The sequence below is a fragment of the Arthrobacter paludis genome, from assembly GCF_056782315.1.
The window spans coordinates 33,248-143,800 of sequence record NZ_JBXAEW010000005.1; the positions used below are offsets into that span (position 1 = coordinate 33,248).

Consider the following 110,553-nt stretch of genomic DNA (forward strand, 5'->3'; position numbering starts at 1 on the left):
GATCGCTGTTCCGGAAAGCGCGAGTGGGGCGGGTCTTTGTCCCCCCCCCCCCCCCCCCCCTCCCCACCGCCGTGGAGGTCAGCCCCGGTGCCGGGGGCCCCGGCCGCCGTCCTCGCCGTCGGCCCAGCGCCTGCCGTCGGGACCCTGGTCGTCCCCGGACCCCTGGCCCTCCCGGTCCTTGTCGCCGATCCCGAGCCCGTCGGCGATCTTGTCGCCCAGGCTCCGGTGTTCGGCGTCGTGGCCCGCGTCCTGGCCTCCCGTGGTCCCGTCGTTGCGGTCCGAGCCCCAGTCGGTCCCCCGCGATTCGGTGCCGCGGGACTGTCCCTGCTCCCAGGAGTCGGGATCGCGGCTGGAGTCCCAGTCGTCCCCGTCGTTCGCGCCCCGGGTGGCGTCCCACGCGGCGCCCCCGCGGCTGGAGTCCCAGGAGTCGGCGCCGCTCCCGCGGCGCGAATCCCAGGCATCGGAGCCCCGGTGGGAGTCCCAGGTCCCGCCGTCGCTGGGGGCGCCACCCGCGGTGGGGCCGCCTGCCGCCCCTGCCCCGGCCGCGGCACCGGCGCCCGATGCGGCGGCGCCGCCGGTCGGACCCGGCGTCTGTCGGGGCCCGGCCCCGGGGTCCCCCGAACCCCGCGGGCCGTCCTGGTCCCCGGCCCGCTCGTCCCTGCCGAAGCGGTCCTGGTCGGGGGCCGCGTCGGCCCCCTCCGCGGAGGCACCGCGCGTTCCGGCGCCGGCCGCAGCCGTGCCGCCCGTTGCTGCCCCGGCGCCCGCTGCACCACCTGCGCCCGCTGCACCACCTGTGCCCGCTGCGGCCGAACCCGGGCGGTCCGTGTCGCCGCGGCCGTCCCGGTCGCGGCGCGCCCCGCGGTCGTCGTCCTTCGGGTTCGGCCGGTCCGGATCGAGGCGGTCCGCCTCGCGGCGCTGCTGGTCGACTTCGCTCCGCGCTCCCTCGGCCTCGTGGCGGAGACCCTGCGCCTCCTGACGGCGCCGGTCGGCGTCGATCTCGGCCTGCTCCGCGTCCAGCTCGGCCTTCCGGGCCGCGACGTCGCGGTCCCGGGCCTCCACGTCGGCGGCGGCGGCGCGCTGCCGGATCTGCTCGGCCTCGGCGCGGTGGCGCTCATCGCGTTCACGCTTCTTCTTCTTGCCCGCCACGGCGGCGATGATGGCGATCACCGCCAAGATGACGACCACCGCGACAACGATCCAAATGATTTGGCTGGTATCCATGGTGGCGAACCTCGCTCCCTGTCGGTTGGACGGTTCTGGGCCAGGCCCATGCGGCTTTGTCTAGCACGGACGGGTGCCGCTGCATAGGGCAGCGGTCCCGCCGACCCCGGCCTGACAGGGAACGACGGGGTCCGCCGCCCTGCGGCCGCCAACGCCCCAGGGCGGACCGGGCAAAGCCGCAGGGCGGGCCGGAACGGTGCTCCGTTCCGGCCCGCCCTGCGGTACGGGTCGGGGCCCTGCGGCCCCGGTCGTGGCTAGTTGGCCGCGGCCTGGCGCTCGGCCGCCTCCACGACGTTGGCGAGCAGCATCGCGCGGGTCATGGGCCCGACGCCGCCCGGGTTGGGCGAGATCCACGACGCGACCTCGCGGGCGGCCGGTTCGACGTCGCCGGTGACCTTGGCCTTGCCGGAGCCGTCGTCGACGCGGGAGACCCCGACGTCGAGCACGATGGCGCCCGGCTTGAGGTCCGCGGCCTTGATCATGTGCGGCTGGCCCGCCGCGGCGATGACGACGTCGGCCCGGCCGAGCAGCTCGGGCAGGTTCTCCGTCCCGGTGTGCGCCAGCGTGACCGTCGCGTTGATGGAGCGGCGGGTCAGCAGCAGGCCGATGGGACGGCCGATCGTCACGCCGCGGCCGACCACGAGCACGTGCTTGCCCTTGAGGTCGATGTCGTGGCGCGTCAGCAACTCCACGCAGCCCTTCGGGGTGCAGGGCAGCGGCGAGGACATCTCCCGGTTCACGTTGGCCACGAGCCGGCCGAGGTTCATCGGGTGCAGCCCGTCCGCGTCCTTGGCCGGGTCCATGGCCTCCAGGACCACGTCCTGGTCGATGTGTTTCGGCAGCGGCAGCTGGACGATGTACCCGGTGCAGGCCGGGTCCTCGTTCAGCTCCCGGACCTTGGCCAGCAGGTCCTCCTGGCTCGTCTCCTCCGGGAGGTCGACGCGGATGGACTCGATCCCCACCTCGGCGCAGTCCTTGTGCTTGCCGCCGACGTACCACTTCGACCCCGGGTCCTCGCCCACGAGGATCGTGCCGAGGCCGGCGCCGACGCCGCGCTCCTTGAGGGCCGCGACCCGTTCGGCGAGTTCCGCCTTGATGGCGGCCGCGGTCGCCTTGCCGTCGAGAATGCGTGCTTCAGTCATTCGCTACCACTTCTCCAGTCCGTCGTAGAGCGGGAAGTCCACGGCCAGCTTCTCGACGCGCGCGCGCAGGGCCGCGGTGTCCGCGGCCTGGCCCTCCTTGAGGGCGGTCGCGATGATGTCGGAGACCTCGGTGAACTCCGCGGCGCCGAAGCCGCGGGTGGCGAGCGCGGGCGTGCCGATGCGCAGGCCGGATGTGACCATCGGCGGGCGGGGGTCGAACGGCACCGAGTTGCGGTTCACGGTGATGCCGATCGAGTGCAGCAGGTCCTCGGCCTGCTGGCCGTCGAGCTCGGAGTCGCGCAGGTCCACCAGGACCAGGTGGACGTCGGTGCCGCCGGTGAGCACGGAGACCCCGCGGCCGGCGACGTCCTCGGCGGTGAGGCGCTCGGCGAGGATCCGGGCGCCCTCGAGGGTGCGCTCCTGGCGCTCGCGGAACTGCTCCGAGGCGGCGATCTTGAAGGCCACGGCCTTGCCGGCGATGGCGTGCATCAGCGGTCCGCCCTGCTGGCCGGGGAAGACGTTGGAGTTGATCTTCTTCGCCATGTCGGCGTCGTTGGTCAGGATGATGCCCGAGCGCGGGCCCGCGAGCGTCTTGTGGACCGTGGAGGTGACGACGTCGGCGTACTCGACCGGGTTCGGGTGCAGTCCTGCGGCGACGAGCCCCGCGAAGTGCGCCATGTCGACCCAGAGCAGGGCGCCGACCTCGTCGGCGATGGAGCGGAACGCGGCGAAGTCCAACTGGCGGGGGTAGGCGGACCAGCCGGCGACGATGACCTGCGGCTTCTCGGCCTTGGCCTGCTCGCGCAGCTTGTCCATGTCGACGCGGAAGGTGTCCGGCTCGACCTCGTAGGCGGCAACCTCGTAGAGCTTCCCGGAGAAGTTCAGGCGCATGCCGTGGGTCAGGTGGCCGCCGTGGGCCAGCGAGAGGCCCAGCATCTTGTCGCCCGGCTTGATCATGGCCGCCAGGGCGGCGGCGTTCGCCGAGGCCCCCGAGTGCGGCTGGACGTTGGCGAACTTGGCGCCGAACAGGGACTTCACGCGCTCGATGGCGAGGTTCTCGGCGACGTCCACGTGCTCGCAGCCGCCGTAGTAGCGGCGGCCGGGGTAGCCCTCGGCGTACTTGTTGGTCAGGACCGAGCCCTGGGCCTCGAGGACCGCGCGCGGGGCGAAGTTCTCGGAGGCGATCATTTCCAGCGTGTCCCGCTGTCGGCCGAGTTCGGCGTCGAGGACCGCTGCGATCTCGGGGTCCAGGTCGGCGAGGGGTTGGTTGGTCACGGGGACGTCACTGCTCAAGGGGCTCTCCTGCGGCGATAGGGACTGCATCATTTCCGAGTCAACTGGGCGGCGCGGCCGCACCACGTGACCGGTGGGCCCAGGCGCGCGGTCCATGGTCGTCGCGGAGTGCCGCTTCCCGGTGGTCATCCACCCAACGCCAGTCGCGACGCGCCCCATCCTACTCGATGCCCCACGGGCGGCGCGGGTAGTGTGACGACGTGGATTCCAGCCAGCGTTTCATCGTGACCCTCTCCTGCACGGACCGTCCCGGGATCGTCCACGCCGTCTCGGGGGCGCTGCTCGAGGCGGGGTGCAACATCCTCGAGTCGCAGCAGTTCGAGAGCCCGGACAGCGGGACGTTCTTCATGCGCGTGCAGGTCGCGACGGCCGCGACGACGGAGCGGCTGCACGCCGTCCTGGACCCGATCGCGGAGCGGTGGGGCATGGAGCTGGCCGTCCACGCGGCGGACCGTCCCCTGCGGGCGCTGCTGATGTGCTCCCGGGACGGGCACGCGCTGAACGACCTGCTCTACGCGCAGCGCGCGGGATCCCTGCCGATCGAGGTCCCGGCGGTCGTGTCCAACCACCCGGACCTCGAGCCGCTGGCGGCGTTCTACGGGGTGCCGTTCGTGCACCTCCCCGTCACGGCGGCGACGAAGCCGGAGGCGGAGGAGCGGCTCCTCGGGCTCGTGGCCGAGCACGACGTGGAGCTCGTCGTGCTCGCCCGCTACATGCAGATCCTCTCCGACGGGCTCTGCCGCGCGCTCAGCGGCCGGGCCATCAACATCCACCATTCGTTCCTGCCCTCGTTCAAGGGCGCGCGCCCGTACCACCAGGCGCACACGCGCGGCGTGAAGCTCATCGGGGCGACGGCGCACTACGTGACGGCGGACCTGGACGAGGGGCCGATCATCGACCAGGAGGTCATCCGGGTCACCCACGCCCACACGACCGAGCAGTTCGTGGCGATGGGCCGGGACGTCGAGGGCCGCACGCTCACGCGCGCCGTGCAGTGGCACGCCGAGCGCCGGGTGCTGCTGGACGGCCAGCGCACCGTCGTCTTCAACTGACGCCCCCGCCCGGCGGGCCCGGGTGGCACGACGGCGGCGCCCCGCCCGGGGCGCCGGGCCGCGGTCAGGCCGTGCGCTCGAGCAGGACGATGGCCTCGTAGTGGCGGGTCTGCGGGAACATGTCCATGACGCGGGCCCGGACCGGCCGCAGCGAGGGCATGGACCGCAGGTCCCGCGCCAGGGAGACGGCGTTGCAGCTGGAGTAGACGAAGTGCCGCACGCCGGAGTCCTCCAGCCATCCGGCCAGGTCCGGGCCGAGCCCCCGCCGGGGCGGGTTGACGACGGCGAGGTCCGGCACCGTGTTGGAGGCCAGCGCGAACGTGGTGGCGTCCCCGGCTTCGAAACGGGTCCCGGCGATGCCCGCGGCGGCGGCGGTCTGGCGGGCGGCGGCGACGGCCTCGGCGGAGAGCTCGATGCCCAGCACCTCGCGCCCCGGCCCCGCGCAGTGCAGCGCGAAGCCCCCGACCCCGCAGTAGAGGTCCCACACGGTCCGCGGCCGTGCCGCGTCGACCCAGTCGGCGGCCTGCCGGTACAGCGCCGCCGCGACCTCGGAGTTGGTCTGGAAGAAGCCCTGGGGCCGAAGCCGGAAGCCGAGCCCGTTCAGCTCCATGGTCAGCTCGCGCTGCTCCGTCAGCGGGATCTCGGTGTCGCCCTCGAGGACGGCCTTGTGCTCGGGCTGCAGGTTGGCCGAGGCCACCTCGAGGCGGGGCAGGCGCTCGAGCAGTCCCGGCAGGTGCCGGCGCAGCGCGGGCAACTGGTCCCGGCTGCGCAGCACGAAGCGGACCATGAGGGCGCCGTCGGGGGCCTCGGTGACGAGCAGGTACTTGAGTTCACCGCGGCGGGCCGCGACGTCGTAGGGCTCGAGCCGGGCGACGCGGATGAAGTGGCCGAGCACGCGCAGCGCCTCGAGGATCCCCGGCGGGCACAACCCGCAGCGGCGCAGGTCCACGCCGTGGCCGTCCGCATCCAGGATGCCGATGGTCGGCCGGCGCCACGACCCGGAGACCACCATCTTGGCCTTGTTGCGGAAGCCGGACTCGGCGCCCGCGAAGGGCCGGAGCCACTCGATGCCCGGGTGGTCGGCCAGCAGCTGGCGGCAGTGGGCGTCCTTGGCGGCCACCTGCTCGGCGTGGGGTTCGCCCATGAGGGTGCACGAACGGCACCGGCCGGCATCGAAGTAGGCGCACTGCATCCGTCCAATTCTACGGCCGCCCCGGAACCCGCGCCGCCACCGGCCGGGCGCCTCCGGCCCCCGGGGACCGCGCCGGTTAAGGTGGTCGCATGGCCCACATCATCACCATCGACGGCAAGACGCCGCAGCTCGCAGACACCGCATTCGCCGCTCCGACCGCCACGCTCTCCGGGGACGTCGTGCTCGGGGACCGCGCCAGCGCCTTCTACGGCGTGTCCGTGCGCGGCGACTCGGACGCCATCCGCGTGGGGGCGCGGACCAACCTGCAGGACAACGCGGTCCTCCACGCGGACACGGGCGTCCCCTGCACCATCGGGGAGGGCGTGTCGGTCGGGCACTCCGCCGTCGTCCACGGCAGCACCGTGGGCGACGGCTGCCTGATCGGGATGTCCGCGACCGTGATGAACGGCTCCGTGATCGGGGCGGAGTCGCTGGTCGCGGCCGGCGCGCTCGTGCTCGAGGGCATGGAGGTCCCGCCGCGCTCCCTCGTGGCCGGCGTCCCCGCGAAGGTGCGCCGCGAGCTGACGGACGAGGAGGTCGCCGGCCTGCGCCGGAATGCGGAGACGTACCTGGTCCTCGCCGAGAAGCACCGCCAGGCCACCGCCTAGCGGCGGCCCTGCGCCGCCCGCAGCCGCAGGCACACCCCACGCACAACAACGGCCCCCGCTCCGAGGAGCGGGGGCCGTTTCCCGTTGTCGGGGGGTCCGACCCGTTCCACCGGACCCCCTGACGTGCGATCAACCCACAAGACAATCATAGCCCACTGTTTACGCGGCTCGTCAACCCGTTGCCTCCATTCGTGTTTTCAGGGGCCGGGCCCGGCGCGTTGCCCGCCCGATCGGCCCCGTGGAATGCTGGCGCCATGACCGGTCTCATCGCCACCCCGCCCTGCGCCCTCCCCGGCGCGCCCTCCCCCATCCGGGCCACGGGGCGCACCCTCAACTGGGGCATTGTGGGGACCGGTCGCATCGCGCGGCTCGTCGCCGGGGACCTCGCCCTGCTGGAGGACGCGCGGATCCTGGCCGTCAGCTCGCGGGACGCCGGCCGGGCCGCGGGTTTCGCGCGGGACTTCGGTGTCGCCCGCAGCTACCACGACGGCGCGCAAGGGCGCGGATTCCGGGAGCTGTTCGCGGACCCCGACGTCGACGTCGTCTACATCGCGACCCCGCACGGGCAGCACTACGAGATCGCGCGCGAGGCGCTCGAGGCGGGCAAGAACGTCCTGTGCGAGAAGGCCCTGACCATCAACGCCGCCGAGGCCGTCGAACTCGCGGCCCTCGCCGAGTCCCGGGACCTGTTCCTCATGGAGGCCGTCTGGACCCGGTTCCTCCCTGCCGTCCACCGCGTCCTGGGGCTGGTGGCCGACGGCGCCGTCGGCGACGTCGCGTGGCTGCGCGCCGACCTCGGCTTCCCGGCCCCCGCCGACCCCTCCTCCCGGCTCTGGTCCCCGGAGGCCGGCGGCGGCGCCCTGCTGGACCTGGCCGTCTACCCGCTGACGTGGGCGCTGGGGATCCTCGGGTTCCCCCAGCAGGCGCAGGCGGCCGGCGACCTCAACGACGCCGGCGTCGACCCCCAGGAATCGATCACGCTGACCTACGCCGGCGGGCGGCAGGCCCAGCTGATGTGCAGCCTGCTCGGCTCGGGTCCCCGGGAGGCCATCATCAGCGGCAGCGACGGCTGGGTCCGGGTCCACAACCCGATGCACAACCCCGCGGCGTTCGAGCTGCACCCGGCCGCCGGCGGCCCGCGGACCGAGGAGTTCATCCCGGTGGGGCGGAACTACACGTACGAGCTGCGGGAGACGACCCGCTGCATCCAGGCGGGCGTGACGGAGAGCCCGACCATGCCCCTGGAGGACACCGTCGCCACGATGCGGCTGTTCGACGGGCTGCGCAACCAGCTGGGCCTCGTCTACGCCAACGACCGCCGCAGATAGCCCGGCCCCGGCAGCGTGTACACCCCCGGCGGACCGGCGCTAGGGTTCGGGCCATGGGAGACGAAGTCAGCAGCCGTTCGTTCACGCGCGAACAGCGCACGCGCTACCGCCAGCGCCTCCAGGCCAACCTCGAGGCCTTCGGCACGTACCTCGACACCGCCCGCTTCGAGGACACCGGGAGCATCGGGATCGAGCTCGAGCTGAACCTCGCGGACCAGCGGGACTTCTCCCCCGCGCTGCGCAACGCCGCGGTCCTGGAGCAGATCGCCGACGACGCGTTCCAGACCGAGCTCGGGGCGTTCAACATCGAGCTGAACCACCCCGCCCTGGACATCGCCGGCCGCGGGCTGGAGGAGCTCGAGGAGAGCCTGCGCTCGCAATTGAACCGCGCCGACCGGCGGGCGGAGAACGCCGGGGCGGGGATCATGATGGTCGGCATCCTGCCGACGCTGCGCCAGGAGCTCGTCAAGGACCCGGGCTGGATCAGCGCCGGGAAGCGCTACGCCGCACTCAACGAGTCGGTCCTGCTGGCCCGCGGCGAGGACGTGCTCATCGACATCGCCGGGCGCGAACGGCTCACGTTCTACGCCGAGAACCTGGCGCCGGAGGCGGCCTGCACGTCGGTGCAGCTGCACCTGCAGGTCTCCCCGGAGGACTTCGCGCCGGCCTGGAACGCCGCGCAGGCGATCGCCGGACCGCAGGTGGCCCTGGCCGCGAACTCGCCCGTGTTCATGGAGAAGGTCCTCTGGCACGAGTCGCGGATCCAGGTCTTCAAGCAGGCGCTCGACACGCGGCCCCCGGAGATGCGCAACCAGGGCGTGCGGCCGCGCGTGTGGTTCGGGGAGAACTGGATCACCTCGATCTTCGACCTGTTCGAGGAGAACGTCGACTACTTCCCCGCGCTGCTTCCGGAGCTGGCGGGCGACCCGGCCGAGACGACCGTCGGCGGCGCCCCGCGGCTGCACGAGCTGCGCCTGCACAACGGCACGGTCTACCGCTGGAACCGCCCCATCTACGACCCCGGCGAGCGGATGCCCAATCTCAGGCTGGAGAACCGCCTGCTTCCGGCGGGCCCGACGGTCGTGGACACCGTCGCCAACGCGGCGTTCTTCTACGGGATGCTGCGGCGGCTCCGCGGAGCGGCCCGCCCGCTGTGGTCGCGCATGTCCTTCGCGACGGCGCGCGAGAACTTCCGTTCCTGCGCGCGCTACGGCCTCGCAGCCCGGGTGCACTGGCCCGGGCTCGGGGAGGTGCCGGTGGCCCGGCTCGTCGTCGACCGGCTGCTGCCGATGGCTGCCGAGGGGCTGGCGGACCTGGGGGTCGACGGCGGCGTCGCGGAACGCTACCTCGACGTCCTGCGGGAGCGGGCCGCCACGGGGCAGAACGGCGCCGCCTGGCAGATCGCCGCGCTGGACCGCCTCCAGGGGGCCGGCCACGACCGCCGGGCCGCGCTGCACGAGATGGCCCGGCACTACTCCGAGCGCATGCACTCGGCGGGCCCGGTGAACGGCTGGTCGCTGCCCTAGCGGCGGCGCCAGTAGGCCGCCAGCACGGCCCCGGACACGTTGTGCCACACGGAGAACACGGCGCCGGGCAGCGCCGCCTCGGGCGCGAAGTACTGCTTGGCCAGGCCGGCCGCGAGCCCGGAGTTCTGCATGCCGACCTCGATGGCGACGGTGCGCCGCGACGGCACCGGCAGCCGGAAGGCCCGCGCCACGGCGAATCCCAGCAGGTACCCGCCGGCGTTGTGGAGGACGACGGCCAGCAGGATCAGCGCGCCCGCCCCGACGATGGCGTCCGCGCTGCCGGCGACGACGACCACGACGACCAGGGTGATGGCCGCGACCGACACCCACGGCAGGGCCGGCAGGACCCGGCGGACCAGGCCCGGCGCCGTCCTGCGCAGCAGCAGGCCGGCGACGACGGGCACCAGGACGATCTGGACGATGCTCCACGCCATCGCGCCGGCGTCGACCGGCAGGTACTGCCCGGCCAGCGCCAGGCAGAGCACCGGGGTCAGCAGCGGCGCGAGCAGCGTGGACACGCTGGTCATGGCCACCGAGAGCGCCACGTCGCCCCGGGCCAGGTAGGCGACCACGTTCGAGGCGGTCCCGCCCGGGGCGCAGCCGACCAGGATGACGCCGGCGGCGAGGGCCGGGGGCAGCTGCAGCAGCGTCGCCACCCCGAGCCCGAGCAGCGGCATGGCCGCGTACTGCGCCGCCACCCCCGCCGCCACGGGCAGCGGGCGCCTGGCCACCAGGGCGAAGTCGGGCGGGGTCAGGGTCAGTCCCATGCCGAACATGATGACCATGAGGCCGGGGTTGATCAGCGGCGACCACCCCTCGAAGACCCCGGGCGCGGCCAGGGCGGCCGCCCCTCCCGCCACGATCAGCAGCGGGAAGAGCGTGACGGCGATCCCGGCCCCCCGGTCCGCGGGACCCGGGGCGGCCGGCGCGACGGCGTCGGCCGGGCGCGGTGATGCGGGGCGGTGTTCGTGGTCGGGCATGCGCACCATCGTGCCACCCGGCCGGCGCCCGGCGCGCCACCCCGGCGCGGCGTCCGCCGTCGTCCACCGGGTCCCAGTCGTCCGTCCCGCCCCGGTCCCGGAACGCGCCACGGCCCCGGAACGCGCCACGGCCCGCCCCGCGAGGCGGGACGGGCCGTGGCCGGGGACGGGCCGGCTACTTGGCCAGGCCGTCGACGATCGCGTTGAACGTCGCCGAGGGGCGCATGACCTCGGTCGCCTTGGCGGAGTCGGGGCGGTAGTAGCCGCCCAGCTCCACGGGCTGGCCCTGCACGGCCAGCAGCTCGGCGACGATCTTCTCCTCGCCGGAGGTCAGGGCCTCGGCGACCGGCTTGAGGGCGGCGGCCAGCTCGGCGTCCTGCTCCTGGTTGGCCAGTTCCTGGGCCCAGAACTTGGCCAGGTGGAAGTGGCTGCCGCGGTTGTCGATCTCGCCGACCTTCCGCGACGGGGACTTGTTCTCCAGCAGGAACGTGGCCGTGGCCGCGTCCAGCGCGTCCGCGAGGACCTGGGCGCGGGCGTTGCCGTCCTTCTGCGCCAGGTGCTCGAGCGACACGGCCAGCGCCAGGAACTCGCCCAGCGAGTCCCAGCGCAGGTGGTTCTCGGCCACCAGCTGCTGGACGTGCTTCGGGGCGGAGCCGCCGGCGCCCGTCTCGAACAGGCCGCCGCCGTTGATCAGCGGGACGATCGAGAGCATCTTCGCGGAGGTGCCCAGCTCGAGGATCGGGAACAGGTCCGTCAGGTAGTCGCGCAGGACGTTGCCGGTCACGGAGATCGTGTCCTCGCCGCGGCGGATCCGGTCGATCGAGTACTTCGTCGCGTCGACGGGGCTCATGATCTCGATGGTCAGGCCCTCGGTGTCGTGCTCGCCGAGGTACTCGTTGACCTTCTTGATCAGCTGCGCGTCGTGGGCGCGGGCCTCGTCGAGCCAGAAGACGGCCGGGGAGCCGGTCTCGCGGGCGCGGTTCACGGCCAGCTTGACCCAGTCGCGCACCGGCACGTCCTTGGTCTGGCAGGCGCGCCAGATGTCGCCGGCGGACACGGCGTGCTCGATGAGCACGCCGCCCTTGGAGTCCAGGACCTGGACGGTGCCGGACTCGGCGAGCTCGTAGGTCTTGTCGTGGCTGCCGTACTCCTCGGCCTTCTGCGCCATGAGGCCGACGTTGGGGACGGTGCCCATCGTGGTCGGGTCGAAGGCGCCGTTGGCCCGGCAGTCGTCGATGACGACCTGGTAGATGCCGGAGTAGGACGAGTCGGGCAGCACGGCCAGCGTGTCGTGCTCCTGGCCGTCCGGGCCCCACATGTGGCCAGAGGTGCGGATCATGGCCGGCATGGACGCGTCGACGATGACGTCGGAGGGGACGTGCAGGTTCGTGATGCCCTTGTCCGAGTCGACCATCGCCAGCTCCGGGCCCTCGGCCAGGGCCTTGTCGATGAGCTTCTGGACGCCGTCGCGCACGTCCGTCGGCAGCTCGTCGAGGCCGCCGAGGATCGAGGCCAGCCCGTTGTTCGGGGACAGGCCCGCGGCGGCGAGGTTGTCGCCGTAGGTGTCGAACAGCTCGGAGAAGTAGGCGCGGACGACGCGGCCGAAGATGATCGGGTCGGAGACCTTCATCATGGTGGCCTTCAGGTGGGTCGAGAAGAGGACGCCCTCCTCCTTGGCGCGCGCCACCTGGGCGGCCAGGAACTCGTCCAGCGCGGCCACGCGCAGGACGGTGCCGTCGACGACCTCGCCGGCCAGGACCGGGAGCGACTTCTTGAGGACCTGGACGGAGCCGTCCTCGCGCACCAGCTGGATGGTCAGCTCGTCGTCGGCGGCCAGGGTGACGGACTTCTCGTTGGAGCGGAAGTCGTCGGCGCCCATCGTGGCGACGTTGGTCTTGGAGTCCTTGCTCCACTCGCCCATGCGGTGCGGGTTCTTGCGGGCGTACGCCTTGACCGCCTTCGGCGCGCGGCGGTCCGAGTTGCCCTCGCGCAGGACCGGGTTCACGGCGGAGCCCTTGACCTTGTCGTAGCGGGCCTTGATGTCCGTCTCCTCGTCGGAGGACGGGCTGTCCGGGTAGTCCGGCAGCGCGTAGCCGGCGGCCTGGAGCTCGGCGACGGCGGCCTTGAGCTGCGGCATCGACGCGGAGATGTTCGGCAGCTTGATGATGTTGGCCTCGGGCGTCTTGGCCAGCTCGCCCAGCTCGGCGAGGGCGTCGCCCGTGCGCTGCTCCTCGGTCAGGTAGTCGCCGAAGACGGCGAGGATGCGGCCGGCGAGCGAGATGTCCCGCGTCTCGACCTCCACACCCGCCGTCGAGGCGAAGGCCTCCACGATCGGCAGGAACGAATGCGTCGCCAGCATGGGCGCTTCGTCGGTGTGGGTATAGATGATCTTGGACATGGGTGAGGCATCTCCCTGGTGTTGCGGGTGTCCACTCTGCGGTGGGGTTGGACTCAACGGGTCAAACTTACCCGAGGTGTGCGCCCGGACGCCGGTCGGCGACGGAACGCGACGGCGGCCCGGCCGGTCTGCCGGCCGGGCCGCGGCGGCTCTAGTGGAAGAAGTGGCGGGATCCGGTGAAGTACATCGTGATCCCGGCGGCGCGGGCCGCCTCGACGACCTCCTCGTCGCGGACGGACCCGCCCGGCTGGACCACGGCCTTCACGCCGGCCTCGACGAGGATCCCCAGCCCGTCGGCGAACGGGAAGAACGCGTCGGAGGCGGCGACGGCGCCGCGGGCGCGCTCGGGCGCGCCGGCGGAGGAGACGTTCTCCGCCCCTCCCGCGGCGTCGGCCCCGCCGTCGACCGCCACGCCCAGCGTGTTGGCGCGCTCGACCGCCAGGCGGCAGGAGTCGAGGCGGTTGACCTGGCCCATGCCGATCCCGACGGCGGCGCCGCCGGAGGCAAGCAGGATCGCGTTCGACTTGGCCGCGCGCACGGCCCGCCACGCGAACGCCAGGTCCGCGAGCGTCGCCTCGTCGGCGGCCTCGCCGGCGGCGAGCGTCCAGGTCGCGGGGGCGTCGCCGTCCGCGTCGATCCGGTCGGAGGCCTGGAGCAGCATGCCGCCGGAGACCTGCTTGTACTCGATCGAGTCGCGGGTGAACCCCGCGGGCAGGGCGAGCAGGCGGATGTTCTTCTTCGCGGAGAGCACCTCGACCGCCTCCGGCTCGAAGGACGGCGCGACGACGACCTCGGTGAAGATGCCCTTGACCGTCTCGGCCATGGCCTTCGTCACGGGCCGGTTCGCCGCGATGACGCCGCCGAAGGCGGAGACCGGGTCCGTGGCGTGGGCCTTGGCGTGCGCGTCGGCGATCGGGTCGGCCGCTCCGGGGGTGGCGACGGCGACGCCGCACGGGTTGGCGTGCTTGACGACCGCGACGGCGGGCTCGTCGAAGTCGAACGCGGCGCGCACGGCGGCGTCGGCGTCGACGTAGTTGTTGAAGCTCATGGCCTTGCCGTGCAGCTGCTCGGCCTGGGCGATGCCCGGCGCGGCCCCGGCCTCGGCGTACAGGGCGGCGGGCTGGTGCGGGTTCTCGCCGTAGCGCAGGGACTCGCTGCGCTCCAGCGCCAGGCCCGCGTACGGCGGGAACGCGGGCACGTCGGCGGCGCCGGCGTCGTCCCCGAACTGCGCGGCGGTCCACTTCGCGACGGCGGTGTCGTAGGCGGCGGTGTGGGCGAACGCCAGCGAGGCCAGGCGGCGGCGCGACTTCAGGTCGAACCCGCCGGTCTGGGCCGCGTCGACGACGTCCCCGTAGCGGTCCGGGTCCACGACGACGGCGACCGACGGGTGGTTCTTGGCCGCGGCGCGGACCATCGACGGCCCGCCGATGTCGATCTGCTCGACGACGGCGTCCTGGCCGGCGCCGGAGCGGACCGTGTCCACGAACGGGTAGAGGTTCACGACGACGAGGTCGAACGGCTCGACCTCGAGCTCGGCGAGCTGGCGGACGTGGTCCGGCAGGCGGCGGTCCGCGAGGATGCCGGCGTGCACGCGCGGGTGCAGGGTCTTGACGCGGCCGTCGAGGCACTCGGGGAAGCCCGTCAGGTCGGAGACCTCCGTGACGGGAACACCGGCCGCGGCGATGCGCGACGCCGTCGACCCCGTGGAGACGATCGAGACGCCGGCCCCGTGCAGTCCGCGGGCGAGCTCCTCCAGCCCGGTCTTGTCGTAGACGGAGATCAGGGCCCGGCGGATCGGCACGCGGTCGAGGACGGTTTCGGTCACGGTTGCTCCCATGCAGGTCGGTGGTGGGGATCGCGGCCATTCTACGCGGCACGCGCAGTGGGGCCCGGCCCGTCCCCCAAGGGAACGGACCGGGCCCCGTGTTCGCGGTGCCCGCTCCCTGTCCTACTCGCTGGAGGAGGCCTCCGACATGCCGGACGAGGCTTCCGGCGCCGGATCGGTCACCATCTCGCCGTCGGGGCGCACGACGTACCAGACGTCGTTGACGCCCTGGCCCAGGACGTCGCCCTCGGCCTTGTCCTGGAAGAAGTAGTACAGCGGCATCCCGTTGAGGGTCAGGTGCTTCTGCCCGTCCGGCGAGTCGATGGTGCCGACCTCGCCGGTGACGTCCTCCGACACCATCGGCTCGTCGCCGGCAGCGACCGCGATCGGCCACGCCTCGAGGCACTCGCCCGTGCACGCGCTGGTGTCCGTGCCCTCCTCGTCCTGCGTGAAGTAGTACAGGGTCATCCCCGCGCCGTCGGTCACGATGGTGCCGAGCTCGGTCTCCCGCGTGGCCAGGTCGACGTCCTCCTCGGCGGCGGTGCCGGATTCGGTCGCGGACTCGGTGGCGGTCGCCGTCGTCTCCACAGCGGCGGACGACGTCGCGGCTTCGCCGTCCCCGGCGTCCCCGCCGTCTCCCCCCGAGCATCCGGCGAGGAACAAGGCCACTGCGGCCACCGCAGCGGCGCGGCGGATGGTGCTGGTGCTGGTGCGCATGGGTCGTGCCTTCCACTGTCGCGGGCCGGTCGCGGCACCGGCGGTGGCACGGCGCCCCCGGCCCTTGCCCCATGAGACGCACCCCACACGCATTTGGTTCACCGCGGGTCGAATCCGGCGCGCACCGCTTTCCCCTTGAACCTTTTTCCACGCCCGTGCGTCTACCGTTCGCAGGAGCGGACCTCTCGACCGGCCGGGCACCCCCGGCCCGCCGGCGCGGGTCCCGGACACACGGAGGGAGGTTCGGTCGTGCCCCTGGACGAGGAGACGGTGGAGGCGATCTACCACGACCACGCCGAGGCGCTGCGGCGCTTCGTGTGGCGGACCACGCGGGACCCCGCGGCCGTCGAGGACATCGTCCAGGAGACGGTGATGCGCGCGTGGCGGGCCGCGCCGGAGGTGACGGGCAGCCTGCGGGCGTACCTGTACCGCACGGCGCGGAGCGTCGCCATCGACAAGGCCCGCCGCGAGGGGGTCCGGCCGCACGCGGCCGGCGGCGACGCCCTGCTGACCGTCGAGGACCGGACGCGGCAGATCGACAACCTGCTGAGCCGGGTCCTGGTCGAGGAGGCCCTGTCCAGGCTCAGCTCGGACCACCGGGACGTCGTGCTCGCCCTGCACTACCACGGGTACACCGTGGCACAGACGGCCGAGCGGCTGGGGGTGCCGGCGGGCACCGTCAAGTCGCGGGCCCACTACGCGCTGCGCGCCCTGCGCGCGGTGTTCGAGGAGATGGGAGTGGAACAGTGAACACGGGCCACGATCGCGGCGGGACCCACCCGCTGCTGGGGGCGTACGTGCTGGGGGGACTCGATGCCCGTGAAGAGGAAGAATTCCAAGGCCACGTCGCCCGGTGCGGCGAGTGCGCGCGCGAGCTGGAGGAACTGCGGGGCCTGCCTGTCCTGCTGGACCGGGTCCCGCCCGCGGACGCGGAGGCACTGAGCAGCACGTCGCTGGCCGGGACGGAGCGCCTGCTCGCCCGGGTGAGGAGGGCCCGGATGGACCGGCGGCGGTGGGGGTTCGCGCTGGCCGCGGGCCTGCTGGTCCTCGGTGCCGCCGGGGGCGTCGGCGTCGGCGCGTCCGTGGTGCCCGAGGCGCCGCCGCCGTCGTCCGACGCCGCCCGGACCGTCGCCCTCGAGTCCTCGCGCGGCGTCGCGGCCGAGGTGGACCTGATGCGCAGGGCCTGGGGCACGCAGGTGGAACTGCGGGCCTCCGACCTGCCGCGGGACGGCGTGCTGTCCCTCTGGGTCGTCGACTACGCGGGCAAGGCCGAGCGCGCCGGCGCGTGGTCCGCGACCCCGACGGGGAAGTCCTCGGTGATCGGCGCCGTGCCGTGGCAGGTCCAGGGCATCGGCGCGGTCCAGGTGCGGGACGGCTCGGGCGCGGTGCTCGCCTCCGCCGCCTGGACCGGGAACGCGTAGGGCGCCGGTGGGGCGGCGAGGCGGCCGCCGTGGGCCGCGCGGCCGGATGGCTCGGGGTCGGATGGTTTGGGTCGGATGGCTCGGGTCGGATGGCGCGGCGTCGCCCTAGCCGATGGCCCAGGTCGCGGCCCCGACGACGGCGGTGACGGTTGCCAGCAGCACGGCCAGTCGCGGCAGGACCCACCGTGCGGTCCCGCGCTCCCCCGGCGCATCGACCGCCGCGGTGGGCGGGCTGGCACCCGTGCCACCCGGAAGGGTCCGGACCGGGGCCGGCGTCGCCACGGCCAGCTCGTACGCCAGGAGCAGGCGCGACGGGGCCGCCATGGTCGCCATCGAGGCCGTGACGTTGGACGCGGCGACGATCTGCAGCACGGAGGTCCCGAGGAGCTCCGCGGCCTGGGCGTGGGTGGCGACCAGCATCGCGTTCGCTGCCGTGTTGGAGCCGGCGACGAACCCCGCCAGCGCGTTCAGCGCGGGCCCCAGGGCCAGATAGGCCGGGCCGAGGGCCGCCGCCGCGGAACCGAGCGCCGCGCCCATGCCCGTCGCCGCGATGACGACGCCGAGGACGGTGAAGCAGAAGGCGACCTGTCCCACCGGCCACCAGCTCCGGGCTGCCGCGCCGGCCCGCGCCCACCACGTGCGGCCGCCGTCGCGGGTCCCCGGCCCGAACTGGGCCGCGGCGCACGCCACGAACAGCCACAGGGCCGGGCTCGAGGCGGCCCGCCCGGCCGCCATCCCCTCCACGGGCAGGGCCGCCCAGCGGGAGGCCAGCAGGCCCACCGCCAGGACCGCGTACGGGACGAGGGCCCGGGCGACGCCGCGGCCGGCGGGGGCCAGCGTGCCGCGCCAGCGGTAGAAGGCCAGGTGCGAGCCGATGCAGGCCAGCGCGCCGACCATGCCGGCCGGCGGCGTGCCGAGGAGCGCGTTGGAGGCCAGGATGCCCGCCCAGAGCAGGAGCGCGGACAGGCCCATCGCCACGGCGGGCCGGCCGGGTTGGCCGGGTTGGCCGTCCTCGCCGCGGAGGGCCAGCGCGGCGGCGACGGCGGCGCCGGCCATGACGGGCAGGCTCAGCGCGGCCGAGCGCAGCCCCACGTCCAGCAGGCCCAGACCGGCCAGGTCGGCGGCCACCAGTGTGCCGGGGCCCAGGGCGCCCCACGGGACGGCCACGAGGCCGAGCAGGCTCAGCAGGACGGACCGCCGCACCGAGTGGCCGAGCTGCCGCAGCAGCGGAACGCCCACCGTGACCCCGATCCCGAAGCCCGTCACGGCCTCCGCGAAGGGCACGACCCCGAACACGACCACGGCCGTGCCCGCCGGGACGCCGGGCGCGCTGCGGCGCAGCCAGCCGGAGATGGTCTCCGACGCGCCGGTGTCGGTGGTGATCCGGCTGAGGAGGACCCCGCCGAAGAGGATGAGCAGCACCTCGAGGACGGTGGGTCCGAAGGCGGAGGCCGCGCCGAGGAGGACGCCGGCCGGCGTCGGAAAGAAGAGGGCGGCGGCCCCGATGCCCACCGCCAGCGACCACGCCGCGACGCGGGTCGCGGGGACACCGGCGAAGAACAGGACGCAGGCCAGAACGACGGGCAGCGCCGCGGCCGCAGCCTGCATGGTCCCTCCCCCGAATGCACGGCCGGGCTGCCCGGTCGCGCCCGGCGGGACGACTGCCCCACCGGGCAGACTACCAAGGGGGCGCGGGCGCTACCGGCCCAGCGCCTCCTGGCCCGCGAGTTCGGGGAAGTGCCGGCGCAGCTGTTCCTGGCTCAGGCACCGTTGGAGCAGGACCTCCGCATGGTCCTCGTCGGAGACGAACGCCACCAGGTCCCCGCGGCCGCCGGCCGCGAGCTCCGCGCGGAGCCGGATGACGACGTCGACCAGCATGCCGTAGTAGCGGCGGATCGTCGGCTCCCAGCCGTCCGCGTGGGCGACGCGGGTCAGGGCCTCGCTCCAGAGCTCGGCCGCGGACTCGTCGAAGAGGTCCATGGAGCACCAGTGCCATTCGGAGGCGTCCCAGCGGGTGGAGTAGAAGCCGTCCTCGCTGGGCTCGACGTCCAGTTCCAGGTCCAGGTCCACATCGTCGTCGTCGACGTCCGCGGACGGGGCCTCCTCGTCGTCCAGGTCCTCGGCGTCCGCGCCGTCGTGCTCGGCCGGGTCATTGGCGAAGTCCTCGATCTCCTCGATCGGCCCGCGGTCCTCCATCGGTTCGCCGTCGTCCGCGTCGTCCTCCAGGGGCGGAGCGGCCAGTTGGGAGTCGCGCAGGTCCTTGGCGAGCGCCTGCTCGGAGTTCAGGGCCAGGACGGGGAGCTCGATCCGCTCGGTGGGCTCCGTCGACACTCCGTCCAGTGCGAGTCCGTAGAACTCCTGGTCCGGATGGTGGTCCATGACTTCCTGGGCCTGGCGGAGCGCGGACTTGAAGATCGCTTCCTCCAGTGCCGTCCAATCAACTCCCATGGCCAGACTCTACCGCTGACGCCGCCGCACTTAAAGGGGGTCCGTCGGCGGGGCGTTGCCCCACGCACGCGAAGGGCCGCGCGATCCGGTGGGATCGCGCGGCCCTGGCGGCGCGGCGGGCGGCGGCAGGCTGCCCGCGGTTCGCGGTCGTTCGTGGCGGCCGTCAGCCGCCGAGCAGCCCCGACAGGGTTTCGACCAGCTGGTAGACGCCGAGGGACACGAACAGCAGTGCGGTGACCGCCAGCGCGCCGTTGGTGTGCCAGCGGTTGCGCCACGCGACCGGGACGCCGTACTTCGGCGCGTTGAGCAGCGGCAGCAGCGTGATGGCGAGGAACGGCATGAACAGCGCCCCGAGGGCCCCGTACAGCAGGACCAGGAAGACCGGCCGGTCCAGGAAAAGCAGCAGCATTGGGGGGAAGGTCAGCCACACGAGGTAGAAGCGGAAGTACTTGCCGTTCAGCCGGGCGTCGGGGTGGTTGGAGTCCTTGCCCCGCATGTTGGCCCAGAAGTCGGCGAACATCATCGACACGCCGTTCCAGACGCCCAGGATCGAGGAGAACGCCGCGGCGAAGAAGCCCCACAGGAAGAACGTGCCGATGACGTCGCCGTAGCGTTCGTCGAGGACGCCGCTGAGGTCCAGCAGGCCCTGGTCGCCGCCGGAGACGGCGACGCCGGCGGCGGAGACGACCTCGACGCCGACGATCATCATCGAGATAACGAACACGCCGGTCAGGACGTACGCCATGGAGTTGTCGATGCGCATGACGCGCATCCACCCGGGGGTGATCCACCCCTTCTCGCGCAGCCAGTAGCCGTAGGCGGCCAGCGTGATCGTGCCGCCGACGCCGCCGGCGAGCGCGAGGGTGTAGAAGATGCCGCCCTCCGGGATCGTCGGGACCAGGCCCGCGAGCATGGCGGGCACGTTGGGCACCGCGATGGCGGCCAGCCCGACGATGGTCACGAACATCAGCCCGACGAGGACGGCGGTGATCTTCTCGAAGACGGCGTAGCGGTTGAACCACACGAGCACGAAGCCGGCGAGGCCCGTCGCGACGGCGAACACCCACAGCGGGACGGCGGGGAAGAGGGCCGCGAGCGGCAGGGCGGTCGAGGACATCGCCGAGGCCCCGTACACGAAGCCCCAAATGATGATGTAGGGCCCGAAGTACCAGATGGGCCACCGTCCCAGCGAGCGCCAGCCCTCGAAGATCGTGTTGCCCGTGGCCAGCGAGTAGCGCCCGGCGCCCTCGACGAGCACGATCTTCAGCAGGACGCCGATGATCAGGGCCCACAGCAGGCCGTAGCCGAAGTTCGACCCCGCGGCCAGGGTCGAGACCATGTCCGCCGCCCCCACGCCGGTTGCGGCGACGACGAGGCCCGGGCCGATCACCTTCCACTTGTGTTTCCTGGCGTCCGTCTCGGAACGCGCTCTGACATCGTCGATGGGCATGGTGGTCCTTCCCTCGGGCGCGCCCCGGAGGGGCCGCGCTGGTGCGGTGCGTGATCGGTGGGCAATGCTACAGGCGGCCGGTGCGCGGGCCACAGGCCGCCGGTCCCCCGCCGCCCAAAATTCCCCGCCCGTTTCCGCGTCACGATCCCGGTTCCCGCCGGTCCCACTGTTCGGGCGGCCCGCCGGACCCCCCGGAATCACGCCGGCGGGCCGCCCCCTTGCCGTTGGCCGCCGCGCTCCGGCCTCCACCGGGCCCTCATACTGGTGGGGTACGCCGGCGGTCCCGCCGCCCGGCCCGCCCCGTCCCCGGCGTGAGAAGGAACACCATGACCGCAGCCCGCACGCTGCCCTCCGGCGAGTCGATCGTCCAGACCCTGCCCTGGCGCTGGGGCGTCCAGGGGCGCATCTTCCTCATCGGCGGGCTCGGCTTCATGTTCGATGCCTGGGACGTGACGCTCAACGGCGTCCTCATCCCGCTCGTCTCCGCCGAATGGGGCCTGGAGCGGGCGGAGGCCGCGTGGATCGGCACCGCGAACCTCATCGGGATGGCCGTCGGGGCCTTCGCCTGGGGCACGATCGCCGACCGGGTCGGCCGCAAGGCGGCGTTCACGTGGACCCTGCTCGTGTTCTCCATTTTCACCGTGGCGGGGGCTCTGGCGCCCGACTTCGGCTGGTTCCTGGCATTCCGGTTCCTGGCCGGCGTCGGGCTCGGCGGATGCGTTCCGGTGGACTACGCGCTGGTCGGGGAGTTCACGCCCGCCAAGGCGCGAGGGCGCGTGCTCACGGCCATGGACGGATGGTGGCCGGTCGGCGTCACGCTCGCGTTCTTCGTCTCCGGCGCCATCCAGGCCTCCACCGGCAACTGGCGCCTCATCCTGCTGACCATGGTCCTGCCGGCGCTGCTCGTGTTCTGGATCCGCCGTGGCGTTCCGGAGTCCCCGCTGTTCCTGGCGCGCCGGGGCCGGAAGCGGGAGGCGCGGGCCGTGATCGACCGGCTGGTGGCGGCCACCGGGGCCCGGTCGCGCCCCTACGCCCTGCCGGAGCCGGGCGAGATCCCGGGCTTCGCGGCGGGCTCCGGGTGGGCGTCGCTGCGCGGGGTCTGGGTCTTCGACTGGCGGATCACGGGCGCCGCCTGGTCGCTGTTCCTGACGGTCCTGCTGGTCTACTACCTGGCCCTGACGTGGATGCCGACGCTGCTGGCCGAGGCCGGGATGGGCGCCTCCGCCGCGTTCTTCGGCACGGCCGGGATGGCCGCCGCCGGCCTCGGGGGCGTGGCGGTGGCCGCCCTCCTGGTCGAGCGGGTCGGCCGGAAGTGGCTCCTGGGCGTCTCGGGCCCGCTGTCCGCCCTGGTGCTGGTCGCGGTCGCGCTGGCGCTGCCCACCCCGGGCGTCGCGGTGGCCTGGCTGTTGGTCTTCGGGTTCGTCGTCCAGGTCGCGATCCCCGTGCTCTACGCGTATGCGTCGGAGCTCTACCCCACGCACCTGCGCGGCGCCGGGTTCGGCTGGGCCTCGACCTTCAGCCGCGTCGGCGCGGGGCTGGGGCCGCTGGCCTTCGCCGTCGTCTGGCCCGTCATCGGCCTCGCCACCACGTTCGCGGCGGCGGGGGCGCTCGTACTGCTCGCGGTCGTGTGGATGGCCGTGTTCGCCCCGGAAACCCGCGGCACCGTCATGCACTGAGGCCCGCCGCCGTCCGGCGGGGGCCGAACCGTCGGCGCTGCTGCCTAGACTGGCCTCCCCGGCGGGCGCCCCGATCGGCGTCCGCCCCGTCGAAGCGGAGGGTCCACGATGTACGAGTCCACACCGCACTACACCGAGCAGGTCGCCACCGGCCGCCACATCGTGGTCTTCAGCGACTCCGACGACACGCCGGTCCGGCTGTTGGGCGCCTGCGGCATCGAGGGTGTCGCGGACACCCGGGACGCTTCCCGGCCCCTGTCCGGGGCCACGTACTTCCACGAGCTGGGCATGGCGGTCGTGGACGCCGGCGAGGAGCGGCTCGCGGAACTCCTGGGCCGGGCGCGGGCCGAGGGCCGGCCCGTGAGCGTGGCCCCCGAGCTGTGGCACCGGGTGCTGCGGCCGGCGGCCGGGGACGACGGCGGCGTCCCGGACGCGGGCTCCCCCACCGGACCGGGGCGGGGCGCCGGCCCCGCGGCGGAGGCGCTGCCCGGCTCCTTCGCGGACACCACCGAATACACCTGGGGCCTGCAGGCCACCCTGGCCGCCGGCTCCGGCTACACGGGCCGCGGCATCCGCGTCGCCGTCCTGGACACGGGATTCGACGCGGCCCACCCCGATTTCGCCGGACGGACCGTCGTCGCCGAGTCGTTCGTCGAGGGCGAGGACGCCGCGGACGGCCACGGCCACGGCACGCACTGCATCGGCACCGCGTGCGGCCCCCGGACGCTCGAGGGCGGCCGCGGGTACGGGATCGCCAGCGCCGCGGAAATCCACGCGGGCAAGGTCCTCGGCACGGACGGCTCGGGCTCCGACGCCTCGATCCTGGCCGGCATCGACTGGGCCCTGGCCAACGGCTGCGCCGTCGTGTCGATGTCGCTGGGCGCGGACGTCGCCCAACAGCACCCGCCGTACGTCGCCGCCGGCCGGCGGGCCCTGGACAAGGGCACGCTGATCGTCGCGGCCGCGGGCAACAACGCGCGCCGGGCCGACGGCGATCCGGGCTTCGTCGGCACCCCGGCAAACAGCCCCTACATCATGGCGGTCGCGGCGCTGGACCGGAACCTCGCCCTCGCCGACTTCTCGGCCCGCACGCTCGCGGTGCGCGGCGGGCAGGTCGACACCTCCGGGCCCGGCGTGGACGTCTACTCCGCCTGGCCCATGCCCGAGCGGTACAACACGATCAGCGGCACCAGCATGGCGACCCCGCACGTCGCCGGCGTCGCCGCCCTCATCGCCGAAGCGACCGGGCTGCGCGGCCGGGCCCTGTGGGCCGAGATCGTCCAGGAGGCCCGCCGGCTGGACCTTCCCTCCGTCGACGTCGCCTCCGGGCTGGCCCAGGTCCCGCCGCCGGAGGACCCCGGCGCGCCGGCGGCGGCGCTCGCCCGCGGCACCGCGTCCTGGGTGCGCCTGTAGGGCCCCGGCCGGCCTCCCGGCCCGGTTAGCGCTGCCGCGGGTCCCGTCCCGCGGCAAGGTCCGCGAGCACGGCCAGCAGCAGCTCGCGCTCCTGGACCTTGATCCGCTCGTGGAGGGTCGCCTCGGTGTCGTCGGGCAGGACCTCGACGGCGCGCTGGGCCAGGATGGGCCCGGTGTCGACGCCGGCGTCGGCGATGTGCACCGTGCACCCCGTGACCTTGACCCCGTAGGCCAGCGCGTCGCGCACGCCGTGGGCGCCCGGGAAGGCCGGCAGCAGGGCCGGGTGGGTGTTGAGGTAGGTCCCGTCGAAGGCGGCGATGAAGCCGTCGTCGACGATGCGCATGAATCCGCTCGAGAGGACGTAGTCGGGACGGTAGGACTGGCAGACGCGCGTGAGCTCGCGGTTCCACTCGGACCGGTCTGCAAAGTCGCGGAAGTTGACGACGAACGTCTCGATTCCGGCGGCCGCCGCGCGCTCGACGCCGCCCGTGCCCGGCTTGTCCGCGCCGACGGCCGCGATCTCGAGGTCGAGGGTTCCTGCCGCGGTGGCGTCGATGACCGCCTGGAGGTTGGAGCCGCTGCCGGAAACGAGGACCACGATGCGCATGGGCTCCAGCTTATGCGGTCCGCGGAGCCGGTTAGGCTGTCACCATGCCCGCAACCCCCTCGCGCCGCCCCGACCCCGCCTTGGACCGGATCGGCCCGTGGGTCAGGTGGGCGATCGGGCTGATGCTCGTGGCCTACCTGCTGTCCTCCCTCGAACTGCCCTGGAAACTCGCTGCGGTCGCCTTCGGCGCGGCCGGGACCGTCGTGGGTGCCGTGGCCTCGGTGCGGGCGTTCCGGACGCGCGTGCCCGTCGCGCTGCGCGTCACGGTGCCCTTGGCGGCCGCCGCCTGCCTCCTGTTCACGGTCTCGGCCGGCGTCCAGAGCCTGTTCTACGGCCCGACGAGCGAATACGAGCAGTGCATGGACCTCGCGCTGACCCAGCGCTCCCAGGCCGCCTGCCTCAGCGACTACGAGGACAAGCTGCGCCGACTGGAAGGAATCATCGGAACATGAGCGACGGACTCCCCCACGGCTGGACGCGCGAGTCCAAGGACTGGACCTGGACGGTCGCCGCCCGTTGCCCGGAGTGCGGCACGGACCCCTCCGCCATGACGCCGCAGGACGTCGCCGCGGCGGTGCGGGACTGCCTCCCGCGCTGGCACGGCGTCCTCGCCGGAGAGGGACTGGACCGCCGGCCGGCACCGGGAACCTGGAGCGCCCTCGAGTACGCGGCCCACGTCCGGGACGTCTTCCGCGTGATGCACTACCGCCTGGACCTGATGCTCACGCGGGAGGACCCCGCCTTCCCCGACTGGGACCAGGACGGGACGTCCTTCGAGGACGGCTACAACGGGCAGGACCCGCGGACGGTCGCGACGCAGCTCTCGGCGGCCGGCCGCGGGCTCGCCGACGCATTCGACTCCGTCTTGGGACGCGATCTGGGACGGACGGGGCACCGCGGCGACGGCGCCGGGTTCACCGTCGAGACGCTGGCCCGCTACACGTGGCACGACGTCGCCCACCACCTGCACGACGTCGGCGCGTAGGTTACGCGCCCAGGACCGGGTCGCGCTCCACGGCCGGCGCGCACAGGTAGCCGATCGCCGTGCCGACCGCGACCTCGGCCGCGACCAGCAGGGCGGTCCACCACAGGTCCGGGCCCAGCTGCGTCAGTCGCCCGATCCCGACGGACCCGCCGGCGATCCAGCCCGCGAGGGCGGAGGCCAGCCCGGCGACCGCGCCCACCGCGAGGCCGAGCAGCAGCGTCGAGACGGACAGCGACAGCCAGCGGCGGCCGATCTTGAGGCTCATCCAGTCGTCCAGGTGGTTCTCGCCCTCCCGGAGGAACCACCATCCGGCCACGAGCCCGGCGGCGACGGGCAGGAACATGAACGCCCACGCGCCGGTCAGCGGTCCGGTGGGCAGCGCGGCGAGCACGGGCACGGCCGGGAGCGGGCCCACGGTCGTCTCGAACACGCTCAGTGTGCTCCCGGCGCCGAGGGAGAAGCCCCCGCCGCTGGCCCACGCCAACGCCCACACGGCCAGGTTGGGCAGCAGGCCGAGCTGCCCCAGGGTCAGGGCCGCGCCGCCGACGGGCCCGGCGCGCAGCTCCTGGTAGACGTTGGAGATCTCGACCCAGTGCAGGCCCAGGTCGACGGCCAGCAGGACGCAGGCCAGGGCGAAGGCCGCGACGTAGCCCACCAGCCCGGCGCGGACGGCGGCCCACACGTAGGACCCGGCCCACCGGGAGTGCTGGCTCGCGCTCGCCACCCAGGCCGCGGCATCCACTCCGATCAGGCGCGTCCACGAGCCCGCCTCGCGGCGGGCGCCCGCGACGACGCCGGCCCCGGCCACGAGCAGGGGCACGAGGGCCGCCGCCGCGTACGGGATCCGGACTTCCTCCGTGGTGGCAATGAACGCGGTCGCGAGGCCAAAGCAGGCGTACGTCGCCAGGGCCCCGGCCAGTCCCTGCCAGAGCTGGTCGGTGTAGGAGGCCCGGGCGATGCGGCGCCCCGCCCGCCACGACAGCAGGAACGGGACCAGGGCCAGGCCGAGCGGCAGGAGGGCGAGCGTTCCGCTGAGCGTGCGCGGCGAGTCCGGCCCGGCCGGGACGGTCAGCTCCAACGGCACGCCGTGAAGGGCCAGCCACACCTGCCCGGCCAGCTGGAACACGGACTCGAGCCCGCGCTCGGCGAAGCCGCCCGCGAACCAGACGGCGACCAGCGGGACGATGACGAGGGCGGCGGACAGGAACGCGGCCTGGAGGAACTCGAGGCCGCCCTGGAGCCACAGCGGCAGCGGCAGGCCCTCGCTGAACGCCTCGCGCATGCGGTCGCGCCACGCCTGGTCCCCTCGCGGCCCTCCGGCGGCGCGGCCGGAGGCACTGGTCTTGCGCTCGTTGTTCATCGTCGTCCATCGTGCCACCCGCGGGGGCCGGGCGAGGCGAGCGACGCGGCGGGGGGGGCTACGCCCAGAGCCCGGCCAGCCCTTTGCCGAGGGCCGCCAGCGCGCCGGCGAACGCGACGAGCAGCACGAAGGCGCGGGCCTGGTCGTCGCGGATCCGGCGCTGGAGGCGCTCGCCCCCGAGGATGCCCAGGACGATCGACCCCGCGATGAGCAGCCACACCCACCAGGGGTAGGCCGGCGCCTGGGCCGGGTCGACGGCGAGCTTCGTGCCGACGGCGACGAGGCCGACCACGACGAAGAAGGGCTGCACCGTGGCCGCGAACGTGCGTTGCGGCCACCGCGACAACACGGCGTAGGCGCTCACCGCCGGCCCGCCGACGCCCGCCATCGCGTTGGTCAGTCCGGCGAGCGTCCCGGCGGCGACCCGGGCCGCCGGTCCGTCCACGACCACGCTGGCCCGGTGGAGCACCACGGAGAGCACGAGCGCGGCCAGGACCACCAGACCGACGGCGGCCGAGAGCACGTCGGAGGGCAGGACGGCGGTGGCCAGCGCGCCGGGGACGGAGCCGACGACGCTGGCGGCGGTCAACCAGCGGAACGTGGCCCAGTCGATGTCCCGCCAGACCCGCGGCGCGATCAGCACGGAGGACACGATGCCGCACAGGTTCACCAGCAGGACGCCCTCGGCCGGGCCGAGCAGCAGCACCAGCGGCGGGGACGCGAGCATCGCGAAACCGAGCCCCGCCACCCGCTGCGCCACGGCGCCCACGAGGACCAGGCCCAGCACCAGCCCCACCGTCCACATCTCCACCCGCCCACCCTAGTCGCCGCCGCCCACCCGGGATTCACCGAGGCACCCACCGCAGTTCACCGCGGCCTCACCCGCGGCCGCGAGACTGGGCTCGTGAAGGTCGCCGTAGTCACCGAATCGTTCCTGCCGCACATGAACGGGGTCACGCACTCCGTCCTGCAGCTGCTCGCCCACCTGCGCCGCACGGGCCACGACGCCGTGGTCCTCGCCCCGGCCTCGTCCTGGGCGGGTCCCGGCCGCGAGGGGCAGAACGCCCCGGCGACGGCCGAGGGCTTCGAGGTCGTGCGCCTGCCGTCGCTGCCGCTCAACGGATACCCGAACGTGCGCGTCGCCGCCGGCGGGGTCGCCCGGGTCCGGCGCCTGCTGGAGCGGCACCGGCCCGACGTCGTCCACGTGGCCAGCCCGTTCGTCCTCGGCTGGCGGGCCATCCAGGCGGCCACGCAGATCGGGCTGCCCACGGTCTCGGTGTTCCAGACGGAGATCCCCGCCTACGCGTCCCGCTACGGCGCCCCGTGGCTCGAGCAGCTGCTGTGGAACCACGTGCGGACCATGCACGCGTCCTCGACGGTCAACCTCGTCCCAAGCACGCACTCGATGGAGCAGTTGCGGGCGCTGGGCGTTCCGCGGGTGCGCATGTGGCGCCGCGGGGTCGACACGGAGCGGTTCCACCCGTCCCGGCGCTCGGAGGCGCTGCGTGCCCGGCTGGCGCCGAACGGGGAGCGCCTCATCGGCTACGTCGGCCGGCTGGCGGCGGAGAAGCAGGTCGCGGACCTGGCGGAGCTCGCGGACCTGCCCGGCACGCGGCTCGTCGTCGTCGGCTCCGGCCCGCTGAAGGAGCAGTTGCGCGCGTCCCTGCCCGATGCGCACTTCGCCGGCTTCCTCGGCGGGACGGAGCTCGCGGAGACGGTCGCGAGCCTGGACCTGTTCGTCCATCCGGGCGAGTCGGAGACGTTCTGCCAGACGATCCAGGAGGCGATGGCCTCCGGCGTGCCGGTCGTGGCCGTCGGGCGGGGCGGACCGCTGGACCTGGTGGACAGCTCCCACACCGGGTGGATCTACCGCCCGGGCGACTTGGCGGACCTGCGCGCGCGGGTCGCGGACTTGGTGTACGACGACGCGAAGCGCACCGCCTTCGGCGCCGCGGCCCTGGTCTCGGTCCAGGGCCGGACCTGGCCGGCCCTGTGCGACGAGCTGCTCGTCCACTACCGCCGCGCGTCGGCCGTGATGGCGCGCCGGCTCTACGCGGAGGCCCGGGACTTCATCGGCTACTAGACCCGGCGGGGCGCCGCAGCGAAGCGACCGCCGGCCCGCGTCCCGCGGTGTCCGGCGGCCGGCGCCCCGCCGAAGCGCCCCCGGCCAGGCCCCCGGGGCCCGGCCCGGGGCCGGTCCCCGGGGAACCGTCAGTACGAGGCGCGGGCCTCGCCGTCGTCCCCGATGAACGTCGCGGCCAGCCGCTCGGACCCCCGGGCCACGAGCGCGACGTCGGCGCCCACGTTGACGAAGTCCGCGCCGGCGTCCAGGTAGCGCCGCGCCTGTGCCTCGACGAACGCGTTGACGCCCACGAACTTGCCCGCGGCCTTGACGGCCTCGATGGTGCGCAGGACGCCGTCGACGACGTCCGGGTGCTCCTGCTGACCGAGCAGCCCCATCGACGCCGCGAGGTCGGACGGGCCGACGAACACGCCGTCGACGCCGTCGACGGCCGCGATCGCGGCGGCGTTGGACACGGCCTCGCCGGACTCGACCTGCACGACGAGCGTCACGAGGTCCCCGGCCCGGTTCAGGTAGTCGGGGACCCGGTTCCAGCGGGCCGAGCGCGCCAGCGCGGAGCCGACCCCGCGGATGCCGCGCGGCGGGTAGTGCATGGCGCGCACGGCGGCCTCGGCCTGCGCGGCCGTGTGCACCATGGGCACCACCAGCGACTGGGCGCCGAGGTCCAGGAACTGCTTGATGAGGACCGCATCGTTGTCGGGGACGCGGACGACGGCGACGCTCGGGTACCCGGCGACCGCGCGCAGCTGGGCGGCGACGGACTCGAGGTTCATGGCCCCGTGCTCCGCGTCGATCAGCAGGTAGTCGAGCCCGGCCCCGGCGCAGATCTCCGCGACGCCGGCGTCGCCCGAGCACACGAACATGCCGGCGACCGGGCGCTCGGCCGGGAACAGGTCCTTGAAGGAGCGCTGGGCGTCTAGACGAAGCGGCATGTCACCGTCCCCAGCGGCCCGTAGTCGGCGAAGACGGTGTCGCCCTCGTAGACCCACATGGGCCGGGTGAAGGAGCCGGCCAGGATGGTCTCGCCCGCGTTGAGCTTGTCGCCGTGCGGGGCGATCTTGTTGGCCAGCCAGTAGACGCCGGCCGCCGGGTGGTTCAGGACGCCGGCCGCGACGCCGGTCTCCTCGACGGTCTGGTTCTTGTACAGCACGGCGGAGATCCAGCGCAGGTCCACGGCGTCCGGGCGAACCGGGTTCCCGCCGACGACCATGGCGCCCATCGCGGCGTTGTCGGAGATGGTGTCCACGATGGTGCGGCCCTCCATCTCGATCCGGGAATCCAGGATCTCCAGGGCCGGCACCACGTAGTCGGTGGCCCGCAGCACGTCGAAGATGTTCGCGTTGGGCCCCTCGACGTCCTCCTTGAGCACGAACGCGAGCTCGACCTCGATGCGCGGGTGCGTGTACTGGTCCCACTTCACGGTGCAGCCGTTCTCCAGCACCATGTCGTCGAAGATGATCCCGTAGTCGGGCTCCGTGATGCCCGTGGCGGCCTGCATCGCCTTGGACGTGAGGCCGATCTTGCGCCCGGCCAGGACGCGGCCGTTGGCCTCGCTGCGCTGGCGCCACAGGTTCTGGACCTTGTAGGAGTCCTCGACCGTCATCTCGGGGAAGCGCGCGGTCAGGCGCTTGACGGGCGTACGGGTGCGCCCGGCCTCGACGAGTTCGTCGGCGATCTGGGTGATGGTCTCGTCGCTGAGCATGCCGGAATGGGCCTCCACACTTGGTTCGGTCGATGGGACGCGCCGCGGCCGCAGCCTCGGCGCACTGGGGCCATCGTAGCGATGCCCGCGGCCGGTTCCGAGGTGCCGGGCCCTGCGTGACGCGGGGGCCGCCGTCGTCCTCCCGGCCGGCGGCTGCCGCGCCGTGGCGCTACTCGCGCTGCGGCGGCAGCTGTTCGGGGCGCACCAGGAGCGGCAGCACCACGAGGAGGAACACGATCACGACGGTGACGCCCACGCCGATCCAGGCCATGGGGTGCACGCCGTAGACGACGTCGATGATGAACACCACGCAGGCGCTCACCATGAGCCCCACCCCGACGATCGCGATGCGCACGATCCGGTGCCCGTGGGACACGGTCGCCGCCTTGACGTGGCGCCCGAACAGGCGCCGGTGGATGGCCACCGGGGTCGTGATCAGGCCGGTGAGGAGGACGGAGAGGGCGAGCAGCACCACGTAGTAGGCCTTCTGCCGCACGTCCAGGTCGCCGAACCCCGACTGGAACGGCAGCGTCATCAGGAACGCCGTGATGATCTGCACCCCGGTCTGCATGACCCGCATCTCCTGCAGGAGCTCGTTCCAGTTCCGGTCGAGCTTCTCCTCGTAGGTCTCCTGGCGCCCCACGGACTCGTTGGCGACCTGCTCATTGCCTTCCATGCGAACAAGGTAGTCCCCGCGGGGTCCGCCGACCACCGCCGGCGGCGGCGTTCCGCCTCGTCTGGACCGGCATCCCGGCCGTGGGTAACGTGACGGCCACTGGCCGGCCACCACGAGCGGCCGGCCCCGATGTGAGGAGGTTTCCCTATGGCCGCCAAGAACACCGCAAAGAACGACACCGACTTCACGGTCCCCGGGCTGAGCCTCGAGAACGGGCACGAGGTCGCCAACGTCCTCCAGACGCGGCTCCACGCCCTGAACGATCTCGCCCTGACGCTCAAGCACGCGCACTGGAACGTCGTCGGGCGCGATTTCATCGGCGTCCACGAGATGCTCGACCCGCAGATCGAGAAGGTCCGCGGCATGATCGACGTCCTGGCCGAGCGCATGGCCACGATGGGCGTCTACCCCAATGGCCTTCCCGGCGCGCTGGTCGAGGCCCGCGACTGGGACGACTACTCGATCGGCCGCGCCGGGACCACCGAGCACCTCGCCGCGCTCGACGTCGTCTACAGCGGCGTGGTCGAGGCGCACCGCGAGGCCATCGAGAAGGCCGGCAAGATCGACCCGATCACGGAGGACATCCTGATCGGGCAGACGGCGGAGCTCGAGCTCTTCCAGTGGTTCATGCGCTCCCACCTGGAGAACACGTCCGGGGAGCTCGCCACCGCGGGCGAGAAGACGGAGAAGGGCGCCGCCTCGAAGGCGACGAAGTAGCCTCCGCCCCGGGCTTCCGGGGCGGGACCGGATCCCGGCGGCCCGAGCGGGGCCGCCACCGACGGAAGGAGTGGACCATGGGTCTCGACGACAAGTTCGGGAACAAGGCCGAGGAGCTCAAGGGACGGGCCAAGGAGGGGGTCGGCGACGCCACCGACAACCCGGACCTCGAGGCCGAGGGCCAGGGCGACCAGTTGTCGGCGAACGCCAAGCAGGCGGGCGAACACGTCAAGGACGCGGCCAAGGACGTCAAGCGCGGCTTCGACCGGTAGCGGACGCGGCGGGCGGCCCGGACCGAACGGTCCGGGGCGCCCCCCCCTTCCCCCCCTTCTCTTCCGGGACCCTGGGGTCCGCGGCTTAGACCGGGAGGGGACGTGGAGGGTGCCCGGAACAGAAGGGTCGGGCCCGCCCGCCTGCCGCCCTCCGGCTAGCGCGACGCCTGGATGTCCGCCAGCAGCTGCTCGAAGGGCGCGGAGGCCATGTCCGGCGTGCCGGCGGGACGGGCGCCGCGCGGAGCGGGGGCGGCTCCGACGCCGGCGGCGGCGCCCCCGTCCGCTCCGCCCGCCGGCCGGCCGGCGGGCACGCCGGCGTCGCCCGCGTCCGCCTCGCCTCCCGGTGCGGCGGCGACGCCGCCCCGAGCGGCGGCGACGGCCAGCGCGAGTTCGCGCCCGGCCCGTTCCTGCCGCTCCGACAGGACCGTCCCACTCCCCCAGTCGTCCGGTCCCGCGAAGACCGAGGTCGGGACCATGGCGGTGCGCAGGTACGTGAAGATGGGGCGCATGGCGTACTCGATCGCCAGGCTGTGGCGTGCGCTTCCTCCGGTCGCCCCGAGCAGGACGGGCTTGCCGTCGAGGGCCCGGGGGTCCAAGGCGTCCACGAACGACTTGAAGAGGCCCGAGACGGAGGCCGTGTACACCGGGCTGACGGCGACGAGCGCGTCGGCGGCGACGACCGCGTCGATGGCCTCCTGCAGGCGCGGCGGCGCGTAGCCGGTCAGCAGCGCGTTCGTCACATCCGTCGCGTAGTCCCGGAGCTCCAGGACCCGCACGGTGGCGTCGATGCCGAACCGTCCCAGCTCCCGCACGGCCGCCTCGCCCAACTGGCCGGCCAACAGGCCGCTGCTGGACGGGGTCCCGAGCCCCCCGGAAACCACCGCGATCGTTGCACCCATGATTCACCCTCTCGCCGGAATATGCGTTCGCATCTAAAACACGCTCCGGGCGGATTCCATTCCCGGCTTCCGGGCCGGCACGCACCGGCGGTCGCCGGAAACGCTTCCACGGAATGTGGCAACTGCCCTCCCACCCCATAGGCTGAACCCACTAGGACTCGAGAAGGGAGCCCCCGTGAAGGTTGTCATCAAGATCCTCACCACCGTCGCGTCGATCGCCTCCGGCCTACTGGGCGCGCGGCTGGTCCGCGTCGTCTGGGAGAAGGTCACGGGCGAGACGGCGCCGCCGTCGACGAAGCCCAAGGAGCAGGCGAAGCAGCCCCTCGGCCAGGCCCTCGCCGTGGGCGTGCTCAGCGCCGTCGTCGGCACGGTCTCCGGCGCCCTGATCAAGCGCAGCTCCACCCGGGCGCTGCGCCACGTGGACGCGAAGAACGAACTCAAGAAGGCGGCCAAGGCCAGCAGCAAGGCGGCCAAGCGCGCCGCCAAGAAGGCCCGCTAGGGGCATCCGGCGGGGTTGAGCCCCGGAGGGCGCCCGGCCCGGCAGCCCGGTAGGGGCGGGTCAGGTGCCGAGGCGGCCGGAGCGTCTACTCGGGTTCTACTCGGGCGTCCGGCCGCCGCGCCCCGGGGTGCCCTCTTCGGTGACCCTGCGGTAGATGCCGTAGGCGATGAAGCCGATGCCGGCGAAGATCGCGAAGAACAGCGAACCCGCCGCCCCGTCCCCGCCGAGGCCCATGGCGCTGAAGAGCGAGCTGATCACCAGCAGGGCGATGCCCACCATGGCGATGCCCGATCCGTGGTGGCGCGCCTCGAATCCGTGGTGGTGGCTGAATCCTGCCGGGGTGGCGTATCGGTGTCCCATTTCCCGCTCCTTTGCGGTTCAGGACCGGCGGCTGAATCTGCGGTCGGTATCCGTTAACGGTCCCACCCCCGGCTCCCATTTACAAGGAATCGGCGCCTCTGCAGGATGACACGCATGGACACCGCCCTCCTCGTCATCGACATGCAGAACGGCTATTTCGAGAACCCCACGCTGGAGTCCCAGCGCGAGGGCCTGGTGGCGCGGTGCAACGACCTCGTCGCCATCGCCCGCCGGGCGGGCGCCCCCGTCTACGCGGTCGCCACGGAGCACGACCGGGACGGCTCGACGTGGACGGTCACCATGCGCGACGACGGCCAGGGCTACATGTTCTCGGACACGGACCAGGTGCGCTTCCTGCCCGGCCTGCACACCGACGGGGCGCACAAGGTGATCAAGATCCGCGACAGCGCCTTCCACGGCACGGAGCTCGCCCAGCGCCTGCGCATCCACGGCGTCTCGCGGCTCCTGCTCGCCGGAGTCTCCGCCCAGGACTGCATCGCCCGCACCGGCGCGGACGGTTTCGCCCACGACTTCCGGGTCGGCTACGCGCTGCAGGCGATCGGCTCCACGGACGCCGAGCAGGGCGAGGCCGCGCTGCAGCTGCTCCACGAACAGCACCGGCAGCCACTCCTGGACGCGGACGGCGTCCGGGAGTGGCTGCGGTAGGTCCGGCCGGGCCGGTTACGGCGAGGGCTTGCCGCCGTTGACGTTCAGGGTCTCGCCGAGCACGTAGCTCGACTCCGCGGAGGCCAGGAACACGTACGCCGGCGCCAGCTCCACCGGCTGCCCGGCGCGCCCGAGCGGCACGTTGTGCCCGAACTTGGGCAGTTTCTCCTTCGGCTGCCCGTCGGACACCTGCAGCGGCGTCCAGACCGGGCCCGGGGCCACCGCGTTGACGCGGATCCCGCGCGGCCCGAGCTGCTCGGCCAGCCCCTTGGTGAACGCGTTGATGGCGGCCTTCGTCGAGGCGTAGTCGAGCAGCGTCGGCGACGGCTCGTAGGCCTGGATCGAGGTCGTGTTGATGATGCTGGCCCCCTCCGGCAGGTGGGCCAGCGCCTCCCGGGTGATGGTGAACATCGCCTTGATGTTGACGTCGAACGTCTGGTCCACCTGCTCGTCGGTGAGGTCCTCGAGCTTCTCGATGGCGATCTGCTTGCCGGCGTTGTTCACGAGGATGTCGAGCCCGCCCAGGGCGTCCGCGGCCTCGTGCGCGAGCCGCCGCCGGTAGTCCCGGTCGGTCAGGTCCCCGGGCAGACCGACGCCGATCCGTCCGGCGTCCTGGATGTGGCCGATGACCTTGCGCGCGTCCTCCGCCTCGCCGGGAAGGTACGCGATCGCGACGTCGGCCCCCTCGCGCGCGAAGGCGATGGCGACGGCGGCGCCGATGCCCGAATCCCCGCCCGTCACCAGCGCCCGCCGGCCTTTGAGCCGCCCGGTGCCCACGTACGAGTCCTCGCCGTGGTCCGCCTTCGGCTCCAGCTTCGCGTCCAGGCCCGGCTCGGGCTGGTCCTGCTCCGGCGGCGAGATCTTCGGGTGCCGGGTGACGGGGTTGTCGAGTGACAGCTGGGCGGCGTCGCGCTCGGGCGACGTGGGGTTGCGCTCGTCCATCGTCGTAGTCTCCTTCGGTGGGGGAAGGTGTGCGTCCACGGGCCACGGTGGCACCGCGCCGGGTGGGTGGCAAGGGCCCCGGAAACGGGCGCGGGGACGCGGCCGGCGGCGGGTTCTGGCGGCGCCGGGCGCGCGGTGGCGCCGCGCGCTGGGACGCGGCCGACGGCGGCCCCGCCGTCGTGCCAGTCCTACCCCCAGGCGACGTCCTCGGGGTCCTTGTCGGGCCGCCAGCCGCGCCACACGGGGTGCCGGAGCCGGCCGCTTCCGGTGACTTCCGAGTAGCGGACCTCACCGACGAGCCGGGGCGTGACCCAGACGGCGTCGCGCGCGTCGGCCGCCGGAACGGTCCCCGTCGGCGGGGTCTTCCGCTCGAGCCGCTGCAGGCGCGCGGTGGCGTCCCGCAGGTCCGAGTCGCTGAAGCCCGTGCCGACCCGTCCCGCATACACCAGCTCCCCGTCCTCGGGAACGGCCACCAGCAGCGAACCGACTCCCCCGGACCGCGAGCCCATGCCGGGGCGCCAGCCGATGACGACGACCTCCTGGTGGAGCTCGTTCTTGATCTTGACCCAGTTCCCGGAGCGGCGGCCCGGCTGGTAGGTGGAGTCGGCGCGCTTGGCGATGATGCCCTCGAGGCCGAGGTCGAGGCTGGACTCGATCGCCTCGTCCAGCGAACCGGAGTGGGCCGGGGGAACGTGGACGTGCTCGCCGTCGCGGACGGCATCGCGCAGGGCCTCCCGCCGCTCCGTGTAGGGGGTGCGCATCAGGGCGCGCACGCCGCCGTCGCGGTCCGGCAGGCGCAGCGCGTCGAAGAGCATCAGGTAGACGGGGACTTTCCCGGCCGCCGAGCGGATCTCGGCGGGCTTGGTGAGCTTCATGCGCGTCTGCAGGAGGCCGAAGTCGGGCCGGTGGCGGGCGCCCAGCGCGACGATCTCCCCATCCAGGACGGCGCCGTCGAGCGGGCCGCCGGCGCCCAGGCCGGCCAGCTCCTGCAGCTCGGGGTAGACGGCCGTCATGTCCCTCCCGTTCCGGCTGGTCAATTGCACCTTCCCCCCGGCGACGGAGGCGATGGCCCGGATCCCGTCCCACTTCATCTCGAACGCCCACTCGTCCCCGGCGGAGAGGCTCCCGGTGTCGCCGGCCGTCGCCAGCATGGGCGCCGGCGGCTCCTCCGCCTCCTCGGTCCACCGGGACGTGCCCTGCGGGACGGGGCGCGCCTTCGCCTTGGTGCGGCGGGCGGCCCGTTCCCGGGGGGCCGCCGGCTGGTCCTTCATCAGGTGGATGAGCCAGTTCTCGTCCCCGCCCATCCCGGGCGCGTTGATGAGGGCGTACCGGCGCGGAACCCCGCCGAGGCCCCCGTCGTCCCGGCCGCAGAGCACCGCGATGACCTCCTTGCCCTCGCGCCACTTCTCGATCTCGATCGTCCCCGCATCCCAGATCGACACCTCGCCCGCCCCGTACTCCCCCTGGGGGATCGCGCCCTCGAACGATCCGTACTCGAGCGGGTGGTCCTCCGTCTGCACGGCGAGCCGGTTCTCCCCCGAGTCCAGCGGCGGCCCCTTCGGCACGGCCCACGAGACGAGCACGCCCGAATGCTCCAGCCGGAAGTCGTAGTGGAGGCGCCGCGCGTGGTGCTCCTGGATCACGAACGTGGGCTCCTCGCCCTCCCGCGGCCGGGGCGGCCCCTGCGGCACGGGCTCGCTGGTCTTGTCCGGGTCGCGCATGCTCCGGTACTTCGCGAGCCGGTCCGCGGGGTCGGCGCTTCCCTGTCCGGCGCCTCCCTGGCGTCCATCCTTCGTGGCGCCGCGCCCGGCGGCCGACGACGGCTGCTCCGCGGCGCCCCGCCCCGCGGCCGGCCCCCTCCCCGCGGTCTCGGACGTGCCGCGCCAGCCCTGCTCCGAGATCGGATCCTGTCCGGCCTCGACCCGCTCGAGGACCTCGAGGTAGTCGAGGTGCTCCAGATCCGGGGAATCCAACTCCCGCCAGGTCCGCGGGGCCGCCACCGTGGGCCGGTGGCGGCCGCGCAGCGAATAGGGGCAGACCGTGGTCTTGTTGCCGTTGTTCTGGCTCCAGTCCACGAGCACCTTGCCGGTGCGCAGGCTCTTCTTCATGTCGGAGACGACCAGGTCCGCGTGGTCGGCCTCGAGGGCGCGCGCCATCTCGTGGGCCACGTCGGACACCTGCTCCGTGGTGTAGGAGCCGTCAAGGGCGGCGTAGAGGTGGATGCCCTTCGAACCGGACGTCACGGGGACCGCCGTCAGCCCCATCTCATCCAGCAGCTCGCGGCACAGGCGCGCGACCTCGGCGCACTCGGGCAGGCCGGCGCCCGGCCCCGGGTCGAGGTCGAGCACCATCCGGTCCGGGTTGCGGGGCTCCCCGTCCGGGGAGAAGCGCCACTGCGGCACGTGGACCTCGAGGGCGGCGACCTGGCCGAACCACGCCAGGACGCCCGGGTGGTTGGCCAGCGGGTACGTGTTCGTATGGTCCTTGTGCCGGATCGACGCCCGCGGGACCCAGTCCGGGGCGGAGTCCTCGAGGTCCTTGCGGAAGAACACCTTGCCCGGCTTGTCCTCCGTCCCGACGCCGTCGACCCAGCGCTTGCGCGTCACGGGCCGCCACGCGGCCTGGGGCACCAGCACGTGCGCCACGCGGGCGAAGTAGTCCAGGACGTCGGCCTTCGTGGTGCCCGTTTCCGGGTACAGGACCTTGTCGAGGCTGCTGACGCTCAGCCGGTGTCCCGCGACCTCCACCGTCTGCCGCTTGCCCTGGGCCATCTCCCGTCCTTCCGTCGCACGTCCGCCGGCCGGGGCGCCGCCGTCGTGCCTCCCACCGTGCCCCCGATCGACCCGGCGCGCCACCCTTTTCAGCGGCCACCGCCTCCATGATCCCTAGCCAACCCCGGGTGCGCGGTGCTTCACTGGCCTCCATGAGGGCCATCTGGTCGGGCGCCGTCGCCTTCGGACTGGTCAATGTGCCGGTGAAGGCCTACAGCGCGACGACAACACACGACATCTCCCTGCATCAGGTCCACGACCGGGACGGGGGCCGGATCCGCTACGAGCGACGGTGCGACGTGTGCGGCGAGAAGGTCGACTACGCGCACATCGACAAGGCGTACGACGACGGCGAACGCACCGTGGTGCTGACGGACGACGAGCTGGAATCGCTGCCGGCGGAGAAAAGCGAGGAGATCGACGTCGTCCAGTTCGTGCCCACCGAACAGATCGACCCCCTGCTCCTGGGTTCGAGCTACTACCTGGAGCCGGCGTCGAAGTCCCCCAAGGCCTACACGCTGCTGCGCCAGACGCTCGAGGAGAGCGAGCTGACCGCGATCGTCACGTTCTCGCTGCGGCGCAAGACCCGGCTCGGTGCGCTGCGCGTGCGCGGGAACGTGCTGATCCTGCAGCAGCTGCGGTGGGCGGACGAGCTGCGCGAGGCGGACTTCCCGGCCGCCGACAAGAAGTCGAAGGTCAGCACGCAGGAGCTGAAAATGGCCCGCGCGCTCGTGGACCAGTTCTCGGGCGACTTCGCCCCCGACGAGTTCGAGGACGAGTACCAGCGGGAGCTGCTCACGCTCATCGAGGGGAAGCTCGAGAAGGGCGACTCCCTGGACACCGACGCCACCTTCGGCGACGCCGCCGCCGCGCGCGAGGAGGCGGACTCCGAGCGTGGCAACGTCGTCGACCTGATGGAGGCCCTCAAGCGCAGCGTCGAGACCAAGCGCGGCCGGAAGGCGCCGGCGAAGGGCAAGGACGACGGCGGGGCCGACGGGGACGGGGAAGAGCCAGCGGAGAAGAAGCCCGCGCCCCGGAAGCGGGCGGCGGCCAAGTCCGACGCCGGCCAGGCCAAGGCGGGCGGGGAAGGCTCCGAGGCGACGGGCTCGGACGGGCAGGGTACGGACGACGGGACTTCGGACGCGTCCGCCGCCGGAGCCGGGGCAAAAAAGCCGACCCGCAAGCCGGCGGCCCGGAAGTCCGCGGCGAAGTCGACGGACGCCGCCGAGCAGGACTCCGGCGGCGAGGCGGACGCCAAGCCAGCCTCGCCCCGGCGCAAGACGGCGTCCGGCGGGTCGTCCTCGCCGAAGGCCGGCGAGGCCAAGGCCGGAACGGCGTCCCGGGCCAAGTCCGGAACCACCTCCCGTGCCAAGTCCGGAACCAAGACCGCGGCCAAGCCGTCCGCCGCGTCCGGCCGCAAGGGGACGACGGCGAAGTCCGGGACTGGCACCCGGAAAAAGAGCGCCTAGGTGAAGGCCGAGGCCATGTCCCGGCCCGCCGACGGCCTCATCCACGTCGAGCCGGGCCAGGGCGGGATCCGGCGGATCCGTTCCGGACGCGGCTTCACGTATCGCTCGTCCAATGGGCGCCGGGTCGGGCCGGGACGCCAGTTGGAGCGGATCAAGGCCCTGGCGATCCCGCCCGCGTGGAGCGACGTCTGGATCTCCTCGCACGAGAACGCGCACATCCAGGCCACCGGCGTCGACGACGCGGGCCGCACCCAGTACCTCTACCACCCGGCGTGGCGCGAGCAGCGCGACACGGAGAAGTTCATCCACGCGCAGGCCCTCGCCGAGCAACTGCCCGCCCTGCGCCGCCGGGTCACGCGGGACCTGCGGCAGGAGTCCGACGGCCGGACGCGGGCGCTGGCCGCCGCCGTGCGGCTGGTGGACCGCGGGGGATTGCGGATCGGCGGGGCCGAGTACGCCGAGGACAACGGGTCCTTCGGGGTATCGACCCTGCAGCGCCGGCATGTGGACGTGGAGGGGGACCTGGTCCGCCTGCACTTCCGGGGAAAGTCCGGGGCGGATTGGGACGTGAGGCTCGAGGACCGGCTGCTCGCGGCCTACTTCGACTCGGTTCCCGCGGGGCCCCGGCCGGCCCCGGCCCTCTGCTACCTGGGTGAAGGACCGGGACGGAAGTGGGTCGGGATCGACGCGGTGGCGGTGAACGACTACATCTCGACGATCGCCGGGCAGGGGTTCTCCGCCAAGGACTTCCGGACCTGGCAGGGGACGGTCGTGGCCGCGCGGTCGCTGTCCCGCTCGCTCAGGGCCGGGGAGACCTCGCCGTCGGCCGTGGTCGCTGCCATGAAGGCGGCGGCCGCATGGCTCCACAACACCCCGGCCATCGCGCGGGACTCGTACGTCGATCCGCGCGTCGTGGAGCACTTCGAACACGGTCGGGCCGCCGACTTCTCCCGGCAGCCCGACCGCGCCGTCTTGGCGTTGCTCAGCGGCGGCTAGCCACGGCGCGCCCGGCCCTGGCCAGACCCGCCACACCCAGCGTCCTCGGTTCGCCCGCCTCAGCCGGCGTCGAAGCGGTTCTCCTCGTCGCCGTCCGCGGGGCTCGGCGTCCGGTCGTCGCCGCTTCCGTCGTGCAGGCCCGAGGCCCCGTGGCGCACGGGCGGCTCACCGGCCGCACCCGGCTCGAGGCCGGAGGCCACCTCCGCGTCGGCGGCACCGGTGTAGGTTTCATCCCCCGGAAGCGGATCGGTATGCATCCCGTCGCCTCCCAGGCGCATCGCTTCGGCGTCGCGGAGCGGGTCCTGCGCGTCGAGGGTCTCGGGGTCGTCCGAGGAGCCTTCGGTGACGGCCTGCGAGTCCCGCCCGTCGAGGGGCTCGGCATCGGGGGCCTCGCCGATGGTCGGGTCGACGTATTCTGGTTCTTCAGTCGGTGACATTCGATCCTCCCTCGGGAAAGTCCAACTCGTTCGGGCCACGGAGCCAGCGGAAGAGCCCGTAAGCCATCATCGCGACGCCCACGGCGACGCCGATCCACAACGGGGAGACCGAGCCGCGGTCCTCGCTCGTGAGCCACAGGAACACGCCGAAGCCCGCGGCAACGATCGCGCCCCAGAGCACCATGGACAGGCCACGCCGCCGGCTGCGGGAGCGCCGCGCCGGGTGCGCACCGGCGGGACCGTTCGCATCCATCGACCTCCTCCTTCCCCGGCCGCCCGTCCGGGCCGCCGCTGGCCTCACGGTAGGCCTGCCGACCGTGGCCGGGTCAACCCCAGCGGAAGCACCGGCACGCCCCGGATTCACTGGGCGGCGGCGCGCTCCCGGGCCCGCTCTATCTGGGCCTTGCGATCCTCCGAGGCCTGGCGCGTCAGTTCGGCCCCGGCCTCGGCATCGCGCGTGAGGTTCTCGCCGGTCGCGGGATCGAAGAGATGCACGCGGCGGTTGTCGAGCCACAGCCTCGCCCGCTCCCCGCCGCGCAGGCGGCTGGCGGCATCCAGCGTGGCGACGATCTGCGGGCGCAACTCGTCCGCGTCCATGTCCCGGGCCAGTCCGGCCAAGAGGTCGCGCACCTCCGGGCTGGGGTCGAAATCGATGTACCCGTACTGCTCGTTGCCGAGCCACTCCGTGTGCGTGAGGGTCGCGTCGAACTCCACCCCCTCGCCGCGCTGCCTCTCGTCGACCATGGCGGCGTCCTCGAAGAACTCGGGCCGCACGCCGAGCAGGACGACGTCCCGCCCGCGCGCCACCTCCGCCCGCTTCGACCGGACGGGCAGGTCGCCGATCGGCGTGCGGAACACGTCGCCGTCCAGGTGCGCGGGAAGGAAGTTCATCGAGGGGCTGCCGATGAATCCGGCCACGAACAGGTTCGCCGGCTGCTCGTAGAGCTCCCGCGGCGACGCGACCTGCTGCAGCACCCCCTTCTTGAGTACCGCCACCCGGTCGCCGAGCGTCATCGCCTCTGTCTGGTCGTGTGTGACGTAGACGCTGGTGGTCCCCAGCCGGCGCTGCATCTGCGAGATCTCGGAGCGCATCTGCCCGCGCAGCTTTGCGTCGAGGTTCGACAGCGGCTCGTCGAAGAGGAAGGCGTCGGCCTGCCGCACGATCGCCCTCCCCATGGCGACGCGCTGGCGCTGCCCGCCCGAGAGGTTCCCCGGCTTGCGCTCCAGGTGCTCGGTCAGCTCCAGGGTCGACGCGGCCGCCTCGACCCGCTCCCGGATCTCCGCGTCCGTGTGCCGGCCCTTGGCCAGACGCAGCGGGAAGGCGATGTTCTCGAACACCGTCAGGTGCGGGTAGAGCGCGTAGTTCTGGAACACCATCGCCAGGTTCCGGTCCCGCGGCGCCTTCTCGTTGACGCGGTTCCCGTCGATGAGGAGGTCGCCGCTGGTGATGTCCTCCAGCCCGACGATCATGCGCAGGAGCGTGGACTTGCCGCAGCCGGACGGCCCGACGAGGATCACGAACTCCCCGTCGGCGATGTCGATGGAGACGTCGTTGACCGCCGGGAATCCGTCGTCGTACTTCTTGACCAGGTTCTTCAGGGTGATCGATGCCATGGGGTGTCCTTTTCGGTTCGGGGGCCGCTAGCCCTTGACGGCGCCCTGGGTCAGGCCGGAGACGATTTGGCGCTGGAACAGCAGGACCAGCACGACGACGGGAATGGTCACGATGATCGCCGCCGCCGAGATGGCGCCGGTCGGCGACTCGAACTGGGAGGCCCCCGTGAAGAACGCCAGCGCGGCGGGCACGGGCCTGGCGGCCTCCGTGGAGGTGAGCGAGATGCCGTACACGAAGTCGTTCCACGCGATGAAGAAGGCGATGATCGCGGTCGTGAACACGCCCGGGGCGGCGAGCGGCACGATCGCCTTGCGGAACGCCTGCCACGTCGTCGCGCCGTCGACCTGCGCCGCCTGCTCCAGTTCCCACGGGATCTGCCGGAAGAACGCGGCCAGCGTCCAGATCGAGATCGGCAGCGTCAGCGACAGGTACGGGATGATCAGCCCCGGCCACGTGTCGTACAGGCCGATGTTGCGCCACACGTTGAACAGCGGGGTCACGATGGAGATGACCGGGAAGATCGACACGCCCAGCGCCGTGGTGAGGATGATCTTCTTGCCCGGGAAGTCCAGGCGCGCGATCGCGTAGGCGCACAGCGTCGCCAGCACGACGGCGATGAACGTGGCGATCAGGGTGATCCCGATCGAGTTCCGCAGCGCGGAGAGGAAGAGGTCCTGGGCGTTGCCGACGAGGATCTGCTCGTAGTTCGCCGTCGACCAGGTCGTGGGCAGGAGTTTGCCGGTCGTCAGGTCGCTGGGCTCCTTGAAGCTGGTCGCGAAGATCGCGGCCACGGGGAAGAGCGCGTAGACGAGCACCACCACCGTGATGACGGCCCACCAGACGCGGTTCTGGGTCCTGGACATCTCACTTCCCTCCCTGGGATCCGGCCAGATCGACCTTGAAGAGCTTGATGGCGGCGAAGGAGATCAGCAGCACGCAGAGGAACAGGATCACCGACACCGCGGACCCGAGCCCGATCTCCAGCCGCCCGATCGAGGTGCGGTAGGCCAGCAGTGAGAGGACCTCGGTGCCGAAGGCCCCGTTGGTCATGATGAAAACGTTGTCGAAGATCCGGAACGCGTCCAGCGCCCGGAACAGGACGGCGACCATGATCGCCGCCTTCATGTTGGGCAGGATCACCCGCCGCATCCGCTGCCACCAGGTGGCGCCGTCGACCTCGGCCGCCTCCGTCAGTTCGTCGGGCACCTGCGCCAGACCGGCGAGCAGGAGCAGCGAGATGAACGGGGTGGTCTTCCAGATCTCCGAGGCCATGATGACGAACAGGCTGGTCCACGTCCCGGCGAACCAGTTCGTCTCCGGACCGATGCCCGGGACCCAGTCGAACCAGTTGTTCACGAAGCCCGAGTTGATGTCGAAGGCGTAGAACCACGCGAACGCGGACACCACGGTGATGATGCCGTAGGGCACCAGGATCGCGGTGCGGACGACGCCCCGCACGCTCTTGAGCGCCTTGTGCATCACGAGCGCCAGCAGGAACCCGAGGACCAGCTCCACGACGACGGTCACGACCGTGATGAGGACGGTCACGCCGAGGTCGCGCCAGAACACCTGGTCCGTGAGGATCACCGCGTAGTTCTGCAGGAACACGAACTCCCGCTCCCCCGGCGCGGTGAGTCGGAAGCTGAACAGGGAGTCCCACAGGGCCTGCAGGATCGGGTACAGCGTCACCAGGAGCATGACGACGAACGCGGGGCCGGCCAGCCACCAGCCGAGCCGGCGCTCGGCCCGGCGACGGTCGGACAGGACGACGCCCGGCCTCCGGCCGGCGGCGGCCGCCGATTTCGGCGGCGTGTAGACGGTGGAGCTCACAGCAGCCTCTCCCCTCGCAGGACCTCGGTGATGAAGGTGGTGGTCGCCTCGGGCGTGGTCCCCGGCTCGACGGACGACGGCGGCGCCCAGTACTGCTGGATCGCCGTCGACACCTCGTTGTAGTAGGGCGTCTGCGGCCGCGGGGCCGAGAGCTCGAGGGACTCGCGGATCGTGTCCGCCATCGGGAACTGCTCGGCGACCTTCGGGTCTTCGTAGGCGGTCGAGTCCGAGGGCGGGTTGCCGTTGGTGATGAAGTACTGGACCTGGTGCTCGGGGCTGACGATGCACTCGATGGCGTCGTAGGCCAGGTCCGGGTGCTCGCTCTCGGCCCCCACGCCGAGGTTGATGCCGCCCAGCGGCGGCGCGGTCGGCTCCCCCTCGACGGTCGCGGGGTAGGTCGTCCAGCCGATGTCCTCGGGCAGCGACTCGGGCAGATTGCCCTCCTCGACGGCGCCGAGGGTGGCCGGCCAGACGAAGGGCCAGTTGACCATGAACGAGCCCCGGTCCCCCTGGAACAGGAGCATCGACGCGTTCTCGTCGGCCGTCGCCAGGCCCGGGCCTCCCACGCCCTCGTCGCCGATGCTCGAGACGATTTCCGCGGCCCGCCGACCCGCGTCGGAATTCAAGCCGAGCTCGAGCTCGTCGGCCGCCGCCTCGGGGTTCTCGAGGATCGACCCACCGGAGGACTCGACGAGGGCGTTCACCCACACGGTCATGGACTCGGCCCGGGTGCCCTGCACGGCCAGGTCCTTGTCCTGCTCCTTGGCGGTCTGGATCAGCTGTTCCCAGGTGACCGGCTTGCTCATGTCGAGCCCCGCGGCCTCGGCCACGGACTTGCGGTACCAGAGCAGCTGCGTGTTGGCCCAGAACGGCACCGTCACCAGTTCGCCGTCCCACCGGGCCCCGGCGAGCGCGCCCTCCAGCGTGTTCTCGGTGGTCCGTTGCGCCGTGTCCTCGGGCACGGGCGCCAGGAACCCCGGCTCGGCGAGCTCGGGGATGAACGGCGGGTCCAGGCTCATGATGTCCAGCGAGGAGTCCCCCGCGGCGAGGCGCCGGGCCAGCTGCTCGCGCTGGGACGCCGCGTCGGCGGGAAGCAGCGTCGTTTCGATCCGGTAGCGGCCGTTGGCAGCCTCGGTGCACTGCCGGGCGATCTCCGCCTGGCCACCGTCGTCGGGGTTGGTGTACCACGTCAGCACGGGCGGCCCCTCGGCCTCGCCGCACCCCGACAAGAGGAGCGCCGCCGAGGCGGCGGCGACGGTTGCGATCCGACGTCCGCGCGCGCGGGCGGCCGGGCTTTTCGGGTGATTCGGCATCGGCATGCGCCTCCACTTCTCCAGTCCAGGTCAGCCGTCGGCGGCCAGAGGCCGCCATGTGGCCCGCTTCACACGACACTAGAACGCCGATGGGGCTTTGACTAGTGCGGAAGCAGGGCCGTGTCCGGAAGCGCGGCGCCGCCCGTTTCAGGGACTCTGGACTTCCCCGGGGGGCCTCCCTACTTTGGCGCCAGAAGGGCCGGGGCCTTCCAAGCAGGGTGCCGCCCGACCGCCGCCGTCGGCCGCTTCCGGCCACCGACGGTGGCCCAGCGATCGTTCCGCCCGCCCCCGTGGCGGGCGGAAGACGGAGGGAGAGCCATGGCGTCGGAAAGCACGACCACGACCGACCACGACGAGATACGCCAGTGGGTGGAGTCGAACGACGGCCACCCCGCCGCGGTGAAGGAGACGTCCGGCGGGAACGACCCCGGGGTGCTGCGCTTCGACTTCCCGGGGGGCGCCGGCGAGGACGAGCTGCAGCGCCTGGACTGGGACGAGTGGTTCGGGAAGTTCGAATCGGCCGGGCTGGCGCTGCTCTACCAGAAGCAGAAGGCGGACGGTTCGCCCAGCACCTTCTTCAAGCTCGTCCACCGGTGACGGCGCTCGACGCCCGCGCCGACGCCCTGGTCGCGGAACACCTCGACCTGGCCGACCGCCTGGCCCGGCGCTTCGCCCGGGGTGCCCGCGACGGCGACGACCTGGTCCAGGTCGCCCGGCTCGGGCTGGTCAAGGCGGCCCGCCGCTACGACCCCGCCGCCGGCGTCCCGTTCGTCGGTTTCGCCATCCCGACCGTGACGGGCGAATTGAAGCGAGCCCTGCGGGACACCGGCTGGGTTGTCCGCCCGCCGCGCGCGGTCCAGGAACTGCACCACACCATCGCCGCCCGGTCCGCGACCTGGGCGCAGGAACTCGGAAGGGAGCCCACCGTGGACGACATCAGCAGTCTGCTTGACGTTCCTCCGGAGGACGCGGCCGCCGCCGTCGCGAGCGCCGACTGCCTGCGCCCCGCCTCCCTCGACGCGGAGCTGGACGGCCGCTCCCTCGCGGAGGTCCTGCCGGCCCCGCTGTCCGGCTACGGCATCGACGAGAAGCTCGACCTGCGGGCCGCGCTGGCGCAGCTGGACGGGACCCAGCGGCGGATCCTCCGGCTGCGCTACGTCGAGGAGATGAGCCAGCAGCGCATCGGCGAGCTGGTCGGCCTGAGCCAGGTCCAGGTCTCGCGCATCCTCTCCCGGACCCTGGTGCGCCTGCACGAGCTGCTCGTCGCGCCCCACGCGTAGCTGCACGCCGGTCCCGCCCGTGGCGGCGGGACCGGCGCCCGCGCCACGGATCCGGTGGCGCGTCCCCCCGCCGTGCGCCCCGCCCCGGCCCCGGGCCCTACCCGACCGGAACCCCGAGACCGTCCAGGGCGTGCAGCACGTCCCGGGCCCCCACGGCGAGCAGGGCCGGGTCCGGGTCGGGGGCGAACGTCTCGCCGCGCCGCCGCGACACGTCCGTCAGCACGGCGTGCGGGCCCGGTGGCGGCCCCCACTGGCTGGCCGGCGCGGGCCCGAACAGGACCACCGAGGGCCGGGCGTAGGCCGAGGCCAGGTGCGCGGCCCCGGTGTCGGCCGAGACGACGACGGCGGCGCCGGCGACCAGCGCCGCGAACGCCTCGAGGGGAAGGCCCCCGGCCAGGACCGACGACTCGGGAAGGCCCGCGGCGGCGGCGACGGCCAGGGCGCGGTCCCGCTCCCCCGCGCTGCCGGTGAAAACGACGTCGTGCCCGGCCGCGGCCAGGGACTTGGCCACCTGCCCGAAGCGCTCCACGGGCCAGTGCCGGCTCCCGTAGGCGGCGCCGGGGTGGACGACGGCGGCGCCCGGGCGCGGGGACGGCCCCGCCGGCGCCTCCAGCCGCAGGTCCAGCGGATCGGCGGGGACCCCGTGCCAGGCCACGAGGCGGGCCCAGCGCTCCCGCTCGTGCAGGTCGTCCCGCCAGTCCGGCCCCTCCCACCCGGGGCTGGCGTGGCCGAGGATCCGGGCCGGCCGCAGGGCCTCGATCCGGCCGCGGCTCTCGGCTCCGTTGCCGTGCAGGTTCACGGCGATATCCACCGTGCCGGGCGCGCGCGGGATCGGCACGTCGAGGCCGTGCGTGTCGAGCAGCCCGATGCCGCCCACGAGGTCCACGACGGGGCGCAGCCAGCCCTGCGCCGCGTAGAGGATGCGGTGCTCGGGGAAGGCCCGGCGCAGGGCGCGCAGCGCCGGAACCGCCACGAGGAGGTCGCCCAGCTTGAGGGCGCGCAGCACCACCATCTCCGGGCGCCCGCCGCCGGCGGGGTCCGGAAGGCCGCCGCCGGCCCCCTCCGCCCGGTCCCGCCCCGTGCTCCATCGATCCCGACCGTGGTCCGCCATCGCGCTCCTTCCGCCGCCGAGCCCCGCCCGGGGCCGTGTCCGGAGGCCATCCTGCCGCATCCGCGCCCGGGCCGTCTCGGACCGGCGTGAATAGCCGCGGCGGGCGCGGGGTAACCGTCGGGTATGGACATGCCAGCGACCACGCCCCGCGCCGTCCTGTTCGACCGCGACGGGACCCTCGTCGAGGACGTTCCCTACAACAGGGACCCGGACAAGGTCCGCCCGATGCCGGGCGCCGCCGAGTTGTTGCACGCGCTGCGGATGCGCAACGTGCCGTGCGCGGTCGTCTCCAACCAGTCGGGGGTCGGGCGCGGCCTGATCACCCCGGAGGAGCTGGCGGCCGTCAACGACCGCGTCGACGAGCTGCTCGGGCCCTTCGACGCGTGGGAGCACTGCCCGCACACCCCCGACGACGGCTGCACCTGCCGAAAGCCCTCGCCGACGATGGTGCTGCGGCTGTGCCACCGGCTCGGCGTCGACCCGTCCCGGACGGTGGTCGTGGGCGACATCGGCGCGGACATGGAGGCGGCCGGGGCCGCGGGGGCGCGCGGCATCCTCGTGCCCACCCCGCGCACCCTGAAGGTGGAGGTCGACGCGGCCGAGACGGTGGCCCGCTCCCTCTACGAGGTCACGGACCTGCTGGGGTGCCTGCGGTGAGGCGCGTCCTCGTGGCCCGGCTGGACTCGGCCGGCGACGTGCTGCTCGCCGGGCCGGCCGTGCGCGCGGTCGCCGCGGGGGCCCGCGTCACGATGCTCTGCGGCCCGCAGGGCGCCCCGGCGGCCCGCCTGCTGCCCGGGGTCGACGAGGTGCTGGTCTGGGACAGCCCGTGGATCACGAGCCCGGCCCCGCCCGCGACGCGGGACCACGTCGAGGACCTCGTCACGGCCGTGCGGGACGCCGGCGTCGACGCCGCCGTCGTCCTCACCTCGTTCCACCAGTCGCCGCTCCCGCTGGCCCTGCTGCTGCGTCTGGCCGGGGTGGCCCACATCGCGGGCGCGTCCGTCGACTACCCGGGGTCGCTGCTGGACGTGCGGCTGCGCCCGGGCGAGGACCTGGAGGAGGACCAGCCGGAGGCCGAGCGGGCGCTGCGCATCGCCGCCGCAGCGGGCCACCGGCTCCCCGCGGGCGACGACGGCGCCCTGCGCGTCGTGGACCCGCCCGACGTGTCGGAGCTGACCGGCGCCGGGCCCTACGTCGTCGTCCACCCCGGGGCCGCCGTGCCCGCCCGCCGCTGGCCCGCCCTGCACCACGCGGGGCTCGTGGAGCTGCTGCACGCCCACGGCTACCGGGTCTTCGTCACCGGAGGCCGCTCGGAGCGGGACCTCACGGCCGCCGTCGCCGGCGTCGCGGGCGTCGACCTGGGCGGGCGCACCGACCTGGCCGCCATGGCCGGCCTGCTCGCCGGCGCGCGCGCCCTGGTGTGCGGCAACACGGGGCCGGCCCACTTGGCCGCCGCCGTCGGCACGCCCGTGGCGAGCCTGTTCTCCCCCGTCGTCCCGGCCGTGCGCTGGGCGCCCTACCGGGTCCCCGTCGAGCTGTTGGGCGACCAGGACGCGCCGTGCCGCAACACCCGGGCCCGCGACTGCCCGGTGCCCGGCCACCCGTGCCTGGCGCGGGTGGACCCCGAGACCGTCCTCGAGGCCGTGCTGCGCCTCGACGCCGACCGCCGCCCGCCCGCCGGCGGGCCCGACCGACTCCGGCCCGGCACGTCCCCCGCGGACCTGTGCCGGACCGGGAAAGGAGACGCCCCATGAGGATCCTGCTCTGGCACGTGCACGGGGGGTGGATGGACGCGTTCGTCCACGGCCCCCACGAGTACCTGCTGCCCGCCACGCCCGAGGGCGGGCCGTGGGGCCTGGGGCGCGGCGGCCGGGACTGGCCGGCCGGGGCGCGCGAGGTGGACCCGGCGCGGCTCGCCGAGGAGGAGATCGACGTGGTCGTGCTGCAGCGCCCCGAGGAGATCGAGGCCTGCCGCCGCCTGACGGGCCGCGAGCCGGGCCGCGACCTGCCCGCGGTGTTCCTCGAGCACAACACGCCCAAGGGCGACGTCCCGAACTCGGTGCACCCGCTCGCCGACCAGTCGGCGATCCCCCTCGTGCACGTCACGCACTTCAACCGGCTCTTCTGGGACAACGGCCGGGCCCCGGCCACCGTCATCGAGCACGGGATCGTGGATCCCGGCCCCCTGTACACGGGCGAGCGGGCGTCCCTCGGCGTCGTGGTCAACGAACCGGTCCGCCGCGGCCGCGTCACCGGCACGGACCTGCTGCCCGGGCTGGCCGCCGCGGCGCCCCTGGAGGCGTTCGGCATGGGCACGCGGCTCCTGCCGGAGGCGACCGGTCTCGGGCCGGACCGGCTGACCGTGCACGGCGACGTGCCGACGGAGCGCATGCACCCGCTGCTGGCCGGCTGCCGCGCCTATGCGCACCCGCTGCGCTGGACGTCCCTGGGCCTGGCCCTGTTGGAGGCCATGCACCTGGCCATGCCCGTCCTGGTGCTGGACGCGACCGAGGCCTCCCGCGCCGTCCCGGACGGGGCGGGCGCGGTCTCCGCCGACCCGGCCGAGCTGGCGCGCATGGCCCGGCGGCTGGTGGAGGACCCGGACGAGGCGCGCCGCCGCGGGCTGGCGGCGCGCGAGGCCGCGCTGTCCCGCTACGGGCTGGCGCGTTTCCTCACCGACTGGGACACGGTTTTGCACGACGCCGCGGGGCGCGTCCCCGCCGGCGCGACCGAAGGGAGCAGGGTATGAGGATCTCCATGGTCTCCGAGCACGCCAGCCCGCTGGCGGCGCTGGGGGGCGTCGACGCCGGCGGACAGAACGTCCACGTCGCCGAGCTCTCCGCCGCCCTCGCCCGGCGCGGCCACGACGTCACCGTCTTCACGCGGCGGGACCGCCGCGGGCTCCCGCCCAGTGTGACCGTCATGCCCGGGTTCGAGGTGGTCCACGTCGACGCCGGCCCCGCCGCCCCCGTCCCGAAGGACGGGCTGCTGCCGCACATGCCCGAGCTCGCCGCCGGCATCGCCACGCACTGGCACGCCACCGCCCCCGACGTCGTCCACGGCCACTTCTGGATGTCGGGGCTCGCCGCGCTCGACGCCGTCGAGATGGCCGGCGTCGACGCGCCCGTGCTACAGACCTTCCACGCGCTGGGCACCGTCAAGCGCCGCCACCAGGGCGCCGCCGACACGAGCCCGCCGGAGCGCGCATGGCTCGAGCCGTCCGTCGCCCTGCGCGCCCGACGCATCGTCGCCACCTGCTCGGACGAGGTCCGGGAGCTCGAGGCCCTGGGCGTCGACCCGGCCGGCGTGTCCGTGGTGCCGTGCGGCGTGGACCTGGACCGGTTCTCCGCGCCGGAGGCGGCGCTCGCGCCGTCCGGGCGGCGCCGGATCGCCGCCGTCGGCCGTCTCGTGCCGCGCAAGGGCGTCGACCTGTCCGTCCGGGCCTTGGCGCTGCTGCGCGGGCGCGGCATCGACGACGTCGAGCTGCTCGTGGTCGGCGGCGGCTCCGGCCCGGACGGCCTGACCGCGGACCCGGAGGCGGCCCGCCTGCGCGCCCTGGCGGAGGAGCTCGGGGTCGCCGACGCCGTCGTGTTCGCCGGCCAGCTCCCCCAGCCGCGCATGCCCGACGTCATCGCCGGCTGCACCGCCGTCGTGTGCGCCCCCTGGTACGAGCCGTTCGGCATTGTGCCGCTGGAGGCCATGGCGTGCGGCGTCCCGGTCGTCGCCGCCGCCGTCGGCGGGCTGCAGGACACCGTGGTCGACGGCGTGACCGGGCTGCACGTGCCGCCGAAGGACCCGGAGGCCCTCGCCGCCGCGTTCGCCCGCCTGCTCGGGAACCCGGCCCTCGCCCGCCGGCTGGGCCGGGCCGGCCGCCGCCGCGTCGAGCAGCGCTACTCGTGGGGCTCCGTCGCGGCGGCCACCGAGGACGCGTACCGTGAGGCCCTGGCCGGCACGGGCGAGCCGGCCGCCGTCCGCCAGGGGCTGGGGGGTGCGCGGTGATCCGCCGTTCCCTCGGCCTGCCCACGGCGCCGGACTGGCGCCCCGCCGCCTCCCCGAACGAGGCCTCCGGACCGGCGGGGGCCGCCGACGGCGGGCACGCCCTCGGCACCGTCCTGGGCCACCTCGACGAGGTCGGCCCCGCCCTGGTCTCGCTGCGCCAGTCGGCGGACCGGCTCGCCGCCTGGGGCACCCGCCTGGCGCACTCGCTCGTGGCCGGGCAGCGGCTGCTGGCCGCGGGCAACGGCGGCTCCGCCGCGGAGGCCCAGCACCTGACGGCCGAACTGGTCGGGCGCTTCGACGGCGAGCGCGAGGCGTTCTCCGCGATCTCCCTGCACGCGGAGTCCTCCGCCGTGACGGCCCTGGCCAACGACTACGGGTACGGCGAGGTCTTCGCCCGCCAGGTGCGCGGGCACGGACGTCCCGGGGACACGCTCATCCTGCTGACCACGAGCGGCAAGAGCCCGAACCTGCTGCGGGCGGCCGAGGCCGCGCGGGAGCAGGGGATCGCCACGTGGGCCCTCACCGGGGCCGCCCCGAATCCGCTGACGCGGGTCTGCGACGAGCACGTCGCCATCGAGGGCCCCGGGGCGAACGTGCAGGAGTGCCACCTGGTCGCCGTCCACGCCCTGTGCCGGGCGTTCGACGCCGAGGTGGCGCGGCTGCGCGGGACCCCGGCGCCGCGGGGGGTGGCGCCGTGAGGATCGCGGTCGTGGGGGACGTCCTGCTGGACCGGGACGTCGACGGCCCCGCCACCCGGCTGGCGCCGGACGCCCCGGTCCCGGTCGTGGACGTCGAGCGTTCGGTGCACCGGGCCGGCGGTGCCGGGCTCGTGGCCCGCATGCTCGCGCGGGACGGGGTCGAGCCGGTGCTCGTGACCGTGCTCGGCGGGGACGAGGCGGCCGACCGGCTGCGCGGGTGCCTGGCCGGCCTCGAGCTCGTGGCCGGGCCGTCCGACGCCCCGACCCCGGTCAAGACGCGCATCCGGGCGGCCGGCCAGCCCGTCGTCCGGTTCGACGAGGGGTGCGCCCCGCCGCCGGTCCCCGATCCGACGCCCGCCATGCTGCGGGCGCTGGAGTCGGCGGAGGCCGTCGTCGTCGCCGACTACGGCCGGGGCCTGCTCGAGGCCCCGGCCCTGCGCGAGGCGCTCGCGGTCCTGGCGCGCCGGGTGCCCGTCGTGTGGGACCCCCACCCGAGGGGCGCCGCCCCGGTCCCCGGCGTCGCCGCCGTGACGCCGAACCGGGCCGAGGCGCTCGCGTTCGCCGGCGCGCCCGCCGGGGACCCGGGCGCCGACGGCGGCCCGGAGGCCGCGGCCGCAGCGCTTCTGCGCGGGCGCTGGGGCGTGGCCGGCGTCGTCGTCACGCTCGGTGCGCGCGGGGCGCTGGTGGACGACGGCGGCGCCCGCCACCACGTGCCCGCCCCCGCGCCGGCGGACGGGGACCCGTGCGGGGCCGGCGACCGGTTCGCCTCCGCCCTCGCCGTCCGCCTCGCGCGCGGGGACGGGCTGCCCCGGGCGGCGGCCGGCGCGGTCGCCAGCGCCAGCGGGTTCATCGCCGACGGCGGCGTCGCGTCCCTCGCCGCGGCCCCGGCCGGACCCGGCGGCCCCTCCGTGGCCCCCACTGTCCCGTCCCGCGCCCCCGCTGTCCCGTCCCCCGCCCCCACTGTCCCGTCTCCCGCCCCCGACGGCCGGGCGACCGACCCGTGGGAGACGGTCCGCCGCCTCCGGGCCGCCGGCGGGCCGCTGGTCGCGACGGGAGGGTGCTTCGACCTGCTCCACGCCGGCCACGCGCGGACCCTGCGCGCGGCACGCGAGCTGGGGGCCGGCCTGGTCGTGTGCCTCAACAGCGACGACTCGGTGCGCCGGCTCAAGGGCCCGGAGCGGCCCATCATGGCCGTGGAGGACCGCGTCGAACTGCTCGCGGCGCTCGAGTTCGTGGACGCGGTGCTCGTCTTCGACGAGGACACGCCGCTGGCCCTGCTCGAGCGCCTGCGCCCCGACGTGTGGGTCAAGGGCGGGGACTACGACGCCGACGCCCTGCCCGAGGCCGCCCTGCTGCGCAGCTGGGGCGGCCGCTGCCTCACCGTCCCCTACCACCCGGCCCGGTCGACCACGGCGCTGGCGAGCGCGCTCGCCAGCGTTGGCTGAGCGCCAGGCCGGCCCCGGACCGACTCCCGACGAAAGGAACCCCATGACCGCAGATTCCCAGTTCCCCACGCCCGGACGGGTCGTCGTCACCGGCGGTGGCGCCGGACTCGGCGCCTCGATCGTCCAGGCCATCCAGGCGGCCGGCGGCACCCCGGTGGTCCTGGACCGCGACGTCTCCGCCAGCACGGCCGAGCACCGGCACGAGGTCGACGTGACGGACCGGCCGGGCGTCGAACGCGCGGTCGCCGCGGCGGCCGAGGCGCTCGGCGGCCTCGACGGCGTCGTCACGGCCGCCGGCATCGACCGGTGCGGCAAGCTCGACGACGTCGCCGCGGACGAGTGGGAGCTCGTCCTCGGCGTCAACCTGCTCGGCACCGTCTCGACGGTGCGGGCCGCCCTGCCGCACCTGAAGGCCAGCCGGGGCAGGGTCGTCACGGTCGCCTCGACGCTCGCGCTGCGCGGCGTCTCGGACGCGACGGCCTACTGCGCCTCCAAGTTCGGGGTCCTCGGCTTCACGCGGGCCCTGGCCGCGGAGACCGCCGGGGAGGTCGGCGTGACGACGCTGATCCCGGGCGGCATGGACACGCGCTTCTTCGACGACCGGACCGAGCAGTACCGCCCGGCGGACAACTCGCGCCTGAACAACCCCGCGAACGTGGCCCAGGCCGTGATGTTCGCGCTGTCCCAGCCGGCGGGCTGCGAGGTGCGGGAGATGCTCATCGCCCACTCGGGCGAGGACTCGTGGCCGTGAGGTCCACGACGTCCGCGTAGACGTCCGCCGGGTCCACCTGGTCCACGAGCGGGAAGACGTGCTCGCAGCGCGGCGCGGTCCAGCCGACCTGCGTCACGTCGAGCCCGCACTGGGGGCAGTGCGTCACCCAGCCCAGGTGGACCCGGTGCTCGGCGCGGCCCAGTGGGGACGCCATGATCAGGTTGCCCACCCAGTAGACGCCGACCGTGGGCGTCCCCACCGCCTGGGCCAGGTGCCGGGGGCCGCTGTCGTTGCCGACGACGACGGCGGCCCGGGCGAACAGGCCCGCGAGCCCGCCCAGGCCCAGACGGCCGGCGACGGACCCGACCCGCGGGTGCCCGGCGCGGCGGGCGATGCCGTCGGCCAGCGCCGCCTCGGACGGGTCGCCGACGAGCAGCACCCGGTAGCCGTCCGCGGCGGCCCGGACGGCCAGGTCCGCGAACCGCTCCGGCGCCCAGCGCCGCCGCTCGTCGGTGGCGCCGGCGTGGACGACGAGCAGCGGTTCCGCTCCCCCGTCGGCGCCGAGCTCCCCGAGCAGCGCATCCGCCTCGGCGAGGTCCGCAGGCGTCGTCTCGAAGCGGGGCTCCAGCCAGTCCGTGCTGGCCCCCGCGAGGCCGGCGACCTCGAGCGCCCTCAGCACCTCGTGCTGGTAGTAGTGGTAGCCGAGCGTCCGCTCCAACTCCGCCGCGTCCGGCGTCCGGGTGCCCACGGTGTGCCGCGCGCCCAGCCGGAGCAGGAACGGGTTCGAGTAGCGGCCGCCGCCGTGGACCTGGACGGCCAGGTCGAACCGGCGGGCGCGCATCCGCGCGAGGAACGCCTCGACGGCCTCCGGGTCCTCCGGGCCGGGCCGGACGCCCTCGGCGAACGGCAGCACCTCGACGTCCCCGACGGGCCCCGGCCGGCCCGCGAACAGGTCCCGGTGCAGGGGCGTGCCCAGCAGCGTGATCTCGGCCTCCGGGTAGGCGGCGGCCAGGGCCCGGAGGGCCGGCTCGGCGAACAGGACGTCCCCGAGCCCGCCGCCGCGCAGGACCGCGATCCGGCGCACCCCCTCGAACGGGGGCCAGACGGGCCCGACGGCGCGGCGCTGCGCCCCCGCGGGCCGGCCGCCGTCGGGCACGGGGTCCCGGGGCGCGGCACACGCCGAGACGGCGCTCCCGGACGCGCCGCCGTCGGGCAGGGTCCCGTCCTCCGGGACGGCACGGCCGTTCCGCTCGTCGTCGATCCAATCCGCTCGCGTGGTGTCCGTGGCCATGCGCCTAGCACTATGCGACGGCGGCCCGCCAGACAAGGGTCGCCGGGAGGGGCGGGGCCGACGGCGGGACGACGGGCGCCGGATGGCGGGCGGAACCGGAACGGGCGGAGCCGGGCCGGATCACGGCACCGCGCCCCGCCCGTCGATGTCTAACCGGCGCCGCGGGTGGGTACCCCACCCGTAGGACCGCAACCCACCCACGAGGAGGAACGGCATGCCATCCACCACCACCAGCGCCCCCGCCGAGGCGGGCACGATCACCATCCACGACCCCTCCGACGGCTCCCTGGTCGGCTCGCTCCTGGAGGCCGGGCCGGAGGCGGTCCGTGCGGCCGTGGAGACGGCCCGCGCCGCCCAGCCCGGATGGCGGGCACTGCCGGCGGCCGACCGCGGCACCCTGCTCCACCGGGCGGCCGATGCCCTGGAGCGCCACCGCGACGAGCTGGCGCACCTGAACCACCGCGAGACCGGCCGCCCCGTCGACGAGGCCGCCGCCGGGGTCGACGCCGGCGCCGGAACGCTGCGCCAGTACGCCGAGCTCGGCCCGGTCCACCGCGGCCACAGCCTGCGCGGCGGCCGCACCGCCGCCGACTACACCGTCCCGGAGCCCCGCGGGGTCGCCGCGCTGCTCACGCCGTGGAACGACCCGGTCGCCGTCGCCAGCGGCCTGATCGGGGCCGCCCTGGCGACGGGCAACACGGTCGTGCACAAGCCGAGCGAGCGTTGTCCCCACACCGGCGACCTGCTCGGTCGCCTCGTGGAGGGCATCGTCGGGCCGGGCGTCTTCGCAACGCTCACCGGAGGACCCGCCACCGGGGCCGCCCTCGCCGCCAGCCACGGCGTCGACGTGCTCGCCCATGTCGGCTCCACGGCGACGGGACGCCGCCTGGCCGAGGCGGTGGCGGCCACCGGCGCCCACCTGCTCCGCGAGAACGGAGGGAAGGACGCCCTGCTGGTGGACGCGGGCGTCGACCCGGCGTGGGCGGCGGACCAGGCCGCGCTGGGCGCCTTCGCCAACAGCGGCCAGATCTGCACGTCGGTCGAGCGCATCTACGTCCACCGCGACGTGGCCGCCGCGTTCACAGAGGCCCTCGTCGACCGGGCGCGGGCGCTGAACGCGTCCGGCATCGCCCCGCTCGTGGACCGGCGCCTCCGCGACACGGTGCACTCCCACGTCGAGCAGGCCGCCGCGGCCGGGGCGGCCGTCGCCGAGGGCGGGAGCATCCCCGACGGGCCCGGCGCGCACTACCCCGCCACGGTCCTGCTCGGCTGCGGCGCGGACATGGACGTGATGCGCGAGGAGACGTTCGGCCCGGTCGCCCCCGTCATGGAGGTCGCCGACTTCGACGAGGGCCTGCGGCAGGCCGCCGCGGGGCGTTACGGCCTGGCCGCCACCGTCCTGACCCCCGACCTGGGGCGCGCCCAGCGGGCCGTCGCCGAACTTCCCGTCGGGACCGTCAAGGTCAACGCCGTGTTCGGAGGTGCGCCGGGCGGGTCCGCCCAGCCGGCGGGAGACAGCGGCGCCGGGTTCGGGTACGGTCCGGAGCTGCTCGACGAATTCACGCGGATCAAGGTCGTCCACCTGGAGTCCCCGGGCGGCGGGGACCGGGCGTGAACCGGATCGACCCGGGGCGGCTCACCGCCCCCACGGCCCGCGTCCCGGCCGTCCTGGCCGAGGCGGCACCCCGCGTGCTGGTCGTGGGCGACGTCATCCTCGACGGCTGGTGGCACGGCCGCAGCGAGCGGCTCTGCCGGGAGGCGCCGGCGCCCGTCGTCGACCTGGAGCGGCGGGACTACGCCGCCGGCGGGGCGGCCAACACGGCCGTCAACGTCGCCCGGCTCGGCGGCCGCGCGAGCGTGCTCGGCCTGGTCGGGGCGGATCCGGCCGGGGAACGCCTGCGCGCCCTGCTCGCCGACGCCGGCGTCGAGGCCGTCCTCGAGTCCCACCCGGGAACCACGACCACGAAGTACCGGATCGTGGGCGGCGACCAGCTGCTCCTGCGGCTCGACGACCAGGACCGGCACCCGGATCCCGTCGCGCTGTCCGGACTCGCGGACCGGATCCGCGAGCGGCTTGCCGGCGCCGACGTCGTCGTGGTCTGCGACTACGCGGCGGGCGCGCTCGAGGGGCCCGTCCGGGAGGCGCTGGAGGCCGGGCTCGGCGGGCGCGCGGACGGGCCCCTGGTGCTCGTGGACGCCCACGACCCCGCCCGGTGGGCCGGGCTCCGCCCCGACCTGGCGACCCCGAACGCCGCCGAGGCCGCCCGCCTGCTCGGCGCGCGCCCGGCCCCGGACGAGGACCGGGCCGCGCTGTTCGCGTCCCGGGCCGGGGACCTGCTGGCGGCGGCCGGCGCGGACCACGTGGTCGCGACGCTGGACCGCGACGGAACCCAACTGGTCTCGCGCGACGGCACCGGGCACCGCACCTGGGCGCGGCCGACGACGGAGAAGCAGGCCTCGGGAGCCGGCGACACGTTCGTCGCGTGCCTGGCCGTCGCCCTCGGCGCCGGACTGCCCCTGACGACGTCGATCGACCTGGCCCAGACCGCCGCCGACGTGGTCGTGCACCGGCAGGGCACCTCGGTGTGCACGACGGCGGACCTGGCCGCGCACCTCGGGGGGCTCGCGGACGCCGCCATCTCCGCCGAGGAGCTCGAGCGGGAGGTGGAGCGGCACCGGGCCGAGGGGCGGCGGATCGTGCTGACGAACGGATGCTTCGACGTCCTGCACCGGGGCCACACGCGCTACCTGGAGCAGGCCAAGCAGCAGGGCGACGTGCTCGTCGTCGCCGTCAACGACGACGCGTCCACGCGCCGGATCAAGGGCCCGGACCGGCCGATCAACACGGCCGCGGACCGCGCCGCCGTCCTGGCCGCGCTGAACTGCGTTGACCACGTGACGGTGTTCGGCACGGACACCCCCGCCCCGCTGATCGAGCGGCTGCGCCCGGACGTCTACGCGAAGGGCGGGGACTACACGGAGCAGATGCTCGCCGAGGCCGCCGTCGTCGCCGCCTACGGAGGCCGGGTCGCCATTCTCGACTACGTCTCCGACCACTCGACCAGCGGTTTGGTGCGCCGGATCCGCAGCGAGGGGGCCGACGGCGAAGGGCCCGGCACCGGGGGCGCGCCCGCGGATGGGGCGGGCCTGGCCCCCGGTCGTGCGGCCGCGCGCGCGGCCGGCACCGGCTCCGTCGGTGGGGCCAGCGGTGTTGCCGGCGCTGCCGGAGGTATGACCGGCGGCGTTGCCGGAGGCATGACCGGCAGCGCTGCCCGGCACACCGGTCCGGAGGAGGCGGGGCCGTGACGGCCCGCCGGGCCGCGGCGTGGGCGGCGCCCCGGGGACAGGCGCCCACACCCCGCGTCGACGTGCTGATTCCCTCGCTCGACCGCCCGGCGGAGCTGGCCGTCACCCTGTCCTCGCTCGCGGCGCAGGCCGAGCCCGACTTCACCGTCACCGTCGCGGACCAGACGGCCGGTTCCCCCGTGTGGGAGGAGCCCGCCGTCGGGACCATGGTCGAGCTGCTGCGGGCCCAGGGCCGTGCAGTGCGGCTCGAACACCGGCCGCACCGGCGCGGCGTGGCCGAACAGCGGCACTTCCTGCTCGCGACGGCCTCCAGCCCCCACGTGCTGTTCCTGGACAACGACGTGTGGCTCGAGCCCGGCACGCTGGAGCGGATGTCGCGGACGCTGGACGAGGCGGGCTGCGGCTTCGTCGGCTCCGCCGTGCAGGGCCTGTCCTTCCTCGACGACCGGCGGCCCGGCGAGGAGGCGCCCTACGAACCCTGGGAGGACACGCCCGAGCCGGAGACCGTCCGGCGGGACGGGCCCGGGTTCGAGCGCTGGACGCTGCACAACGCGGCGAACCTCGCCCACCTCGCAGCGGCCCGCGGACTCGGCCCCGCTGACCTGGAGCTGTACAAGGTGGCGTGGGTCGGCGGCTGCGTGCTCTTCGACCGCGCCAAGCTCCTCGAGAGCGGGGGCTTCGGCTTCTGGGAGGAGCTTCCAGCGGGCCACGCGGGCGAGGACGCGCTGGCACAGCAGCGCGTCATGGCCCGCTTCGGCGGATGCGGCCTCCTGCCTTCCGGCGCCGTGCATCTGGAGGCGCCGACCACCGTGACCGACCGTTCCGTGGAGGCGACGGCCATCCTGCCCGTGGAGCGGGCCTAACGCCCGGGGCCGTGTCCATCGTGGGCGGGCCGGGCGCGGGCCGACCGGCCAGCCGGCCGTCGCCCGCCACGCCACCGCGCGCCCGCGCCCCTTGCCCGGCCCCCGGGGCGTGGCTACCGTCGAAGCGCAAGCCCATCCGCGACCATTGGCGGCGGTACCGCGCCGCCGAGGAGATGATCGGCATGACGACCGCCCGCGAAATCATGACCAGCCCGGCCGAGTGCATCGGCGAAAACGAGACGCTCGAGGCCGCGGCGCTCAAGATGCTCGGCCTCAATGTGGGCTCCCTGCCGGTGTGCGGCGAGGACAAGCGGCTCAAGGGGATGGTCTCCGACCGGGACATCGTCGTGCGCTGCATCGCCACCGGCGGCGACCCCCGCACGACGACGGCCGGATCGCTCGCCGAGGGCAAGCCGGTGACCATCGGGGCCGACGACGACGTCGACGAGGCGATCTCCACGATGCAGGAGCACCAGGTGCGCCGCCTGCCCGTGATCGACGGGCACGAGCTCGTCGGCATGGTCACCCAGGCCGACATCGCGCGCAGCTACCCGAAGGAGCGCGTCGGCGACCTGGTCAACCTGATCTCGATGGAGAACTGAGCCGCCGGGGCGCCCAGGCCCGGCGCGCGACGACGGCCGGGACGGTCCCCCGCGGGGCCGGCTACGGCTGGAGGACGACCTTGATGCAGCCGTCCTCCTTGCGCTGGAACGTGCCGTAGAGGTCCGGCCCCTCGGCCAGGGGCGCGGTGTGCGTCGTCAGGTCGTCGAGGCCCAACGGGTCGGCCGGGTCCTCGCACAGGGGCAGCAGGGCGTCGGTCCAGCGGCGCACATTGCACTGCCCCTGGCGGACTTGGATCTGCTTGTCGAACAGTTTCAGCACCGGCATCGGCGTGAGCGACCCGCTGTAGACGCCGCTGATGGACAGGGTCCCGCCCCGGCGGACCGAGCCGATCGCGGCCTGCAACGCCGCGGTCCGGTCGACGGCGGCGTGCCGGATGGCCGGCCTGCCCAGCGGCTTCGGCAGCATGGACGCCGCCTGCTGCATCAGCTTCACCCCGGGAGACCCGTGGGCCTCGGTGCCCACGGCGTCGACGACGGCATCCGGGCCGCGCCCGGTCAGCTCGATCAGCCGGTCGGCCACGCCGCGCCCCGACTCCACCGTCTCGATGCCGTGCCGGGCGGCCATGGCGCGGCGCTCCGGCACCGGGTCGACGCCGAGCACCCGGTGCCCGCGGTGCCGCCCGATCCGGGCCGCCAACTGCCCCACCGGCCCGAGGCCGAACACTGCCAGCGTCCCGCCCTCGGGGACGTCCGCGTACTCGACCGCCTGCCAGGCGGTGGGCAGGATGTCGGACAGGAAGAGGTAGCGGTGGTCGGGCAGGTCCCGCCCCACGACGACGCACGAGTGGTCCGCGAAGGGCACCCGCAGGTACTCCGCCTGCCCGCCCGGCACCCGGCCATAGAGGTCCGAATAGCCGAACAGCGCGGCGCCCGATCCATGGGCCCGCACCTGGGTCGTTTCGCACTGGGACTGCAGCCCCCGCTGGCACATCCAGCACTCACCGCACGCGATGTTGAAGGGGACGACGACGCGGTCGCCCGGCCGCAGGCCCTCGACTCCGGGACCGACCTCCTCCACGACGCCCATGGCCTCGTGCCCCAGGACGTCGCCGGGGTGCATGAACGCCCCGAGCAGCTCGTAGAGGTGCAGGTCCGAACCGCAAATGGCGGTGGAGGTGATGCGGACGATGGCGTCGCGCGGCTCGCGGAGGGAGGGGTCCGGGACCTCCTCGTGCGCGACGGTGCGTTTGCCCTGCCAAGTCAGCGCCTTCACGGTGCCCTCCTGCCGTCGACGGTCGGCGCCAGTGAACCATGCGCACGCGGCGGGGCCCAAGGGATCCGGAAGGGCCGAAGGCGGGTGCCCCTTCCGAAATTCCGTTCGTATGGACAGCACCACAGGCTATGCGTATGTTCGGCAAAAGCCCGGCGGCCCGGTGGCGGCGGGCCGAGACCGCACCAGCACGTGACGCCCACACCGGATGCCCACGGGTCCGGACTCCGGGGGGACGTTGGCTTCAAGAAGGAGACGGCATGATCCCGTACGACCGCCGCACCCCGTCCCCGCAACGAGCCTTTCCCCGCCGCCTCAGTCTCGCCGTCCGGGCCGGGGCCGGGCTCGGGGCCGTGGCGCTGCTGGCCGGTTGCGCGACCGGGTCGCAGCCGGAGGGCAGCCAGGAGCCGGCGGCGTCGTTCAGCCCGGAGGCCGAGCTCTCCGGCGAATTGACGATCATGGGGTTCAATCCGGACGCTGACGAGGTGGCCCGCACCCGGACGGACCTGGCCATCGAGGCGGTCTCGGGCGTCGACGTCAAGCCGGTCGAGGGCGAGCTCGACGTGCAGCAGTTCCTCTCCGCGGTGGCCGCCGGGGACGCCCCGGACCTGATCTACGCCAACCGCGACCAGCTGGGCACGTTCGCCTCGCGGGGCGCGATCATGCCGCTGGACTCGTGCATCGAGGGCGAGGGGATCGCGCTGGGCGACTTCCGCGAGTCCGCGCTGGCGCAGGGGCGCTTCCAGGACCAGACGTACGGGGTGCCCGAGTTCAACCAGGTCCAGGTGGTCATGGCCAACGGCGATCTCCTGGGCGAGGCCGGGTTGGAGACCTCCGACGTCGACGGGTCCGACTGGGACGCCGTCGCGGCCGCCAACACGCAGCTCATGCAGCGCGAGGGCGGCAAGCTCAGTGTCATCGGCGTGGATTCGAAGCTTCCGGAGTTCCTTCCCCTGTGGGCCAAGGCGAACGGCGCGGACCTGATCTCCGCCGACGGCCGCACGGCCCAGCTGGACGACCCGAAGGTCGTCGAGGCCCTCGAGTTCGCCGTCGGGATCTACGAGGAGCAGGGTGGGTTCGGCGAGGTCAAGGCCTTCCGCGACTCGGCGGACTTCTTCGGCGAGGACAACCAGTTCGCGTCCGGCGACCTCGGCGCCATGCCCATGGAGCAGTGGTACATCAACATCCTCAACGACGTCTCGGCGGACGCGCCGATGGCCTTCACCACGTTCAAGGAGCGCGGCTCCGACACGCCCCTGAGCTTCGCCTCCGGCTCGGCGTGGGCGATCCCCACGGGCGGCGCGAACCCGCAGGCCGCATGCCGGTTCATCAAGCACATGACGCAGACCGAGTCCTGGCTGGCCGCCGCCACGGCACGCGCGGACGAGCGGGCCTCCGAGGGCAAGCCGTTCACCGGGCTCTTCACCGGCAACCGGGCAGCGGACGAGCGGATCAAGGCCGAGTTCGTCGACTCCCCCGAGAACGACCTGACCGAGCCGTGGAAGTCCGGCGTCGAGGCCTCCTATGCGGCCAACGAAAACGGCTTCTCCCTGCCGGCGAACCCGGCGGACGCCGAGTTCAAGCAGGCCTGGTTGGACGCGGCCAACCGGGTGCTGACCGGCCGGCAGGACCCTGCCGAGTCCCTGGCCACGGCCCAGCAGGAGGCCCAGTCCGCCCTCGACGAGGCCTGGGCCGACTGGGACTCGCAGGGAGGCGGGGGCGAGGGCGAGGGCTAGCCCATGGCCAGCTCGTCCGCGGCCGGGCCGCGTCCCGGACACACCCAGCCCCGCCCGGGGATCGCGCCGCCGCGTCCGGGGCTCGCGCCGCCGCGTCCGGGGCACGCCCCGCCACGTCCGCCCCGGGCCCGGCCACGTCCGGGGCAGGTCCGGGCCCGGCGGCGGAACCTGCGCCATGCGCTCCTGTTCCTCTCCCCCTGGCTGCTGGGGTTCCTGGTGTTCACGCTCTGGCCGATCCTCTACAGCGCCTACCTGTCCCTGACGGACTACGACGTCCTGACCGACCCCAACTTCATCGGCGTCGACAACTACCGCCGGCTGGCCGAGGACCCCAAGGTCGCGGTCGCGCTGCGCAACACCGCCATCTACGCGGCGATGCTGGTGCCCCTGCACATCGCGTTCTCCCTCGGCCTGGCCATGCTGCTGCAGCGGGTCCAGCGGGCCAAGGGCTTCTTCCGGACGGCGTTCTACCTGCCGAACATGACGCCGCCAGTGGCCGTCGGCGTCCTGTTCCTGCTGCTGTTCAACGGGCACGAGGGCCTGATCAACGGCGTGCTCGGGCTCGTGGGCCTCGACGGGCCGGCGTGGACCACGGACCCGGCCTGGGTGAAGCCCGGCCTGGTGCTGATGAGCCTGTGGACGGTGGGCGGCTCGACGATCATCTTCTACGCGGCGCTGAACAACGTGCCGCGGGACCTCTACGACGCCGCCGTCGTCGACGGGGCCGGGCCGATACGCCGTTTCGCCGCCGTCACCCTGCCCATGATCTCCCCGACCCTGTTCTTCCTGGTCGTCGTCAACACCATCGCGGCCCTGCAGTCGTTCACCGAGGCGTACACGGCGTTCTTCGGGGCGGGGAACACGACCTACAGCAACGACGCCGCCCTGTTCTACGTCATCTACCTGTTCCGGCAGGCCTTCGAGTTCCTGAACATGGGCTACGCGTCGGCGATGGCCTGGGTGCTCTTCCTGGTGATCACGGCGATCACGGCCGTCCAGCTCACGGTCGGGCGCCGGCTCGTCTACTACGAGGGGGAAGACGGTGGCTGAGACCCTGACCGACCGGGCGGCCCTGCCCGGCGCGGCCCCCGGCCGGAGCCCGTCGCGCCGCCCGCCGGAGGACCCACGCTCCGCGGGCCCGCGCCCCGGTGGAGGCCACGCGGGCCGCTCCCCCGCCAGCCGCTGGGCCTCCCGCGTCGGCCGGGGCGCCGCCGTCGTGCTGCTCGCGGCGGCCACGCTGGTGTTCGTGTACCCGCTCGTCTGGCTGCTGAGCGCCTCCCTCAAGCCGCGCAGCGAGGTCTTCGACAACAAGCTGATCCCGGAGAACCCGACGCTGGCCAACTACGTCGACGTCTGGCAGGAAGCGCCCTTGGCGCTGTGGATCGGGAACACGGTCCTGGTCACGGTGCTGGCGGCGGTCGCGGTGACGCTGAGCTCGGCGCTGGTCGCCTGGGGCTTCGCGTACTACCGCTTCCGGGGCCGGGACGCGCTGTTCTTCCTGGTGCTCGCCACGATGATGCTCCCCGGCGCCGTCACCATGATCCCCACCTACCTGATCTGGGACGCGCTGGGGCAGGTCGGTACGCTGACGCCGCTGTGGGCGGGGAACCTGTTCGGCTCGGCGTTCTACATCTTCCTGCTCCGGCAGTTCTTCCTGGGGCTTCCCCGCTCGATCTTCGACGCGGCGAGGACGGACGGGGCCAGCGACTGGCAGCTGTTCAGGCACTTCGCGCTGCCCCTCTGCAAGCCCGCGCTCGTGGTGACCCTGCTCTTCGAGACCCAGGCCGCGTGGACCGACCTGATGCGCCCCCTCATCTACCTGCGCGACGCCAACACGTTCACCGTCCCCCGCGGGCTGAAGGCCATGCTCGACCAGTTCGGTTTCGCCGGGAACTGGCACTGGGAGCTGATCATCACCGCCGGCGTCATCACGACCATCCCGATGATCCTGCTGTTCTTCGCCGGACAGCGGCACTTCATCCAGGGCATCGCCACCACCGGGACCAAGGGCTAGCACGGCACTCCCGCACGAAGGAAAGGAACACCATGCGGATCCCCCCACCACGAGGGCCCGTCTCCAGCGCAGTCGCGGAGGCCCTGGGCCACGGCCCCTTCCCGCAGTCCCTCGACGCCGTGGACGCGGCCCTGGGCCCGGCGTTGCGCGACAGCGACATCCTCTACGACGACGACCTGCAATTGGCCCTCTTCTGCCTCTACGAGTTGCACTACTCGGGCCTTGCCGGCGTCGACGACCGCTGGGAGTGGCATCCCCCGCTGCTGGCGGTCCGGCAACGCATCGAGTCGGTCTTCGAGGCGCGGCTCCGCCAGGCCGTCGGCCCGTCCCCCTGGCCGGGCGGGGCCGACGGCGCCGCCCTCCCCGGCCGGAACGCCGGAGACGCGGCCTGGCACGGGGACGCGCCCGAGGACCTCGCCGCCGCGCTCTTCGCGCTGGCCGAGGCGGACGGCGGACCCTCCGTCTCCACCTACCTCTCCAGGCACGCCACGCGAGAGCAGGCACTCGAATTCCTCGTCCTGAAGTCCGTCTACCAGCTCAAGGAGGCCGACCCGCACACCTGGGCGGTCCCCCGGCTGACCGGCGGCCCGAAGTCCGCGCTGGTGGAGATCCAGGCGGACGAGTACGGGGGCGGGCGCCCCGGCCACACCCACGCCGAACTGTTCGCCCGCACGATGGCCGGCGCGGGGCTGGACCCGGAGTTCGGCGCCTACGCCGACCGCGTCCCGGCCCTCGCGCTCGCCTCCGTGAACGCGATCAGCCTCTTCGGGCTGCAGCGCCGGCTGCGGGGCGCGGTCGTCGGACACCTGGCGATCTTCGAGGCCACGTCCTCGATCCCCAACGGGCGCTACTCCAAGGGGTTCGCCCGGCTGGGGTTCGGGTCCGAAGTGACCGACTACTTCGACGAACACGTCGAGGCCGACGCCGTCCACGAGCAGATCGCCGTCCGGGACCTCGCCGCCGGCCTGGTCCGCGCCGAGCCGGCGCTGGCCGCCGACGTCCACTTCGGAGCGGCCACCGTCTGCCACCTGGACCGGCTGCTGGCCGACTGGCAGCTGGGCGCGTGGCAGGAGGGCCGGAGCGCCCTGCGCGAGCCGCTCCCCGCTCTGGAGGCCGCGTGACCGCCGGGACGGCCGGGGCGCAGGACAGGGAGCGCTGCACGCGCCTGGAATACATCCTGCCGCTGCGGCGCACCCAGCCGGACGACACCGGCCTGGCCGCGTACCTCGCGTCGCTTCCCGCCTGGGTGGACGTGACCGTTGTCGACGGCTCCCCCGGGGACACCGCGCGGGCCCACGCCCGCGCCTGGCCCGCCCGGGTCCGCGTCCTGCGTCCGGCCCCGGCGCCCGGACGCGGACCCGCCAACGGCAAGGTCCTCGGCGTCCTGGCCGGCCTGGCCGCGGCCAGGCACGAACGCGCCGTCATCGCCGACGACGATGTCCGGCACACGGCGGCAACGCTCGCGGAGCTCGAGCGCCTGCTGGACGGCGCCGACGTCGTCAGGCCGCAGAACCACTTCGTCCCCGCGCCCTGGCACGCCCGCTGGGACACGGCCCGCACGCTGGTCAACCGGGCGCTCGGCTCCGACTACCCGGGCACGCTCGCGGTGCGGGTGCCGCTCGCGCAGCCCTACCGGTCCGACGTCCTGTTCGAGAACCTGGAGCTGATCCGCACGGTGCGGGCGCGCGGGGGGCGGGAGCTGCGCGCGGACGGGCTGTTCGTGGAGCGCCGCCCCCCGGCCGTCCGCCACTTCCTGTCCCAGCGGGTGCGCCAGGCCTACGATTCGTTCGCGCAGCCCGGACGGCTGGCCGCCGAACTCGCCCTGGCCCCGCTGCTGGTGCTGCAGTCCCGCCGTCCCGCGGGCTATCTGGCGTGGGTGGGGGCCGCCGTCGTCCTCGCCGAGGCGGGCCGGAGGCGCGACGGCGGCGCCACGGTATTCCCCCGGATCGCCGCGCTGTGGGCCCCGGCGTGGGCCTTCGAGCGGGCCGTGTGCTCGTGGGTCGCGCTGGGCTTCCGGCTGCGCGGCGGCGTCCCGTACGCCGGGCAGCGGCTCCGGGACGCCGCAACGCCCGTCCGCCGGATCCGCGGAGCGGCCCCACCCGCAGGGCTCGTCTCCGCCGACCCGGCGGCACCCGGGGCGCTCGGCCCCCACCCCGACCCCGACAGCTTGGAGACCGCGGCATGAGTACCGAACCCACCCGGATCACCGTGTGCCCGCAGGGGCCGCTGCTGGTTCGCGGACCGCTCGAGATCACCGACGCCGAAGGCAAACCGGTGCCGCGGAACCGCGAGACCGTCGCGCTGTGCCGGTGCGGCGCCTCGGCGATCAAGCCCTACTGCGACGGCTCCCACAAGCTGACCGGATTCGAGCGGCCGCGGGGCAAACCGTGAGGCTGTCCCTGTGGCTCGACGGGGCCCGACCGATCGCGACCGACCCGTTCCCCGTCGTCGGGGAGCGATCCTTCGACGTCGCCGTCGTCGGTGCGGGCATCACCGGAGTGTCGACGGCGGTCATGCTCGCGCGGGCCGGCCAGCGCGTGGTCCTCGTCGAGGCCCGGCATCCGGGCGCGGTGACGACGGGGAACACCACCGCCAAGGTCTCCGTGCTGCACGGAAACCGGGCCGGGACGGTCCTGCGTCGGCACTCCGCAGACCTCGCATCGGCCTACCTGCAAGCGAACCTGGCGGGCCAGGACTGGCTGGTCCGGTTCTGCGACCAGGCGGCCGTGGAGCTCCAGATCCGGCGGGCCGTGTCGTTCTCCCAGACGGGGCAGGAACTGGCCGGCCTCGACGACGACATGCGGGCCCTCGAGGCCGCCGGGCTCGAGCCCGTCCGCGTCCGGGCCAGCGAGTCGACGCTGCCGTTCCGGGTCGCCGGCGGCATCGGCCTGGACGGCCAGTACCAGTTCGATCCGGTGGACTTCCTCGCTGCGGCCGCCGACGAGTTCCGCCGCCACGGGGGCACGCTCCTGACCGGCACGCGGTTGGTGGGCGTCGCGACGCTGGGACAGGGTGGAGGGGCCGAGTTGCGGCTGGCGTCCTCGGACCCGGACCTGCGGGAGCCGGTCCCCTCCCTTCGGGCCCGGCGCGTGGTCCTGGCTACGGGGGCACCGGTGCTCGACCGGGGCCTGCAGTTTGCCCGCATGCGTCCCGTTCGACACTATGCCGTGGCCTTCCACGCCGAGGATCCGACGAACTGGGACGGCCCCCGCGAGATGCTCACGTCGATCGACGGCCCGGCCCGGAGCCTGCGGGACGCGACGCCGGGCGACGGCATCGACCGGCTCATCGTGGGGGGCGGCGGGCACGTCGTCGGCCGCAAACGGGACACCGAGGCCGTCTACCGGGAGATCGAAACGTGGGCGGCCCGCTACTACCCGGACCTGCATCCGAGCCATTGGTGGTCGGCGCAGGACTACGAGCCGCTGGGCGCGGTCCCGCTGGTCGGACCGGTCCCGGCCGCCAACCGGGATCCGCACACGATCCTGATCGCCACCGGATTCGCCGGCTGGGGCATGACCAACGGCGTCGCCGCCGCCTTGTACCTGGCGTCGCTGGCGGGCGGGCGCGAGACCGAGCCTCCCCCCTGGGCCAGGACCCTGTACGGCGCCCACCCAACCCTCCGGACGAGCGCGTCGGTCGCCGCCCTCAACCTCGACATCGGACGCCACCTCGTCGCGGGCACCGTCCACGGCGGCCCTGTCTGCACGCACCTGGGCGGACGGCTGCGTTGGAACCCGGCCGAGCGCAGTTGGGACTGCCCGCTCCACGGGTCGCGGTTCTCCGAGGCGGGGTGCCTGCTGGAGGGACCGGCCACCGAGAACCTGCCGCTGGTCCCCGAGCCCCCCGACGCCGGCGCGGGTGCAGGCCTGTCCGGTCCAACCACGGTGGCCGGCGCCCGGGTCCACGACCTTGGACCGCCCTCGACCGGCGTGGGACCGTTCCCGCAACGGGACGGGATTCCCCCTCGCACCGGCGAGCCGCCCCCGGACGGAGGCGGACCCGTGGATGGACGGGATGTGCGCCCTCACGGCGGGGATGCCCACGCAGACGGAGGGGATGCGCGCCCGAACGGCGGCGACGCGCACCCTAACGGAGGCGATGCGCACCCGAACGGCACGAGACCGCGGCGGTAAACCCGCTCCGGCGCGACAACGCAGCGGGGCACCGGCCGCTGCCGGCGCCCCGCCCTTCGGTCAGCGCGTGGGTTCGTCTTCGATGCGGCCGCGCCAGCCGCCGGTCTCACCGCCGCGGGACTCCACGAAGTCCCGGAACCGGCCCAGATCCTTCTTGACCTGCATGTTGTCCAAGCCGAGGGCAGAGCCGGCCTTCTCCGTGAAGGTCTCGTCGTGCCACTTGAACTGGACATTGACCTCGGTCCGCGGCGTCCCGTCCTGTTCGGGCAGGGCGTGGAACGTCACCGATCCGGCGTGGGTGTGGCTGTCGAGGCTCTCCCAGGCGATGACGCGGTCGGGCTCCTGCTGCGTGATCCGCGTATCGAACTCGCGCTCGACCCCGCCGATCTTCGTCACCCAGTGGTTCGTCGCGTCGTCGATCTGCGTGACGCTCTCGACCCCGTGCATGAACTGCGGGAAGGACTCGAACTGCGTCCACTGGTTGTACGCCGTCGAAACGGGAACGTTGACCTCGATCTTTTCCTGGATCACTGCCATGGTGTCCTCCTCGAACTTCGGTTGTATGGGGGACGTCCTGCTCCGGCGGTGCTACCGCCGGTGTCGACACGCCCCAACGTAGCCGCAGAGGACCGGGCACGGTCAATGGCTGCGGAAATGCCTCCGCCGAAGCCGGTTGCGGCCTTCGGCCCCGTGCCGCCTGCGCTCCCGAGGCCGTGTTTCACGGGGCCGGCGTTGAGGTGTCGGTGTGGAAGTAGGTGTTGAGCAGGGGCGTTCGGGTGGGGTCGATATAGGCGGGTGGGATCCAGTGGGGGCGGCCTTTGATCATGCGGATCTGCCAGTCGCCTTCCTCGGCGAGGTGGTGGTGCCAGGGGCAGCAGAGGCAGCCGCGTTGGACGTTGGTCTCGCCGCCGCCGGACCAGGGATCGAGGTGGTGGGCCTCGGTCATGCTGGCCGGGACCATGCAGCCGGGGGCGGTGCAGCCGGGGGCGGTGCAGCCGCGGTCGCGGGCATAGAGCATGCGCTGTTGCTTCTCGGTGAAGAGGCGTTGGCTGCGGCCGACGTTGAGCAGTTCTCCGGCCCCTCCGAGGACGACGGGGATGATCCCGGCGTTGCACGCGAGCCGGCGGATGGTGCGCGGGTTGACCGGGCCCTGGTACATGGATTCGGACTGGCCGGTGGTGCCGGGGGCCAGCTCCCCGCGCAGCGTGTTGTAGTCGATGGTGACCATCACCTGCGGGCGCATGCCGCCGGTGTCGGGCACCGCGCCGGTGGCCAGGCTTCGCCGCACGGCGTGGATCAGCGCGTCCAGGCGCACCTGGGCCTTCGTCGGTCCGGACCCCGGAACGGTTCCACCCCCGGGCAGGGCGCCGGGCGGGTCCGCGCCGAACAGCGCAGACCTCTCCGGCGAGGCGCCCAGCGGGCTGTCGCCAACCAGCGCGGACGTCGCAGGTGCGTCGTCCATCGGGTTGCCGCCGAACAGCGCGGACGTGCCGGGGCCGGTGGCGGGTCCGTCCACGGGCGGCGGGCCGTCGACGGGCGGCTCGACGTCGTCAACGTCGCGGCCGGGCACATCATCGCCGTCCTCGGTGCCGACGGGGGCGTTGTCCGCGGGGTCTGCGGCGGGTCCGCTGGGGGCTGGAGTGAGCGGGACGCCGTTGACCCAGTCGGACTTGGGATTCGTGGCCGCGTTGACGAGGGTCTGCAGGGCCTCGTGTTGGGGCTCGTCGACGATGAGCAGGTACTCGTGCAGGCCGAATTTGTGTCCCTTGTAGGTCAGGCCCTGCATCACGTGGCGGACCCCGTCGGTGGGCTCGGGCCCGTCCTGGTCCAGATGGTTGTGCCAGCGCTCGATGCAGGTCCGCACCGTGTCCCGGTCCCCGGCCACGGCGAGCCCGGTCAGTTGCTCCTCCATGGTCTCCAGGACCGCTGCCTCGTCCGGGCGCTGCCGGGCCACGGGAGCGGCCTTCTCCAGGCCGTCGGCGACCATCATCGCCCCGGCCAGCCCGACGCGTCCGGTGGCGAACGCGTCGGCCAGCCGTTCGTGCAGCGGCGGCAGGACCTCGCCGGTGAGCGTGGTGCGCGGCAGCAGCCGGGCCCCGGCCGCCAGCCGGCGGCAGGCTTCCGCCGCGCCGAGGTGCAGCTCGCGGCGCATGTAGTCGGCCGTGTCCTTGTACCGGGAGCGGCCGGCCGGGTTGCCCGGGGGCCGGCCCACGTCGGCCACCCTCGCCCGGTCTGCGGCCGCGGCCGCGGCCACCCGCAACCGGTCGAGCCCGTTCCCGGCCCGCTCGACCACGCCCAGCACCGCCGCCGCCTCTTCCGGGCCCAGCTCCGCGCCCGTGACCGCCTCCGACAGGTCCAGCAGCGCCGTCCCCAGCTGCCCAATCCGCTCGACCAGCGCGGGCGCGGACACGCCAAGGCCGCCGGCGACGCCGTCGTCGTCCGGCCCCGACCCGTCGGCGCCCTGGCGCCGTTCCGCATCCAAGGGAGGCATGCCCCCAGTGTCCCCCGCCAGCCTCGCCCCCGGGCCCGAACGCCCCCGATGGTGGACGCCCACCCCACCGAACACACCTGTGGAGGGCCCAACGACACCGAAAGCCCGCCGGGGGCAACGGGTCACCATCGCGCCTACAGCCAGGCGTCGGGCCCCTCCCGGCGCGGCCGGAACCACGCGTATCCATAGGGGCCAAGCTTGACCGTCATGCGCCGCCCGTCGTCGACCTCGGGGTCGCCGCCGTCGGAGAGCAAGGGCACCATCCGCTCGCCCGGCTCCGCGTCCGGCACCAGGACGGACGTCACCACGTCCGTGTCGGAGAAGTTGTGCACTGCGACGACGTAGTGTCCGTCCGCCTTGGCCCGGTGGGCCAGGACCGCGGATTCCCCCTGCTCGAGGACCTCCAGGTCGCCCCACCCCAACTCGGCCGCGCGCCGGCGCACGGCCACGAGCCTGCGGATGAAGTGGAACAGGGAGTCGGGATCCCCGCGGGCGTCCCGCACGTTGATCCGCTCCGGCCCGTACTCGCCGCGGACCAGGGGGGAGCTGAACGCGTCCGGCTCCGCATGGGAGAACCCGGCGTCGTCCCGCGGCTCCCACTGCATGGGCGTGCGCACCGCTTGACGTCCGGGGGCACCGGCGTTCTCCCCCATCCCGATCTCCTCCCCGTAGTACAGGGCCGGGGTCCCGGGAAGGGAGAACATCAGCGAGTACACCATCCGCAGCCGGTCGCCGTCGCCGCCGAGCATCGGTGGCAGCCGCCGGCGGATCCCGCGCCCGTAGGCCCGCTGCGACTCCTCCGGCGCGAAGGCCGCGAACACCTCCGCCCGCTCCGCCTCCCCCAGCTGGTCCAGGGCGAGTTCGTCGTGGTTGCGCACGAACACCGCCCACTGTGCGCTCGCGGGGATCGGCGGGCGCGTCCGGAGGGCTGCTGCGAGCGGCCCGGCGTTGCCCCGGGCCAGCGACAGGTAGAGGTTCTGCATGGCCACGAAGTCGAACACGAGGTCCAGCTCGGTCGCGCCCTCACTCCCGAACAGGGTCTCCTGCTCCCGGTACGGCAGATTGACCTCCCCGAGCAGCACGGACTCCCCGTTCCGGCGCCGCATGAAGGCGCGCAGTTCGCGCAGGAACCCGTGCGGCCCGTCGGAGCCGGTGTTCTCGATCTCGTCGTGCAGACCCACCGTCAGCAGCTGCGGCACCGCATCCACCCGGAACCCGTCAAACCCGAGCTGCAGCCAGAACCCCATGATCTTCGCGATTTCGTTCCGCACGGCCTGGTGGGCCATGTTCAGGTCCGGCTGGTGCTTGTAGAAGCGGTGCAGGTACCACTTTCCGGCCTTGCGGTCCCGACTCCAGATCCCCTTCTGCTCGCCGTGGAAGATCACCAGGTCCGAGGTGTCCGGCGGCTCGGTGTCCCGCCACACGTAGTAGTCGTGCTCGGGGCAGTCCGGGTCCTCGCGGGCCTTGAGGAACCAGGGGTGCTGGTCGGAGGTGTGGTTGACGACCAGGTCGGCGATGACGCGCATCCCGCTGTTCTTGGCGGTGCGCACCAGCGCCACGAGGTCGCCGAGGCTGCCGAGCCGGTGGTCGACGTTGTAGAAGTCGGTGATGTCGTAGCCGTCGTCGCGCCCGGGGGTCGGGTAGAACGGCATCAGCCACAGGCAGGTCACGCCGAGTTCCGCCAGGTAGTCGATGCGCCGGTTCATGCCCTCGATGTCGCCGATGCCGTCGCCGTCGGTGTCGAGGAACGTCTCGATGTCGGCGCAGTAGATGACGGCGCTCTTCCACCAGAGGTCGGAGATGTCGGTGGACTTCACGGCCGGTCACCGTGCAGGCGCGGCAGGACCTCGGACCCGAACGCCTCGATGAACCCCGCCTGCTCCTGCCCGACGTGGTGCAGGTACAGCTCGTCGAACCCGAGCCGCGCGAACGCCGCGAGCCTTTCGGCGTGCTCGCCGGGGTCGGAGGAGACGACGACGGCGGCGCGCACGTCCTCAGCCCGGACCGTCCGGGAGAGCGCCTCGAAGTGTTCCGGCGTCGGCAGGTCCCACGTCACCGGCGGCGACACGACGTTCGACGACCACTGCTCCACGGCGATCCGCTCGGCCTCCGCGTCGGTCGGGGCCCAGCTGAGGTGGACCTGCAGGGCCAGCGGACCGCGGCCCCCGGCGGACCGGTACGCGTCCACGACCCGGCGCAGCGCGTCCTCGGGCTGGTTGATGGTGATGAGGCCGTCCGCCCACTGGGCGGCCCACGCCGCGGTCTCGGCGCTGATCGCCGGGGCGATGATGGCCGGCGGGGTCGTGGGGGCGTCCCACAGCCGGGCCTTCTCGAGCCGGACGTGCGGGTCCCGGTTCGTCACCTCCTCGCCGGCGAACAGGCGGCGCAGCGCGGCCACCGTCCCGGCGAGACGCTCGCGGCGCACGTCCTTGGGCGGCCACGGCGCGCCCGTCACGGATTCGTTGAGGTTCTCGCCCGTGCCCGGGGCCAGCCAGAACCTGCCCGGGAACATGGCCGCGAGCGTCCCGGCCTGGTGGGCGAGGGTGGCGGCCGGGTACCGGTGCCCCGGCGTCGTCACGGTGCCGACGGTCAGGCCCGTGGTGGCGAGCGCGGCGCCGAGCCAGGTCCAGGCGTTGCCCGAGTGTCCCTGGGCGGCGCTCCACGGGTTGAGGTGGTCGGAGCACATGGCCGCCCGGAAGCCGGCGGCCTCGGCCCGGCGGACGTCCTCGAGGAGCCGCGCGGGCCCGACCTGTTCGTGCGACGCGTGGAAGCCGACCCGCACCATGTCAGTTGCGGGCCGGGCCGGACTCGACGTACTCCTTGAAGCGGTGCAGGTCCAGGTTCACCTGCATCTGGTCGACCCCGACGGCCTGCCCGGTCTTCTCGACGAGGGTCTCGTCGTCCCAGGTGAAACGGACGGTCACGCGGGTCTCGGCGTCGTGGGCGTGCCCGGCGGCGCCCTCGGCCGTGGGGTCGCCGGCCCCGCCCGGCGGCAGGGCCTCGAACGTCACGGACCCCTCGTGCATGATGCCGCCCTCGCCCCGCCAGGCGATGCACTCGCGCGGCCGGCTCTCCACGATCGTGGTGTCGAATTCCCGCTGGACGCCGCCGATCTGCACCACCCAGTGGAATGTGCCTTCGCCGGTCCGGGTGATGCTCTCGACGGCGTGCATGAACTGGGGAAAGAGCTCGAAGCGCGTCCATTGCGCCCACACATCCTCGATGGGTGCTTCGACGTCCACGTGCTCGACGATGACGGCCACTGTGACCTCCTCGTGATCTGGTGGCCCCACAGTAGCCACGCACCCCGCCACCGGGTCAAGGGATGTGCGGGGCCGCCGTCGTCCGCCCTACTCCACGGTGAACTGGACGCGGTGCCACCCGCTCGCCCCGTCGGGGACGGGGGCCGCGCGCTCGGCCGTCTGCAGCGCCCCAGTCCCGTCGGTGGCCCGCACGGTGGCGGTGTGGCGGCCGGGCGTGGCGCCCTCCCACGCGAACGACCACTGCCGCCACGTGTCCGGCCCCGGCACGGCCGCCAGCCGGGCCTCCCGCCAGGGCCCGTCGTCGATGCTGACCTCCACGGAGCGGATGCCGCGGTGCTGCGCCCACGCCGTGCCCCCGAGCATCACGGTCCCGGCCGCGACGTCCGCGAACGGCCGCGGCACGTCGATCCGGGACGCCGTCTTGATCGGCCCCCGGGCGGACCAGCCGCGTTCGGTCCAGTACGCGGCGGCGTCGGCGAAGCGGGTGACCTCCAGGTCCACGACCCACTTGGTGGCCGAGACGTACCCGTAGAGCCCGGGCACCACCATCCGCACCGGGTAGCCGTGGGCCAGCGGCAGCGGCTCGCCGTTCATGCCGACGGCGAGCAGGGCGGCGCGGCCGTCCGTGAGCACGTCCAGCGGGGTGGAGGCCGTGAACCCGTCCTGGCTCGTGGACAGGACCATGTCGGCCCCCGGGGTCGGGCCGGCCCGCTCGAGCAGGCGCCGGATCGGCAGGCCGAGCCACCGCGCGTTGCCGGCCAGGTCGCCGCCGACCTCGTTGGACACGCAGGTCAGGGTCACGTCGGCCTCGACGAGGTCCTCCGCGAGCAGCTCGTCGAACGAGATCGACACCTCCCGCTCCACCATCCCGTGCACGCGCAGGGACCATTCCGCCGCGTCGACCCGCGGGATCACCAGGGCCGTGTCGATCCGGTAGAACTCGGCGTTGGGGGTCGTGAAGGGCGGCATGCCGGCCACCCGCGCCGCCACGCCGTCGGGCAGGGGCGGCGCCGGGCGCGCCGGGGGCGGCAGCCGCAGGGCATCGCGTGCGACGGAGACGCCGCGGGTGAAGCCGGCCGCCACGCGTCCGGCGAGCCCGAGGACGACGGCGGCGCCCGCCGCGGCCGCCACCCCCACGAGGAAGCGGCGCCGCGCCGGGCCGGGGCGGGTCCGGTCTCCGGTTCCGGGCGCGGGCTCGGTGGCGCCCTCCCCGACCGCCGGCACCCGGCCGCTGCCCGCCTCCGCCGCCCGCGCCGCGTCCGCCAGGCGCGCCAGCCGGGCCAGCGCCCAGGCGCCGGCCAGGGCCCCGGCCAGGGTCGGGAGGGCCTCGCCGAAGCCGGCGCCGGGCCGCGTCGTCGCCACCCAGGCGACCGCCACGCCGATGGCCCCCACGAGGCCGACGGCGAGGCCGCGGCGCCGGGCCGACAGCAACCCGAGCCCGGCCGCGACGGCGGCGAGGACCAGGCCCATGGCGGCGAACAGGGCCAGCTTGTCGTTCGTGCCGAAGAGCGCGATCGCCGCGTCCTTGACCCACGGCGGGATGACGTCGATGAACGCCCCGCCGACCGCCACGAGCGGCGAGGCGGACGGGCCGAAGAACGCCGCGGCGAGTTCGGCGACGCCGAGCAGCAGCGCGGCGGCGGCCAGTCCGGCGGCCGGGTGGCGCCAGCGGGGGTGCCGGGTGGGGGTGGGCGTGTCCATGGCGTGGTGCCTTTCCGCCCCGCCGCTACAGCTCGCGGAGCAGGATGGGTTCGGTGGTCGGCTGCGGCGATCCGCCGGCGGGCTCGACCGTGATGCCGAAGTGGGTGACGCCCTCCATCGAGCCGGAGAGCATGGCGGCGTCGCGGCCGGCGGCCTGCTCCGCGGTGAGCAACCCGGCCGGCTTGGCGCCGTCGGCGGAGATCAGCCAGAGCTCGTAGTCGCGGTCGGCCGGCAGCTGCGGCAGGTCCTGCGGGGAGACGGCCATGAGCCCCTGGGCGGCGGAGTACGCGAGGTGTACCTCGCCCCCGGTGGCGGCGGGCGCCGTGGCGAACGCGGCGTCGTCGGCGGAGAGGATGGCCGCCATCCGCTGCTGGTCGGCCGCGACGGCGGCCAACTGCTCCCGCAGCTCGGCCCGTTCCGTCTGCTGGTGGGCGACGGTGCCGCCCAGGGCCCCGGCGGCCACCAGCAACACGCCGGCGGCGGCGGCCAGGAGGCGGCTCGTGCGGCGCTGGCGCCGGTAGCGGTCGAGGGGGACGACGGCGGCGGGCGTGCCCGGCTCCCCGCCGGCCGCGGCGCCCTCCGGCGAGCCGGTGACGGGCCGTTCCTGCCGCGTGTTGCGGATCGCGGCCATGACCTGCGCCTTGAGCCGCTCGGGCGGGGCCTCGGGCCCGGCGCCGAGGGCGAGCTGCCCGGCGGTCTCGGCCAGGGTGCGCGCCTCCTCGGCCGCCTCGGGGTTCGCGGCCAGGTACCGCTCCGTCTCGGCCCGTTCGGCGTCGGTGAGGGCGTTCAGGGCCCAAGCGCCCGTCATGGTGTGCCGTTGCTCGTTCATCACGCCACTCCCAACCTGTCCCTCAGTCTGATCATCCCATCCCGGATGCGGGTTTTCACGGTCCCGACCGGAACCTTCAGCAGGCCCGCGACCTCCTGGTGCGTGTACCCGCCGTAGTACGCGAGCCGGATGGCGTCGCGCTGCACGTCGGTCAGCGTCTCCAGGGCCCGGAGGACCCGCTCGACGTCGGCCCGCAGCACGGCGGTGTCCTGGACGTCGTCGGTGCTCTCCTGGAATTCCTTGATCCCCTGCTCCAGGTCGCGCCGGCGGCTGGCCTCGCTGGACCGGACCCGGTCCACGGCCCGGCGGTGGGCGATGGTGCAGATCCAGGCGTGGGCGCTGCCGCGGGAGGCGTCGAACCGGGTGGCGCGCTGCCACACCTCGACGAACACCTCCTGCACGACCTCCTCGCTCTGCCCCGGGTCGCGGACGACCCTCCGCACGAGCCCGAACACGACCGGCGCGACCTCGTCGTAGAGCCGCTCGAACGCGGCCTCGTCGCCGAGGCCCACGCGGACGAGCAGCTCGTCGGGGCCGGGCGCCGGACGCGGCGCACCGCGGCCGAAGCCGGGGAGTCTCATGTCCCCCACGGTGTCACGGGACGGGTCCATGGTGCGTCTCCTCGCGCGTGGATCGGATCGTGTCGCCGGTTTGGCTGCCAGCCGGCGGTCCGGCCGTCCCCCTGCCGGCCGGACCTGCGGGCGGGTGCTACTGCTCCTTCGGGGGCATCAGCACCGAGTCGATGAGGTAGACGGTCGCGTTGGCGGTCTGGACGCCGCCGCAGATGACGCTGGAGTCGTTGACCATCAGCTCGTCGCCCTCTCCGGAGACCTCGACCGCGGCGCCCTGGACCGTCGTCTGTTCCCCGGCGATCTCGTCGGGGGCGATCCGGCCCGGCACGACGTGGTACGTCAGGACCGAGCTGAGCGTGTCGGCGTCGGAGACCACGGCCTCCAGGTCCTGCTCGGGGATGGCCGCGAAGGCGTCGTCGACCGGAGCGAAGACCGTGAACTCGCCGCCGTTGAGCGTGTCCACGAGGTCGACGTCCGGGTTCAGCTCCCCGGAGACCGCCTTCGTGAGGGTGGTCAGCATGGGGTTGTTGGAGGCCGCGGTGGCCACCGGGTCCTGGGCCATGCCCTCCACCGAGCCGGCGCCGTCGGGCACCTGCTCCGCGTAGTCGTCGCAGCCCGGGCCCACCAGCGTGGCGGCCGGGTCCATGGAGCCCGAGGACCCCGCGCCGGACGACGGGGCCGCCGACTCCGACTGGGCCATGGAGGAGGCCGGCGACGACGGGGCGGCGCTGCTGCTTGCCTCCGCGCCGGCGTCCCCTCCGGAGGCGCAGGCGGACAGGCCGATCACGGCGAGGGCGGCGACGCCGAGGGTGCTGGCAAAGCGGGTGTTCGTACGCATGGTGCTCTCCTTGGTGGGTGGTTCCCGCACCGGGCGGCGCGGGACCTGCGGTGCTCGTTCAGTGGTCGTTGAGAGGTGCTCGATTGGACCTTCCGCCTGGTTAGCGGCGCGCGGTGACGCCGCGGCCCAGCAGCAGGCCGAGGGCGGCCATGCCGAGGCCCAGCCCGAAGTGCAGGACGTTGTCGGCGGAGTTGACCGGGACGAAGTTGGCGGGCCCGTCGTGCGGGATGAGCACCCCGTACAGGCCGAGGACCAGGTACACGGCCCCGCCCCAGACCAGGTACCGGGTGGCACCGGCGGCCGATCCCCCGGCCGCGAGCCCGAGGACGCCGAAGATCAGGTGCACGGCGTTGTGCAGGACGGAGACCTGGAAGAGGCCGAGGAGCATGGCCTCCGAGTGGTGGGACGCGAAGGACAGGTCCCCGAGGTTGCTGGTGACGCCGGGGACGAACCCGAGGACGCCGACGAGCAGGAAGACCGCGCCAACGGCGCGGGCCGCCAACCGGACCGCGCTGTGGGCGGTGGCGGGTGCGTGGGCGTGTGCGGTGGTCATGGTGTGCTCCTTGTCGGTCGGTGCCGCGGGCCCGGAGACCGGTTTCGGTGCCCGGTCGGTGGTGGCCGGTGCGGCGGTGACACGGACAGTTCGGAGCGGGGGCGGGGTCGGATTGGGCCGGGGCGGGAAAATTTTGCCGGGGGTTTCCGGGCCGGCCCCGGGGGTCGGCTTCAGCCGGCCGGCGGCGCCGCGCAGAATGGGCCGCATGCGGTGGCTGGGTCACGTGGGTCGCGGCGTCTCGTACCTGGTTCTGGGCGGGGCGCTGGTGCGCGCCGGGCGGACACCCCGGCCCGGGGCCGGTGGCCCGTTTCACGGGCGTCGTTGGAAGGTGGCTGGGGCACTGGTTGGAGGTTCATGGCCCCAGCCTCCCGGCCGGGCGGCGGTCGCGGATCCCCCGCGCGGGGGAGGTACCGGCCCCGGCCCGGGCTGCCAGCGGACCGGGTTCCTCATCCCGCGGTGGAAGCTCCCGCGGTGCGCCGTCCCGCGGTCAAACCTCCCGCGGTGGGGCCTCCCGCCGTGGGGCCTCCCGCGGCGGGACCTCCCCCGGTGGGGCCGCGACCATCAGCGCGGCCTCGTCCAGGGCCCGGGCGTAGGCCATCGTGGACAGGTAGTCCCCGTGGCCGGCGATCCGGAACTGGTACTCCCCCCGCTCGAACTCCTCGGCGCGGCGGTCCGTGGGCCTCCGCGTCCGGGGTAGCGGCTCGGCCGGGTCTCCGCCGGCGTCGTCGCCTCCGGTGCCGGTGTAGAGCAGCGGGTAGCCGAGTGGATCGGTGCGCCGGTAGAGGTTGAGCCAGCGGTCGCCGAGCACGCGGGAGAGCGCGCCGGGCCCGCGCGGCGCCGGCCAGCCGCGGGCGGCGTCGAGGGCCTCCTCCCCCGCCGCGGTGGGTGGCCACGGGTGGCGGCCGGTCGCCGAGGGGGCCCCGGCCGGCGTCTGCCCGACGACGTCCGGGCCGAGGACCTGCGGGAAGAACCGGCCGAAGAAGTGGCGCAGCTGCGTGCCGTAGCTGATCACGGCGATGCGGCCCATCCGCCCGTCGAACCCGCGGGCGGCGAGGTGGAACAGGGTGAAGATCGTCAGGACGCTGCCGATCGAGTGCGAGGCCAGGACCACGCGGCGGCGGGAAGGGTCCGGGGCGGGCCGCGCGCAGGCGTCCCCCGTGCCGTCGAGCCAGTCGGCGACGCGGTCGGCGAATTCGGGCACGGCCCGCTCCGAATAGCAGGGCGGACCGAACGGGTGCGCCTGCGTCGGCAGGAAGCAGGTCAGGTCCCAGAGCAGGCCGAACGGGCGGGCGTCCTGGCGGGAGGACGCCAACGCCAGGACCAGCACGATGGCCGCCGCGGCCCAGAGGCCTACCACGCCGATGGCGTGCACGGCGGCCCAGCTGGTCCCGTCGGTGTCCGGGACGCCGCCGAGGCGCAGCACGGCCAGGGCGGTGCCGAACCAGCCGCCGACGAACACGGTCCACGCGAGAGCCCCGGCGAACAGCTCGGCCCGGCGGAGGAGGGCCGCCAGCCTCCGGGCCTTCCACAGCAGCCGCACGGCCTCGTCCATGCCCGACGGCAGAGTCCATTCCCCGGCGATGGACTCCAGATGCTGCCGCGCGTCGGCCAGCTCCTCGTCGACGATGCCGCGCCCCGCGCGCCAGACCCGCCACTGGCACCATCCGAACCAGGCGAGCGCGCCGAGGCCGGCGGCGGCCATGCCCCCGGCCTGCAGGGTGAAGACCTCCGGCGGGTCGACGCCGCCGAACAGCCGCCCCGAGGCGACGACGACGGCGCTCGAGAGCATCACGCCGAAGCCGGTCGCGAGCCCCGCGAAGACGAACGGCCCCGCCCCCGCCCAACCGAGGGCGCGGCGGTCGCGGTCGCGGCTGGAGACCCGGCTGCGCAGCAGCGTCCCGGCGAGCGCGAGGCCCAGGACCAGGACGACGGCGGTGGCCGCCGGTCCGGCGGGATCGGCCCGGACGGGTGTGGTGGCGTCGGCCGCCGAGAGCACGAGGACCGCACCGAGGACGGCCGCTCCCGCGAGCCAGTACACGGCATGGAACAGTGGCCGTCCCGCCCCGGGCGTCTCGGCCTGCGGCCGGAGGATCCACCCGGCGCCGACGGCCGTCAGGACCAGGGCCGCGGACGCGAGGACCGGCCACCCCCAGGCGCCGGACCAGTCGGCGGGCCAGCCGTCGCGGGCCATCCCGAGGACCCGGCCCGCCGCGACGATCGCGGCCAGCCAGGCCAGGGCCGCCCCGACATGGACGCGCCGCAGCCGGCCCATCCCGGAGCCGACGACCCAGAGGTCGCGTTCGGCCAGCAGCGGCCGCCCGCCGGGCGTCGCCGAGGCGCCGAACCCGGCCCATTCGCCGCCCTCCGGCCCCCGGTCGGCCCCGTGGGGCCGGGCGCCCTGGGCGGCGACCGCATCGGCGGGGGCCTCCGCCGTTCCGGCGGCACCGGCGGCGAACGCCCCTTCCCCCGGGACGGGGGCGGGCCGCGGGGCCGGTCCGGAGCGGGCCTGGTCGGGGCCGGGCAGGTAACGGGTGCGCCCGAGCAGCGGCAGTGCCCAGACGACGGCGAGGGCCGCGAGCGGCGCGGTCGCGAGGAGGGCGGTCCGCTGGCCCGGCGTCCAGCCCGCGAGCGGCGCGAGCACCGGGGTCGCGGTCCCGCAGTCGACGGGCCCGGTCCCGGAGGCGGGGAAACAGCCGGCCCCGGCCATGTCGAAGGCCACGGCCGCCGCCGTCGTGACGAACAGGAGCGTCAGGAGGAGCCCGAGGAGCCGGACGGTCCCGGCGCCCGGGCCGCGGCTCATCGTGTCGGCGACGCGCCGGGCGGGGTCGGGGTCGACCGCGCCGGGACCGGGGCCGATCCGGTGGCGGGCCCAGTAGGCGGAGTTCGCGAGGCCGAAGGGCGCGACGGCGAACCAGAGCAGCCGCACCACGGCGTCCCCGATGCGGCCCAGCCGCGGGATCCCGGTGAAGCGCGCGAGCAGTCCCCATCCGTAGGCCTCGGTGTGGTGGGCGTGCGGGTCGTTGCCGCGGCGGGTGCTGAAGCCCGCCAGCGCGTCGCCGCGGCAGGAGACGACGTCGTCCGGCGTGGTGCCGAGCATCCGGTGGGGCGGGGTGTTGCGCACGCCGTGGATGCGCAATTCGAGCAGGTCCGGATCATGCGTGGGCCGCTGCGCCATGGGCCTCCCTCCTGCGCCGTCGCCTGCGTGCTCCCACCGTACCGCCGGCCCCCGACGGTTCCCGGAGCGGCCGGCACGGCCGCACGCGCCCTCCGGCGGGTCTTCCCCGCCGTGGGGCCGGATGCGACGATGCAGGCATGACCGGCAACGAGCACCACCACGACGGTGCCCAGCAGCGGCGCCCGCGCGTCGACCACTCCCTGAGCACCGCGAACATCGACCTGCGCGGCGTGGCGCAGCGCCGCCGCGAGGCGGAGGACAAACTCGAGAGGCACCTGCGCGAGCAGGAGGAGCTGCACCCCAAGCACCACGAGGAACACCGCGATTGGCGCGCCGACGGCGCGGGACGGAGCTGACCCATGGCGGAACACGACGGCACCCGCAAGCACGGGGACGGGCACGACGAGGACCTGGAGGCGGTCGATTCGGCCAACCCGGACCCGGAGCGCCAGAACATCACCGGGCTGGAGCCCGGCGGTGGCGTGCCCCCGGGCGAGACGCCGCCCGCCGAGGACCAGATGAGCGGGGACCAGGGGCACGAGGAGTAGCCCGGCGGGGCGCGCCTCCCCGGCCCCGCCGGCGCCGTGGGTCGCGCGGGCCTGGCCTGCGCCGCGTCGGGACGCCGCCGCGGGCGCCGCGCCGAGGCTAGGGCAGGACCGGTTCCGGCGCCGCCGGCTGCGGTGCCGCGTGCGGGACGGGGTGCCCGCGCCGGGCGGCGGCGGCGATCCCGCAGCCGGCGACGGCGGCCAGGGCGGCCAGCGCGAGGGCCGCCTGCGGCCCGGACGCGTCGATGAGCGCCCCGGCGGCCGCGGCACCGGCGGCGACGCCGACCAGCTGCGCCGTCGTCGTCCACCCGAACGCCTCGGCGGCGTCCTGCGCGCCCACGCCGTCGGACGTGATGGTCGTCAGCGTCGCGATGACCGGCGCCACGCCGAGCCCGGCAACGAACACGCTGAGGCTCAGCCACCAGAAGCCCGTGGACGCGACGGACATCCCGAGTCCGAGCGCCACGACGCCCATGCGGCGGGCGAGCGACCACCGCCCCATCGGAACCGCCCCGAGCGCGAGCCCGGCGAGCAGCGACCCGATGCAGAACAGGGCCAGGACGAGCCCGGCCTGGGGCCCGCCCTCGCCGAAGACGGCGACGACCGCGGTCTCGACGACGGCCGTCGAGCCGACCGCGAGGAACCCGACCGCGCCGGAGAGCCGCAGGGCGGGGCTGCGCAGCACCGCGCCGAAGCGTCCCGTCGACGGCGGCAGGACGGCGCTGCCCACCTGCGGGGTGGAGAGGAACCACAGGCCGCCGCCGGCCAGGAAGGCCGCGGCCACGAGGATGCCCAGCGACGTGGAGACCGTCAGGGAGACGGAGGTCGCGAGAACGGGGCCGACGATCCAGATGACCTCCTGGACGGAGGCGTCGAAGGAGAACAGCGCGGTGCGCCGGCCGGGCGCCACGAGCGTCGGGTAGATCGCGCGGGCCGCGGGCTGGATCGGCGGCGTGCTGAGGCCCGCCAGCAGGGCGATGGCGGCATACGCGCCGACGGAGAGCCCCGGCAGGGCCAGGGCGGCGGTGGCCAGGCCGCAGACGGCGAGCGTGGCCGCGATGACGGGCCGCAGGCCGTGCCGGCCGAGGACGCGGCTGGTCAGCGGGCCCGCGATCCCCTGCCCGACGGCGAGCGCGGCGAGCACCAGCCCGGCTGCGGCGTAGGAGTCGTGCATGGCCTCGACGTGGATCAGCACGGCCAGGGAGAGCATGCCGGCGGGGAACCGCGCGACGAGCTGCGAGGCCACGACGCGCAGCACGCCGGGCGCACGGAAGAGGTCCAGGTACGAGGGCATACCTACAGTCTAGCTGGACGGTGCACCATAGTGCGCGGTGAAGTGCAGCACAGTGGCGCGCGTCGCGCCCGCCCCGCCAGGCCTGGCCCGGTCCCCGCCCTAGACTGGTGTCCCGACCCACCGGGAAGGATCCAAGTGAACGGCCACCAGGACATCGTGGACCTCATCGGCCAGCGCGTGCGCTCCGGCCGCGCCTCCCGCCAGTGGACCCTGGACGACCTCGCCGCGCGCTCCGGGATCAGCCGGCGGACCCTGGTCGCCATCGAGCAGGGCCAGGCCAACCCCTCCGTCGCCGTGCTCTCCGCGATCAGCGACGCCCTCGGCGTGGCCTTCGCGTCCCTGGTCGACGCCGGCCACACCGACCCGCTGCAGGTCCGCCGGGCCGGCGAGGGGGCGATCCTGTGGGAGGGACCCGCCGGCGGCATCGCGCGGCTTGCCGGGTCCGTGCCCGGGCAGAACGTCGCGGAGCTGTGGGAGTTCCGGCTCGAGCCGGGCGAGGAGCACGCGTCCCCGCCGCACCCAGCGGGGACCCGGGAGCTGGTCCTGGTCCACTCGGGCGAGCTGACGCTGACCGTTCCCGACGGCGAGGTCGTCCTCGCGGCCGGGGACTCCGCCGCGCACGCCGGCGACTCGGCCCACCGCTACGCGAACGCCTCGGCGGCCGCCGTCGCGTTCGGCGTCGTCGTCCACTACCCCGCGCCGGGGACCGCGGAGCGCTGAGGCCCCGGACGGGCGGGGCCCGCCGCTAGCCGGCCTCGGCCGGTCCGCGCGCCGCGAGCGGGACGCGCCACCCGTAGCGGAGCGAGAGGAGCCGGAACCCGAACACGAGGAGGGCGACGGCGAGGCCCGCCGGCCAGGGCATCCATTCGACGGCCTCGAGCACGGCGGTGAGCGCGGCGCCCAGCATGGCCGGCACGGCGTAGACGCCCCGCGGGTTGAACAGCTGGGGCACCTCGTTGGCCACGACGTCGCGCATCACGCCGCCACCCACCGCCGTCGTCAGGCCGAGCAGCCCGGCCGCGACCGGGTTCAGGCCCGCCTCGGCCGCCTTCAGGGTGCCGGTGACGCAGAACAGGGACAGGCCGGCCGCGTCGAAGACGATCAGCGTCCGGCGCAGCCGGCCCTCGCGCAGCACCCGCAGATAGACCAGGGCCGCGGCCGCGACGGGCGCGGCGAGGTAGACGGGCAGGTCGAAGGCCGTCGGCAGCTGCCCGATCACCAGGTCCCGCACGACTCCCCCGCCCAGCCCCACGAGGGAGGCCAGCATCAGCGAGCCGACGATGTCGAAGCCGCGCCGGGCCGCGAGCAGCGCGCCGGAGGCGGCGAACGCGAACGTGCCGGCGAGGTCCAGGACGAGCATGAGGACGTTCAACGCGGGCCTTTCGGGCGGGACAACGGGGACCGCCCCTCAGCGTACGGCCCCACGGGCCCGGGCGGCGCGCGGCGCGGCCGCACGCGGGCCCGCCCCGCCCCCGGGCATGTCCGGCCCCGCGCGCGATGCCGGCGTGGCGGGCGGTTCCGGCGCGGCGGGACCCCGCGGTTCCCCTAGCGCAGCGGGTCGAAGTGGCGGGCGATCCCAGGCACGTCCCCGCCGGTGAGCTGCCCGGCGATGATCTTGCCGGTCAGCGGTCCGAGCGCCACGCCCCACATGCCGTGCCCGCCGGCCACGAGGACCCGCGGGGAGCGCGTGGGCCCCACGAGCGGGAAGCCGTCGGTGGTCACGGGGCGCGCCCCGACCCACTCCTCGGCCCGGTCCTCCCAGTCGATGCCGGTCAGCATCGGGGACGCCGCGCCGACGATGGCGCGGATCCGGCGCGGGTCCAGCGGCGCGTCGGCGCCCCGGAACTCCATCATCCCGGCGACGCGGAAGCGGTCCCCCAACGGCGTGCACGCCACCCGCTGGGCCGGGAAATAGACGGGGTGGGTCGGCATGGCGTCCGGAACGACCGTGAAGCTGTAGCCGCGCCCGGCCTGCACGAGGCGCCGGACGCCGAAGCGGCGCGCCAGGCGCCCCAGCCAGGCGCCCGAGGCGAGGACGACGGCGTCCGCGGACAGCTCGCGGCCCGCCGAGGCGATGACGCGCACTCCCGTGGGCTCGTCGCGCACGTCGAACACGTTGAACGACTCGACGATCTCGCCGCCGCGCCGCCGCACGGACGCGGCGAGCGACTCGACGTAGCGCGGCGGGTGGATGTAGCGCTGGCCGGCGATCGAGACGCCGGCCTCGACGCGGTCGGACAGCGCCGGCTCCAGGGCGCGGATCCCGTCGCCATCGAGGGTCTCGAAGTCCACGGCGCCGCCGGCCTCGCGGATCGCCTCGAACTCGTGCAGGAGCGCGTCCCGGTCGGCGGTGGACGCGAACGCCGCGAGGAACGGCTCGGCGTGGGTGGTCGGCTCGACGGAGTCGCCCGCCCCGAGTTCGTCGAACGCGTCGAGGCCCTGGTTGCCGATGGCGCTGAAGACCGACATCGCCCGGCGCCACCGCGTGGGCGTGCTGTGCCGGGCGAAGCCGACCAGGAACCGGTACAGCTCGGGGTCCACGGCCGGCGGGATGTACAGCGGGGAGCCGGGGTCCAGCATGGCCTTGGCCCCGTAGCGCAGGACCGCGGGCTCGCCGAGGGGCAGGGTCAGGGCCGGCGTCAGCCAGCCGGCGTTGCCCCACGAGGACCCGGCCGCGACCTTCTCCCGGTCCACGACCGTGACCCGCACGCCGCGCTCCTGCAGGTACCAGGCCGCGGACAGCCCCACGATCCCGGCCCCGACGACGACCACATGCTCCGGCGCACCCGCCATGGAAGCCTCACTCCTTCGCGTCCGAACGGCACTCTTCCTGTGCCCAGCCTCCCCCGTTCCGCCGGACGGGGCAATGGGCGGCGCGCTACCGGCGGCGGTGGCTGGCCCGGGGCGCGGGGCGCCGCAGAACCTTCGGTCCGGCTACCCGCGGACCTCGATCCACATCGGTCCGCGCCCGGTGGCGACGCGGTCCACCGGCTCCACGGAGCCGTCCTCGCCGAGGCGGTACGAGCTGACGTGGTGGGACTTCTCGCCGGCGACCAGCAGGAAGCGGCCCGAGGGGTCGACGGCGGCGCCCCGCGGCTGGCGCTCGGTCCCGACGGAGTGGAGGTACTCGAGCCGGCCGTCCTGCGGGGCGACGGCCAGGACCGAGACCGTACTGGTCGAGCGCTCGGTCACGTAGAGGTACCTGCCGTCCAGGCCGAGGCGCAGGTCGGCGCACCAGACGTGGCCGTGGTCGGGATCGGGGCGGCCGTTGCCGCGCGCCCAGCCGGGCGCGAGGCCGAGGCTCTCGGGGACGGCGGCGACCGACTGGACCTCGGTCAGGGCGCCCGTGCGCGCGTCGCGGTGGTGGACGGTGACGGTGCCGGTCATCTCGTGCAGCACGTACACGGTGGACCCGTCGGCGCTGAAGCGCAGGTGGCGCGGCCCGGACCCCGCGGGTGAATCGACGCTGCCGGCCTCGCCGAAGGAGCCGCCGTCGTAGCGGTACCAAACCACGCGGTCGCTGCCGAGCGCCGCCGAGTACACGAAGCGCCCGTCCGGCGAGGGCAGGACGCTGTGCACCTTCTGGCCGGGCTCGAGCAGGCGGGCCCCGCCGTCGACCGCCCCGTCGCGGTGCAGCGGGATCGCCTCGAGCGCGTTGGAGTGGTAGGACGCGTTGAGCAGCCACTGCCGCTCGGGATGCACCGACAGGTAGGCGGTGGGGGCGCCCAGGCCGGAGGTGGAGTGCCGGGTGGGCGTCCCGTCCTCCGCGAGCCCGAAGACCGCGACGGCCGTGGGCTCGGCGTTCAGCCCCGCGTAGAGCAGCGCCGCGTCGGGGTCGAGGGCCAGGGCCTTGACCATCGGCACCTCCTCGGTGCGGCCGGCCTGCGCCAGGGAGCCGTCCGGGCCCAGCCGGACGTGGTCGATCGTGCCGGACTGCGAGCAGGCGACGTAGAGGCTGACGGCGTCCATGGTTTCTCCCTTCGGTGTCCCACGGGCCAGCCTAGGCCGCTTCCCAGCGAAACGTGAGCCCAGATCCTAGGCGGAGCCGAGGATAATCCACGACAAAATCGGTTTGTCCCGGGTAGGCGACACGGCTCACACTCGATGGAGCACCACTCCCACCCGGAAAGGCCCACTCGTGACCGCTCCCCTGAACCCCCACGTCGTCACCCTCGGCACCGCCGGCGGGCCCCGCTGGTGGACCGGCGACAACGCCGGCCGCCGCACGGGCATCTCGACGGCCGTCGTGGTCGGCGGCCGCGTCTACCTGGTGGACGCGGGCTCCGGCGTGGGCCGCCAGCTGATGAAGGCCGGCTTCGACGTCGGCGACGTCAACGCGATCTTCCTGACGCACCTGCACTCCGACCACTCGATCGACCTGGCCAGCCTGGCCGTGTTCGGCATCTTCAACCGCGCGGCCGGCCAGGAGCCCGTCCGGATCCTCGGCCCCGGCGACCGCGGCGCGCTGCCGCCCGCCTCGCCCCGCGCCGCGGTCCCGCCGCGGCCCGTCTTCCCGGCCCTGCCCACCCCGGGCACCCGGGACATGTTCCACCACCTGATGCAGGCGTACGCAACGGACCTCAACGACCGCGTCATCGACGCCCTGCGGCCCTCGCCGCTGGAGCACTTCACGGCGACGGACATCGCGATCCCGGCCGCGACCGGCTACCACCCCAACGAGAACCCCACCCCCCCGGGGATGGCCCCGTTCGAGATCTACCGAGACGACCTCGTCACGGTGACGGCCACGCTGGTCCAGCACCCGCCGATCGCCCCGGCCTTCGCGTTCCGGTTCGACACCGCGGAGGGCTCCGTCGTCGTCTCCGGCGACACCGCCCCCTGCGAGAACCTCGTGACGCTGGCCTCCGGCGCCGAGCTGCTGCTCCACGAGGCCATCGACTTCGACTGGGTGGAGCGCGCGTACGGCTCGCTCGGCACGGAGGAGGCCCGGGCCTCCATGGACCACCACCGCAAGTCGCACACCTCGCCCCAGCAGGCCATCGACATCGCCACACGCGCCGGAGTGCGCACGCTGGCGCTCCACCACCTCGTGCCCGGGACCACCCCGGACTCCGTCTGGCGGGCCCACGGGGCCGCGTTCGACGGCGAATACCTCATCCCCGACGACCTCGACACCATCGGCTTCGCCCGCGTCCCCGCGGGCACGGCCCCCGAGCAGGAAATGGCGGCCCTCTGATGACGACCCCCTCCTCCCCCACCCTCCAGGCGCCCGACGGCGGGCAGGTGCGCGTCCCCAGCCTGAACACGCCGCAGATGCGGAAGATCCTGGCGTCCAGCTTCATCGGCAGCGCCATCGAGTTCTACGACTTCATCCTGTACGCCACCGCGGCGGCGCTGGTGTTCAACAAAGTGTTCTTCGTGAACCTCGACCCCGCCGTCGCGCTCTTCGCGTCCTTCGCCACCCTAGCCGTGGGCTACATCGCCCGCCCGCTGGGCGGCATCGTGTTCGGCCACTTCGGGGACCGGATCGGCCGCAAGGGCGTCCTGATCACGTCGATGCTCATGATGGGCATCGCCACCACGCTGATCGGCCTGCTGCCGACCACGGCCCAGATCGGCATGCTCGCCCCGGTCGCGCTGGTCGCGCTGCGCGTCGTGCAGGGCATCGCCGTGGGCGGCGAGTGGGGCGGCGCCATGCTCATGGCCCTCGAGCACGCCCCGAAGGAGCGCCGCGGCTTCGCCGCCAGCTTCGCGAACATGGGCGGCCCGGCCGGCGCCGTCATGGCCACGCTGGCCGTCTCCGCCGTCACCACGATGCCCGAGGACGCGTTCATCGCCTGGGGCTGGCGCGTCCCGTTCCTGGCGAGCGTCGTCCTGGTCGGCATCGGCCTGGTCATCCGCCTGAAGGTGGCGGAGTCCCCGCTGTTCATGGCCCTGGAGGCCAGGGCCGAGGAGAAGAAGCTGCCGATCCTCGAGGTCCTGACCAAGTACCCGAAGAACGTCCTGATGGGCACGCTCGTGGGCATGAGCTCCTACACCGTGCAGGGCCTGATGACCGTGTGGGCCGTCGCGTACGTCGTCGACAACGTCGGCCTGGACCGCACGGGCGTGCTGAATGTGAAGGCCGTGGGCGCCGCCCTGACCGTGGTCGCCGTCTTCGTCGCCTCGCGCTACTCCGACCGCATCGGCCGCCGCCCGGTCATGCTGATCGGCATCGCCGCCGGCGCCCTGCTGGCCCTGCCGACCATGTGGCTGCTGGGCCTGGGCACCCTGTGGGCGTTCGCGATCGCCCTGTTCCTGGCCAACGGCCTGACCCAGGGCTGGATCTTCGGCCCGTTCGGTGCCTTCACGGCCGAGCTGTTCCCGACCCGCATGCGCTACACGGGCGCGTCGCTGGTCTACCAGCTCTCCTCGACGGTCGGTGCCGGCTTCACGCCGATGATCGTCTCCGGGCTGGTGCTGGCCGCCGGCGGCGACCTGTGGCTGGTGGGCGCCGTGTGGGCGGGCGTGTTCGCCCTGTCGGCCGTGTGCATGATCTTCGTCAAGGAGGGCAAGAACCAGGACCTCACCGCCGAGAACCTGTAGGCGCACCGACGAGAGGGGCCGGGGCGGCAGGCTGCGTGTCAGCCGCCCCGGCCCCTTCGCCGTGTCCGGGGACCGGCTACGCGCCGGTGGCGATGACGACGTCGAGGCGCCGCGGCCCGTGCACGCCCTCGACGCGCTCGAGCTCGATGTCGCTGGTCGCGCTGGGGCCCGAGATCCACGTGAGCGGCCGGGTCGTGTCGAGCCGCGGCAGCGCCTCCGGCAGCAGCCGCACGATGCCGGACTCCGGGACGACGCACACGTGGTGGTCCGGCACCAGGCTGATGGCGCGCCGCCCCTGGTCGGGGCCGCCGTCGAGGATGATGGTCCCGGACTCGGCGACGGTCACCGCGGAGGACGTGACGACGGCGGCGGTCCGGTCCAGCTCCTCCACGGACAGCCGGGCGCCCGGGGCGTCCACCCGCCGGCGGGCGTCGCCGTCGTCCACCCACCCGGCCGGCAGGCCGTGCGGGACGACGAACGAGTCCGCGTCCGCGAGCAGGCGCGCGATCGCCGCGGGCACGTCGGCGGCCGGCACGACGGCGACGTTCGCCTTGTAGTCCTCGAGGCGGTCGACGAGCAGCTCGACGAGCGCGTCGGGCGCCAGGTCCCCCGCGCGGCGGTAGCCGCGGGGCACCTCCGGGACGGCGGGCGCGTCGGCCAGCGCGACCCGGATGCGGTCGAGGATCTCGGTGCGGGCGTCGCTCACGGGCGCTCCCCCTTCTCGTTGGTGGCGGATCCCGTGGGGCCGGGCGCGCCGCGGTCGTCCGGGTCCGCGCCGGCGGCGCGGGCCGCGCCGCCGCCGTCCCCGTGCCCCCGCTCGGCCTTCCACCAGTCCCGGAAGGACCGGCTCGGCGGGGCCGGGAGGTCGCGGGAGGCCGTCCAGCCGGCGGCGATGCCGGGCAGGCGCTTGATCTTCTTGTCCCGGCCTGCCGCGAGCCGGCCCAGCGGCAGGCCCTTCTCCAGCAGGGCGAGCCGGCTGCCCGAGGACAGCGCCCACTGCGCGCCCTTCATGAGCGCGTCCATCTGGGAGGGCACGCGCGCCTTGCCGCGCCGGGAGTCGACGTCGGCGGCCCGCAGGTGGACGAGGATCGACGGGATGTCGATCTTCACCGGACACGCGTCGTAGCAGGCCCCGCACAGGCTGGACGCGTACGGCAGCGAGTTGTTCTCCTCGGCCTCGATGCCCGTCATCAGGGGCGAGAGGATGGCGCCGATCGGGCCGGGATAGGTGGAGCCGTAGGCGTGCCCCCCGGTGCGCTCGTAGACCGGGCAGACGTTCATACACGCGCTGCAGCGGATGCAGTGCAGGGCGGAACGGCCGTACTCGTCGGCGAGGGCCCGGGTGCGGCCGTTGTCGAGGAGAACCACGTGCACGTCCCGGGGCCCGTCGTCAGGCGCGGCGCCGGTCCACAGGGACGTGTAGGGGTTCATGCGCTCGCCCGTGGAGGAGCGCGGCAGCAACTGCATGAAGACCTCGAGGTCCTCCGCGGTGGGCAGGACCTTCTCGATCCCCATGACGGTGATCAGCGTCTCCGGCAGCGTGACGCACATGCGCCCGTTGCCCTCGGACTCGACGACGCCGAGCGTTCCCGTGTCCGCGATGCCGAAGTTGGCGCCCGAGATCGCGACCCTGGCCGAGAGGAACTTGGCGCGCAGGTGGGCGCGGGCGGCCATGGCCAGGCGCCGCGGCTCGTCCGTGAGGTCGTCGCCGGCCCCGGGCATCTCGCGCCGGAAGATGTCCCGGACCTCGGTGCGGTTGCGGTGGATCGCGGGCACCAGGATGTGGCTCGGCTTGTCGTGGCCGAGCTGGACGATGAGCTCGGCGAGGTCGGTCTCGGTGGCGGCGATGCCCTCGGCCTCGAGGTGTTCGTTGAGGCCGATCTCCTGGGTGGCCATGGACTTGACCTTGACGACCTCGGTCTGGCCGGTGGCCCGGACCAGGCCCGTGACGATGCGGTTGGCCTCCTCGGCGTCGCGGGCCCAGTGGACGGTGCCGCCCCGGGCCGTGAACGCGGCCTCGAAGCGCTCGAGCAGGGCGGGCAGGTCCGCCATGGCCCGCTCCTTGATGGCGGACCCAGCGTCGCGCAGGGCCTCCCAGTCCGGCAGCTCGCCGACCACGTTCAGTCGCTTGTCGCGGATGGTGTGCGTCGCGTGGCGGAGGTTGGCGCGCAGCTGCGCGTTGCCGAGCTCGTGCCGCGCCGCGGCCGGGAACGCCTCGGCCGCGTGCAGGTTGCCGTGGCCGGGCGCGGGGACGGCCGGCATGCCGACGAAGACGGCGCTCACCGGGCCACCCCCCGGCCGACGGCGACCGGACCGTCGACGGCGGCGGGCTCCTCGAGGGTGCTGGCGAGGATCTCGGCGAAGTGCAGCGTGGTGGCCGCCGCTCCGGCGCGGGACAGGCCGCCGCCGATGTGCATGAGGCAGGAGGCGTCTCCGCCGGTGCACAGCGCGGCCCCCGTGGACGCGATGTTCTCCGCCTTGTCCGCGAGCATCGCCGACGAGACGTCCGCGTTCTTGACGGAGAACGTCCCGCCGAAGCCGCAGCACTGGTCGGCCTCGGGCAGTTCCGCGACCTCGATCCCGCCCACGGTGCGCAGCAGGTCGAGCTGCCGGTCCCCCAGGTGCAGCAGGCGCATGCCGTGGCAGGAGGGGTGGTACGTGACGCGGTGCGGGAACCAGCTGCCCAGCTGCGCGGCGGCATCCGTGACGGCCAGGACGTCAGTGAGGAGCTGGGCGAGCTCGTAGGTGCGGGCGCCGACGGCCTCGGCCCGGCGCTTCAGGGCGGCGTCGCCGCACCGGTCGGCGAGCATCGGGTGCTGGTGGCGCACGGAGCCGACGCACGAGCCCGACGGGGCGACGGCGACGTCGTAGTCCTGGGTGTCGAAGGCGTCGACGTGGTTGCGGACGACCGGCAGGGCCTCCGGGAAGTAGCCGGAGTTCAGGTGCATCTGCCCGCAGCAGGCCTGCCCGGCCGGGAAGACGACCTCGTGGCCGAGCCGCTCGAGGATCCGCACGGTCGCGCGGGCCGTGTCCGGATACATCGCGTCGACGATGCACGTGGCAAACAGTGCGATTCTCATGGGATCCCTTCGCGGCGGCATGTGGTCAGACCACTATAGGCCGAGGCGCCGGTCACGTCCAGCGGCCCGCCAGCGAAGCGCCGAGGCGCGGAATCACGCGGTTCCCGCCCACGCCCGAGCGCCGGACGGAAAAATCCTGTGACTCCCCTCACCGCTGGGGCATGATGTGCGCTACAGTGGTCGGACCACAGTGGCCTGACCACAGTCTCCCTCCCCTTCGACCCGAGGACCCGCATGGACACCTTCACCCCGGCGACCGATCCCCTGATGGGCAGCATCGCGTTATCCGCCGTCGTCTCCCTGCTGCCGCTGGTGGCGTTCTTCGTCCTGCTCGCCATCGTGCGGACCCGCGCCTACACGGCCGGCCTGGTTTCGCTCGCGGTGGCCCTCGCGGTCGCCGTCTTCGTCTTCCGGATGCCCGCGGAGCTGGCCTTCGCCTCCGCCGGGCTCGGGGCGGTGTTCGGCGCGTTCCCGGTCGTCTGGATCGTCGTCATGGCGATCTGGCTCTACCAGGTCACGGTCGCCAGCGGGCGGTTCGAGGACCTGCGCCGGGTCTTCGACGTCATCGGCGGCGGCGACGTCCGCCTGCAGTCCGTGCTCATCGCGTTCTGCTTCGGCGGCCTCCTGGAGGCCCTCGCCGGCTTCGGCGCGCCGGTGGCCATCACGGCGACGATGCTGATCGCGCTCGGCATGGCGCCGCTGCGCGCCGCCGCGGCCGTGCTCGTGGCCAACACCGCCCCCGTGGCGTTCGGCGCCGTCGCCATCCCGATCACCACCGCCGGCGGGCTGACCGGCATCCCGCCGGAGCACATCGGCGCGATCGTCGGCCACCAGGCCCCGTTCCTGGCCCTCATCGTGCCCACCCTGCTGCTCTTCATCCTCGACGGGCGCCGGGGCATGCGCGAGTGCTGGCCGGCCACGCTCGTCATCGGCGCGGCCTTCGCCGTCGCCCAGTACCTGTGCGCCACGTTCTTCGCCTACGAGCTGACCGACATCGTGGCGTCCCTGGCCGGCATGGCCGCCGCCGTCGTCTTCCTCCGCTTCTGGACCCCGCGGGGGCGCGAGGAGGCGCGCGAGCGCGTGCTCGCGCACGGCGCGACGGCGGCCGCCGACGGCGGGCCCGCCCAGGGCGCCACGGCGACCGAGGGCGGCGCGGGCGGGCACCGCGAGCCCGGCCGCCTGCTCCCGGGGCCGACGTTCCTGGCGCTCTTCCCGTATCTGCTCGTGATCGTCGTGTTCGGCGTCGCGAAGCTGTGGACCCTCGGCGCCGACGTCCCCGGCGCCCTCGCCGCCACGGACGCGAAGGTCCAGTGGCCGCTGCTGCACGAGCGCGTCGTCGACGCGGCCGGCGAGCCGCTCTCCGCCACGACCTACACGTTCTCGTGGCTCTCGAGCCCGGGCACGCTCCTGCTCATCACGGGCCTCGTCGTCGCCGTCGTTTATTCGGTGTTCGACGGCGGCGGCAAGTACCGGATCACCCTGGGGCGCGCGATCGCCGAGATCGGCCGGACGGTCTACTCGATGCGCTGGGCCGGGCTGACGATCGTGACCGTGCTGGCGCTCGCCTACGTCATGAACCTCTCGGGGCAGACCATCACGATCGGCACCTGGCTCGCCGGCACCGGCGCCGCGTTCGCCTTCCTCTCGCCCATCCTCGGGTGGATCGGCACCGCCGTCACCGGCTCCGACACGTCCGCGAACGCGCTGTTCGCCAAGCTGCAGCAGGCGGCCGGCAACAACGCCGGCATCGACCCGGCCCTGCTCGTCGCCGCGAACACCTCCGGCGGCGTGGTCGGCAAGCTGATCAGCCCGCAGAACCTGGCCATCGCCGCCACGGCGGTGGGCATGGAGGGCAAGGAGTCGGTGATCCTGCGCAAGGTCGCGGGCTGGTCGGTCGGGATGCTGGCGTTCCTGTGCCTGCTCGTCTACCTGCAGTCGACGCCGGTCCTGTCGTGGATGCTGCCCACGCCGTAGGCCCCGGCACCTCCCCCGCAGCCCGCTCCCGCACCGCGCGGGGGCGGGCTGCCGCGTCCCCGCGCGGGTCCGCGTGGGCCGCAGCGTTCCGCCGCCCGGAGCCCGCGGCGGCGTCCGGCCGCAGGCTGCCGTGGCCCAGCCCCGCCCCCACCGCGGCGCGTGGCAGGATTGTCCGGTGACCACCCCCAAGCGACCCGCGCCGAAGGCGTACGAGACCGTCCTGAACAGCATCGAGGCGCAGCTGCGCTCCGGCGAGCTCAAGCTCGGGGACCAGCTGCCGGGCGAGCGGGCCCTGGCGGAGAGGCACGGGATCTCGCGGGCTTCGGTCCGCGACGCGATCCGGGTGCTGGACATCATGGGGGTCGTGCGGACGGCCACGGGGTCGGGGCCGTCCTCCGGCGCGGTGCTGATCTCCAACCCGGCCTCCGGCATCTCCACGGCGCTGCGCATGCACGTGGCCCTGGCCAGCCTGAGCGTCGAGGAGATCGTGCAGACGCGCATCCTGCTGGAGACCTGGGCGGCGGAGACGGCGGACCCCGACGCGGATCCCGAGCGGCGCCAGCGGGTCCTCGCCGAGGCCGCGGACCTGCTCGGGCAGATGGACGACCCGGACCTGGGCCGCGAGGAGTTCCACGCGCTGGACGCGCGGTTCCACGTGCTGCTCTCGTCACTGGCGGGCAACGCGGTCATCGAGGCGATCATGGAGTCGCTCCGCTTCGCGATCAGCGACTACGTCCGGGAGTCCGTCCCGAGCGACGAGGCCTGGCGCCCGGTCGCCGAGACCCTGCGCTGCCAGCACCACGGCATCCTCGACGCCGTCGGCGCAGGCCGGGGGGCCGAGGCCTCCCGCCTGCTGCGCGAGCACATCGAGTGGTTCTACTCGACGACCCGGGGCCTGGCCTAGGCCCCGACAGGCACGCGCGGCCCCGCGGCGGGGGCGGCTGCGACGGCTGGGACACACCCGGGGGACGGCTGGGACACATCCGACCGGCCCGACCCACGGGAACGCGGCGTGTCGTGCGCGACACGCCGCATGGGGACGCCGATGAGCCCGGGCGGCGCCGGCGATGTGTCCCAGGCGTCCCCACTGCCACCCGGACGCCGCCGGGACCCCCGGACGCCGCGGGGACGCCCGGGTGCCGGGCCCTACGCCCCGCGGCGGAAGGCGGCCAGCAGCGCCGCGGTGGCCGCCCGGGTGCCGGTCTCCAGCGTGGGAGCCTCCTCGGGGGCGAAGAACGGCGAGTGGTTCTTGGGCACGTCCTGGCCGGCGAGCGTCGCGGCGGAGTGCCCGCCGAAGTACCAGTAGACCCCGGGCACGCCCGCGGCCGCCGGGAGGGTGCCGAAGTCCTCGGACCCCATGAGGGGCTCGGACTCGATGACCTTGTCCCCGCCGATCGCGCCGCGCAGCGCCGCGGCCACCTCCCGCGTCCACTCCGGCTCGTTAACCAGCAGCGGGAAGCGGTAGAGCTCCTCGATCTGCGGCTCGGGGGCGCCGGAGACGGTGGCCTCGGCCAGGATGATGCGCCGGACAGCGGCCAGCACGGTCTCCCGCGTCTCCTCGTCGAGGGAGCGGATGTTCAGCGTGAACTCCGCGCGGTCCGGGATGATGTTCTCCTTCAGCCCCGCGTGGAACGTGCCCACGGTGACGACGGCGGAGCGCCGCGCGTCCAGCTCCCGCGACACGACGGTCTGCAGCCGCGTCACGATGTGCGCGCCGAGCACGATCGGGTCGATCGCATCCTGCGGCTGCGAGCCGTGGGACTGGCGGCCGCGCAGCGTGACCTTCCACGAGTCCGCCAGCGCCATCGCGTTGCCCTCGATGTACCGGATCTCGCCGGCCGGGATCGGCATGACGTGCTGGCCCAGGACGACGGCGGGGCGCGGCGCCCGGTCCCAGAGCCCGTCCTCGACCATGGCCTTCGCGCCGGCGGCGGTCTCCTCGCCCGGCTGGAACAGCAGCACGAACGTACCGGACCAGGCCGAGCGCTCCCGGACCAGCAGCCCGGCGGCGGCCAGCAGGCACGCCACGTGGGTGTCGTGGCCGCAGCCGTGCATCACGGGCACCTCGGTGCCGTCGTCGAGGGCGCCCGTGGCCGTGCTCGCGTAGTCGAGGCCGGTGGCCTCCTGGATCGGCAGGCCGTCGGTGTCGGCGCGGAAGGCGACCGTGGGGCCCTCGCCGTTACGCAGGATGCCGACGACGCCGGTGCCGCCACTGCGGAAGTTCTCGATGCCGAGCCCGTCCAGCCGGCCCGCGATGTAGTCGGCCGTGGCGTGCTCCTGCATCGACAGCTCCGGCGTGCGGTGCAGGTGCCGGTAGGTGGCGATCAGGTCCTCGCGCGCGGCGGCATCGAGCTCGGGCAGGGCGGCGGTCGTCGTGTCCACGGTGTCCTTTCGGTGGTGCGGTCGGGAGTCGGTGGGCCGAGCGGTCAGGCGGTCTCGGCGCCGCGGGGGCGCAGGAACCACGCCAGGATGATCGTAGCGATCACGCAGATGCCGGTGGCGACGAACGCGAGCTTCGGGAAGGCCGGGACCAGGACGAGCTGGACCAGGACGGCCACGACGAGGGCGATCACCGTCGGGCGCAGGCGGCGGACGCTGATGATCGACTGGACGGCCACGGCGCCGAAGACGGAGGGGACCACGTACGTGCGCACGACCTCCATCACGGACTCGGGGAGCATGCTCACGAGCCAGGTCCCGAGGACGCCGACGAACACCAGCAGGGACAGCAGGTGGACGGCCGCGGCGCCGCAGATGGCCATCGAGGCGGCCAGGCTGCCGCGGGGCGTGCCGGGCTTGGCGCCGATGTTGTCCTGGGCCACCAGCGCGGAGGGCAGCAGCTTGTTGGAGATGTTGCCGATCATGAAGGCCTGGTACATCGCGGCCGGGCCGAGGATCGGGAAGTAGGTCACGGGCTCGACGAGCCAGATGATGAAGAACGTGCCGGCGACGGCGGCGAAGGCGGTCCAGAGCTGCGTGGCCTGGATGCCGAGGTTGCCGAAGAAGATCAGGTACAGCGGGCCGGACAGCGAGATGATCAGACCGATGATCATCGTGAGGCGGCCCCAGCGGTTGGTGGTCGTCTCGTAGCGGTGCATCGCCGCGGTGGAGACGCCCTCGGTTCCCTGGATGGTGCTCATGGTGGGTCCTTTCGGGTCAGGCCACGCCCAGGCCGAGGCCGGCCTGGTCGGCGAAGTAGGCGGCAAAGAGTCCGGCGACGATCGCGATGCCGAGACCCCATTCGCGGATCCACGGCTTGGAGAGCCGGGCGGCGAGGAAGGTGCAGAGGCCCATGATCAGGCCTGCGGCGATGAGGGCGACGGTGTGGGCGCCGCTCTTGGGGACCTCGGCGATGCCGAGGGACAGGAACGCGGCCAGCAGTGCGGCGCCGGGGATGACCGTCAGCAGCAGCGGGTTGACCTTGGTCAGGTGGTCCTCGCCGCGCTTGAGCAGCGGCGTCAGGATGAGCGTGGCCAGCATCCACATGGCGCCTCCGGCGCTCATGGCGAAGAATGCGACGGCGAAGGCGTTCTGCGTGTACGCGTCGCCGCCGAGGGTCGCGCCCATCGAGCCGGTCGCGATGGTCGCGGCGCCGGTCTCGTAGGCGGCGGAGCCGATCAGGCCGATGCGGACGAGGACGCCGGGGGTACCGAACAGCGCGAGCAGCGCCACGGCGACGATGACGACGGCGAGCGAGGGGCCGATCGCGGCGACGGCGCCGGAGCGGAACGAGTGCCGCAGCTCCTCGCGGCTGATGCCGACGTAGGGGCCGGCCTTGTGTGCCGCCTTCATGTAGATGACGGACTGGACAATGATCACGACGAAGACGCCGATCGCGGCCGCCCAGAGCACGGGCAGGTTGGCGACGGCCAGGATGTCGGTCGATGACCCTGGGGCGGTGGCAGAGGGGAGCATGGCGCCTTCCCGGGCTTGGCTGGTGCGCGTGTGCGCCTGACCACTCCAGTGTCCGCGTGATGATCGTCACTCACGTAGAATTCCCAAGAAAGTTACACGAAATAGGCCTGGAGGCGAGAATATGCTCACATCCGTCGACGAGGAGGACCTGCGGTTGGTCCACGCGCTCCAGCTTGCGCCGCGCGCGCCGTGGACCACGCTCGGCGACGTCCTGGGGCGCCACCCGACGTCGCTTGCCGAGCGCTTCGAACGGCTGCGCGACGGCGGCGTCCTGTGGGTGACCGCGCACCCGCGCGGCGGTCCGGAGGACATGACGCTCTCGTTCCACAGCGTCCACTGCGAGCCCGGCTCGCGCACCGACGTCGTCGCCAGGCTGTGCGCGGTCCCGGAGGTCTTCTCCATCGAGGAGTCGCAGAGCGGGCGCGACCTGCTCCTGACCGTCATCGTGCCCGAGCCGCGCTATCTCCGCGAGGTCGTCTACCCCGCCTTCGACGCCGTTCCGGGCCTCCTGCGGTACGAGTCCTCGTTCTGCACCGCCCTCCACAGCGGCGCCTACGCCTGGCGCACCGGCGCCCTCTCGCGGGCGGAGACGGTCGAGCTGGTCCGCCGCACCGAGACCAGTCCCCCGGACCGCGGCACCGCGCCGCCCGCCTTCGGAGACATCGCGCGGGCGCTGGCCCACGACGGGCGGGCCACCGCGGTCGACGTCGCCGCCAGGAGCGGCCTGGCGCCCGCGACCGCCCGCCGCCAGCTGCAGCGGGCCCTGGCCAGCGGCCGGATCTCCCTGCGGGCCGACGTGGCCCAGGGGGTGCTGGGCTTTCCGATCGTCTGCCAGTGGTTCGCGCGGCTTCCGACGTCGGAGCACGCCGCGGCCGCCGCCCGGTTGGGCGCCATGGGGAGCCTGCGCCTCTGCGCCTCGACGACGGGGCCGACGAACTTCATGTTCCTCATGTGGCTGCGGACCGCCGCGGAAATCACGGAGGTCGAAACGCGCCTCGAGGACGCCCTGCCCCACCTCCGCATCGCCGAGAGCGTCGTGCTGTCCAACATCCCGAAGCGCGTCGGCTGGGCGCTTGACCCGCAGGGGCGGGCGCAGGGGCTGCTGACGGAGCCGCCCGCGTACTGGTAACCGGTCGACCCCCGCCGACCCCTCTGCAATAATCTGCGTATGCACGCAGATATGAACAGCGAATCGCTCCGGCCTGACAGCGAATACGTGGAGCTGGCCGTGGAGGTCTTCGCGATGCTTGCCGACGCCACGCGGGTCCGGATCGTGCTGGCGCTGCGGGACGGGGAGCAGCCCGTCGGCGAGATCGCCCGGATCGTCGGGAAGGCCCCCGCCGCGGTGTCGCAGCACCTGGCGAAGATGCGTCTGGCGCGCATGGTCTCCCCGCGCCAGGACGGGACCCGCGTGCTGTACAGCCTGGCGAACGGCCACGCACGGCAGCTCGTCGCGGATGCGATCTTCCAGGCCGAGCACGCCCTCGACGCGGTGCCGCGCCACCACCGGGGCGGCGCCGCCCACGGGCACGGCGCCGCCCGCGGGGCCACGGCCGCCCCGGGGGCGAACGCCGACGGCGTCCCGGCCCCGGAGGTGACGGTCCGGTGAGCGAGGCCAGGGAGACGCGCCGGCCGGTCGAGGGCACCCCGGCACACGACGATCACCGAGCGGGCGACGCCGCCCACGGGTACGGCGCCGCCCCCGGGCATTCGGCGAGAGACCACCACGGGGCCCACGACCACCCGGACCACGAGCACGACCACGGACACGGCCACGGGGCCCACCACCACGACCACGACCACGACCACCACCACCCTTCCGGCCTCCGCGGCGTGTTGCACGGGCTGTTCGTGCCGCATAGCCACGACGCGGCGGACTCGATCGACGACGCGCTCGAATCCAGCCGGGCGGGCATCCGGGTCGTGAAGATCTCGCTGGTCGGCCTCGGAGCCACGGCCCTGGCGCAGTTGGTGGTCGTCGTGGTCAGCGGGTCGGTCGCCCTGCTGGCGGACACGGTGCACAACTTCTCGGACGCGCTGACCGCGGTCCCGCTGTGGATCGCCTTCGTGCTCGGGCGCCGGGCGCCCACGCGCACCTTCAACTTCGGCTTCGGCCGCGCGGAGGACCTGGCGGGGCTGTTCATCGTGGCGATGATCGCCCTGTCCGCCGTGGTCGCGGGCGTGGAGTCCGTCCGCCGGTTCTTCGAGCCGCAGCCGGTCCAGAACGCGGGGTGGGTCCTCGCGGCCGGCGTCGTTGGGTTCGTGGGCAACGAACTGGTGGCCCTGTACCGGATCCGGGTCGGGCGGAGGATCGGGTCGGCGGCGCTCGTGGCCGACGGCGTCCACGCCCGGGCCGACGGGTTCACGTCCCTGGCCGTCGTGGCCGGGGCCGGCGGCGTCATGCTCGGGCTGCCCCTGGCCGACCCGATCGTGGGACTGCTGATCTCGGCGGCGATCTTCGTACTGCTGTGGGGCACCGCCCGGGATGTCGGCCGGCGGCTGATGGACGGCATCGACCCGCGGCTGCTGGCCAGGGCCGAACACGCGCTGGCGCCCGTGCTCCCGGCGGGCAGCACGGTGCAGCTGGCGTGGAGCGGCCACCGGCTCAACTCGCTCCTCACGTGCCCGGTCGACGACGATGTCCCCGCCGCCGACATCCGTGCCCTGGAGCGGCGCGCCGACGCGGCGCTGCGGGCCGGCGTCCCGGGGATCGGGGAGGTCCGCCTGCGGGTGGCCCCCGCCGTCGGCCGACCCTAGCCAAAGGCGGCCGGCGTCCCTACGGTGGGCGGCAACGGCCGGGCCGCCGCCCGGCGGGAACCGACGCCGAAGGAGGAGTCCCCGTGGAACACCTCAGCCGCATGCTGGCGACCCACCCCAACACGCAGGAGGCCCAGAACAAGGCGCTGCTGGCCGAGTGCGTGGCCGCGTGTCTGGACTGCGCCGCCACGTGCACGGCCTGCGCGGACGCGTGCCTGTCCGAGGAGATGGTCGCCGACCTGCGCGGCTGCATCCGCCTGAACCAGGACTGCGCGGACGTCTGCGCGGCCACGGCCCGGATCCTCTCCCGGACCGGCTGGAACACGGAGGTCCTGCGCGAGGTCCTCGAGGCCTGCGAGGCCGCCTGCCGCGCCTGCGCCGCCGAGTGCTCCTCCCACGCGTCGATGCACGAGCACTGCAAGGTGTGCGCGGACGCCTGCCGCCAGTGCGCCGAGGCGTGCGCGGCGCTGCTCGGCTCGGCCCGGTAGGCCCGAAAGGCAGGACGGGCCCGGACGCACCGCCGTGGGCGCCGGGGCGCGCCGGGCTTCCGGCCGCCGGGCGGCCTGGTCCCGCGCCGCGGCGGCCGGGCCTACGAGCGCACGGGGCGCTTGGGCGGGACGAGCCGGCGCCCCGCCTGGGCCTTGAGGACCCAGTCGGTCACCTTCCGGACGTCGTCAGGCTCCATCTCGAGTTCGTGGCACCGGTCCACGACCGTCTGGATCGGCACCGGCTGCCCCTCGAGGCGCGCCTCGTCGAGGGCCGTCCGCAGCACCGACTCGTCCGTCCGCTTCAGCCCCGCCGCGTCCCGGACGGCGGAGGTGGCTGCCAGCCGTTCCAAGGCCAGCTCGATGGGTTTCGGTAGCTCCAACATGACCTCAGCCTAAGCACCCGGCCGCCCGCCGCCGTCGTCCTCGACTGAGCCGTTCGTCACGCCGGTGCGCTGGCGCGCCCGCCCGGTTTCCTCGCAGAACTCCAGGAACGCGCGCAGGCGCAGGCTGGGGCGGCGCGTCGCCACGTACGCGACGCAGATGTCGCTGTGCCCGACCTCGCCCTCGATCTCCACCTCGGCCAGGGGCAGCCCGTCGTAGCTTTCCTTCACGGGGGGCCGCTGGACCAGGACCGTGTAGCCCAGGCCGCGGGCCACCATCCCGCGCACGGCCTCGAAGCTGCGGGACCGCCACGCGATCCTCGGATCGAGCCCGGACAGCCGCAGGTTCACGAGCTGGTTGTCCCGCACGGTCGGGATGTCCAGCGAAACGAACGGCTCGTCGGCCAGCTCCTCGAGGCGGATGCTGCCCCGCCGCGCCAGGGGGTGTCCGGCCGCAAGCAGGACGTAGGGGCGGCCCGGCATGATGGTCTTCGACGCGACGCCCTGCACGACGTGCCGCGTGTGCGTGATGACGGCGTCCAGGTAGCCGTCGAGCAGCCGGCGCTGCAGCTCCGCGGCGTCCCCCTCCTCGAGCCGGGCGGTCAGGCCCGGGTTCGGCAGCAGGAACCCCTCGGCGATGGCCGGCAGCCAGAACGGGGCCAGCGTCATGTAGCAGCCGAGCCCGAAGGGCCCGACGAGCCGGTGCTGCCGCTCGGCCACCCGCTGCGTGACCTCCTCGGCGTGCCGCACCAGGTCGCGGGCGTCGTGGAGGAACTGCTGGCCCGACGCCGTCAGGACCACGCCGCGGGCGCGGTGGCGCACCAGCAGCTGCGTCCCGACGATGCGCTCCAGCTCCGTGAGCGCCTGGGACAGGGCGGCCTGGGAGACGTGCAGCGCGCTCGCCGCGGCGGAGATCGACCCCGCGTCCGCGACGGACACGTAGTACTGGAGCTGCCTCAGCGTGAAGTCGGACACCGCACCAGCGTAAGCGCCGTCGTCCGCGCTCCCCGCGCCTACGCGCCGGGCGCGAAGAGCAGGGCCCCGCCCAGGCCGATGGCCAGGATGACCCCGGTGGACGCCGCGGCGAGGATGACGGAGCGGCCGCCGACCTTCAGGATGGACTTGACGTGGACGCCGAGCCCGAGCGCGAACATGGCGCCGGCCAGCAGCGCCGTCTGCAGCCACGCCCCGACCTCCAGGACCGGCCCGGGGACCCAGCCCGTGGAGCGCAGGACGACGGCGGCGAGGAACCCGGCCACGAACAGCGGCACGATCGGCGGCAGCTTGCCGCCCTCGGGCGCCGCGCCCTCGCGCCGGCGCTTCCACGACAGGCCGGCGATGATCGGGGCGAGCATCAGGACGCGGGCCAGCTTGACCGTGACGGCGACGGCCAGGGCCGTGGCGCCGACGGCGCCGCCGGCGGCGACGACCTGCGCGACCTCGTGCGTGGAGGCCCCGATCCACAGTCCCGTCGCCTCGGGGGCCAGGCCCAGCAGCGCCCCGAGGAACGGCACGGTCGGGATCATCAGGGTGCCGAACAGGACGACGAGGCCGATCGCGGTGGCGGTTTCGTGCTCCTCGGCGTCCGTCGCGCTTTCGGTCGCGGCGACGGCGGCGGCCCCGCAGATGGAGAAGCCGGACGCGACGAGCAGCCGCTGGTTGGGGCCGATGCCCATCCGCTTGCCCAGCCAGAGCGTGAACCAGAACGTCAGCCCGACGGCGGCGACGACCACGAGCAGGACGCCGGCCCCGAGGCCGAGGATCTGGCCGAGGGAGAGCTGCAGGCCGAGCAGGACGATCCCGAGGCGCAGCACGCGCTTCGACGCGACCTTCACGCCCGGCTGCCACGCGGCGGGCACGGGCAGCAGGTTCCGCCAGGCGGCGCCCAGCAGGATGGCCAGCAGCAGGGCGCTGACGCCGGGCAGCACGCCGGCGAGGACGAGGACGACGGCGGTGGCCGCGGCACAGACGGCCAGCCCGGGCAGCAGGGCCGCGAGGCCGGTGCGGCTGCGTGCCCCGGCGGGGGCGGCGGGCGGTGTCGTGGTCTGGGCGCGGGGTTCCATGTCCCCCACGTTTCCATCCGGGTGCCGGGCCCTGTACCCGCAGCCCGGCCATGCGGTCATATGATGCTGATATGACCGATGCCCAGCCCGTGGATTGGATGCAGCTTCCCGCGCTGCGCCTGCTCGTCGCCGTGGCGGACGAGGGCAACCTGAGCCGCGGGGCGCGCGCCGTCGGCATGGCGCAGTCGAACGCGAGCCGCGCCGTCGCCACGCTCGAGCGCCGGCTCGGCTACGCGCTGCTGAACCGCTCGACGAGGGGCTCCTCCCTGACCACGGCAGGGACGCTGACCGTCGAGTGGGCGCGCGACGTGCTCGACGCGGTGGACCGCCTCGGAGCCGGGGCCGCGGCCCTGTCCGCCGGGTCGGCGGCGGAGCTGCGGGTCGGCGCGAGCATGACGGTGGCCGAGCACCTGGTTCCGGGCTGGCTGAGCACCCTGCGCGCCGTGGAGCCCGGGGTGCGGGCGACGCTGCGGATCGCGAACTCGCGCGACGTCGCCGCGGCGGTGCGGGACGGTTCGCTGGCGATCGGGTTCGTCGAGGGGCCGCGCGTGCCCGGGGACCTGCGCAGCGCCGTCGTGGCCACGGACCGGCTCGCCGTCGTCGTCCCCGCCGGGCACCCCTGGGCGGCGCGGGAAACCCCGGTGCCACACGCGGAGCTGGCGGCGACCCCGCTGGTGGAGCGCGAGCCGGGCTCGGGGACGCGGGCCGCGCTGGACGAGGCCATCGGCGAGCGCACCGGGCCGGTGGCCGAGCTGAACTCGAACTCCGCGATCTGCGCGGCCGTCGCCGCGGGCCTGGGCCCGGCGGTGCTGAGCACGCTGGCGGTCGGCGCGGAGCTGAAGGGCGGGCGCCTGGTCGAGGTGCCGGTCGCGCGGCTGGAGCTGCGCCGGCAGCTGCGCTGCCTCTGGTACGGCGCGCGGCGGCCCGTGGGCGCCGCGGGCACGCTGCTGGACGTGGCGCTGGGGCGCCACGGGTAGGACGACGGCGGCCGCCCCCGGCTAGTTCTCGCCGCGCAGGGGCGAGCCCTTCACGGAGAAGCGCAGGCCCTCCATCCGGCCCGAGAGGATCGGGCGGGCCGCGGCGATGGCCGCCTGGACGCTTTCGAGCTGCAGCGAGTCCGCGTGCGCCTTGGCCGACGTCCACAACTCGGAGACGAAGACGGCGTTCGGGTCGTCCTCGTTCACCCCGACCTCGTAGAGGAGGCAGCCCGCCTCGGCGAGCTCGGGCGAGTGGCGGGTGAGGAGCTCGACGAGCTCGTCGCGGTGTCCGGGCAAGGCCTCCAGGAGGCCGACGTTCGCGTAGGTCATGCTCCGACCCTCGCCGGGCGCGGGTGCCCCGTCAAGGCCCCCATGATCTCCTCGACCGTGGCCATCTCCCCGAACAGCGCGAGGCTGGAGACGGTCGCCGCGTGCGCCTCCGGCGTCGCGGCCGAGCACGCGTCCGTGGCCAGGATGGTGCGGAAGTCGTAGTCCGCCAGGTACCGGAAGGTGGACTCGACCGACGCGTTCGTCGCGACGCCGGCCACGATGACGTTGTCCAGCCCGCCGAACTCGCGGGCCAGGTTCGTGTCGACGAACGGGTTGGGGCGCGAGTGCCGCACGACGTGGTCCTCGGGGCGGACGTCCGCCTCCTCGGTGAGCTCCGCCCCCGGCGTCCCCTCGGCGAGCGCGCCCGCCTCCTGCGCCATGGCCAGCAGCGGGATCCCCGGGTTCGAGTCCGAGTAGTCGGGTTCCAGGGCGATGCGCACCCACACGACCCGGCCCCCGGCCGCGCGCAGGGCGGCGGCGAGCCGGTTCACCTGCCCGATCGTGCCGACGCGCTCGACCTCGGCGCGAAACAGGGTCCCGAACGCGGTGCCGGGGGCGACGATGTCGTTTTGCAGGTGCACCACGACGAGCGCGGTCTCGGTGGCGTCGATCTTCTCCATGGCGGTCCTTTCACGGTGCCGGCGGTGGTGCCAGCCTAGCCACCGGCGCCGCGGCGCGGCAGGGGTGTGGAGGACGACGGCGGGGCGCTCGTCGTGCGGGTCAGTCCAGGGACAGCCCGGGCCGGCGGCGCGCCACCAGCGGGCCCGCGGCGAAGGCCCCCGCCAGCAGCACCAGGATCCCGGTGGAGAACGGCCCGAAGGACTCCTCCGCGACCAGGGCCGGCAGGTTGGCGAGGATGATGGCGAGGAACCCGAGCAGGCCCAGCAGGCCCGCGGCGGGGGCGATCCCGCGGGACCAGGTCCGGCCGGCCCGGCCGGTCCGCGCGAAGAACGCGAGGATGGCGACGCTGGTGGCGACCAGCAGGACCACGACGCCCACGGAGGAGATGCCGCCGAGCCAGGTGTAGAACTGCGCGATCGGGTCCAGGCCGGCCAGGGCGGCGGCAGCGATGAGCCCGCCGGCGGCCAGCGACACGACGAGCGACGCCGTGGACGGCGCGGCCAGCCGCGGGTGCACGCGTCCCAGCCGCGCCGGCAGCACGCCGCGCGCCCCGAGCTGGAAGAGGTACCGGGCGGCGATGTTGTGGAACGAGAGGATGCAGGCGAACAGGCTGGTCACGAAGAGCAGCTGGACGATGTGCCCGCCCACCGCGCCCAGGTACTGGACGGTCGTGTCCTGGAGCAGCGTCCCGGGGCGGGCGGCCGCCTCGGCGACGACGCGCGACTCCCCCACGGCGCCGATGAGCAGCCACGAGGACACCGTGTAGAACAGCCCGATGCCGATCAGGGAGATGTAGGTGGCGCGCGGGATGGTCCGCTCCGGGTCCTTGGCCTCGTCCCGGAACACGGCGGTCGCCTCGAACCCGACGAAGCTCAGGATGGCGAACAGGATCCCCATGCCGGGCGAGCCGGAGACGATCTCCGCCGGCGTGACGGCGCCGGTCGCGAACCCCTCCGGCCCTCCCCCGGCGGCCAGGACGACGGCGTCGAGCGCGACGACGACGGCGACCTCGGCGAGCAGCAGCACCGCCAGGACCCGTCCGGAGAGCTCGATGTTCCGGTAGCCCAGCACGGCCACCGCCGCGAACCCGGCCGCGGACCAGGCCCACCACGGCCACTCGGGTCCGCCGTAGGCCGCCACCAGCGCCGCCATCCCGGGGCCGAGCAGGCCGAAGACGCCGGCCGTGAGCGCCAGGTAGGCGAGCAGCGCGACGAAGGCCGCCCCGAGCCCGGCGGCCTGCCCGAGGCCGCGGGCCACGTACGAGTAGAAGGCGCCGGCGGTCCGCACGTGGGCGGTCATCTGCGTGAATCCCACGGCGAAGAGCAGCAGGACCACCGTGGCGACGACGTAGGCGAACGGGAAGCCCGTGCCGTTCCCGCCGGCGATCCCCAGCGGGACCGGCCCGCCGATGACGCCCAGCGGCGAGGCCGCGGCGACGACGATGAACACGATCGAGGCGGTGCCGAGGCGGCCACGCAGGCGGGTGGGGGCGGGGGCCGCGTGCTGTGGGGCGGCGGCGGAGACGGGAGCGGTCATCGTGGTTCTTTCGGCGGGAGGGGGTGGATCGTCACGCCACGCTAGGGACGCCGCGGCCGCGTCGCCGAGCGTGCGGCGCCGTGAGACGCCCGGCGACGGCCTGTGACGGGCAGGCGCCCCGGCCGCCGGGCCCGGGCCATGGCGCGCGCGCCCGCGGACGTAGCATGGCGTCATGCCGCGACACCGGCCGTCACGCAGTTGCGCCGGCCCCGGCACCCGCCCCGAGGCCGCAGGGTCCGTGATCGCGGCTAGTCGAGCCCCAGCAGGCGCACCGTATGGAGGATGTGTCCAGACATCTCCCGCCGGGCCGCG

The 110,553-nt window shown here is 74.1% G+C and carries 105 protein-coding genes, 2 pseudogenes and 1 riboswitch (1 of these 108 running past the window's edge); of the genes and pseudogenes, 49 read left to right on the plus strand and 58 right to left on the minus strand.

Annotated features, from left to right (window positions below; translation table 11 throughout):
- Positions 1–78: 78 nt before the first annotated feature.
- The 3 genes from AC1Q5D_RS05505 to glyA all read right to left on the minus strand — a co-directional run bounded on the left by AC1Q5D_RS05505 (position 79) and on the right by glyA (position 3,686).
- On the minus strand, positions 79–1,221 hold the full coding sequence (locus tag AC1Q5D_RS05505; RefSeq protein WP_481737568.1) for a hypothetical protein: 1,143 nt from the start codon (positions 1,219–1,221) through the stop codon (positions 79–81).
- A 254-nt stretch (positions 1,222–1,475) separates the two neighbouring features.
- Positions 1,476–2,363 carry a bifunctional methylenetetrahydrofolate dehydrogenase/methenyltetrahydrofolate cyclohydrolase gene (locus AC1Q5D_RS05510; RefSeq protein WP_481737569.1) on the minus strand — a complete coding sequence of 296 codons (888 nt, stop codon included), beginning with the start codon at positions 2,361–2,363 and terminating at the stop codon, positions 1,476–1,478.
- A 3-nt stretch (positions 2,364–2,366) separates the two neighbouring features.
- Positions 2,367–3,686 (minus strand): serine hydroxymethyltransferase, encoded by a 1,320-nt coding sequence (gene glyA, locus AC1Q5D_RS05515; protein WP_481737718.1) that lies wholly within the window; start codon positions 3,684–3,686, stop codon positions 2,367–2,369.
- Between the two features lie 40 nt (positions 3,687–3,726).
- Positions 3,727–3,813, minus strand: a riboswitch (ZMP/ZTP riboswitch).
- Positions 3,814–3,856: 43 nt separating this feature from the next.
- Here glyA and purU point away from each other — a divergent pair.
- Positions 3,857–4,708 carry a formyltetrahydrofolate deformylase gene (gene purU / locus AC1Q5D_RS05520; protein WP_481737570.1) on the plus strand — a complete coding sequence of 284 codons (852 nt, stop codon included), beginning with the start codon at positions 3,857–3,859 and terminating at the stop codon, positions 4,706–4,708.
- A 64-nt stretch (positions 4,709–4,772) separates the two neighbouring features.
- Here purU and rlmC read toward each other — a convergent pair whose 3' ends face one another.
- A complete protein-coding gene (gene rlmC, locus AC1Q5D_RS05525; protein WP_481737571.1) occupies positions 4,773–5,900 on the minus strand; it encodes a 23S rRNA (uracil(747)-C(5))-methyltransferase RlmC in 1,128 nt (375 codons plus the stop codon).
- 89 nt (positions 5,901–5,989) lie between these two features.
- On the opposite strand from rlmC, the gene AC1Q5D_RS05530 reads away from it, so the two are divergent.
- The 3 genes from AC1Q5D_RS05530 (at position 5,990) to AC1Q5D_RS05540 (ending at position 9,362) form a co-directional block, all read left to right on the plus strand.
- On the plus strand, positions 5,990–6,508 hold the full coding sequence (locus AC1Q5D_RS05530; RefSeq protein WP_481737572.1) for a gamma carbonic anhydrase family protein: 519 nt from the start codon (positions 5,990–5,992) through the stop codon (positions 6,506–6,508).
- A 254-nt stretch (positions 6,509–6,762) separates the two neighbouring features.
- A complete protein-coding gene (locus AC1Q5D_RS05535; protein WP_481737573.1) occupies positions 6,763–7,836 on the plus strand; it encodes a Gfo/Idh/MocA family protein in 1,074 nt (357 codons plus the stop codon).
- A 53-nt stretch (positions 7,837–7,889) separates the two neighbouring features.
- Positions 7,890–9,362, plus strand: coding sequence for a glutamate-cysteine ligase family protein (locus AC1Q5D_RS05540; protein ID WP_481737574.1), 1,473 nt, complete (start codon positions 7,890–7,892; stop codon positions 9,360–9,362).
- On the opposite strand, the gene AC1Q5D_RS05545 is transcribed toward AC1Q5D_RS05540, so the two are convergent.
- The 4 genes from AC1Q5D_RS05545 to AC1Q5D_RS05560 all read right to left on the minus strand — a co-directional run bounded on the left by AC1Q5D_RS05545 (position 9,359) and on the right by AC1Q5D_RS05560 (position 15,282).
- A complete protein-coding gene (locus tag AC1Q5D_RS05545) occupies positions 9,359–10,342 on the minus strand; it encodes a bile acid:sodium symporter family protein (RefSeq protein ID WP_481737575.1) in 984 nt (327 codons plus the stop codon). The genes AC1Q5D_RS05540 and AC1Q5D_RS05545 overlap by 4 nt on opposite strands.
- Positions 10,343–10,517: 175 nt before the next feature.
- Positions 10,518–12,740, minus strand: a complete 2,223-nt coding sequence (locus AC1Q5D_RS05550; protein ID WP_481737576.1) for an NADP-dependent isocitrate dehydrogenase — start codon at positions 12,738–12,740, stop codon at positions 10,518–10,520.
- 151 nt (positions 12,741–12,891) lie between these two features.
- Positions 12,892–14,577, minus strand: coding sequence for a bifunctional phosphoribosylaminoimidazolecarboxamide formyltransferase/IMP cyclohydrolase (gene purH, locus AC1Q5D_RS05555; RefSeq protein ID WP_481737577.1), 1,686 nt, complete (start codon positions 14,575–14,577; stop codon positions 12,892–12,894).
- A gap of 111 nt (positions 14,578–14,688) precedes the next feature.
- A complete protein-coding gene (locus tag AC1Q5D_RS05560; RefSeq protein ID WP_481737578.1) occupies positions 14,689–15,282 on the minus strand; it encodes a COG4315 family predicted lipoprotein in 594 nt (197 codons plus the stop codon).
- A gap of 249 nt (positions 15,283–15,531) precedes the next feature.
- Here AC1Q5D_RS05560 and AC1Q5D_RS05565 point away from each other — a divergent pair, with 249 nt between their 5' ends.
- Both AC1Q5D_RS05565 and AC1Q5D_RS05570 read left to right on the plus strand, forming a co-directional pair.
- On the plus strand, positions 15,532–16,032 hold the full coding sequence (locus AC1Q5D_RS05565) for a sigma-70 family RNA polymerase sigma factor (RefSeq protein ID WP_481737579.1): 501 nt from the start codon (positions 15,532–15,534) through the stop codon (positions 16,030–16,032).
- The gene (locus AC1Q5D_RS05570; protein WP_481737580.1) at positions 16,029–16,703 is read left to right on the plus strand and encodes an anti-sigma factor family protein; all 675 of its coding nucleotides are present in this window, start codon (positions 16,029–16,031) and stop codon (positions 16,701–16,703) included. Before AC1Q5D_RS05565 ends, AC1Q5D_RS05570 begins: the two co-directional genes overlap by 4 nt.
- A gap of 105 nt (positions 16,704–16,808) precedes the next feature.
- Here AC1Q5D_RS05570 and AC1Q5D_RS05575 read toward each other — a convergent pair whose 3' ends face one another.
- The 3 genes from AC1Q5D_RS05575 to AC1Q5D_RS05585 all read right to left on the minus strand — a co-directional run bounded on the left by AC1Q5D_RS05575 (position 16,809) and on the right by AC1Q5D_RS05585 (position 20,601).
- The gene (locus AC1Q5D_RS05575) at positions 16,809–18,311 is read right to left on the minus strand and encodes an L-lactate permease (RefSeq protein WP_481737581.1); all 1,503 of its coding nucleotides are present in this window, start codon (positions 18,309–18,311) and stop codon (positions 16,809–16,811) included.
- 90 nt (positions 18,312–18,401) lie between these two features.
- Positions 18,402–19,151: a hypothetical protein gene (locus tag AC1Q5D_RS05580; RefSeq protein WP_481737582.1), complete on the minus strand. Its 750-nt coding sequence runs from the start codon at positions 19,149–19,151 to the stop codon at positions 18,402–18,404.
- A gap of 163 nt (positions 19,152–19,314) precedes the next feature.
- Entirely contained in the window at positions 19,315–20,601 is a 1,287-nt protein-coding gene (locus tag AC1Q5D_RS05585) for an Nramp family divalent metal transporter (RefSeq protein ID WP_481737583.1), read from the minus strand.
- A gap of 326 nt (positions 20,602–20,927) precedes the next feature.
- On the opposite strand from AC1Q5D_RS05585, the gene AC1Q5D_RS05590 reads away from it, so the two are divergent.
- A complete protein-coding gene (locus tag AC1Q5D_RS05590) occupies positions 20,928–22,277 on the plus strand; it encodes an MFS transporter (RefSeq protein ID WP_481737584.1) in 1,350 nt (449 codons plus the stop codon).
- A 108-nt stretch (positions 22,278–22,385) separates the two neighbouring features.
- A complete protein-coding gene (locus AC1Q5D_RS05595) occupies positions 22,386–23,690 on the plus strand; it encodes a S8 family serine peptidase (protein ID WP_481737585.1) in 1,305 nt (434 codons plus the stop codon).
- A gap of 25 nt (positions 23,691–23,715) precedes the next feature.
- Here the strand turns inward: AC1Q5D_RS05595 and purN are convergent, their stop codons facing one another.
- On the minus strand, positions 23,716–24,297 hold the full coding sequence (gene purN / locus AC1Q5D_RS05600; RefSeq protein WP_481737586.1) for a phosphoribosylglycinamide formyltransferase: 582 nt from the start codon (positions 24,295–24,297) through the stop codon (positions 23,716–23,718).
- A 44-nt stretch (positions 24,298–24,341) separates the two neighbouring features.
- Here purN and AC1Q5D_RS05605 point away from each other — a divergent pair, with 44 nt between their 5' ends.
- Together AC1Q5D_RS05605 and AC1Q5D_RS05610 are read left to right on the plus strand one after the other, a co-directional pair.
- Positions 24,342–24,749: a hypothetical protein gene (locus tag AC1Q5D_RS05605; protein ID WP_481737587.1), complete on the plus strand. Its 408-nt coding sequence runs from the start codon at positions 24,342–24,344 to the stop codon at positions 24,747–24,749.
- On the plus strand, positions 24,746–25,282 hold the full coding sequence (locus AC1Q5D_RS05610; protein WP_481737588.1) for a DinB family protein: 537 nt from the start codon (positions 24,746–24,748) through the stop codon (positions 25,280–25,282). Before AC1Q5D_RS05605 ends, AC1Q5D_RS05610 begins: the two co-directional genes overlap by 4 nt.
- 1 nt (position 25,283) lies before the next feature.
- Here the strand turns inward: AC1Q5D_RS05610 and AC1Q5D_RS05615 are convergent, their stop codons facing one another.
- Both AC1Q5D_RS05615 and AC1Q5D_RS05620 read right to left on the minus strand, forming a co-directional pair.
- A complete protein-coding gene (locus AC1Q5D_RS05615; protein ID WP_481737719.1) occupies positions 25,284–26,564 on the minus strand; it encodes a cell division protein PerM in 1,281 nt (426 codons plus the stop codon).
- Between the two features lie 136 nt (positions 26,565–26,700).
- A complete protein-coding gene (locus AC1Q5D_RS05620) occupies positions 26,701–27,447 on the minus strand; it encodes a sulfite exporter TauE/SafE family protein (protein WP_481737720.1) in 747 nt (248 codons plus the stop codon).
- Positions 27,448–27,546: 99 nt separating this feature from the next.
- Between AC1Q5D_RS05620 and AC1Q5D_RS05625 the strand changes: the two genes are divergently transcribed.
- Positions 27,547–28,725, plus strand: coding sequence for a glycosyltransferase family 4 protein (locus AC1Q5D_RS05625; RefSeq protein ID WP_481737589.1), 1,179 nt, complete (start codon positions 27,547–27,549; stop codon positions 28,723–28,725).
- Between the two features lie 128 nt (positions 28,726–28,853).
- Here AC1Q5D_RS05625 and AC1Q5D_RS05630 read toward each other — a convergent pair whose 3' ends face one another.
- From AC1Q5D_RS05630 to AC1Q5D_RS05640, 3 genes are all read right to left on the minus strand, one after another.
- Positions 28,854–29,657 carry an aldolase/citrate lyase family protein gene (locus AC1Q5D_RS05630; RefSeq protein WP_481737590.1) on the minus strand — a complete coding sequence of 268 codons (804 nt, stop codon included), beginning with the start codon at positions 29,655–29,657 and terminating at the stop codon, positions 28,854–28,856.
- Positions 29,642–30,427, minus strand: coding sequence for a 2-oxo-hept-4-ene-1,7-dioate hydratase (gene hpaH, locus AC1Q5D_RS05635; protein WP_481737591.1), 786 nt, complete (start codon positions 30,425–30,427; stop codon positions 29,642–29,644). Before hpaH ends, AC1Q5D_RS05630 begins: the two co-directional genes overlap by 16 nt.
- A 169-nt stretch (positions 30,428–30,596) precedes the next feature.
- A complete protein-coding gene (locus tag AC1Q5D_RS05640) occupies positions 30,597–31,103 on the minus strand; it encodes a DUF6328 family protein (protein ID WP_481737592.1) in 507 nt (168 codons plus the stop codon).
- Between the two features lie 147 nt (positions 31,104–31,250).
- Here AC1Q5D_RS05640 and AC1Q5D_RS05645 point away from each other — a divergent pair, with 147 nt between their 5' ends.
- Together AC1Q5D_RS05645 and AC1Q5D_RS05650 are read left to right on the plus strand one after the other, a co-directional pair.
- Positions 31,251–31,820: a Dps family protein gene (locus tag AC1Q5D_RS05645; RefSeq protein ID WP_481737593.1), complete on the plus strand. Its 570-nt coding sequence runs from the start codon at positions 31,251–31,253 to the stop codon at positions 31,818–31,820.
- 77 nt (positions 31,821–31,897) lie between these two features.
- A complete protein-coding gene (locus AC1Q5D_RS05650; protein ID WP_481737594.1) occupies positions 31,898–32,092 on the plus strand; it encodes a CsbD family protein in 195 nt (64 codons plus the stop codon).
- Between the two features lie 155 nt (positions 32,093–32,247).
- On the opposite strand, the gene AC1Q5D_RS05655 is transcribed toward AC1Q5D_RS05650, so the two are convergent.
- Positions 32,248–32,991, minus strand: a complete 744-nt coding sequence (locus AC1Q5D_RS05655; RefSeq protein ID WP_481737595.1) for a CE1759 family FMN reductase — start codon at positions 32,989–32,991, stop codon at positions 32,248–32,250.
- 175 nt (positions 32,992–33,166) lie between these two features.
- Between AC1Q5D_RS05655 and AC1Q5D_RS05660 the strand changes: the two genes are divergently transcribed.
- Positions 33,167–33,490, plus strand: a complete 324-nt coding sequence (locus tag AC1Q5D_RS05660; protein WP_481737596.1) for a DUF4235 domain-containing protein — start codon at positions 33,167–33,169, stop codon at positions 33,488–33,490.
- 96 nt (positions 33,491–33,586) lie between these two features.
- Here the strand turns inward: AC1Q5D_RS05660 and AC1Q5D_RS05665 are convergent, their stop codons facing one another.
- Complete coding sequence (locus tag AC1Q5D_RS05665; protein ID WP_481737597.1) at positions 33,587–33,850, minus strand: hypothetical protein; 264 nt, start codon at positions 33,848–33,850, stop codon at positions 33,587–33,589.
- A gap of 114 nt (positions 33,851–33,964) precedes the next feature.
- Here AC1Q5D_RS05665 and AC1Q5D_RS05670 point away from each other — a divergent pair, with 114 nt between their 5' ends.
- Positions 33,965–34,516: a cysteine hydrolase family protein gene (locus AC1Q5D_RS05670; RefSeq protein WP_481737598.1), complete on the plus strand. Its 552-nt coding sequence runs from the start codon at positions 33,965–33,967 to the stop codon at positions 34,514–34,516.
- 15 nt (positions 34,517–34,531) lie between these two features.
- On the opposite strand, the gene AC1Q5D_RS05675 is transcribed toward AC1Q5D_RS05670, so the two are convergent.
- Entirely contained in the window at positions 34,532–35,458 is a 927-nt protein-coding gene (locus tag AC1Q5D_RS05675; protein WP_481737599.1) for an SDR family oxidoreductase, read from the minus strand.
- Between the two features lie 188 nt (positions 35,459–35,646).
- A complete protein-coding gene (locus AC1Q5D_RS05680; protein ID WP_481737600.1) occupies positions 35,647–38,229 on the minus strand; it encodes an ATP-dependent DNA ligase in 2,583 nt (860 codons plus the stop codon).
- Between the two features lie 152 nt (positions 38,230–38,381).
- Here AC1Q5D_RS05680 and ku point away from each other — a divergent pair, with 152 nt between their 5' ends.
- Together ku and AC1Q5D_RS05690 are read left to right on the plus strand one after the other, a co-directional pair.
- Complete coding sequence (ku, locus tag AC1Q5D_RS05685; protein WP_481737601.1) at positions 38,382–39,698, plus strand: non-homologous end joining protein Ku; 1,317 nt, start codon at positions 38,382–38,384, stop codon at positions 39,696–39,698.
- Positions 39,699–40,694 (plus strand): DNA topoisomerase IB, encoded by a 996-nt coding sequence (locus AC1Q5D_RS05690; RefSeq protein WP_481737602.1) that lies wholly within the window; start codon positions 39,699–39,701, stop codon positions 40,692–40,694.
- Between the two features lie 59 nt (positions 40,695–40,753).
- Here AC1Q5D_RS05690 and AC1Q5D_RS05695 read toward each other — a convergent pair whose 3' ends face one another.
- From AC1Q5D_RS05695 to AC1Q5D_RS05720, 6 genes are all read right to left on the minus strand, one after another.
- Positions 40,754–41,131: a hypothetical protein gene (locus AC1Q5D_RS05695; protein WP_481737603.1), complete on the minus strand. Its 378-nt coding sequence runs from the start codon at positions 41,129–41,131 to the stop codon at positions 40,754–40,756.
- Entirely contained in the window at positions 41,118–41,384 is a 267-nt protein-coding gene (locus AC1Q5D_RS05700) for a hypothetical protein (protein ID WP_481737604.1), read from the minus strand. The genes AC1Q5D_RS05695 and AC1Q5D_RS05700 overlap by 14 nt, the downstream gene beginning before the upstream one ends.
- Before the next feature lie 107 nt (positions 41,385–41,491).
- On the minus strand, positions 41,492–42,745 hold the full coding sequence (locus tag AC1Q5D_RS05705) for an ABC transporter ATP-binding protein (protein WP_481737605.1): 1,254 nt from the start codon (positions 42,743–42,745) through the stop codon (positions 41,492–41,494).
- Between the two features lie 27 nt (positions 42,746–42,772).
- A complete protein-coding gene (locus AC1Q5D_RS05710) occupies positions 42,773–43,609 on the minus strand; it encodes a carbohydrate ABC transporter permease (RefSeq protein WP_481737606.1) in 837 nt (278 codons plus the stop codon).
- 1 nt (position 43,610) lies between these two features.
- Positions 43,611–44,576 carry a carbohydrate ABC transporter permease gene (locus AC1Q5D_RS05715; RefSeq protein ID WP_481737607.1) on the minus strand — a complete coding sequence of 322 codons (966 nt, stop codon included), beginning with the start codon at positions 44,574–44,576 and terminating at the stop codon, positions 43,611–43,613.
- On the minus strand, positions 44,573–45,895 hold the full coding sequence (locus AC1Q5D_RS05720; RefSeq protein ID WP_481737608.1) for an extracellular solute-binding protein: 1,323 nt from the start codon (positions 45,893–45,895) through the stop codon (positions 44,573–44,575). The genes AC1Q5D_RS05715 and AC1Q5D_RS05720 overlap by 4 nt, the downstream gene beginning before the upstream one ends.
- Before the next feature lie 312 nt (positions 45,896–46,207).
- Here AC1Q5D_RS05720 and AC1Q5D_RS05725 point away from each other — a divergent pair, with 312 nt between their 5' ends.
- Entirely contained in the window at positions 46,208–46,486 is a 279-nt protein-coding gene (locus AC1Q5D_RS05725; RefSeq protein WP_481737609.1) for a hypothetical protein, read from the plus strand.
- Positions 46,483–47,169 carry a sigma-70 family RNA polymerase sigma factor gene (locus AC1Q5D_RS05730; protein WP_481737610.1) on the plus strand — a complete coding sequence of 229 codons (687 nt, stop codon included), beginning with the start codon at positions 46,483–46,485 and terminating at the stop codon, positions 47,167–47,169. The genes AC1Q5D_RS05725 and AC1Q5D_RS05730 overlap by 4 nt, the downstream gene beginning before the upstream one ends.
- Before the next feature lie 97 nt (positions 47,170–47,266).
- Here the strand turns inward: AC1Q5D_RS05730 and AC1Q5D_RS05735 are convergent, their stop codons facing one another.
- Entirely contained in the window at positions 47,267–48,181 is a 915-nt protein-coding gene (locus AC1Q5D_RS05735; protein WP_481737721.1) for a glycosyltransferase family 9 protein, read from the minus strand.
- A 222-nt stretch (positions 48,182–48,403) separates the two neighbouring features.
- On the opposite strand from AC1Q5D_RS05735, the gene AC1Q5D_RS05740 reads away from it, so the two are divergent.
- The 7 genes from AC1Q5D_RS05740 to AC1Q5D_RS05770 are packed head-to-tail and all read left to right on the plus strand — an operon-like array spanning position 48,404 to position 55,173.
- Positions 48,404–48,937 carry a D-glycero-alpha-D-manno-heptose-1,7-bisphosphate 7-phosphatase gene (locus AC1Q5D_RS05740; RefSeq protein ID WP_481737611.1) on the plus strand — a complete coding sequence of 178 codons (534 nt, stop codon included), beginning with the start codon at positions 48,404–48,406 and terminating at the stop codon, positions 48,935–48,937.
- Positions 48,934–50,034 (plus strand): glycosyltransferase family 9 protein, encoded by a 1,101-nt coding sequence (locus AC1Q5D_RS05745; protein WP_481737612.1) that lies wholly within the window; start codon positions 48,934–48,936, stop codon positions 50,032–50,034. Before AC1Q5D_RS05740 ends, AC1Q5D_RS05745 begins: the two co-directional genes overlap by 4 nt.
- Complete coding sequence (locus AC1Q5D_RS05750; RefSeq protein WP_481737613.1) at positions 50,031–51,029, plus strand: glycosyltransferase family 4 protein; 999 nt, start codon at positions 50,031–50,033, stop codon at positions 51,027–51,029. The genes AC1Q5D_RS05745 and AC1Q5D_RS05750 overlap by 4 nt, the downstream gene beginning before the upstream one ends.
- A complete protein-coding gene (locus tag AC1Q5D_RS05755; RefSeq protein WP_481737614.1) occupies positions 51,026–52,279 on the plus strand; it encodes a glycosyltransferase in 1,254 nt (417 codons plus the stop codon). The genes AC1Q5D_RS05750 and AC1Q5D_RS05755 overlap by 4 nt, the downstream gene beginning before the upstream one ends.
- Complete coding sequence (locus AC1Q5D_RS05760) at positions 52,276–52,977, plus strand: D-sedoheptulose-7-phosphate isomerase (protein WP_481737615.1); 702 nt, start codon at positions 52,276–52,278, stop codon at positions 52,975–52,977. The genes AC1Q5D_RS05755 and AC1Q5D_RS05760 overlap by 4 nt, the downstream gene beginning before the upstream one ends.
- Positions 52,974–54,422 carry a PfkB family carbohydrate kinase gene (locus tag AC1Q5D_RS05765; protein WP_481737616.1) on the plus strand — a complete coding sequence of 483 codons (1,449 nt, stop codon included), beginning with the start codon at positions 52,974–52,976 and terminating at the stop codon, positions 54,420–54,422. The genes AC1Q5D_RS05760 and AC1Q5D_RS05765 overlap by 4 nt, the downstream gene beginning before the upstream one ends.
- Positions 54,423–54,465: 43 nt before the next feature.
- The gene (locus AC1Q5D_RS05770; protein ID WP_481737617.1) at positions 54,466–55,173 is read left to right on the plus strand and encodes an SDR family oxidoreductase; all 708 of its coding nucleotides are present in this window, start codon (positions 54,466–54,468) and stop codon (positions 55,171–55,173) included.
- Here the strand turns inward: AC1Q5D_RS05770 and AC1Q5D_RS05775 are convergent.
- On the minus strand, positions 55,139–56,425 hold the full coding sequence (locus tag AC1Q5D_RS05775) for a glycosyltransferase family 9 protein (protein WP_481737618.1): 1,287 nt from the start codon (positions 56,423–56,425) through the stop codon (positions 55,139–55,141). The two genes, AC1Q5D_RS05770 and AC1Q5D_RS05775, sit on opposite strands and share 35 nt — an antisense overlap.
- Before the next feature lie 214 nt (positions 56,426–56,639).
- Here AC1Q5D_RS05775 and AC1Q5D_RS05780 point away from each other — a divergent pair, with 214 nt between their 5' ends.
- From AC1Q5D_RS05780 to AC1Q5D_RS05795, 4 genes are all read left to right on the plus strand, one after another.
- Positions 56,640–58,040 carry an aldehyde dehydrogenase family protein gene (locus AC1Q5D_RS05780; RefSeq protein ID WP_481737619.1) on the plus strand — a complete coding sequence of 467 codons (1,401 nt, stop codon included), beginning with the start codon at positions 56,640–56,642 and terminating at the stop codon, positions 58,038–58,040.
- Positions 58,037–59,731: a D-glycero-beta-D-manno-heptose 1-phosphate adenylyltransferase gene (gene rfaE2, locus AC1Q5D_RS05785; RefSeq protein ID WP_481737620.1), complete on the plus strand. Its 1,695-nt coding sequence runs from the start codon at positions 58,037–58,039 to the stop codon at positions 59,729–59,731. Before AC1Q5D_RS05780 ends, rfaE2 begins: the two co-directional genes overlap by 4 nt.
- Positions 59,728–60,594, plus strand: a complete 867-nt coding sequence (locus AC1Q5D_RS05790) for a glycosyltransferase family 2 protein (protein ID WP_481737621.1) — start codon at positions 59,728–59,730, stop codon at positions 60,592–60,594. Before rfaE2 ends, AC1Q5D_RS05790 begins: the two co-directional genes overlap by 4 nt.
- A gap of 182 nt (positions 60,595–60,776) precedes the next feature.
- Positions 60,777–61,196 carry a CBS domain-containing protein gene (locus AC1Q5D_RS05795; protein ID WP_481737622.1) on the plus strand — a complete coding sequence of 140 codons (420 nt, stop codon included), beginning with the start codon at positions 60,777–60,779 and terminating at the stop codon, positions 61,194–61,196.
- A 61-nt stretch (positions 61,197–61,257) separates the two neighbouring features.
- Here AC1Q5D_RS05795 and AC1Q5D_RS05800 read toward each other — a convergent pair whose 3' ends face one another.
- Complete coding sequence (locus AC1Q5D_RS05800) at positions 61,258–62,430, minus strand: alcohol dehydrogenase catalytic domain-containing protein (protein ID WP_481737623.1); 1,173 nt, start codon at positions 62,428–62,430, stop codon at positions 61,258–61,260.
- A gap of 257 nt (positions 62,431–62,687) precedes the next feature.
- Between AC1Q5D_RS05800 and AC1Q5D_RS05805 the strand changes: the two genes are divergently transcribed.
- Genes AC1Q5D_RS05805 through AC1Q5D_RS05835 form a run of 7 tightly spaced genes read left to right on the plus strand, consistent with a single transcriptional unit; the run spans position 62,688 to position 70,313 of the window.
- Entirely contained in the window at positions 62,688–64,163 is a 1,476-nt protein-coding gene (locus AC1Q5D_RS05805) for an extracellular solute-binding protein (protein ID WP_481737624.1), read from the plus strand.
- A gap of 3 nt (positions 64,164–64,166) precedes the next feature.
- Positions 64,167–65,213 carry a carbohydrate ABC transporter permease gene (locus tag AC1Q5D_RS05810; protein ID WP_481737625.1) on the plus strand — a complete coding sequence of 349 codons (1,047 nt, stop codon included), beginning with the start codon at positions 64,167–64,169 and terminating at the stop codon, positions 65,211–65,213.
- A complete protein-coding gene (locus tag AC1Q5D_RS05815; protein WP_481737626.1) occupies positions 65,206–66,177 on the plus strand; it encodes a carbohydrate ABC transporter permease in 972 nt (323 codons plus the stop codon). The genes AC1Q5D_RS05810 and AC1Q5D_RS05815 overlap by 8 nt, the downstream gene beginning before the upstream one ends.
- Before the next feature lie 32 nt (positions 66,178–66,209).
- Positions 66,210–67,298 carry an iron-containing redox enzyme family protein gene (locus AC1Q5D_RS05820; protein ID WP_481737627.1) on the plus strand — a complete coding sequence of 363 codons (1,089 nt, stop codon included), beginning with the start codon at positions 66,210–66,212 and terminating at the stop codon, positions 67,296–67,298.
- Complete coding sequence (locus tag AC1Q5D_RS05825; RefSeq protein ID WP_481737628.1) at positions 67,295–68,362, plus strand: glycosyltransferase family 2 protein; 1,068 nt, start codon at positions 67,295–67,297, stop codon at positions 68,360–68,362. The genes AC1Q5D_RS05820 and AC1Q5D_RS05825 overlap by 4 nt, the downstream gene beginning before the upstream one ends.
- A complete protein-coding gene (locus AC1Q5D_RS05830; protein ID WP_481737629.1) occupies positions 68,359–68,568 on the plus strand; it encodes a CDGSH iron-sulfur domain-containing protein in 210 nt (69 codons plus the stop codon). Before AC1Q5D_RS05825 ends, AC1Q5D_RS05830 begins: the two co-directional genes overlap by 4 nt.
- A complete protein-coding gene (locus AC1Q5D_RS05835) occupies positions 68,565–70,313 on the plus strand; it encodes an FAD-dependent oxidoreductase (protein ID WP_481737630.1) in 1,749 nt (582 codons plus the stop codon). The genes AC1Q5D_RS05830 and AC1Q5D_RS05835 overlap by 4 nt, the downstream gene beginning before the upstream one ends.
- Before the next feature lie 60 nt (positions 70,314–70,373).
- On the opposite strand, the gene AC1Q5D_RS05840 is transcribed toward AC1Q5D_RS05835, so the two are convergent.
- From AC1Q5D_RS05840 to AC1Q5D_RS05890, 11 genes are all read right to left on the minus strand, one after another.
- A complete protein-coding gene (locus AC1Q5D_RS05840) occupies positions 70,374–70,850 on the minus strand; it encodes an SRPBCC family protein (RefSeq protein ID WP_481737631.1) in 477 nt (158 codons plus the stop codon).
- Positions 70,851–71,031: 181 nt separating this feature from the next.
- Entirely contained in the window at positions 71,032–72,804 is a 1,773-nt protein-coding gene (locus AC1Q5D_RS05845) for an HNH endonuclease signature motif containing protein (protein ID WP_481737632.1), read from the minus strand.
- Between the two features lie 134 nt (positions 72,805–72,938).
- Positions 72,939–74,621 carry an alpha-amylase family protein gene (locus AC1Q5D_RS05850; RefSeq protein ID WP_481737633.1) on the minus strand — a complete coding sequence of 561 codons (1,683 nt, stop codon included), beginning with the start codon at positions 74,619–74,621 and terminating at the stop codon, positions 72,939–72,941.
- Positions 74,618–75,589 carry a TIGR03885 family FMN-dependent LLM class oxidoreductase gene (locus tag AC1Q5D_RS05855; protein ID WP_481737634.1) on the minus strand — a complete coding sequence of 324 codons (972 nt, stop codon included), beginning with the start codon at positions 75,587–75,589 and terminating at the stop codon, positions 74,618–74,620. Before AC1Q5D_RS05855 ends, AC1Q5D_RS05850 begins: the two co-directional genes overlap by 4 nt.
- 1 nt (position 75,590) lies before the next feature.
- Complete coding sequence (locus AC1Q5D_RS05860; protein ID WP_481737635.1) at positions 75,591–76,067, minus strand: SRPBCC family protein; 477 nt, start codon at positions 76,065–76,067, stop codon at positions 75,591–75,593.
- An 87-nt stretch (positions 76,068–76,154) separates the two neighbouring features.
- Positions 76,155–77,768: a molybdopterin-dependent oxidoreductase gene (locus AC1Q5D_RS05865; protein WP_481737636.1), complete on the minus strand. Its 1,614-nt coding sequence runs from the start codon at positions 77,766–77,768 to the stop codon at positions 76,155–76,157.
- Between the two features lie 25 nt (positions 77,769–77,793).
- Entirely contained in the window at positions 77,794–78,597 is an 804-nt protein-coding gene (locus AC1Q5D_RS05870; protein ID WP_481737637.1) for an anti-sigma factor, read from the minus strand.
- On the minus strand, positions 78,597–79,178 hold the full coding sequence (gene sigK / locus AC1Q5D_RS05875) for an ECF RNA polymerase sigma factor SigK (RefSeq protein ID WP_481737722.1): 582 nt from the start codon (positions 79,176–79,178) through the stop codon (positions 78,597–78,599). The genes AC1Q5D_RS05870 and sigK overlap by 1 nt, the downstream gene beginning before the upstream one ends.
- 127 nt (positions 79,179–79,305) lie before the next feature.
- Positions 79,306–80,007 carry a fasciclin domain-containing protein gene (locus tag AC1Q5D_RS05880; protein WP_481737638.1) on the minus strand — a complete coding sequence of 234 codons (702 nt, stop codon included), beginning with the start codon at positions 80,005–80,007 and terminating at the stop codon, positions 79,306–79,308.
- Between the two features lie 100 nt (positions 80,008–80,107).
- Positions 80,108–80,560 (minus strand): DUF4383 domain-containing protein, encoded by a 453-nt coding sequence (locus tag AC1Q5D_RS05885; RefSeq protein WP_481737639.1) that lies wholly within the window; start codon positions 80,558–80,560, stop codon positions 80,108–80,110.
- A 487-nt stretch (positions 80,561–81,047) separates the two neighbouring features.
- A complete protein-coding gene (locus AC1Q5D_RS05890) occupies positions 81,048–83,735 on the minus strand; it encodes a hypothetical protein (protein WP_481737640.1) in 2,688 nt (895 codons plus the stop codon).
- A 137-nt stretch (positions 83,736–83,872) separates the two neighbouring features.
- Between AC1Q5D_RS05890 and AC1Q5D_RS05895 the strand changes: the two genes are divergently transcribed.
- Both AC1Q5D_RS05895 and AC1Q5D_RS05900 read left to right on the plus strand, forming a co-directional pair.
- Positions 83,873–84,091 carry a hypothetical protein gene (locus AC1Q5D_RS05895; protein WP_481737641.1) on the plus strand — a complete coding sequence of 73 codons (219 nt, stop codon included), beginning with the start codon at positions 83,873–83,875 and terminating at the stop codon, positions 84,089–84,091.
- A gap of 66 nt (positions 84,092–84,157) precedes the next feature.
- Positions 84,158–84,283, plus strand: a pseudogene (locus AC1Q5D_RS05900) (DUF6480 family protein); the annotation flags it as partial.
- 97 nt (positions 84,284–84,380) lie between these two features.
- Here AC1Q5D_RS05900 and AC1Q5D_RS05905 read toward each other — a convergent pair.
- The gene (locus AC1Q5D_RS05905) at positions 84,381–85,574 is read right to left on the minus strand and encodes an MFS transporter (RefSeq protein ID WP_481737642.1); all 1,194 of its coding nucleotides are present in this window, start codon (positions 85,572–85,574) and stop codon (positions 84,381–84,383) included.
- Between the two features lie 135 nt (positions 85,575–85,709).
- Here AC1Q5D_RS05905 and AC1Q5D_RS05910 point away from each other — a divergent pair, with 135 nt between their 5' ends.
- The gene (locus tag AC1Q5D_RS05910; RefSeq protein ID WP_481737643.1) at positions 85,710–86,294 is read left to right on the plus strand and encodes a helix-turn-helix domain-containing protein; all 585 of its coding nucleotides are present in this window, start codon (positions 85,710–85,712) and stop codon (positions 86,292–86,294) included.
- A 25-nt stretch (positions 86,295–86,319) separates the two neighbouring features.
- Here AC1Q5D_RS05910 and AC1Q5D_RS05915 read toward each other — a convergent pair whose 3' ends face one another.
- From AC1Q5D_RS05915 to AC1Q5D_RS05925, 3 genes and pseudogenes are all read right to left on the minus strand, one after another.
- On the minus strand, positions 86,320–86,946 hold the full coding sequence (locus AC1Q5D_RS05915; protein WP_481737644.1) for a trimeric intracellular cation channel family protein: 627 nt from the start codon (positions 86,944–86,946) through the stop codon (positions 86,320–86,322).
- Positions 86,947–87,119: 173 nt separating this feature from the next.
- Positions 87,120–88,451, minus strand: a pseudogene (locus AC1Q5D_RS05920) (NAD(P)/FAD-dependent oxidoreductase); the annotation flags it as partial.
- 57 nt (positions 88,452–88,508) lie between these two features.
- Positions 88,509–89,543: a lactonase family protein gene (locus AC1Q5D_RS05925; RefSeq protein ID WP_481737645.1), complete on the minus strand. Its 1,035-nt coding sequence runs from the start codon at positions 89,541–89,543 to the stop codon at positions 88,509–88,511.
- A 169-nt stretch (positions 89,544–89,712) separates the two neighbouring features.
- Between AC1Q5D_RS05925 and AC1Q5D_RS05930 the strand changes: the two genes are divergently transcribed.
- The gene (locus AC1Q5D_RS05930; protein ID WP_481737646.1) at positions 89,713–90,771 is read left to right on the plus strand and encodes an MBL fold metallo-hydrolase; all 1,059 of its coding nucleotides are present in this window, start codon (positions 89,713–89,715) and stop codon (positions 90,769–90,771) included.
- Positions 90,771–92,120 carry an MFS transporter gene (locus AC1Q5D_RS05935; protein WP_481737647.1) on the plus strand — a complete coding sequence of 450 codons (1,350 nt, stop codon included), beginning with the start codon at positions 90,771–90,773 and terminating at the stop codon, positions 92,118–92,120. Before AC1Q5D_RS05930 ends, AC1Q5D_RS05935 begins: the two co-directional genes overlap by 1 nt.
- Positions 92,121–92,196: 76 nt before the next feature.
- On the opposite strand, the gene AC1Q5D_RS05940 is transcribed toward AC1Q5D_RS05935, so the two are convergent.
- The 3 genes from AC1Q5D_RS05940 to AC1Q5D_RS05950 are packed head-to-tail and all read right to left on the minus strand — an operon-like array spanning position 92,197 to position 95,200.
- Complete coding sequence (locus AC1Q5D_RS05940; protein ID WP_481737648.1) at positions 92,197–92,826, minus strand: LutC/YkgG family protein; 630 nt, start codon at positions 92,824–92,826, stop codon at positions 92,197–92,199.
- The gene (locus AC1Q5D_RS05945) at positions 92,823–94,403 is read right to left on the minus strand and encodes a lactate utilization protein B (protein WP_481737649.1); all 1,581 of its coding nucleotides are present in this window, start codon (positions 94,401–94,403) and stop codon (positions 92,823–92,825) included. Before AC1Q5D_RS05945 ends, AC1Q5D_RS05940 begins: the two co-directional genes overlap by 4 nt.
- Complete coding sequence (locus tag AC1Q5D_RS05950; RefSeq protein WP_481737650.1) at positions 94,400–95,200, minus strand: (Fe-S)-binding protein; 801 nt, start codon at positions 95,198–95,200, stop codon at positions 94,400–94,402. Before AC1Q5D_RS05950 ends, AC1Q5D_RS05945 begins: the two co-directional genes overlap by 4 nt.
- Before the next feature lie 234 nt (positions 95,201–95,434).
- Between AC1Q5D_RS05950 and AC1Q5D_RS05955 the strand changes: the two genes are divergently transcribed.
- Both AC1Q5D_RS05955 and AC1Q5D_RS05960 read left to right on the plus strand, forming a co-directional pair.
- Positions 95,435–97,174: an L-lactate permease gene (locus tag AC1Q5D_RS05955; RefSeq protein WP_481737651.1), complete on the plus strand. Its 1,740-nt coding sequence runs from the start codon at positions 95,435–95,437 to the stop codon at positions 97,172–97,174.
- Between the two features lie 175 nt (positions 97,175–97,349).
- A complete protein-coding gene (locus tag AC1Q5D_RS05960) occupies positions 97,350–98,078 on the plus strand; it encodes a FadR/GntR family transcriptional regulator (RefSeq protein WP_481737652.1) in 729 nt (242 codons plus the stop codon).
- 242 nt (positions 98,079–98,320) lie between these two features.
- Here the strand turns inward: AC1Q5D_RS05960 and AC1Q5D_RS05965 are convergent, their stop codons facing one another.
- From AC1Q5D_RS05965 to AC1Q5D_RS05975, 3 genes are read right to left on the minus strand one after another with little or no spacing between them, the layout of a single operon-like run.
- Positions 98,321–99,556, minus strand: coding sequence for an amidohydrolase (locus tag AC1Q5D_RS05965; RefSeq protein WP_481737653.1), 1,236 nt, complete (start codon positions 99,554–99,556; stop codon positions 98,321–98,323).
- Between the two features lie 44 nt (positions 99,557–99,600).
- Entirely contained in the window at positions 99,601–100,314 is a 714-nt protein-coding gene (locus AC1Q5D_RS05970; RefSeq protein ID WP_481737654.1) for a hypothetical protein, read from the minus strand.
- Between the two features lie 16 nt (positions 100,315–100,330).
- Positions 100,331–101,089 (minus strand): DUF5058 family protein, encoded by a 759-nt coding sequence (locus AC1Q5D_RS05975; RefSeq protein WP_481737655.1) that lies wholly within the window; start codon positions 101,087–101,089, stop codon positions 100,331–100,333.
- 121 nt (positions 101,090–101,210) lie between these two features.
- Between AC1Q5D_RS05975 and AC1Q5D_RS05980 the strand changes: the two genes are divergently transcribed.
- From AC1Q5D_RS05980 to AC1Q5D_RS05995, 4 genes are all read left to right on the plus strand, one after another.
- Positions 101,211–102,218 carry an Lrp/AsnC family transcriptional regulator gene (locus AC1Q5D_RS05980; protein WP_481737656.1) on the plus strand — a complete coding sequence of 336 codons (1,008 nt, stop codon included), beginning with the start codon at positions 101,211–101,213 and terminating at the stop codon, positions 102,216–102,218.
- 39 nt (positions 102,219–102,257) lie between these two features.
- Positions 102,258–102,698, plus strand: coding sequence for an ArsR/SmtB family transcription factor (locus tag AC1Q5D_RS05985; protein WP_481737657.1), 441 nt, complete (start codon positions 102,258–102,260; stop codon positions 102,696–102,698).
- Positions 102,695–103,846, plus strand: a complete 1,152-nt coding sequence (locus AC1Q5D_RS05990; RefSeq protein WP_481737658.1) for a cation diffusion facilitator family transporter — start codon at positions 102,695–102,697, stop codon at positions 103,844–103,846. The genes AC1Q5D_RS05985 and AC1Q5D_RS05990 overlap by 4 nt, the downstream gene beginning before the upstream one ends.
- Before the next feature lie 101 nt (positions 103,847–103,947).
- Positions 103,948–104,334 carry a four-helix bundle copper-binding protein gene (locus AC1Q5D_RS05995; protein WP_481737723.1) on the plus strand — a complete coding sequence of 129 codons (387 nt, stop codon included), beginning with the start codon at positions 103,948–103,950 and terminating at the stop codon, positions 104,332–104,334.
- Between the two features lie 101 nt (positions 104,335–104,435).
- Here AC1Q5D_RS05995 and AC1Q5D_RS06000 read toward each other — a convergent pair whose 3' ends face one another.
- The 3 genes from AC1Q5D_RS06000 to AC1Q5D_RS06010 are packed head-to-tail and all read right to left on the minus strand — an operon-like array spanning position 104,436 to position 106,777.
- Entirely contained in the window at positions 104,436–104,717 is a 282-nt protein-coding gene (locus tag AC1Q5D_RS06000) for a hypothetical protein (protein ID WP_481737659.1), read from the minus strand.
- A gap of 9 nt (positions 104,718–104,726) precedes the next feature.
- Entirely contained in the window at positions 104,727–105,689 is a 963-nt protein-coding gene (locus AC1Q5D_RS06005) for a LysR substrate-binding domain-containing protein (RefSeq protein ID WP_481737660.1), read from the minus strand.
- 38 nt (positions 105,690–105,727) lie between these two features.
- Entirely contained in the window at positions 105,728–106,777 is a 1,050-nt protein-coding gene (locus AC1Q5D_RS06010; RefSeq protein WP_481737661.1) for a YeiH family protein, read from the minus strand.
- Positions 106,778–106,848: 71 nt separating this feature from the next.
- Here AC1Q5D_RS06010 and AC1Q5D_RS06015 point away from each other — a divergent pair, with 71 nt between their 5' ends.
- Entirely contained in the window at positions 106,849–107,754 is a 906-nt protein-coding gene (locus AC1Q5D_RS06015) for a LysR substrate-binding domain-containing protein (RefSeq protein WP_481737662.1), read from the plus strand.
- A 21-nt stretch (positions 107,755–107,775) separates the two neighbouring features.
- On the opposite strand, the gene AC1Q5D_RS06020 is transcribed toward AC1Q5D_RS06015, so the two are convergent.
- From AC1Q5D_RS06020 to AC1Q5D_RS06035, 4 genes are all read right to left on the minus strand, one after another.
- The gene (locus AC1Q5D_RS06020; protein ID WP_481737663.1) at positions 107,776–108,084 is read right to left on the minus strand and encodes a putative quinol monooxygenase; all 309 of its coding nucleotides are present in this window, start codon (positions 108,082–108,084) and stop codon (positions 107,776–107,778) included.
- A complete protein-coding gene (locus AC1Q5D_RS06025) occupies positions 108,081–108,704 on the minus strand; it encodes a cysteine hydrolase family protein (protein WP_481737664.1) in 624 nt (207 codons plus the stop codon). The genes AC1Q5D_RS06020 and AC1Q5D_RS06025 overlap by 4 nt, the downstream gene beginning before the upstream one ends.
- A 100-nt stretch (positions 108,705–108,804) precedes the next feature.
- Positions 108,805–110,241 carry an APC family permease gene (locus tag AC1Q5D_RS06030; RefSeq protein WP_481737665.1) on the minus strand — a complete coding sequence of 479 codons (1,437 nt, stop codon included), beginning with the start codon at positions 110,239–110,241 and terminating at the stop codon, positions 108,805–108,807.
- 248 nt (positions 110,242–110,489) lie between these two features.
- A protein-coding gene (locus AC1Q5D_RS06035; RefSeq protein ID WP_481737666.1) for a GntR family transcriptional regulator crosses the window boundary here: on the minus strand, positions 110,490–110,553 show its final stretch. The gene runs 608 nt beyond the window's last position; the window shows 64 of its 672 coding nt (coding positions 609–672); its start codon lies beyond the right edge, outside the window — the gene reads right to left on this strand; the stop codon is at positions 110,490–110,492.

Excerpts from the sequence above, each read along its gene's own strand:
- AC1Q5D_RS05750 (WP_481737613.1), top strand. The coding sequence starts at position 50,031 with ATGAGGATCCTGCTCTGGCACGTGCACGGGGGGTGGATGGACGCGTTC.
- AC1Q5D_RS05780 (WP_481737619.1), top strand. The coding sequence starts at position 56,640 with ATGCCATCCACCACCACCAGCGCCCCCGCCGAGGCGGGCACGATCACC.
- AC1Q5D_RS05510 (WP_481737569.1), bottom strand. The coding sequence starts at position 2,363 with ATGACTGAAGCACGCATTCTCGACGGCAAGGCGACCGCGGCCGCCATC.
- AC1Q5D_RS05970 (WP_481737654.1), bottom strand. The coding sequence starts at position 100,314 with ATGAGCACCATCCAGGGAACCGAGGGCGTCTCCACCGCGGCGATGCAC.
- AC1Q5D_RS05705 (WP_481737605.1), bottom strand. The coding sequence starts at position 42,745 with ATGGCATCGATCACCCTGAAGAACCTGGTCAAGAAGTACGACGACGGA.
- purN (WP_481737586.1), bottom strand. The coding sequence starts at position 24,297 with ATGCGCATCGTGGTCCTCGTTTCCGGCAGCGGCTCCAACCTCCAGGCG.
- purH (WP_481737577.1), bottom strand. The coding sequence starts at position 14,577 with ATGGGAGCAACCGTGACCGAAACCGTCCTCGACCGCGTGCCGATCCGC.
- AC1Q5D_RS05620 (WP_481737720.1), bottom strand. The coding sequence starts at position 27,447 with ATGTGGACGGTGGGGCTGGTGCTGGGCCTGGTCCTCGTGGGCGCCGTG.
- hpaH (WP_481737591.1), bottom strand. The coding sequence starts at position 30,427 with ATGCTCAGCGACGAGACCATCACCCAGATCGCCGACGAACTCGTCGAG.
- AC1Q5D_RS06010 (WP_481737661.1), bottom strand. The coding sequence starts at position 106,777 with ATGGAACCCCGCGCCCAGACCACGACACCGCCCGCCGCCCCCGCCGGG.
- AC1Q5D_RS05950 (WP_481737650.1), bottom strand. The coding sequence starts at position 95,200 with ATGAGAATCGCACTGTTTGCCACGTGCATCGTCGACGCGATGTATCCG.
- AC1Q5D_RS05755 (WP_481737614.1), top strand. The coding sequence starts at position 51,026 with ATGAGGATCTCCATGGTCTCCGAGCACGCCAGCCCGCTGGCGGCGCTG.
- AC1Q5D_RS05590 (WP_481737584.1), top strand. The coding sequence starts at position 20,928 with ATGACCGCAGCCCGCACGCTGCCCTCCGGCGAGTCGATCGTCCAGACC.
- AC1Q5D_RS05655 (WP_481737595.1), bottom strand. The coding sequence starts at position 32,991 with ATGGGTGCAACGATCGCGGTGGTTTCCGGGGGGCTCGGGACCCCGTCC.
- AC1Q5D_RS05735 (WP_481737721.1), bottom strand. The coding sequence starts at position 48,181 with ATGGTGGTGCTGCGCGCCCTCAAGCTGGGCGACCTCCTCGTGGCGGTT.
- AC1Q5D_RS05530 (WP_481737572.1), top strand. The coding sequence starts at position 5,990 with ATGGCCCACATCATCACCATCGACGGCAAGACGCCGCAGCTCGCAGAC.
- AC1Q5D_RS06025 (WP_481737664.1), bottom strand. The coding sequence starts at position 108,704 with ATGGAGAAGATCGACGCCACCGAGACCGCGCTCGTCGTGGTGCACCTG.
- AC1Q5D_RS05810 (WP_481737625.1), top strand. The coding sequence starts at position 64,167 with ATGGCCAGCTCGTCCGCGGCCGGGCCGCGTCCCGGACACACCCAGCCC.
- AC1Q5D_RS05595 (WP_481737585.1), top strand. The coding sequence starts at position 22,386 with ATGTACGAGTCCACACCGCACTACACCGAGCAGGTCGCCACCGGCCGC.
- AC1Q5D_RS05775 (WP_481737618.1), bottom strand. The coding sequence starts at position 56,425 with ATGGCCACGGACACCACGCGAGCGGATTGGATCGACGACGAGCGGAAC.
- ku (WP_481737601.1), top strand. The coding sequence starts at position 38,382 with ATGAGGGCCATCTGGTCGGGCGCCGTCGCCTTCGGACTGGTCAATGTG.
- AC1Q5D_RS05820 (WP_481737627.1), top strand. The coding sequence starts at position 66,210 with ATGCGGATCCCCCCACCACGAGGGCCCGTCTCCAGCGCAGTCGCGGAG.
- AC1Q5D_RS05505 (WP_481737568.1), bottom strand. The coding sequence starts at position 1,221 with ATGGATACCAGCCAAATCATTTGGATCGTTGTCGCGGTGGTCGTCATC.
- AC1Q5D_RS05905 (WP_481737642.1), bottom strand. The coding sequence starts at position 85,574 with ATGCCCTCGTACCTGGACCTCTTCCGTGCGCCCGGCGTGCTGCGCGTC.
- AC1Q5D_RS05935 (WP_481737647.1), top strand. The coding sequence starts at position 90,771 with ATGACGACCCCCTCCTCCCCCACCCTCCAGGCGCCCGACGGCGGGCAG.
- AC1Q5D_RS05855 (WP_481737634.1), bottom strand. The coding sequence starts at position 75,589 with ATGGTGCGGGTCGGCTTCCACGCGTCGCACGAACAGGTCGGGCCCGCG.
- AC1Q5D_RS05720 (WP_481737608.1), bottom strand. The coding sequence starts at position 45,895 with ATGCCGATGCCGAATCACCCGAAAAGCCCGGCCGCCCGCGCGCGCGGA.
- AC1Q5D_RS05890 (WP_481737640.1), bottom strand. The coding sequence starts at position 83,735 with ATGGCGCAGCGGCCCACGCATGATCCGGACCTGCTCGAATTGCGCATC.
- AC1Q5D_RS06015 (WP_481737662.1), top strand. The coding sequence starts at position 106,849 with ATGACCGATGCCCAGCCCGTGGATTGGATGCAGCTTCCCGCGCTGCGC.
- AC1Q5D_RS05575 (WP_481737581.1), bottom strand. The coding sequence starts at position 18,311 with ATGCAGGCTGCGGCCGCGGCGCTGCCCGTCGTTCTGGCCTGCGTCCTG.
- AC1Q5D_RS05580 (WP_481737582.1), bottom strand. The coding sequence starts at position 19,151 with ATGGGAGTTGATTGGACGGCACTGGAGGAAGCGATCTTCAAGTCCGCG.
- AC1Q5D_RS06000 (WP_481737659.1), bottom strand. The coding sequence starts at position 104,717 with ATGTTGGAGCTACCGAAACCCATCGAGCTGGCCTTGGAACGGCTGGCA.
- AC1Q5D_RS05665 (WP_481737597.1), bottom strand. The coding sequence starts at position 33,850 with ATGGGACACCGATACGCCACCCCGGCAGGATTCAGCCACCACCACGGA.
- AC1Q5D_RS05640 (WP_481737592.1), bottom strand. The coding sequence starts at position 31,103 with ATGGAAGGCAATGAGCAGGTCGCCAACGAGTCCGTGGGGCGCCAGGAG.
- AC1Q5D_RS05615 (WP_481737719.1), bottom strand. The coding sequence starts at position 26,564 with ATGCGCGAGGCGTTCAGCGAGGGCCTGCCGCTGCCGCTGTGGCTCCAG.
- AC1Q5D_RS06030 (WP_481737665.1), bottom strand. The coding sequence starts at position 110,241 with ATGACCGCTCCCGTCTCCGCCGCCGCCCCACAGCACGCGGCCCCCGCC.
- AC1Q5D_RS05805 (WP_481737624.1), top strand. The coding sequence starts at position 62,688 with ATGATCCCGTACGACCGCCGCACCCCGTCCCCGCAACGAGCCTTTCCC.
- AC1Q5D_RS05880 (WP_481737638.1), bottom strand. The coding sequence starts at position 80,007 with ATGCGTACGAACACCCGCTTTGCCAGCACCCTCGGCGTCGCCGCCCTC.
- AC1Q5D_RS05865 (WP_481737636.1), bottom strand. The coding sequence starts at position 77,768 with ATGGACACGCCCACCCCCACCCGGCACCCCCGCTGGCGCCACCCGGCC.
- AC1Q5D_RS05700 (WP_481737604.1), bottom strand. The coding sequence starts at position 41,384 with ATGGATGCGAACGGTCCCGCCGGTGCGCACCCGGCGCGGCGCTCCCGC.
- AC1Q5D_RS05645 (WP_481737593.1), top strand. The coding sequence starts at position 31,251 with ATGGCCGCCAAGAACACCGCAAAGAACGACACCGACTTCACGGTCCCC.
- AC1Q5D_RS05895 (WP_481737641.1), top strand. The coding sequence starts at position 83,873 with ATGACCGGCAACGAGCACCACCACGACGGTGCCCAGCAGCGGCGCCCG.
- AC1Q5D_RS05795 (WP_481737622.1), top strand. The coding sequence starts at position 60,777 with ATGACGACCGCCCGCGAAATCATGACCAGCCCGGCCGAGTGCATCGGC.
- AC1Q5D_RS05925 (WP_481737645.1), bottom strand. The coding sequence starts at position 89,543 with ATGGACGCCGTCAGCCTCTACGTCGCCTGCTCGCAGTCCGGCACGATC.
- AC1Q5D_RS05610 (WP_481737588.1), top strand. The coding sequence starts at position 24,746 with ATGAGCGACGGACTCCCCCACGGCTGGACGCGCGAGTCCAAGGACTGG.
- AC1Q5D_RS05740 (WP_481737611.1), top strand. The coding sequence starts at position 48,404 with ATGGACATGCCAGCGACCACGCCCCGCGCCGTCCTGTTCGACCGCGAC.
- AC1Q5D_RS05885 (WP_481737639.1), bottom strand. The coding sequence starts at position 80,560 with ATGACCACCGCACACGCCCACGCACCCGCCACCGCCCACAGCGCGGTC.
- rlmC (WP_481737571.1), bottom strand. The coding sequence starts at position 5,900 with ATGCAGTGCGCCTACTTCGATGCCGGCCGGTGCCGTTCGTGCACCCTC.
- AC1Q5D_RS05650 (WP_481737594.1), top strand. The coding sequence starts at position 31,898 with ATGGGTCTCGACGACAAGTTCGGGAACAAGGCCGAGGAGCTCAAGGGA.
- AC1Q5D_RS05770 (WP_481737617.1), top strand. The coding sequence starts at position 54,466 with ATGACCGCAGATTCCCAGTTCCCCACGCCCGGACGGGTCGTCGTCACC.
- AC1Q5D_RS05545 (WP_481737575.1), bottom strand. The coding sequence starts at position 10,342 with ATGCCCGACCACGAACACCGCCCCGCATCACCGCGCCCGGCCGACGCC.
- AC1Q5D_RS05840 (WP_481737631.1), bottom strand. The coding sequence starts at position 70,850 with ATGGCAGTGATCCAGGAAAAGATCGAGGTCAACGTTCCCGTTTCGACG.
- AC1Q5D_RS05550 (WP_481737576.1), bottom strand. The coding sequence starts at position 12,740 with ATGTCCAAGATCATCTATACCCACACCGACGAAGCGCCCATGCTGGCG.
- AC1Q5D_RS05980 (WP_481737656.1), top strand. The coding sequence starts at position 101,211 with ATGCTCACATCCGTCGACGAGGAGGACCTGCGGTTGGTCCACGCGCTC.
- AC1Q5D_RS05975 (WP_481737655.1), bottom strand. The coding sequence starts at position 101,089 with ATGCTCCCCTCTGCCACCGCCCCAGGGTCATCGACCGACATCCTGGCC.
- AC1Q5D_RS06020 (WP_481737663.1), bottom strand. The coding sequence starts at position 108,084 with ATGACCTACGCGAACGTCGGCCTCCTGGAGGCCTTGCCCGGACACCGC.
- AC1Q5D_RS05605 (WP_481737587.1), top strand. The coding sequence starts at position 24,342 with ATGCCCGCAACCCCCTCGCGCCGCCCCGACCCCGCCTTGGACCGGATC.
- AC1Q5D_RS05995 (WP_481737723.1), top strand. The coding sequence starts at position 103,948 with ATGCTGGCGACCCACCCCAACACGCAGGAGGCCCAGAACAAGGCGCTG.
- AC1Q5D_RS05710 (WP_481737606.1), bottom strand. The coding sequence starts at position 43,609 with ATGTCCAGGACCCAGAACCGCGTCTGGTGGGCCGTCATCACGGTGGTG.
- AC1Q5D_RS05695 (WP_481737603.1), bottom strand. The coding sequence starts at position 41,131 with ATGTCACCGACTGAAGAACCAGAATACGTCGACCCGACCATCGGCGAG.
- AC1Q5D_RS05630 (WP_481737590.1), bottom strand. The coding sequence starts at position 29,657 with ATGCCGCTTCGTCTAGACGCCCAGCGCTCCTTCAAGGACCTGTTCCCG.
- AC1Q5D_RS05680 (WP_481737600.1), bottom strand. The coding sequence starts at position 38,229 with ATGGCCCAGGGCAAGCGGCAGACGGTGGAGGTCGCGGGACACCGGCTG.
- AC1Q5D_RS05585 (WP_481737583.1), bottom strand. The coding sequence starts at position 20,601 with ATGCCCATCGACGATGTCAGAGCGCGTTCCGAGACGGACGCCAGGAAA.
- glyA (WP_481737718.1), bottom strand. The coding sequence starts at position 3,686 with ATGCAGTCCCTATCGCCGCAGGAGAGCCCCTTGAGCAGTGACGTCCCC.
- AC1Q5D_RS05830 (WP_481737629.1), top strand. The coding sequence starts at position 68,359 with ATGAGTACCGAACCCACCCGGATCACCGTGTGCCCGCAGGGGCCGCTG.
- AC1Q5D_RS05540 (WP_481737574.1), top strand. The coding sequence starts at position 7,890 with ATGGGAGACGAAGTCAGCAGCCGTTCGTTCACGCGCGAACAGCGCACG.
- AC1Q5D_RS05955 (WP_481737651.1), top strand. The coding sequence starts at position 95,435 with ATGGACACCTTCACCCCGGCGACCGATCCCCTGATGGGCAGCATCGCG.
- AC1Q5D_RS05845 (WP_481737632.1), bottom strand. The coding sequence starts at position 72,804 with ATGCCTCCCTTGGATGCGGAACGGCGCCAGGGCGCCGACGGGTCGGGG.
- sigK (WP_481737722.1), bottom strand. The coding sequence starts at position 79,178 with ATGAGACTCCCCGGCTTCGGCCGCGGTGCGCCGCGTCCGGCGCCCGGC.
- AC1Q5D_RS05670 (WP_481737598.1), top strand. The coding sequence starts at position 33,965 with ATGGACACCGCCCTCCTCGTCATCGACATGCAGAACGGCTATTTCGAG.
- AC1Q5D_RS05560 (WP_481737578.1), bottom strand. The coding sequence starts at position 15,282 with ATGCGCACCAGCACCAGCACCATCCGCCGCGCCGCTGCGGTGGCCGCA.
- AC1Q5D_RS05675 (WP_481737599.1), bottom strand. The coding sequence starts at position 35,458 with ATGGACGAGCGCAACCCCACGTCGCCCGAGCGCGACGCCGCCCAGCTG.
- AC1Q5D_RS05535 (WP_481737573.1), top strand. The coding sequence starts at position 6,763 with ATGACCGGTCTCATCGCCACCCCGCCCTGCGCCCTCCCCGGCGCGCCC.
- AC1Q5D_RS05725 (WP_481737609.1), top strand. The coding sequence starts at position 46,208 with ATGGCGTCGGAAAGCACGACCACGACCGACCACGACGAGATACGCCAG.
- AC1Q5D_RS05985 (WP_481737657.1), top strand. The coding sequence starts at position 102,258 with ATGCACGCAGATATGAACAGCGAATCGCTCCGGCCTGACAGCGAATAC.
- AC1Q5D_RS05870 (WP_481737637.1), bottom strand. The coding sequence starts at position 78,597 with ATGAACGAGCAACGGCACACCATGACGGGCGCTTGGGCCCTGAACGCC.